Genomic DNA, 114,026 nt, shown 5'->3' on the forward strand with positions numbered 1-114,026 from the left:
GCGCGGTCCTGCAGGGCGTACAGCGCGGCGTTGCGGCGCGCACGGTCGACCAGCGTCGCGTCGATCTCCACCCCGCTGGCAGCGGCGCCCTTTCGCGCGGCGGCGATGGTGATGCGCCCGTCGCCCGACCCGAGGTCGATGACCGTATCGGCCGGACCGACCTGCGCCATATCCAGCATCGCGTCGACCACCGGTTCGGGGGTTGGGACGTAAGGCACGTCGTAATTCGGCTCGCGCGCGGCGATGCCTTGTCCGCGCAGGATATCGCCCATCCCGTCGCCGTACGCGCTGCACCCGGCGAGCAGGACGGCCGCGAGCAGCGCCGCGATCCTCACGCCGCGGCCACCCCGCGCAGCCATGCCGCCGTCTCGCCCGCATGCGTGACCGGGATCATGTGGCCGCCGCCGATCTTCGTCAGCGTGGCACCGGGAATCTGACCCGCAGTCACATCGCCTTGCGCCGCAGGATCGAGCAGCTGGTCGTCGCGGCCATAGAGGATCGCGACCGGCACGGCGATCGCGCCATAGCGCGGTACGATCGTCGACAGCGCACGGTTGGCGTCCTCCAGCTCGAACGCCCCGGCCTCGAAGCTCGATGGGCGCAGCGCGGTCAGCCCGCCGCCGCGCGTGCCGAAGTCCAGCGGCACCGGATCGGGGGCGAAGACCTGTTTCGATACCGCCGCGCCGGTCAGCGTCGTGAAGGGCACGCCGACCGTCCATGCGGCGAGGCCGCGGACCGGGGCGGGCGGCACCTTGCCGCGGAACACCGGCGGCATCCGGTCGACCTGCTGCGTCAGCGGCGCGATCAGCGCGAGCCCACGGATCTTGGCGGGCTGGTTGACCGCCATCGTCAGCGCCACCGCGCCGCCCATCGAATGACCGACCAGCAGCGGCCGGTGGAGCCCCAGCGCGTCGATCAGGTCGGCGACCATTCGTGCCTGCGTTTCGAGCGTTGGATGCTCGCCCTCGACGATGGAATGGCCCCAGCCGGGCCGGTCGACGAGGATCAGGCGATGATCGGTCAGTTCGGCGGTGAGCGCGTAGGAAAAGTTGCGCAGCTGGCCATAAATGCCGTGGAGCAATACGATTGCCGGACCGTCGCCGCCGGTATCGACATAGTGCAGCCGCCCGCCGGGCACGTCGACGAACGCGCCATCGGCCGGGACCAGCGCCTCCGCCGCACTCGCCGCCAGCGCGGTCCATAGTGCGAGGCCTCCGCCGATCAGCGCCGTCGTAGTCGCTACCTTCTTGAACCCGTCCTTCATGCGTCGTCCTCCCGCGTTGCCGGGGATACGCATGGGGCTGGCGGAGTGTCCACAAGGATACGCTTCAGGCGTCCTCCAGCGCCGCCTCGCGCTCGGCGGCCTGGCGTGCCCACATCTCGGCATAGGTGCCGCCTGCGCGCAGCAGGTCGGCGTGCGATCCGCTTTCGGCGACGCGGCCACCCTCCAGCACGACGATGCGGTCGGCATGGACCACGGTCGACAGGCGGTGGGCGATGACGATGGTGGTCCGCCCGCGCTCGATCGCTTCCAGCGTGCTCAGGATATCGGCCTCGGTCCGGCTGTCGAGCGCGCTCGTCGCCTCGTCGAGGATCAGCACCGGCGGGTTCTTGAGCAGGGTGCGCGCGATCGCCACGCGCTGCTTCTCCCCGCCCGACAGCTTCAGCCCACGTTCGCCGACGCGGGTGTCGAACCCTTGCGGCAGGCTGGCGATGAATGGCGCGATCGACGCCCCCTGCGCGGCGCGCGCGATATCGTCGGTCGTGGCGCCGGCCCGGCCATAGGCGATGTTGTAGCCGATGGTGTCGTTGAACAGCACCGTATCCTGCGGCACGATCCCGATCGCCGACCGCAGCGAGGCCTGCGTCACCTGCGCGATATCCTGTCCGTCGATGGTGATCCGTCCCGCGGTCGGATCGTAGAAGCGGAACAGCAGCCGTGCGAGTGTCGACTTGCCCGCGCCCGACGGTCCGACCACCGCCAGCGTCGTACCCGGCGGAATGTCGAGGTCGATGCCGCCCAGGATCGTCCGCCCGTCGCCATAGCCGAAGCCTACGCCCTCGAACCGGACATGGCCCCGCCCGACCGCGAGCGTGGTGGCGCCGGGAACGTCGACGACGTCGGCCGGCGTATCGATCAGGTCGAACATCGCAGCCATGTCGACCACCCCCTGCCGCACGGTGCGATACACCATGCCGAGCAGGTCGAGCGGGCGGAACAGCTGCGTCAGCAGCGTCGACACCAGCACGACGTCGCCGGGGGTGAAGCGCCCGCTGCTCCACCCGAACACGATCAGCGCCATGCCGCCGCCCAGCATCAGCGCGGTGATCAGCGCCTGCCCGATATTGAGCAGCGCCAGCGAGTTTTCCGACTTCACCGCCGCATCGGCGTAGCTGGCGACGGCGCGGTCGTAGCGCGCGGCCTCGCGCTCCTCGGCACCGAAATATTTGACCGTCTCGAAATTCAGCAGCGAATCCACCGCATGCGCGACCGCACCGGTATCGAGGTCGTTCATCCGTTCGCGCAAGGACGAGCGCCAGTCGGTGACCCAGCGGGTGAAGCCGATGTAGAAGACCACCATCGCCACCGTACCGCCGACCAGCCATGCACCGAAGCGCGTGCCGAAGATCGACAGCACCAGCCCCAGTTCGAGGATCGTCGGTGCGATGTTGAACAACAGGAAATACAGCATCGTGTCGATGCTCTTGGTGCCGCGCTCGACCACCTTCGTCACCGCGCCGGTGCGCCGTTCGAGGTGGAAGCGCAACGACAGCGCGTGGAGGTGGCGGAACACCGACGCGGCCAGCCGCCGCGTAGCATCCTGTCCGACGCGTTCGAACACGACGTTGCGCAGATTGTCGAACAACGTGCCGGCAAAGCGCGCCACGGCATAACCCGCGACCAGCGCGACGACCAGCCACAGCGCGTCGCGCGATCCCGATGCCATCGTGTCGATCGCGCCCTGCAGCGCGAACGGCGCGCCGTACACCTGCACCAGCTTCGACGCGACGACGAGCAGCAGCGCGGCGACGATTCGCACCTTCAGCCCCATGGCACCGACGGGCCACAGATAGGGGAGGAAACGGCGGAGCGTTGCCAGCATCGGTCGGGTCGGACCGGAGGCGGAATGGGTTTCTGGCGGCATTGCAAGCGCCATTTGGGGAAGCGGGCGCGCGGCTGCAACGTTTCGTCGGAACATCCGGCGTCGCGGCGGATTGAAACCTTGGCAAGGAGACGGCGAATGGCACCTCTGGTCTATGTCATGGCGATCCTCGGATGCGGCGACGATGGCGCCGCCTGCACGCGCGAACGCGTCGCCCCCGCCAGCTATCAATCGGTCGCCGAATGTCAGGCGGCGATGCCCGCGATGCTCGCCAGCAACACCGACCTGTCTTATCCGGTGATCAGCGCCGCTTGCGAACGCGGCGGGCAGTTCGTCGTCGACAATGCGAAGCGGGGCAAGCCGCGGCAGGGGTGAGCGGGGCATGGTGGGTACGTACGCATCACTGCGGTCCGCCGCGGTCGTGCGGCGTATTGAGGCAACGCCGTCCTAGCTGACTGGGCTGTCGGTGTTCGGTTCGCTGGTCGCGGGCAATTGCTTTATCCACTGCGGTCACTCCCGCGAAGGCGGGAGTCCATATACCCCAGCGTCACGCATTTAGCTGAAACGGTAGCGTCTATGGATTCCCGCCTTCGCGGGAATGACGGATACGCGTGCGCATCGCTGAATGTCGGCTCAGGCCCTGTGTCGCTCGATTTCCAACGGCCATCACGGCTTGACGACCTAACGACATCCAATTACTTACATCATTGTAAGTAGTGGAGTCGAATATGGCGACGGAGGGGATCGACACGGTACAACCGCTTCGGCGCGACTGGGGCGCGGCTTGGGCGGCGCTCAAGCGGTTGCTGGCCGATGGCAACGACACGGTGCAAGTGTTCCGCATCATGCGTGCGCTGAACGCGGATACCAGCCACCGCAACTATGCCCGGCTGCTGGGCGAGCCCGGCGGCGGGCGCATCGCGTACGAGCATGTCGAACTGGCCGAGCGCTTTTCCGATCGCGCCTGGGTCGACGCGCTGCCCGACGGCAGCGTCGGTGCGCAGTATCGCGCGTTCCTCGATCGCACCGGTTTTTCGGCGCAGGGGCTGGCCGACATCAGCGCCGCCGACAATGAAGGCTGGCGCGACGCGGTGCATCCGGTCGCATGGTTCGGGCGGCGCGAGCGCGACGTCCACGACATCTGGCACGTCCTGACCGGCTATACCGCCGAGGAGCATCTGGGCGAGGCGTGCCTCGTCGCCTTTTCCTATGCGCAGACCGGCGGGCTCGGCTGGGCGGCGATCGGTCTGGGCGCGGCGGTGAAGTCGCTGCGCATTACCGGCGAACGCGCGTTCGCGCGAGCCGTGTGGGAAGGCTATCGCAACGGCCGTCGCGCCCGCTGGCTGCATGCCGAGGATTACGAAGCGCTGCTCGCCGAACCGCTCGACGCGGCACGGCGACGGCTGAACATTGCCGAGCCGGTGGCGTATCACGCGGCGCAGGCGCGGTTACGTGAACAGGGGTTGGCGGGGATTTAGCGCGCTGACGCTGGCGACGGCGCCAGCGATTGTGCCGCTCTACCAAAACGTTACCCCGGCGAAGGCTGGGGTATCCCGGTTATAGCGCGGTTCAGAAGCCGCGAGAGACCCCAGCCTGCGCTGGGGTGACGTTCGTGGCGGATGTGAAGTGCTGGCGCGGAAGGCACCGGGCCATCCCGTCCCCCGGATCAAGCCCGGGGTGAGAGGAATGCTACTTCGCCAGTGCGGCGCTCGCCTGCGCTTCGCCGCGATCACGCACCGCCTTCGCCTGCGCATCGGCCTGTTGCTCGACCAGCTTCGCTTCCTGCCGGATGGCGTCGGCGCGGACCTTCAGGCGTTCGGCGTCGTAGCCGCCGGCCTGTCCGGCCTGGTTGACCAGCCCCTCGGCCTCGACCTTCATCTGCGCGGTCTGGTTCTCCGCTGCAGCCTCGATCGCATCCGCTTCCGCATCCGCCTGATCGCGCAGCTGGTCGGCGCGCTGCTGTTCGGGGGTCTGCGACCCGCAGGCAGTGAGCGCGAAGGCAGCGGCGGCCATCAGGACAAAACGGGGCATGGGCGATTCCTGTCGTAATTCGCCTGTTCCAATCCTCAAAGCCCCGGAAAGTTTCGTTCGTATAACGTTGTGGCTGGTCCACAAGGGTTTCGCGCCCTGCGCCGCACCGCTAACGGTCGATGCCAGATGCTCACCCGCCTGACCCTGACCGATTTTCGCAACCATGCGGGCGGTACCATCGAACCGGGCGCGGGATTCGTCGTGCTGAGCGGGCCGAACGGGGCGGGCAAGACCAATGTGCTGGAGGCGGTGTCGCTGCTCGCGCCGGGACGCGGGCTGCGTCGCGCGCCGCTGTCGGACATGGCGCGTGAGGGCGGGGCGGGCGGTTTCGGCGTCGCCGCTGACCTGATCGGCGACGTGCGGCTGGGCACGGGGACGCAGGCGACCGCGCCCGAGCGGCGGATCGTGCGGGTCAACGGCGCGGGCGCGGCGGCGACGGCGCTGGCCGAATGGCTGTCGGTACTGTGGCTGACCCCGGCGATGGACCGGCTGTTCGTCGAGCCGGCGGGCGAACGGCGGCGGTTCCTCGACCGGATGACGCTGGCGCTGCTGCCCGGCCATGCGACACAGGCGACGCGCTACGACGCGGCGATGCGCGAGCGCAACCGGTTGCTGGCGGAGGATGCCGCGCCCGATCCCGACTGGCTGTCGGCGCTGGAGGCGCGGATGGTCGAGCATGGGGTCGCACTGGGCGCGGCGCGGGCGGAGTGCGTGGCAATGCTCGACGATCGGATCGCGGCGTTGCCCGCGACCGATTTCCCGCGTGCCGCGCTGGTGCTGGAGGGGTGGCATGGCGATGGCGCGTTGTTCGCGCGCGAACTGGCGTCGGGCCGCGCGCGCGATGCGGCGGCGGGGCGGGCGCTGAGCGGACCGCACCGTGCCGACCTGATCGTCACCGATCGCGACCGCGGCATGGCCGCCGCACGCTGTTCGACCGGCGAGCAGAAGGCGCTGCTGCTCGGGCTGGTGCTGGCCCATGCCGAGCTGGTCGCCGACCGGGCGGGGCGCCCCCCGGTATTGTTGCTCGACGAGGTTGCCGCGCATCTCGACCCCGGTCGCCGGGCCGCGTTGTTCGCGCGGGCGGCGGGGGCGGGGCAGGTGTGGCTGACCGGTACCGAGGCGGGGTTGTTCAGCGACATTCCGGGCGACACCACCCGGTTCGAGGTGACGGGCGGGCGGATCGACCGGGTTTAGGGGGGCTAGGGTCGTCATTCCCGCGAAGGCGGGAATCCATACACGCTGAGGGTTCGGTCAGTGCCGTGACGTTGGCGTGTATGGACTCCCGCCTGCGCGGGAGTGACGGATGGAAAGGGGATGTCGGCCCCTCAATAAAACCGCAACTCGCCCGGCACCCGTTCCGGCGCTTCGCCGCGCAGCTTGGCGAGCGTCGCCTCGATCACCCGGCCGAGCGCCGCGGTGTGGAACGGCTTGGCGACGCAGCCAAGGATCAGCGGATGGTCGGCATCGTCAGGGCAGTTGCCGCTGAGGAACAGGCACGGGATGCCGCGCTCGGCCAGCGCCACAGCGGTGCGGCGGCCGCAATCGCCATTGGCCAGCCGGACGTCGCACAGCGCGAGGTCGGGATGCTCGGCGAAGGCCAGCGTCAGCGCCTCCGCCTCGGTATCGGCGATGCCGGTGACGACATGGCCGTGCAGCGCCAGCGCATCCTCGACCAGCATCGCGACCAGCGCCTCGTCCTCGACCAGCAGGATGCGCAGCGCTTCACCCATCGGTGCGGCCGGGGATGGCGATCGTCAGCCGCTCGGCGCCGTCGCGGGCGACTTCGGCGCGCAATTGCCGCGCGAGGCCGCGCACCAGCCGTCCGTCGTCGAGCGCCGCGCGCGGCTGGCCCATCGTCGGGCCGGACAGCGTCAGGCGCAGCGCGTCGCCGCTCGTATCGATCACGACCTGCGCCAGCGCGTCGGGATCGGGCGCGATGAAGGCATGGGTGAGCAGGGCCACGGCGACCGCCTGTTCGACCGGGAGCGACGGGTTGCCGGTGCCGAGGATCGTGACGGGTTCGTCGTCGCTGCGCACGGCGATCGATCCGATCAGCGCGACGATGTCGACCTGGCTGGGGCTGTCGGTCGCGTAGAGCGGACGATGCGCGGCGGCCAGCACCTCCAGCCGCGCCGCAGCGTCGGCCAGTGCGCTCCGCGCGGTCGTATCGACCATGTCGGCGGCACCCAGCCGGACGACTGCCACCGCGGTCTGCAACGCGTTGCGCACCCGGTGGTTGAGTTCGGCGAGCAGCCGTTCGCTCACGGCGATGCCCTCGCGCAGCTCCGCCTCGATCATCAGCCGGTATTTGGCGAGCGCGACATAATGGCAGACGGTACGGATGAACGCGACTTCGTCGTTGTCGAACCGATCGGTCCAGCGCCGCCCGAAACTCAGCGTGCCGAGCAGCGTCGACCCGTGCATCAACGGCGTGCAGACATAGGCGTCGACGCCCAGCGAACGGACGAAGTGCGCCATCGGGTCGTCGGACCGCTGTACGCCGTAGGCGGCGATCGGTCGGCGATCGCGCGCGACACAGCCACAGACTGCCTCCCCGATCGCGAGGCGTTCGAACGACGTCGCCTCTGCCGCCGTCAGCCCGCCATGGGTTTCCAGCAGCAGGTCGTCGCCGTCGAGCCGATAGTTGAAGAACACGTCGAGCCGCAGTTCGTCGGCGATCAATGTGAAAAGGTCGTCGACCATCCCGGCCGAATCGTCGGCCGCGAGCAGCCGGTCGGCCGCCTCACCCAACAGGCGCAGATGGCGTCGCGGCAAACCGTCGACGGCCGGGTCGGTCGATGCGGGATCGATCATCGCGCGGTCTTAACGGCGGGATTCACTAGTTACCATAGCCAATTGGTACCGGTCGCAGGCCGCAACCTTGACCATTCCGCCCTTCTCGCCTATTTGCCGCAACGCAGCGACGCTTTTCAGGCAGCGTGATCGGACCCGCACGGGTCTCGGCTCCGCGTCGCAGCTCCAACCGGCTTCCCTAGTCACGCGGGTCGCAATTTTTTGCCCCGCTGCCCGTGCGCCCATGTGCGTTTCGGGTGCCGGACCCTATTTCAGGAACTGTCATGACCTTCCAGTCGCTCGGCCTGTCGAAGTCGATCCTCGACGCGCTCGCCGCCAAGAATTACGAAACCCCCACCCCGATCCAGCGCGACGCGATCCCGCTGGTCCTCGAAGGGCGCGACCTGCTGGGCATCGCCCAGACCGGTACCGGCAAGACCGCCGCGTTCGTGCTGCCCTCGATCGACCTGCTGGTGAAGGCGAACGTCCGTCGCCGCCCGATGCGCTGCCGGATGCTGGTGCTGGCGCCGACGCGTGAACTGGTCAGCCAGATCGCCGACAACGCGCGCGCCTATGCCAAGCACAGCAAGCTGACCGTCGCCACCGTGTTCGGCGGCGTGCCGGTGCCGCGCAACATCCGCGACGTGGCGGCGGGCGTCGACATTCTCGTCGCGACGCCGGGCCGTCTGCTCGACCTGATCGACCAGAAGTGCCTGGGCCTCGGCGAACTCGAAATCCTCGTCCTCGACGAAGCCGACCAGATGCTCGACCTCGGCTTCATCCACGCGCTGCGCCGCATCGTGTCGATGGTGCCGAAGTCGCGCCAGACGCTGTTCTTCTCGGCGACGATGCCCAAGGACATTCGCGAGCTGGCCGACAAGTATCTGACCGATCCGGCCACCGTGCAGGTGACGCCGGTGTCGTCGACCGCCGAACGCGTCGAGCAGTACGTCACCTTCGTCCAGCAGGCGGAGAAGCAGACGCTGCTGACGATGTTCTTCCGCAATACCAAGATCGACCGGGCGCTGGTATTCACCCGCACCAAGCATGGTGCCGACCGCGTCGTGAAGCTGCTGGCCGCCAACGGCATCGCGTCGAACGCGATCCATGGCAACAAGTCGCAGCCGCAGCGCGAAAAGGCGCTGGCCGCGTTTCGCGACGGCAGCGTGCCGATCATGGTCGCGACCGACATCGCCGCGCGCGGCATCGACGTGTCGGGGGTCAGCCATGTCGTGAACTTCGAACTGCCCAACGTGTCGGAGCAATATGTCCACCGCATCGGTCGCACCGCGCGCGCGGGTGCGTCGGGCGTGGCGTTCAGCTTCTGCGCCGATGACGAGCGGCCGTTCCTGAAGGGGATCGAGCGGCTGACCAAGCAGAAGGTCGAAGTCGTGCCGCTGCCCGCCGACTTCCTCGAACAGGGTGCCAAGATCAAGGCGAGCCGGGCGCCCTATGCTCCCGATCGTCCCGAACGTTTGCCCAGCGAGCGTGGCCCGGCGCGGCCGCGGGCGACCCATGCCCATGGCGCGAAGCCGGCGCATGGTCGCGGCGGTGGTGGTCCGGTCGGCAACCCGGCGCGTGGCGGTCAGCCGCAGCGTGGCGAAGGCCAGGGCGGCGGTCGTCCGCCGCGTGAGGCCGGTGCCGGTGGTGGCGGTCGTCCGGGTGGCGGTGGCCGTCCGGGTAGTAGCGGCGGCAATGGCGGCAGCGGTCGTGGCCGCGGCGGCCGTGGTCGCGGCGGTGGCGGTGGCGCTCCCCGCGCTTCGGTATAATTCCCAATCCTCCCCACCGGGTGGGGAGGGGGACCGCCGCGAAGCGGTGGTGAGGGGTAAGCCACCGGCGTCGCGCTTGCGGCCTTGCCCCTCCACCAGCCTGCGGCTGGTCCCCCTCCCCATGAGATGGGGAGGATTTGACGGACGCGACGTGAAGCCTCGGTAGGTAACTGCCGGGACTTTTCGTTTAGAGCTCCCGCAATGCCCGCGCCGGGCGTGCCGACAGGATCGGCAACGCCCCGAGCAACCCGATCCCGACCGTCACACCGACCCCGACTGCCAGCGTCGCGGCGATCGCGCCGTAATCGGGCAGCCAGTCGAACGCGAACAGCTCGACCACCACATACCAGCCGCCCGCGATCCCGATCGCCGCCGCCAGTGCGGCGAGGATCACGGCAAGCAGCAGATACTCCAGCGCCTGCGCCGCCAGTATCTGCCCGCGCGTCGCACCCAGCGTTTTCAGAATCACCGAATCATAGGTCCGCGTCTCGCGCGCGGCGGCGATCGCGCCGACCAGCACGGCGATGCCGGCGAGGATCGCGATGCCGGCTGCCGCGGCGATTGCGGTCGCCATCTGCGACACGATGGTGCGCACCTGCCCGATCACCTCGCGCACCTCGACCACCGAGGTCGAGGGGAAGCCGGCCGACAACGCCCGGACGACCGCGCGTTCGCGCCCCGGCGGCATGGTGATCGTGGCCGCCAGATTATGCGGCACGTCGGACAGCGCGTTGGGGCTGAACACCATCACGAAATTGAACCCCATCGTGTCCCATTCGATCTTGCGCAGCGAGGCGATGCGCGCGGTGCGTTCCTGTCCGGCGACGCTGATCGTCAGAGGATCGCCGAGCTTCAGGTTCAGCGCCTCCGCCATGCGCTCGTCGACCGACACCAGCGGCGGGCCGGTATAGTTTGCTGGCCACCAGCGGCCCGATACCAGTTCGCTGCCCGGTGGCAGGTCGGCGGCGAAGGTCAGGCCGCGCTCGCCGCGCAGCGCCCATGCGCCCTCCGGGATCGTCTTGAGATCGGCGACGCGGGTGGTGCCGTAGGCGGTGATCGTGCCGCGCATCAGCGGCACGGTCTGGACCTCGGCACCGGGCTGGATGTTGGCGATGGTGTCGCGGAACGGCGATTCGCGATTTGGGGGGACGTCGAGGGCGAAAAGGGCGGGTGCGCGGGCGGGCACGGTCTTTTGGATGTTGGCGTCGAGGCTGGTGCGGATCGCGGCCAGCAGCACGAACAGGGTGAGCCCCAGGCCCAGCGCCACCACCAACGCTCCGGTCCGCGCGCCGGGGCGGTGGAGGGCGGCCACGGCGAGGCGCCACAGGGGTTTGCGTGACCGGGGCAGGCGGGCCGCGCTCCAGCGGATCAACCAGCCAAGTGCCGACAACAGCAGGAGAAGTCCGCCGGCGGCGGCGAGGAACGCCGCGCCGAACCAGGGGCGTTCGCTGGTCGCCAGTACCAGGGCGACGATCGCGGCAAAGGCCGCGCCCATCCATGCCGCCGCCTTGCCCCACGGCGCACGGCGGCCGTCATGGACGCCGCGCAGCAGCCCGGCGGCGGGCACCGCGCCCGCCGCCAACAACGGCGGCGCGGCAAAGGCGAGCGCGATCAGCAGGCCGTATACGGCAGCCTGCACCAGCGGCAGCGCGTGGATCGCGAAGCGGGGCGCGACCGGCAGGACATCGCCCGCCAGCGCCACGATCAGTGGCACGGCGGCGATGCCGATGGCGAGGCCGATCAGGATGCCGATCGCCGAAACGGCCACGATCTGAAGCAGATAGACGCGTGCGATCAGCCCGGAGGTGGCGCCCAGCACCTTCAGTGTCGCGATGCTCGACCGCCGCGTGGCAAGGTAGGAGGACACGCCGTTGCCGACCCCGATCCCGGCGATGACCAGCGCGGTCAGTCCGACCAGCACAAGGAACTCGCCCATCCGCGTCAGGAACCGCTCGGCCCCTGGCGAGGCGCGGTCGCGGGTGCGGCTGTCCCACCCCTGCGCCGGATAGCGGTCGGTGAACGCCTTGATCGCCGTCGCCGGGTCATAGCCGCTGGCGATGCGGTATTTCGCCTCGTACAGGCTGCCCGGCGCGATCAGCGCGGTGCGCTGCAACCCCTCCAGCGACACCAGCGCCACCGCGCCCAGCGTGAAGCCTTCGCTCAGCCGGTCGGGTTCGTCGGCGATGATCCCGGCGACGGTGAAGCGCGCGGTGCCGAAGCGGACCGGGCCGCCGACGCGCAGTTTCAGGCGTTCGACCAGCGCCGGCCCGACATAGGTTTCGGTCGGCGACAGCGGCCGGGCGGTGCCGGTTTGCAGGGTCAGCGTGCCATAAAGGGGGTAGGCGGTATCGACCGCCTTCAGCTCGATCGGTGCGGTGTCGCCGCCGAAGTTGGCGGCCATCGACTGCATCCGCACCGTTTCGGACGTTTTGCCCAGCCGCGCCATCGACCGGCGCTCGGCGGCATCGGCCGTCCGGTGCGACACCGACAGTTCGATATCGCCGCCGAGCAAACTTTGGCCGCGCGCCGCCAGTTCCTGCGTGATCGACCGGGTAAGGCTGCCGATCGCCGCCAGCGCGCCGACGCCGAGGATCAGGCAGACCAGCAGCAGCCGCAGCCCACGGAAGCGGGCGTCGAGTTCGCGGCGGGCGAAGGTCCATGCGAGGCGCCATTCGGTCATCGGATGGCTCCGCGACTATGTTGCCGCGCATCCTCCACCGTACCCCCGCCTGCGCGGGGGGTACGGTGGGGATGTCGCGTCGCTTTCGGCTTTTGTCGCGACTTCGCCTTCGCCGAGGCAAGCGAGACGGACACTCGCAGCGTCATCGCGCGCTGTCCCGCGCGATGCGGCCATCGGCCAGTTCGACCACCCGGTCGCAGCGTTCGGCGAGTGCCGGGTCGTGGGTGATGACCAGCAGCGTCGCTTGCGTGGCGGCGCGGCGTTCGAACAGCAGGTCCATGATCGCATGGCCGGTCGCGCGGTCGAGATTGCCGGTCGGTTCGTCGGCGAACACCAGCGCCGGCCGCCCGGCGAGCGCGCGGGCGATGGCAACGCGCTGCTGCTCGCCGCCCGACAATTGCGTCGGATAATGGTGGAGGCGGTGGGCAAGGCCGACCGAGGCCAGTTCCGCCTCGGCCCGCGCGAAGGCATCGGTGACGCCGGCCAGCTCCATCGGCACCGCGACATTTTCCAGCGCGGTCATGGTCGGCAGCAGGTGGAACGCCTGCAGCACGATGCCGATCCGCCCGCGCCGGGCGCGCGCCAGATCGTCCTCGCCCATCGCCCCGAAATCGGCGCCGGCGACGTGGACCTGCCCGCCGCTGGCGCGTTCCAATCCGGAGAGTACCGCCATCAGCGACGACTTGCCCGACCCCGATGCGCCGAGCAGCGCGACGCTGGACCCGGCCGGGACCGTCAGGTCGATGCCGTGGAGGATGTGCGTGGCGGCATCGCCATCGCCCAGCGTCAGGGTGACACCGCGCGCGTCGATGACCATATCGTTCGGAACCGAGTGCATGGGAGGTTTATCGCCAGTGACGAAGCAGGGACCCTCATATGCGGGCGCGTTCGCCATTCTCCAAGGCGCGCTGCTGCTGGGCGCGTGCAATCAGCCCGATTTATCCGAAGGCAGTGACGCGACCCCGGTGAACGTCGCCGCCGATGCGACGCCGTCGCCGGTCGCGCGCGCTGCACCGGTGACGGGGCCGGAGCGGCTGGTGCTGGCGTTCGGCGACAGCCTATATGCGGGGTACGGGCTTGCCCGCGGCGACAGCCTGCCCGACGACCTGCAGGATGCGCTGCGCGCCGACGGGATCAACGCGCGGGTGGTGAATGGCGGGATTTCGGGCGACACCAGCGCGGCGGGGCGGCAGCGGCTGGCCTTCACGCTCGACCGGCTGGATCGCAAGCCCGACCTCGTGCTGCTGGGGCTGGGCGGCAACGACCTGCTGCGCCAGATTCCGCCGGCCGAGACGCGGGCGAATTTCGTGGCGATGCTCGACGAATTGCAGCGGCGCGACATTCCGGTGGTGCTGACCGGCATGATGGTGCCGCCGAACCTCGGCCCCGATTATGCCGCGGCGTTCAACCGGATCTGGCCGGACATGGCCAAGCGCTACGACGCGACGCTCGATCCGTTCATTCTGGCGGGCGTGATCGGCAACCGGCAGCTGATGCTGCCCGATGGCATCCATCCCAATGCGCAGGGCGTGGACCGGATCGTCGCGCGGCTGGGGCCGGTGGTGGCGGGGCGGTTGCGGACGCTGGCACCGACGGGGTGAGCGAATAGCTTGCCGCATCGTCGTTCCCGCGCAGGCGGGAACCCATAGACGCTGACGTTCGAAGTACAGCCGCAACCTTGGCGCGTATGGATTCCCGCCTGCGCGGGAATGACGTACTGGTCAGCACACTTCCGCTGTCGCCTTTGGCGGGCCGCCGCGCGGGACGCGTGCCGGATGCCGGTGGAAGACGTCGCCGGGGAGACGGTGACGTTTGCCATAGACCTGCCCCAACACGGCGTAGGAGCGCAGGGTCGTAGCGGCGCAGGTCGCCATGGTGCAGCAGCCGCCGACCGTCGACGACGGTGATCTGGTTGGTGTCGAACCAGAGCTGCGTCCCCTCCGCCCAATATTCGCCGACGGTCGTGGCGGCATATTCGCCGTGCCACAGGTCGCGCGCCATTGCCGCGGCATAGGCGTTCGCGATCGATGCGTAGAGCGTCGGGTCGCGCTGCCGGATCGCATCGAGGATCGCGTGCGAAAATTCGTGGACGAAGATATTCTCGCCATAATAGCGCGTGCCGGGGATGCCGAGCAGGTTCTCGGTCGCGGCGCTGGTCAACTGCCCACCCATGCCGCGGGCGCGGGCGTTCCAATAGTCGCGGTCGCTTAAAGCCCCGATCCGCTCGGCATAATGTTTGCGTTCGCACCGGGTCAGGCGCGGATCGTCGGGCGCGGGCTTTTTCCAGTCGCGCTGTTCGGGCAGGTCGAGCGTGGCTTCGTCGGGCGCCATCACCGCCACGCGAAACCCCGACGCCGCCATCCAGCGGTGCAGGTCGGGTCGTTCGGCCAGCATCGCGACGGCGATGTCGCGGGCGGAGCGGAGCGCTTCGTCGGGGACCTTTGCCGAGGCGACGATCGGAATGCCGCCGGCATCGAGGTGGCGGGTGTAGAAGGGGTCGAGCCGTAGCGCGGGCGGCGGCGGGCCGATCGTTTGCGCCGCCAGCCAGGCCGCCAGCCCGAGGCGGATCACCCGAACGGCCGGTCGATCGACGGCTGCGGCTGGGTAAACCACTGCGCGCCGGTATCGGTGACGTGGAAATGATCCTCCAGCCGGATGCCGAAGCGGTCGGGGACGACGATCATCGGTTCGTTCGAAAAACACATGCCCGGTGCCAAGGGGGTGGTGTCGCCGCGTACCAGATAGGCGGGTTCGTGGATCGACAGGCCGATGCCGTGGCCGGTGCGGTGCGGCAGGCCGGGGAGGCGATAGTCGGGGCCGAGCCCTTCGCGCACCAGCACCGCGCGGGCGGCGGCATCGACCGCTTGCGCCGGTACGCCGGGGGCGGCGGCGGCGAAGGCGGCGGCCTGTGCGGCGTGTTCGATGTCCCAGATCGCGCGGACCTCGTCGGCTAAGCGTCCGAAGGCGTAGGTGCGGGTGATGTCGCTGTGATAGCCCTGTACGCGACAGCCGGTGTCGATCAGCACCAGTTCCCCTTCCGCCAGCGCACGGTCGCCGGGCAGGCCGTGGGGAAAGGCGGTGGCGCGGCCGAACTGGACGATGCAGAAGAACGAACTCCCGCCGCCGATGGCGCGGTGCGCGTCGTCGATGAAGCGGACGACTTCGCTGGCGAGGATGCCCGGCCGTAAGGTTCGCGCGGCGGCGGCCTGTACGCTGAGCGTCATGTCCTTCGCCTGTTGCAGCAGCGCCAGCTCGGCGGGCGATTTGACCATGCGGCACCCGTCGATCGCCGGGGCGCCGTCGGTCAGCGTCAGGCCGTGGCGGGCGAGCTTCTGTCCCCACGCGAACGGCAGCAGCGGATCGACCGCGAGTTTGGCACCGGGGGGCAGCGCGTCGCGGACCAGTGCGGTCGGGTCCGCATCCTCTTCCCAAAGCAGCAGGTCGGCGGCGATGGTCAGGTCGGCCTCCAGCGTGCCGCGCTCGAACGCCGGACAGACGATGCGCGGGGTGCCGGTGACGGGCAGCAGCAACGCGACCATCCGCTCGCTCGGCCCCCACGGAATGCCGGTGAAATAATCGAGCGACGCGCCGGTATGGACCAGCAGCGCGTCGGCGCCGGTGGCCTCGGTCCGCGCGCGGGCACGCTCGATCCGGGCGTGACGCTCGGCGGCGGTGATCGGCGGGGCGGGGGTGGCCCAAGGTGCGAGCGCCGCGAGTTCGGTCGCCGCGGTCGATCCGCCGATGGTCATGGTTGCTGGTCCTTGTGCGGGGTGCGGAGGGGGGTGACTTTACCCTGGCCTGTTTGGGTTGAGTAGGCATTGTGCTTGTTGGAATGAAGGACCGCTAGGGGTGCTTCGATACGGGCCTTCGACAAGCTCAGTCCCTACTCAGCATGAACGGTTGGAGAAGTTTCACACGGGTTAGCCACGCCAGCCCCGACCCACTCCGTTTGGTTCGAGCAGCTTCGAGCTTGTCGAGAAGCGTCCGTCGAGAACGGGTTGTTTGGGGAAGGCGGGTTCTCGACAGGCTCGAACCGAACGGGGGAGAGGGCGGGTCTTCCCGCCGACGCTACCTCCCGCGGAACCCCGTTCTCGACAGGCTCGAACTGAACGGGGGAGGGGGTGGGTCTTTCCGCCGCCGCTGCCTCCGCAGAAGCCCGTTCTCGACAGGCTCGAACTGAACGGGAGGGTGGGCTTTCCGCCGGCGTTGCCCCTGCGGAGCCCCGTTCTCGACGAGCTCGAACCAAACGGAATTTTCGGTTTAGTGGCGTGCGCCGCACCTCCCCACCCAACGCAAGAATGTTGCGCAATCGTCGCGACAGGTTCAGCGTGGGCGGCAAAGGGTAACAGGGGAGTGACGATGTTCGGACCACGCAAGACGCTGGGCAGCGCGGCGGCGCCGGGGGACCGGCTGGCCAAGACGCTGGGCTGGCCGCACCTGATCGCGCTGGGCGTGGGGGCGATCGTCGGGACCGGCATCTATACGCTCACCGGCGTCGGGGCGGAGCGCGCCGGGCCGGCGGTGATCCTGGCGTTCGCGATCGCCGGGGCGATCTGCGCGTGCGCGGCGCTCGCCTATGCCGAGCTGGCGACGATGATCCCGGCGGCGGGCAGCGCCTATACGTTCAGCTATACCGCGGTCGGGGAGACGATCGCATGGATCGTCGGGTGGAGCCTGATCCTCGAATATTCGCTGGCGTGTTCGACGGTCGCGGTCGGGTGGTCGGGCTATCTGGTCGGATGGATACAGGCGGTCGGCGTCACGCTGCCGCCCGAACTGCTGGTCGGGCCGCATGGCGGCGGGATCGTCAACCTGCCCGCGGTGCTGGTCGCGCTGGCGGTGATGGGGATGCTGCTGGTCGGCACGCGCGAGAGTGCGACGCTGAACATCGTGCTGGTCGTCATCAAGCTGGTCGCGCTGACGGTATTCGTCGCCTTTGCACTGCCTGCGTTCGACGGCGGCAACCTGCAACCGTTCATGCCGTACGGCTTCGGCAGTACCGAGGTCGACGGGGCCAAGCGCGGGGTGATGGCGGCGGCGGCGATCGTGTTCTTCGCGTTCTACGGCTTCGATACCGTCGCGACCTCGGCTGAGGAGGCGCGCAATCCGGGGCGCGACCTGACGATCGGGATCGTCGGGTCGATGGTGGTGTGTACCGTGATCTACATGGCGGTCGCGGTCGCGGCGGTGGGAGCGGTGCCGTTCCGTGCATTGGCCGACAGCCCCGAGCCACTGGCGCTGGTGCTGCGTTCGCTGGGACAGCCGGGGGCGGCGTATCTGATCGCGCTGGCGGCGGTGATCGCGTTGCCGTCGGTGATCCTGGTGATGATGTACGGGCAGAGCCGCGTGTTCTTCGTGATGGCGCGCGACGGGTTGCTGCCGCGCTGGCTGGCGGCGGTCAGTCCGCGATCGGGTGCGCCGACGCGGATCACGCTGCTGACCGGCATCGCCATCGCGGTGATCGCCGGGCTGGTGCGGCTCGACCGGATCGCCGAACTGGCCAATGCCGGCACGCTGATCGCGTTCATCTCGGTCGGGGCGAGCCTGATGATCCTGCGCCGCCGTGCGCCCGACGCGCCGCGCCGATTCCGCTGTCCGGCACCGTTCGTCGTGGGATCGTTCACCATCCTCGGCTGCCTGTACCTGTTTTCCAGCCTGCCGATGACGACGTTCTTCTGGTGCGCGGTGTGGAACGCCGCCGGGCTGAGCTTCTACTTCCTCTACAGCCGGCGCCACAGCCTGTTGCGCCGGCCGGTGGGGTGACGGATTACCCCGCCGGCGTCATCGAATAGGGCGCCGCGCCGGGGCCGGTCGCCCATGCCTTGTTCGGGGTCGGGCCCATGACGAAGCGCAAGGTGCCGCCGGCCATGATCTCGTCCTGCGACAGCCATGTACGATCGAGCTTGCGGCCGTTGAGCGTCGCCGACTGGATATAGACGTTGGCGGCACTGTTGCCCGGCGCCTCGACCACGAAGCGCTTGCCGTTTTCCAGCGCCAGTTCGGAGCGGCGGAACAGCGGGGAGCCGATGACATACTGGTTCGCGCCCGGCGTCACCGGATAGAAGCCCAGCGCACTGAACACATACCATGCCGAGGTCTGGCCATTGTCCTCGTCGCCCGGATAGCCGTCGGGTTGCGCGGCATAGAGGCGGCGCATGACGTTGCGGACATGCCACTGCGTCTTCCACGGCGCGCCGGCATAGTCGTAGAGATAGATCATGTGCTGGATCGGCTGGTTGCCATGGGCGTAATTGCCCATGTTCACGATCTGCATCTCGCGGATTTCGTGGATGACCTGCCCGTAATAGCTCTCATCGAACTTGGGCGGGCTGTCGAACACCTGATCGATCTTCGCGACGAAGGCGCGGTCGCCGCCCATCAGGTCGATCAGGCCGCGCACGTCCTGAAACACCGACCAGCTGTAATGCATCGAATTGCCTTCGGTGAAGGCATCGCCCCATTTGAGCGGGTTGAACGGCGTCTGGAAGCTGCCGTCCTGGTTGCGGCCGCGCATCCAGCCGACGTTGGGGTCGAACAGCTTGCGATAGTTCTGCGCGCGGGCGCGGAACATCGCAGCGTCGTCCTTCTTGCCCAGCGCTTCTGCCAACCGCGCGATGGTGAAGTCGGCATAGGCATATTCGAGGGTGCGGGCGGCGTTTTCCTTGATGCCGACGTCATAGGGGACGTAGCCGAGGCGGTTGTAATATTCGACGCCCTCGCGCCCGACCGCGCCGATCGTCTTGCCGTCGGCCGAGGTGGGGCGGCCGACGCTGGTGGTCGCGTTCTTCAGAATCGCTGCGTACAGGGTTTCGATATCGTAGCCGCGAATGCCCTTCAGATACGCGTCCGCGATGTTGACCGCCGAGTTCGACCCGATCATCACGTCGCGGTGGCCGGGGCTGGCCCATTCGGGCAGCCAGCCGGATTCGCGATAGGTGTTGGCAAGGCCCGCCATGATCTCGCCGTCGAGCTTGCGCTCCATCAGCGTGAACAGCGGGAAGACCGCGCGGAACGTGTCCCAGAAGCCGTTGTCGGTGAACATCGGTCCAGGCAGCACCTGCCCGTTATACGGGCTGTAGTGCACCATTTTCCCGGCGCGGTCATATTCGTGGAAGCGGCGCGGGAACAACTGCGTGCGGTAGAGCGCCGAATAGAAGGTGCGGACATTGTCGATATCGGGGTCGTCGACCTTGTAGCGGCCCAGCAGCGCGCTCCACGCCGCGCGCGCCTTTTCCTTCGTCGCGTCGAAGCCGTCGCGGCCGAGTTCGCGGTCGAGGTTCAGCTGCGCCTGTTCGGCGCTGATGAACGAGGACGCGACGCGGACGCCGACCTGCTCGCCCTTGCGCGTCCGGAACCCGATCAGCGCGCCGACGCGCTTGCCCTCGGCCCTGGTCACCCCCGGCTGGCGTTTGAAGCCGTCGCCGAAGGTGTCGGCGACGGTGAAGTCGCGGTCGAATTCGAGGACGAAGTAGTTTCTGAAATTCGCCGGCACGCCGCCGCTGTTGTTCTTGGCCCAGCCGATGATGCGGCGCTGTTTGGGCAGGATGGTAACTGCCGAACCCTTGTCGAACGCGTCGAGCAGGATCCAGCTCTGGTCGCTTTCGGGAAAGGTGAAGCGGAACTGCGCGGCGCGTTCGGTTGGCGCGATCTCGACGGTGGTGTCGTAATCGGCGAGGTACGCGCTGTAATAATAGGGCCGCGCCGTCTCCGCCTTGTGCGAATACCACGATGCGCGGTCGGCCTCGGCCAGTTTCGGCGCGCCGGTCATCGCCATCAGCGAAAACGCGCCGTAATCGTTCATCCACGGGCTCGGCTGGTGGGTCTGCTTGAACCCCCACAATTTCGTGTCGCGGTAGCGGTACGCCCAGCCGTCGCCCGCCTTGTTGGTGGTCGGCGTCCAGAAGTTCATGCCCCAGGGCAGCGCGATCGCCGGATAGGTGTTGCCGTAGGACAGCTCGTAGGTCGAATCGGTCCCCATCAACGGGTTGACCAGATCGGCCGGGTCGGCACGCCGCTCCTGCGCGATCGCGGGGGCGAGGGTGCCGAGGATCAGCGCGAGTGCGGTGGCGGCGGCGGTCAGGCGGGGCGGGGCCATGGGCACGGTCCTCTTTCTCAACGGGTCGGCAGATGGTGGCGGGCGCGATCCCAGAAGGCGGGGTCGAAGGTGGCGGCGGCACCGATGATCGCGGCGTCCTCGGTATCGGCATGGACCGCAAGCGCGGTGGCAGGCAGCATCGCGGCAAGTGCCGGGCCGAACAGGTCGAACGCGCCGCAGATGCGCCCGCCGAGCATGACGGTACCCGCGCCGAACCGGTGGACCCACGGCGACAGGATCGTGCCGAGGCTGGTGCCATAGTCGGCGAAGATCGCGGCGGCATGGGCGTCGCCGGTCCGTGCGGCATCGGCGCCGGTGACGACGGTCGCGTCGCTGCCGAACCGTTCGCGGAGGCGCGCGGTCAGCCAGCGGGCGGAGACATGGTCGTCGGCGATGCCGTCGCCGAACGGCAGGTGCCACAGCGATCCGTGCGGCGGCACGTCGCCGCCGTCGATCGCCGGAATGCCATGGCGCAGGAATGTAGAGCCCAATCCGGTGCCGAGTGTGACGCCGACCACGTTGTCGTCGGCCGGGGCCGCGCCGATCGCCACGCAGCCGACCGCAAAGGCGGTGGCGTCGTTCAGGAAGCGGACGGGGCGCGGAAAACGCTGTGCGATGGCGAGGGCAGCGCCGATATCGACGCCGTTCAGCGCGGTGAACTTCGCATTGCCGGCGAAATGGCCGATCCCGGCGGCATAGTCGAAGGGTCCTGGCATCGCGATGCCGATGCCGGTGACGCGCGCCGGCCCGACCCGGTCGATCACCGCATCGATCGCCCCGGCCCATGCCGCGATCAGCGTGGCGCGGTCGTCGTCGGGCGCACAGGGGTCGTGGCGATAGCTGTCGGGCAGCAGCGCACCACGGTCGGTATCGGCAACGGCCGCCGCCGCGACGTGATGTCCCCCAATATCGACCCCGACGATCATCCACCCTCCCACAGGCTGCGTGGCGGGTTCGCCATCGCTTCGTCGGTCGTGTAATCCATTACATCGGGTTGCGCCAAGGGTAATTCGCGTGGGGTTGTTTGTCGCAAGCGCGGAGCCCGCGGTGGGAGCGGAAGTCGATCTGTTCCCATCGACCCCTGACGTCACCCCAGCGAAGGCTGGGTTTCAGGCGGCTCCTGCTGCGCGCTACAACCGGGAGACCCAGCCTTCGCTGGGGTGACGTTTTGGTACGGATGGATCGCGGCGATCGTCGCGTATTCCCGCGCAGGCGGGAAGAGGGTACGGCTGATCTCAGACCGCCGGGCCACTGCTCTGCCGGACGATCAGTTCGTGGGGCAGGACATGGACGGTATCGTCGGCGCCCTTGCCCTCGATCCGGTCGATCAGGATTTCGCACGCCTTGGCCCCCATCGCTTCGGCCGGCTGGGCGATGGTGGTCAGCGACGGGGTGGAATGGGCAGCGAAGCTGATGTCGTCGAACCCGGTGATGGCAAGGTCGTGCGGCACGCGCAGTCCCTTTGCCGTTGCCGCCTGGATCGCGCCGATCGCCATTTCATCGTTCATGCTGAACAACGCGGTCGGACGATGCGGCACTGCCAGCAGTTCGGACGCGGCGGCGTGCCCCGATCCCATCGTCCAGTCGCCGAACCGCACCAGAGCGGGGTCGAACACGACGCCCGCGGCGTCGAGCGCGGTGCGATAGCCCTTCATCCGGTCGACTGCGTGCGGGTTGGCCGCCGGGCCGCTGATGGCGGCGATGCGGCGATGGCCCGCGGCGATCAGATGGTCGACCATTTCGCGCGCCGCGCCGGCATTGTCGATGCGGACCGAGGGTGCCTGCGTCAGTTCGCAGCCACAGGCATGGACGATCGGATAGGTCGCCGCGCGCTGCCGCGCGTTGAAGCCGTAATCGGGGCTCAGCTGGATCACGCCGTCGGCCAGCCGGGTTTCGACCAGCTGTTCGTAATGCGCCTCGCGGTCGCGGGAGTCGCGCGTGTCGCCCAGGAACACCGAATAGCCGCGCCGCCACGCGATCGATTCGATGCCGGCGGTCACGTTGGCGAAGAACGGGTTGGCGATGCCGGGCACCAGCACCAGCACCGAAAACGACCGGTCGGAGCGCAGGTTGCGCGCCAGCAGATTGGGGCGGTAATCGACCGCCGCCACCGCCGCCATCACCCGCGCGCGGGTCGCCTCGGTCACCTTTTCGGGGGTGCGCAGCGCGCGCGACACGGTGGCGGTCGACAGACCGGCCGCGTTCGCGACGTCGATGATACTGCTCATGCCCTGTCTTCCCCCGCCTGATCGTTCTGCCGACCGGTGGCCCCAAGTCAAGCGGACCGCCGCGACCGGCGCTTAGGCCGGATGGCATATGTAATCCATTACATTATTCGCTTGCGAGCCCCGACGATGCTGCCTAGTCTTTGGACCAAGCAAGCGGTCCCGGCGCGGACCCGATGATGGGGAGGGCGGCGTGGCGCCGATCGACGGGCTGATCGTGCTCGCATATCTGGTGGCGACGCTGGCGATCGCGCTGAAGGTGCGGGCGCGCGCCGCCGAGAGCATCGACAGCTATTATCTCGGCAACAAGAAGATGCCGTGGTACCTGCTGTGCCTGTCCGATGCGTCGGGAATGTTCGACATTTCGGGCACGATGTGGCTGTCGACGTTGCTGTTCCTGTACGGGATGAAGAGCATCTGGCTGCCATGGCTGTGGCCGGTGTTCAACCAGGTGTTCCTGATGGCGTATCTCGCCATCTGGCTGCGGCGGTCGAACGTGCGGTCGGGGGCGGAATGGATCCTGTTCCGCTTCGGCGACAATCGCGGCAGCCGGCTGTCGCATCTGTCGGTCGTGCTGTTCTCGGTCATCTGTGTCGTCGGGTTCCTCGTCTATGCGTTCGTCGGCATCGGCAAGTTCATGGAATTGTTCCTGCCGTGGGAGGCGATCGGCCCTGCGCTGGGACTTTCGCTGACACCGGCGCAGGTGCCGGTCGCCTATGCGGTGTTCTTCACCACGCTGGTCACGGTCTATGTCGTACTGGGCGGGCTGCCGGGCATCGTGTGGACCGATGTGCTGCAATTCGGGATCATGACGCTGGCAGCGTTCTTCGTCGCCGGCATGGCGATGACGATGGTCACGCCGCAGCAGATCGCGGCGGCGACGCCGGTGGGGTGGATGAGTCCGGGCTTCGGCTGGCATCTGGGGCTGGACTGGAGTGCGATCCGGCCCGAGGCGGCGGCGAAGATCGCCGGCGACGGTTACGAACTGTTCACCGCGCTGATGATGATGATGCTGTTTTCGGGCACATTGAAGAGCGCGGCGGGTCCCGCGCCGAGCTACGACATGCAGCGCGTGCTGGCGACGCGCTCCCCACGCGACGCGGCGAAGGTGACCGGGTTCGTGTCGGTGGTGCTGATGCCGATCCGCTACCTGATGATCGCCGGGTTCACCGTGCTGGCGCTGGTGTTCGTCGACCGGCTGGACCTCGCATCGGGTGGCAAGGTCGATTTCGAGAATCTGCTGCCCGCCGCGATCCAGGCGTTCATGCCCGCAGGCGTGCGCGGGGTCATCATCACCGGGCTGCTGGCCGCGTTCATGGCGACCTTCGCCTCCAGCCTGAACGCTGCGCCGCTCTACATCGTCAACGACGTCTATCGCCGCTACGTGAACCCCGATGCGTCGCAGCGGCTGCTGGTGCGGTTGAGCTATGCGGTATCGGTTGCGGTGGTGCTGCTGGCGATGGGCATCGGGCTGTTCGTCGCGTCGATCAACGATGCGCTGCAATGGATCGTGTCGGGGCTGTGGGGCGGGTACACCGTGTCGAACGTCATCAAATGGTATTGGTGGCGCTTCAACGGCGAGGGCTATTTCGCCGGCATGGTAGCGGGCATCGCCTGTTCGCTGAGCTTTCCGTTCATCTTCGGGCCGTTGATGCCGGGCGCGGGGGCGATCCTGCCGCTGTACCTGTTCCCGCTCATTATTGCGGTGTCGGGTGCGGTCGCGATCGGGGCCAGCCTGATGACGAAGCCGACCGATCCGGTGGTGCTGCTGGGTTTCTACCGACAGGTGCGGCCGTGGGGGTTTTGGGGTCCGGTGCAGGCATCGATGCAGGCGGAGAACCCGGCGGCGCAGCCCAACCGCGAACTGCCGCGCAATGCGTTCAACATCGTGGTCGGCACGCTGATGCAGACCGCGCTGGTGGCGACGCCGGTGTTTCTGGTGGTCAAGAATTTTACCGCGATGGCCGCGTGTCTGGCCGTCGTGCTGGTGTGTGGAGGGATATTGTGGCGGACCTGGTATCGGCGGCTGGCCGACTGGCCCGAGGATCTGGGCGACGGCCCCGCGGAGCAGCGGCCGTGAAGTGGTTCGCCGGGGCGATGCTGCTGGCGCTGGCGATGCCGCCCATTGCGCCTGCCGTGGCGCAGGAGGCGGACGATCCGGTGCAATGGGTCGATCCGATGATCGGCACCGATGGCGACGGCCATGTCTTTCCGGGCGCGACGCTGCCGTTCGGGATGGTGCAGTTGAGCCCGTCGAACACCCGCGATGGGTGGAAATGGACGTCGGGCTATCATTACAGCGACACCGTCATCGACGGGTTCGCGCATACCCATATCAGCGGGGCGGGGCTGGGCGCGCTGGGCGATATCCTGCTGATGCCGACGCGGGTGGCGGGGACGGCGATGGGCGCGCTCGACCGGCCCGGTTCCGGCTATCGCTCGCGCTTCTCGCATGATCGGGAAAAGGCGGAGGCAGGCTATTACCGCGTCCACCTCGACGACGCCGATGTCGATGTCGAACTGACCACGACGCTGCGCACCGGCTTCCACCGCTATCGCTTCAACGGCGCTGGCGAGCGCTATGTCGTGATCGATCCGATCCATGCGGTCGGCGACGACCATGCGCTCGAAAGCGCGATCGAAATCGTGTCGGACCGCGAAATTCGCGGATGGCGGCGGACGATCGGATCGTCGGCAGGCGCCCGCACCGTGTATTTCGTGGCGCGCTTCTCGCAGCCATTCGTCGCGGCGCAGTTGACCGAGGCCGATCTACCGGTCGCCGGACGACAGGGAACGGGCGCAGCGCGGCGTACTTATGTGCGATTTGCAAATAACGTTGGGCAGGTCGAGGTTGCTGTGGCGATCTCGCATGCGTCGGCGGCCGGCGCGCTCGCCAATTTCCGGGCCGAGGCGGAAGGGCAGGGCTTCGATACGGTGCGGCGCGCGGCGCAGGCGACGTGGGCGAAGCGGCTGTCGGTTATCCGCATCGATGAGCGCGATGTGACGAAGAAGCGTGTCTTCTACACCGCCAGCTATCACGCCGCGATCGCGCCCAATCTGGTGTCCGACGTCACCGGCGACTATCGGGTCGAGGGCAAGGTGCTGCGCTCCAAGATCCCGCAGTTCAGCAACTTTTCGAACTGGGATACGTACCGCGCCGTCCATCCGCTGCTGACGATCGTCGATCCGGACAAGGCGGGCGGGATCGTGGCGAGCATGGTGTCGCGCCACCGCGATGCCGGGCTGATCCTGCCCAGCTGGGAAGCGGTCGGGCATGATAACCGGGTGATGATCGGCTATCCGATCGTGTCGATCGTGGCGGATGCGGTGATCAAGGGGCTGCCGGGCGTCGATCCGGCCAGCGCCTATGCCGCGATCCGGGCGAGCGCGTTCGACCGGACCAAGCATAGCAACGTCTATGACCTGAACGGCATGGACGGCTATCTGCGCTACGGCTTCGTGCCCGCCGACGTCGCCAGTTCGGTGTCGAAGACGACCGAGCAGAATTATCAGGACTGGACGATCGGGCAGGTGGCGGCGAAGCTCGGCCGCGCCGACGACGCCGCGCTGTTCGCGCAGCGCGCGACCGGGTGGCGGCAGTTGTACGATCCGGCCAGTGGCTGGCTGTTGCCGCGCCTGGCCGACGGGCGACAGGCGCCGATGCGCCGCGACGACTGGGGCGACCTGAACCGCCATTATGTCTCGGGCAATATCTGGGCCTATTCCGCCTACACTCCGCACGACATGGCCGCGGCGATCCGGCTGCACGGCGGGCGCGCCGCCTATGGCGACTGGCTCGACCGGATTTTTACCGACACGACGCCGATCGGCGGCGAACAGCATGTCGACCTGTCGGGGTTCGTCGGGCGCTATGGTCATGGCGACGAGCCGGGGCACCAGATGCCGTATCTGTTCAACCTCGCGGGACAGCCGGGGCGGACGCAATATTACGTCAACCGCGTGCTGCGCGAAATGTATTCGGACCGGCCCGGCGGGTTGGTCAACAATGACGACCTGGGCCAGATGTCGGCTTGGTATGTGTTCAGCACGCTGGGCTTCTATCCGGTCGCGCCGGGTGACCTGACCTATCAGATCGGCGCGCCCTATCACCGGCGGGCGACGGTGACGTTGCCCGGCGGGCGGGCGTTCGTGGTCGAGGCGGACGGGCTGTCGCCGCGCAACATCTATGTCCAGTCGGCGACGCTGGACGGGCGGCCGCTGACGCGGAGCTATCTGACGCATGCGCAGCTGCTGAGCGGCGGTACGTTGCGCTTCGTGATGGGGGCGAAACCGTCGGGATGGGGCGCGGGGGTGGCGGACAGCAGCCTCGGCGCGTTCGACGACACGGCGCCAGTGGCAGTGACGCAGCGCGCGCCATGGGCACCCTATGATCCGGTCGACGATCCGCGTTTCGCGGTGACGCGCGAGGTGACGTTTCGGGCGGCGGGCGGTGCGATCCGCTATACGCGGGGTGCGGGCGTGCCGACCGCGCGGTCGACGCGCTATGCCGCGCCGGTGCGGATCGATCGCGACACCGTGCTGCGCGCGGCGGCGTTCGATCCGGCGCTGGGGCAGAGCACGACGCTGGAGCGGCACTATGTCCGCAGCCTGTTGAAGGGCGCGCCGGCGGGTTTCCCGCGAATCGCGATCGCCGAGGACGGCATCGGCTATGGTGCGAAGGACGGGGCGATGCTGATCGACGGGATCGTCGGCGGGCAGGCTTACGGCGACAAACGCTGGACCGGGCGGGTCGGCGATATCACCGCGACGATCGACCTCGGCACTTCCAGGCCGGCGCGGACGCTGACCATCGGCTATCTCGACGATGCGATGAACGGCATCATGCCGCCGCGCCGGATCGAGGTGCTGGCGGGCGACGATCCGGCGCGGCTGGTGCCGGTCGGCCAGCGCGACATCGGGCCATGGGGCGGGGTGACGCAGCGGGTGACGCGGATCGCCATATCGCTGCCGGGGCGTGCGTACCGCTATTACCGGGTGCGCGGGATCGCGTGGGGCGACCTGCCCGCTTCGCTCAAGCCGCCCGGCCGGCCTTCGTGGCTGTTCCTCGACGAGATCAACCTGCAATGATGCCTGCCACGACCCGCCGCGAACTGGGTAGCGGCTGGACCTTTCGCCAAGCCGGGCAGGACGCGTGGCTGCCGGCGGTGGTGCCGGGGTCGAACTTCACCGATTTGTGGCGTGCGGGGGTGATCGAGGACCCGTATCACCGCGATGCCGAGCCGCGGCTGCAATGGATCGAGCGGGTCGACTGGGACTATCGCTGCACGTTCGAGGTGACGGCGGACGAACTGGCGGGCGACAGCGTGGCGCTGGTGTTCGACGGGCTCGACACGCTGTGCGACGTGCGGCTGAACGGCGCGGACCTGTTGTCGAGCGACAACATGTTCCGCGCGCACCGGGTCGAGGTGAAGGATCGGCTGCGGGAGGGGGCGAACGAACTGGCGCTGCATTTCCGTTCGCCGGTGGTACATGGCGAGAGCCGCCAGGCGGCGGACGGGTTCCACTATCCGGCGGAGAACGACAAGACCGACGCGCGCGCCAGCGTGTATGTGCGGAAAGCGCCCTATCATTTCGGCTGGGATTGGGGGCCGAAATACGTGCCCTCGGGCGTATGGCGGCCGGTGAGGCTCGACGTCGTGCGGCGCGGGCGGATCGTCGAGGTGCAGCATCATGTCGAGGCGCTCGACGATGCGCGGGCGGTGGTGCGCTTCGATGTGACGGTCGAGGGGGCCGGCGACATCGAGATCGCGTGCGACGTGGCGGGCGTTGCGCCGGTCAGGGGCGCGACGGCGCGGGTAGTGATCGACGACCCGCGGCGCTGGTGGCCGAACGGGCTGGGCGAGGCGTTCCTCTATGGCTTCACCGTAACGCTTAGCGATGCGGCGGGCGTGATCGACCGGGCGACGACGCGGGTCGGCCTGCGCACCCTTCGCGTGCGCAACGAGGCCGACGCGATCGGCGAGTGTTTCGAGATCGAGGTGAACGGGCGGCGGACCTTCATGAAGGGCGCGAACTATATTCCGTCGGACAGTTTCCTCGAGCGGGTGACGCCCGAACGCTACCGCCAGCTGTTCCGCGATGCGCTCGATGCGAACATGAACATGCTGCGGGTGTGGGGCGGGGGGACGTATGAGAGCGACCTGTTCCACGACCTGGCAGACGAACATGGCATCCTGATCTGGCAGGATTTCATGTTCAGCTGCACGCTCTACCCGTCCGATCCGGCGTTTCTGGAAACGGTGGCGGAGGAGGCGCGGCAGCAGATCCGGCGGTTGCGGCGGCATCCCTCGCTGGCGCTGTGGTGCGGCAATAACGAGGTGTCGCTGGGCATTGCGCACTGGAACTGGCCGACGACGTTCGGCTATCCGAACGAACTGTTCGAGCGGCTGGTCGCGGCCAATCGCGATCTGTTCGAAGGGCTGCTGCCGGCGCTGGTCGCCGACCATGATCCCGAGCGCTTTTATATGCCGTCGTCGCCGATCGGGTTCTGGAACGACCCCGCCGACGATGCGCGCGGCGACAATCATTATTGGGGGGTATGGCACGGCGAGGAGCCCTTGAGCGCCTATGCCGAACGCGTGCCGCGCTTCATGAGCGAATACGGGTTCCAGTCCTATCCCGATATCGCCTCGGTCGAGCGGTTCACCGATTCCGAAGACCGGGCGGTGGGATCGGCGGTGCTGGCGCTGCACCAGAAGCATCCGCGCGGCGATGCGATCATCGGCCGGTTCCTGCGCGAGCATTATGGCGAACCGCGCGACTTCGCCGCCTTCTGCACGCTCAGCCAGCTGACCCAGGCCGACGGCTTGCGCATCGCGTTCGAGGCGCATCGCCGGGCGATGCCGCGGTGCATGGGTTCGCTCTATTGGCAGTTCAACGACTGTTTCCCGGCGATCTCGTGGTCGAGCATCGACTATTACGGGCGGTGGAAGGCGCTGCACTATCAGGCGGCACGGTCGTTCGCGCCGGTGATCCTGTCGGTGGAAGCGGTGGCGGACGGCCATGCGATCCATATCGTGTCCGACCGCATCGAAGCGGTCGAGGCGACGCTGGTGCTGGAGCTGATCGATTTCGATGGCGGCGTGCTGTGGCGATGCGAGGAGCCGGTGACGGTTGCCGGCAACAGTGCGGCGGTCGTTGCGCAGGTGCCGGTGGTCGAGGGCGCGGAGGTGCTGGTGGGGCGGATCGTCGGCGCGGCGGGCGACATTGCGCGCGACGTGCGGATGCTGGGCGAGGTCCGCGACCTGCCCGATCCGGGACTGCGCGCATGGGTCGAGGACGGTGCGGTCGTCGTCACGGCGCAGCGGTTCGCGCGGGCGGTTCGGATCGTCGTCGATGCGGCGCATGGCAATCTGGCCGACAATCATTTCGACCTGCTGCCGGGCGAGACGCGACGCGTGGCCTTGCGCGACGGGTGGTTGCCGGACGGGGCGGCGGTGACGGTCGCCAGTCTGACCGACTGGATCGTGCGGACATGAAGGCCGCGATCGCCGCCACGGCGTTGCTGGCGAGCGCACCGGCGGCGGCGCAGGGCGCGCCGCTGGCGCTGACGATCGACGAACTGATGCGCTGGACCCCGGAGGGCGCGACCGCCGATCCGGGCAATGTCGCGCGCGTGCCGGTGGCGCGGCGGTTCCAGACCAAAGCGCTCGATCGGAAGGCGGCGATCGATCCGCAGGTGCGCGTGCTCTATGCGCCTGACGGGATGAACGATCTGGGCGGACAGCGCACGGCGACGGCGCGGTTCAACGGCTATACCTTCACCCATTGGCCGCAGATCGACGTGTTCGCGTGGTTCGCAGGGACTGCGACACGCGGCGTACAGCTGCCGTCGCGCGGCTGGGTGGAGGCGGCGCATCGCAACGGGGTGCCGGTGATCGGCACGGTGTTCTTCGCGCCGGTGGCATGGGGCGGATCGCCCAAGACGGTCGCATCGTTCCTGCGGCGCGATGCGCAGGGACGGTTCCCGGCAGCGGCGCAGCTGGTGCGGATCGCGCGCTATTACGGGTTCGACGGCTGGTTCGTGAATGCCGAGACCGGCGGCGCGGACGGCGCGGCGATGATCGACTTCATGGCCGAACTGCGTGAGGTCGCGCCGTCCGACATGACGATCCACTGGTATGATGCGTTGCTGCCCGATGGGCGCGTCGTGTGGCAGAATGCGCTGACCCCCGCCAATGCCCGGTTCCTGCAGGACGGGAAGCGACGGACGGCGGACGCGATGTTCCTCAATTACGACTGGACGCGGGCGGGGCTGATCGAGGGCGCTACGTTGGCGCAGCGGCTGGGGCGCAGCCGCTACGACCTGTTCATCGGCGCCGATCTGTGGCCGGCACGCGATGCGCAGCCGGCGTTTCGCAATAGCGGCTGGCTTGACGCCTTGCGCGAGCGGCCGGGCGGGAAAGCGCTGGGATCGGTCGCGCTGTTCGCGCCGCATTTCGGGTATAACTTCCCCGGCGACGCGCGCACGCCACGGTTCAGCGATTTCGATCGTGACGACCGTGACGTGACGCGCTTCTACGATGCCGAGCGGCGGTTGTTCGCGGGCGATACGCGCGACCCTGGCCGTTCGGCGCGAAGCGGCTGGCCGGGGGTCGCGTCGCTGGCACCCACCAACGGGATGGTGCCGGTGCTGCCGTTCCGGACCAGCTTCAACACCGGGCATGGCCGGGTCGATGCGCAGGACGGCAAGGTCGTCGGCGGGCCGTGGCACGACATGGCGCGGCAGGACGTGCAGCCGACATGGCAGTTCGCGACGTCGGGCAAGCGGCAGGTGGCGGTCGATTACGATTTCGCCGCGCCGTTCAGCGGCGGGTCCTCGCTCCGCCTCGCGCCCGCAGGATCGGGTGGGAGCGCGACGGTGCCGCTCTATGCGTTGCGACTGGACGGGCCGGTAACGGTGACGGCGGTCAGTCGCGGTGGGGCGGGCTATATGCTACGCGTCCGCAAGGCGGCACGGGTGCTAACAGCGTCGACCGGCTGGCAGACGACGCGATGGTGCGTGCGCCCGGTGGCAGGGGAAACGCGGGTGTCGGTCGTCGTGCGTGGTGCGGCACGTCAACCGCTCAATCTCGGCCGGATTTCGATCGAGGCCGGTTGCAGCGATTAGAAAGACGCTTGACATATTCGCGATGGCCGATGCATGTAATCGATTACATCATGCGATGGCTCGAATCGGCGCAAGACCGACCGGGACAAGGGACAGCGCGACCGTGACCGTCGCGACAGGGAAGGGGAGGACCGGATGAAAGCGTTTAGATTTGGCGGGACCGTTCGCGCAGGGCTGATGGCCGGCGTCGCGACCGTGGGCATGTTCGGACTGGCGGGCGGCGCGCAGGCGCAGGCGACCGTCGGCGCCAATCCGGTCGGGACCGATGCCCCGGCGACCACGGCAGAGGCGACGCAGGGTGAAGGCGAGGGTGAGATCGTCGTCAGCGGCTATCGTTCGTCGATCGACCGCAACCTGCGCGACAAGCGCAACGCGGCGGCGGTGGTCGAGGTCATCACGGCCGAGGACATCAGCAAGTTCCCCGACCGCAACGTCGCCGACGCGCTGCAGCGCGTGCCGGGCGTGGTCATCACCCGCGACGGCGGCGAAGGGCGCACGGTCAGCGTCCGCGGCCTGCAACCCGACCTGACGCTGACGCTGCTCAACGGCAACTACATCGCGACGTCGGAGACGAACAGCGAGGCGACCCGTTCGTTCAACTTCCTGCTGATGCCGTCCAATCTGCTGGGCAAGGCCGAGCTGTTCAAGTCGTCGGAAGCGCGCATCGACGAAGGCGGCATCGGCGGCACGGTGATCCTGCACACCCGCCGTCCGCTCGACCTGCCGGCATGGTCGGGCTTCGTCACCGCCGAAGGCACCTATGCCGACACGACCAAGGGCGTCGACCCGCAGCTGTCGGGCCAGCTGTCATGGAAGAACAAGGACGAGACGTTCGGCGTGCTGGCGAGCGCGACGTGGCAGAAGCGCCAGACGCGTTCGATGAGCGCCACGACCGAAGACTGGCTGTGGTACGACCAGAACGGCGCGCGCAGCGGCGTCGACGTCAATGGCAATCCCTTCACCCCCGCGCCCAGCGAATGGTGGGGCCAGTCGGGGTTCAACGACCAGAATGGCCGGCTCTATTCGGGCTTCTTCATGCCGACCGCGGTCAATTTCGGCATTCGCGACGAGAATCGCGAACGGTTGGGCATCCAGGCGACGGCGCAGTGGCGGCCGACCGACGGACTGACGCTGACCGCGAATTATTTCCGGTTCAACCTGACCGGCGACTACGTCAACAATTCGCTGAAGGTGCCAGAGTGGAACATCGCCCGCTTCAACGGCGACGGCAACTGGGCAGGCGGGCGGTTGCTCGACCGGCTGAACTTCGATCCGAGCGGCACGATCGTGACCGGCGCGCAGTTCAGCCTGATCGAGGGCAAGCGCTATTTCTGTAGCGAGGCGCAGGCTGCGGCCGGCGGTCAGCGCCCCGGCGGCTGGGGTCCCGATGACTGCACCGTGCCGACGCCGCAGCTGACCGGCGGCTACAGCCGTGAGGAAGCGCTGTCGCAGACCGCGGACTTCGAGGCGGAATACAAGACCGACAATTTCGTCGGCATCGTGAAGCTCGGTCGTACCTGGTCGGAAGGTGGCCCGTCGATCAATTTCCGCATGTCGGCCAAGCCGCGCGTGGCGATCAACGGCCAGTATCAGCCGGGCAACCGTTCGACCGCATGGGACCTGACCGGTACGCCGTCGATGACCTTCTCACCCGACCTGCAGGACCGCATCCTCGGCGGTTTCGCCGAGATCGACGTCGGGTCGACCGATTCGTCGTGGATCGATACCCGCATCTCGCAATATTACGGCCAGGCCGACGGCACGTGGATGGTGTCGAACGGCGCGTTCGACACGTTGCAGTTCGGCGTGAAGTATCGCGACGGATCGGTGCATCGCAACACCGGCAACACCATCTGGAACTGCCCCGGCACGACCACCCGCTATCAGCAGTGCGACACGACCGCGAGCACCGCGCGGCCCGAATTCTTCCTGTCGGACTCGATCACCAACATCCCGGGCGGCTTCAGCGCCAACGTGTTCCCCGGCATCAACTTCACCAACTATCTCGGCTATCTCGACAGCCGCTACGGCGGGTCGGTGCGGTTCGAGGAGCCCGACTTCATCTACGAGGTGGGTGAGAAGATCTGGTCGGGATATGTCCAGGCGAATTTCAAGACCGATCGCCTGCGCGGCAATTGGGGCGTGCGGGTCGTCCGTACCCAGCAGCGCGCGGAATCGACCGATGCGGTCGAACGCTTCCTCGATTATTTCGCCGATGGTCCCGACGGCCGACCGCTCGCCTGTACCCCGGGGGCGGCGAACCAGATTTGCGAAAGCGGGTTCGTGCGGGCCGAAGTGCGCGAGAAGACGTTCGAGATGAATACGCTCGACAAGACCTATACCGACGTCCTGCCCAGCCTGAACGTCGCGTTCGACGTCACCCCCAGCCTCGTGGCGCGCGGCGCGGTGGCCAAGGTGATCGCACGGCCGGCGTTCACCAACCTCGCCTTCCCCGGCGCGCTGAACTTCGTGTCGGAGGAATATAGCAGCGACCGCGTGGCGGGCGGCGGTACCAGCCAGCCCGGCTGGACCGGCAGCGGTTCGAACAAGGACCTCGAAGCGTTCCAGGCGTGGCAGTACGACCTCGGCCTCGAATGGTATTATCACCGCGGGTCGGTGATCGGCATCGGCCTGTTCCGCAAGGACGTGAAGAACTTCGTCGTGCCGGTGTCGCAGGATCAGGCGGTGACGATCGGTGGCGAGACGGTCAACGTCCGCAACTTCTCGACGCAGGCCAATGGGCAGAACGGGGTGTCGCAGGGCATCGAATTCTATGCCCAGCATACGTTCGACTTTGGCGTCGGCTATCAGGCCAACCTGACGTTCAACGACACCAACACTGCCGCCGTCGTGCTGGCGGGCCGTGAGATCGCCGAATCGCCGCTGGTCGGCAGTGCCGAGAACCAGGCGAACTTCACGCTGTTCTACGAAAACGACCGGTTCCTGGCGCGGGCGTCGTACAACCGGCGCGGCGAGGTGGTGAACGGGACGCACAACCAGTTGACCATCTATACCGAGCCGTACGAGCAGGTGGACGTGAACGTCGCGTTCAATATCACGCCGCAGCTGGTGCTGACGGCATCGGTGCTGAACCTGACCAAGTCCGAGCTGCGCCAGCATCTGGGCAACGATACCAAGGCCCGGTTCTGGACCAACGGCTATTCGGGCCGGATCGCGTTCGCCGGGGCGACGTTCAAGTTCTGAAGACGCGCGCCCCCGTGCCGATCGGCGCGGGGCCGCCATTCTGCCGTACCCCCGCGCAGGCGGGGGTCCAGGGCGACATACGCCAGCTGTTGTTGTGTTTGGCTCTGGACCCCCGCCTGCGCGGGGGTACGACGAGGAGTCGGTGGTCTGGATGTTCGCACCGGTCCCGGCTTGTTGCGGCGGACATGGTGCGGCAGCGGCAGGCGGTACGACATGGCAACCGGAGCGAGGATATGACCGAGGCCGACAACCGCATCCGCACCATCGTCGTGCTGGGCGGCGGCAGTGCCGGGTGGATGGCGGCGGCGGCGCTGGCCACCTATCTCGGGCGTGGCGTGTCGGTGCGGTTGGTCGAATCCGAAGAGGTCGGCATCGTCGGGGTGGGCGAATCCAGCGTCCCCCATATGAAGACGTTCAACAGCGAGACGCTGGGCATCGACGAGCGCGCGTTCGTCACGCGGACCAACAGCACCTTCAAGCTCGGCATCCGCTTCACCGACTGGGGGCGGATCGGCGAGCGTTATCTCCACGGCTTCGGGACGATCGGGCGGGGTCTGGGGCCGTTGCCGTTCCACCAGCTGTGGCTCAAACGCTTCCTCGCCGGACAGGCCGCGCCGCTGGGCGACTATTCGTTGCAGACGGTCGCGGCGCCGGCGGGCAAGTTCCAGTGGAGCGGCCCCGCCGACACGCCGCTCGGCGACATCGCCTATGCCTATCACCTCGACGCCGTCCTTTACGCCCGGTTCCTGCGCGAACTGGCCGAGCGGCGCGGGGTCGAGCGGATCGAGGGAAAGGTCGTCGATGTCGAACAGGACGGCGAGAACGGCCATGTCCAGTCCATCGTGCTGGAGGACGGGCGGAGCGTCGAGGGTGAGTTCTTCATCGACTGTTCGGGGTTTCACGGGGTCCTGATCGAACAGACGCTGAAGACCGGCTACCTCGACTGGCGGCACTGGCTGCCATGCGACCGGGCGTTTGCGGTACCCTCCGCCTCGGTCGGGCCGCCGATGCCGTACACCGAAGCGGCGGCGCGGCCGGCGGGGTGGCAGTGGCGCATCCCGCTGCAGCACCGCGTCGGCAACGGGTATGTGTATTCGAGCGCGCATCTGAGCGACGAAGCGGCGCTGGCGACGTTGCTGGGGACGCTTGAGGGACAGGCGCTCGACGTGCCGCGCCAGTTGCGCTTTACCGCGGGGCGGCGGGCGAAGGCGTGGAACGGCAACGTCGTCGCGCTGGGGCTGGCCGCCGGGTTCCTCGAACCGCTGGAATCGACCAGCATCTATCTGGCGCAGGCGGGTATCCGGCGGCTGCTGGGGCTGTTTCCGCAGCGCGATTTCGATCCGGCGCTGCCCGAGCGGTTCAATCGCGAGACGGCGTTCGAATATGAGCGCACGCGTGACTTTCTCGTGCTGCATTACCACGCCACCGCCCGCGACGACACGCCGTTCTGGAACGATTGCCGGACGATGGACGTGCCCGATCCGCTGAAGGAAGCCATCGCGCTGTTCCGCGCCGATGGCCGCTATTTCCGCAACGGCGAGGATTTCTTCGCGCTGCCCAGCTGGGTGCAGGTGATGATCGGTCAGGGGATCGTGCCGCGCGATTATCATCCGATCGTCGATGCCATGCCCGAAGCGCATCTCGACCAGTATCTCGATCGCATCCGCGGCGAGATCGCCGCCGCCGTCGCCACGATGCCGCCGCATCACGCCTTCATCGACCGCCATTGCAAGGCGATGGTCGCCTGACCTACCCGAGCCTGACCAGAACGGAGACTGTCCCGATGCTTACCGACCGACGCAATCTGATGACGCAGGGCGCGCTGCTGGGTGCGGGCCTCGCCACCGGGGTGCTGGCGCCGATCGCTTCCGCGCAGACTGGCGCCAAGACTTATGTCAGCAAGCGTCCGGCGCCCGCCGATCGCCGCTTCGTCAGCAAGGCGGTGGAACAGGAGATCGTGCGGGTCAGCCGGATGATCGCCGACCCCGAACTGGCATGGCTGTTCGCCAACGCTTATCCCAACACGCTCGATACCACGGTCAAGATGGGGCGGGTCGACGGCAAGCCCGACAGCTTCGTCATCACCGGCGACATTCCCTGCCTGTGGCTGCGCGATTCCGCCGCACAGGTGAAGTCGTATCTGCATCTGGCGAAGCAGGATCCGAAGCTGCGCGAACTGTTCCGGGGCCTCATCGCGCGCCACGCACGCAGCGTGCTGATCGATCCCTACGCCAACGCCTTCATGGAAGACCCGGCGGCCAAGACCAACCTCGAATGGTCGCAGGTCGACGAGACCGAGATGAAGCCCGGCGTCGCCGAGCGGAAGTGGGAGATCGATTCGCTATGCTATTCGATGCGACTGTCGCACGGATACTGGACCGCGACGCGCGATACGACGCCGTTCGATGCGCTATGGGCGGATGCGATGCGCGCGATCGTGCGCACCTTCCGCGAACAACAGCGTAAAGATGGGCCGGGGCCGTACAAGTTCCAGCGTGCCAGCCGCCAGCCGACCGAGACGCTGCTGGCCGGTTACGGCGCGCCGACGCGCAAGGTCGGCATGATCCATTCGGGCTTCCGCCCGTCGGACGATGCCTGTCAGTACCCGCTGTTCGTGCCGGCCAATATGTTCGCGGTCACGACGCTGCGCGAAATGGCGCAGGTCGCCAACGAAGCGCGCAAGGATACGGCGCTCGCCAACGACGCGACGGCGCTGGCCAGCGAGGTCGCGGCGGCGATCGCGCAATACGGGACCATGAAGCTGCCCGACGGGCGCGACGTGTGGGCTTATGAGGTCGACGGGTTCGGCAATGCGATCTTCATGGACGACGCCAACGTGCCCTCGCTCTCCAGCATGGCGTGGCTGGGTTGCGTCCCCGCCAGCGATGCGCGGTGGCAGCGGACGGCGGCGGCGGCGTGGAGCGACGCGAACCCGTGGTTCTTCAAGGGGTCGGCTGGCGAGGGCATCGGCGGGCCGCATCAGGGCATGGACTATATCTGGCCGATGTCGCTGATCGTACGCGGGCTGACCGCGACCGACGATGCGACGATCCTCAAATGCCTTGCCACGCTCAAGCGCACCCATGCCGGCACCGGCTTCATGCACGAGGCGTTCGAAAAGGACGACGCGACCAAATTCACCCGCAGCTGGTTCGCCTGGGCCAATGGGCTGTTCGGCGAGTTCGTGCTGCATCTGGCGGCAACGAAGCCGCAGTTGTTGAAGGCGCCGCTGGACGGGATTCGGGTGTGAGGTAGTAACGCTCTTTGTCACGCCCGCACAGGCGGGAGTCCATACACGCCGTTGTTGCGGGTCATGCCCATACGTCAGCGGCTATGGGCTCCCGCCTGCGCGGGAGTGACGAAGAGAAAGAGCGTCTCACGCGACGCACTGCCCGCGAACATTTCAGCGATTTGGGGAAAGTGGTGCCCGGAGACGGATTCGAACCGCCGACACTGCGATTTTCAGTCGCATGCTCTACCAACTGAGCTATCCGGGCACGCCCGGTTGTCCGGGAGAGCGGGCCTGTTAGCCTTGGGCGTCAGGCCTGTCCAGCCCGGTTTCGACATTTTCGTCGGACGATGCGCGGGGGCCGGGGATCCGATAGCCTTCGCCCATCCAGTTCAGCATGTCGCGGTCGCGACAGCCGCGGCTGCAAAAGGGGCGGTGCGCCGGATCGGTGGGGGCCGAACATAGCGGGCAGTTGTTACGGGAAGCGGGCCTGGACATGTCCGGCGGATATGGCGAGCGTCGCTTCCGCCCGCAAGATGAGCGGCGCACCGAGCGTGCGTTCGACCGCAGCGGTCCAGTCGGGACGGGCGGCGATGGCCGCGACGACCGCCGGATGCGCCGAGAGCGTGCGTTCGCCGCTGCCGCCGGTCCGCTCCGCCTGCCGCAGCAGGGCGCGCGCGTGTGCGGGCACCTGCGCGAACAGTTCGGGCAGCGACAGGCGGGTGCGGCGGCGCACGATCTGCAGGAAGCCGAAGCCGTTGACCGCGGTACGTTCGAACGGTTGCGGCAGGATGGCGTCGACCGCTTCGGCGGCGGCGATGCGCACGGCCTTGTCGCCCACGGTCGGCAGGTCGATGCCGATCGACCCGGCGAGGTCGAGCCGGGCGATCGCCCGTGCCCCGGCGCGGGCACCGGCGATGGCGAGGTCGGCGGGCGCCAGGTCGCCGTCGATATCGATCAGCGTCATGGCGGGCGTCAGCGCGATCGACAGCGCGCCGCCGGGAAAGGCGACCTGTCCGGTGGCCGCTTCCTCGATCAGCAACGGCCAGCCGGCCGCGCCCAGCAGGTCGCGATCGAACGGACCGACGATGCGCGCTTGCGCCAGGTCGGCAAGCGACGGGCCGTCGCCCGGCACCGCGTCGGGCGCGGCGGGGCGGGCGCGGGCGCGCTTGGGCTTGCCGGGCTCGGGCGTGGGCGGACGGGTGAGTTCGACCAGCAGCGTGGCGCCTTCGGTCACGGCGCGCGGCAGGGGGTGGAGCAGCGCCTCGCCTCCGTCCCATGCGACGATGCCTTCGTTCCGGACGGGCAAGCGGCGGACGAGGCGGGCGGTCAGGATGGCGCCGGCGCGCAGGGTGTCGTCGGGTTCGATGCGGGCTTCGACGATATCGCCATCGACGATCCGCGCGGCGCGGACCTCACCGATGCCGCGCTCGACGATCCAGTCAGCCAAGCGGGACGCCGGCGGTTTCGAGCAATGCGCGGGTGTCGAACAGCGGCAGGCCGATCACGCCCGAATGGCTGCCCGACAGGAAGCGGACGAACGCCTCGGCCCGGCCCTGGATCGCATAGCCGCCGGCCTTGCCCAGCCCTTCGCCGCAAGCAATGTACGCGTCGATCTCGCGCGGTTCGAGGCGTTTGAACGCGACGATCGTGTCGGCAATGCGGATGCGTGCCGCGCCGTCGGGCATCAGGACGCACACCGCCGACAGGCAGTGATGACGACGGCCCGAGAGCAGGCCGAGCAGCTCGCGCTGGATATCCTCTGTGGTGGCGGGGGGCAGGATGCGGCGGCCGAGCGCGATCGTCGTGTCGCCGGCCAGCACCACCGCGCCGTCCTGCGGCCCGATCGCGCGGGCCTTCGCCTCGGCAAGGCGCAGCGCGTAGGGGCGCGGCAGTTCGCCCTTCACCGGGTTTTCGTCGATATCGGGCGCCTCGACGCGATCGGGCACCGCACCGATCCGCGCCAGCAGGTCGCGGCGGCGGGGCGAGGTCGAGGCGAGAATCAGGCGCATGGCCGCCGTTCCGGTCATGCGGCCACCGCTTACTTGAAGCGGTAGGTGATGCGACCCTTGGTCAGGTCATAGGGGGTCAGTTCGACGAGGACTTCGTCGCCGACCAGCACGCGGATGCGGTTCTTGCGCATCTTGCCGGCAGTATGCCCCAGGATCTCGTGATCGTTCTCGAGCCGGACGCGGAACATCGCGTTGGGCAGCAGTTCGACCACCTGGCCGCGCATTTCGAGAAGTTCTTCCTTCGCCAAACAGATACCTCGTGAAATTATGGCGCACCGGCAACCGGGCGGGTTCCCATAGGCGCTAAACGAAAAAAAGGAAAGCGCGAACGACCGGACCCGTGACGCACACGGCCGGTCGCTGCTGTGAGGCATGAAATAGGGCGTGGGGGCGGGGAGGGCAAGGGTGGCTCTACCTTCGTCATTCCCGCACAGGCGGGAATGACGGATGGCCGTTACGCCGGATTATGCTCCTTCAGGAACGCGGTCATTTCGCTCAGGAATTGCAGCCGGTCCTCGCTGCGCGAAAAGAAATGATCGCCCAGCGGCTGTTCGACATAGCGGTGCGGTTTGCCCGCGCGCTTCAGTTCGGCGGCCAGCGTGCGCGACTGGGCGACGGGGACACGCTTGTCGACCTTGCCGTGCATCAGCAGGATCGGGGTCGAGAAGTCGGTGGCGTGGAAGCGCGGCGAGACCGACTGGAAATCGGGTGCCTGACCCCGCAGCCAGTCGCCGATCGTGCGGCCGTTCAGGAACTGGCTGTCGTAGCCGCGCAGCGCGGCGAGGTCCGACACGCCGGCATAGCTGATCGCACAGCGATACAGCTTGCCGTCGCGCTGTGCCGCGCGCATCGCCGCGTAACCGCCGTACGACGCGCCGACCATGCAGACGCGCTTGGGATCGGCGATGCCTTCCTTCGCCAGATGGGTGACGGCGTCGTTCAGGTCGTCCTGCATCTTCAGGCCCCATTGCCCCGCGCCCTTCTTGGCAAAGGCGACGCCATAGCCCGACGATCCGCGGTAGTTGGGCTGGACGACGACATAGCCGATCTCGGCCAGATATTGCGTCCACCAGTCCCAGCCCTCGCTGTCGCGGGCCGAGGGGCCGCCATGCGGCAGGACGATCAGCGGCAGGTTCTTCTGGCCCGCACGGTGGCGCGGCATGGTCAGCACCGCCTCGATCGGGGTACCGTCGCGTGCGGCGTAGCGGATGGTGCTGACGTTGGAGAGGCGGCGGCTTTGCAGCGTGCCGCTGTTCCACGCGATGCGGTTCATCTTCGCATTGCCGGTGTCCCAGAAATACAGCCCGCCCGGCTGCGACGCCGTGCCGACCTCGATCAGGAAGCGGCTGCGGTCGCGGTTCCACGACACGATGCGCGCGCGGCGGTCGCCGATCGATCCGTCGATCGCCTGCTGCAGTTCCTTCAGCCGCTCGTCGAACCACACCGAGCGACCGAACTGGCCAGTGACGCTGGCGCCAATGACGTCGTTCTCGTCGGCATTGTCGATGATGCCGTCGACGTCGTAGCCCTCCAGCGCGTACAGCTTCTTGCCGAGCTTCAGGTCGGGCAGCGACACGTCGTAGAGCGCGGTGAAGCCGTCCTCGTCGTCGAACGCGACCGCGCTGCCATCGGGGCGGAAGGTCAGCGGGATGGTCATCCCGTCCTCATCCTTGCGCGCCCGCCTGGCGATGGTGCGGAAGCTTTCGCGGTTGTTGGCGCGGTACAGCAACGCCGAGGTGCGCGAGCTGTCGTTATACTGATAGGCGGCGCGGACCTGTCCCTCGCCATCGGCATACCAGTTATAGACGTTGGGCCGTCCTTCGGCGACGCGGCGCGACTTGCCGGTCGATACGTCGATTTCGAACACCGAGGGGTAGAATTCGGCCTCGCTGCTCATGCCGGTCTGGCGCGACAACAGGATGCGCGGGCTGCCGTCGTGCGCGACCCACAGCACGTCGTCGGCGCGCACGCCCGATCCGGTCCAGTCGAGCCGGCGCGTCGTCTTCATGTCGGTGCTGACCGCCAGCACGCGGGTGACGTAGATTTCGTGGCCGAAATAGTCCTGCTGCGCGCCGAGGCCGATCAGCAGCCAGTCGTCATTGACCCAGCGCCACCAGTTGATGTCGGTGTTTTCGGGCGCTCCCAGCGTATGGCGTTGCTTGGCGTCGATCAGCGAGGTCAGCAGCAGCACCTGCCGGCCGCCCACCGCACCCTTGGCCAGCACGCGGGTGCCGTCGGGCGACAGCTTGGGCGATTCGAGCAGCGGCAGTTCGGCGAAGGCGGTGATCGGCACGACCGCGGCGGGATCGGTACTGGCCGGGGCGGGCGGACTTTGCGCAGGGAGCGCGCCGGCCAGAGCAATCCCGATCCAAGGCAGCAACCGCATCAATTATTCCCCCTTGCCGGTCGGGGTCGGGACTGCACACGGCACCCCCCGGTGCCGCAGGTCGTTCCACTGTAGAAGGGCCCCCGCCGTTCGCCGCCAATGCTAGCGCGCGGTCGCCGGGGTTGCCAACCGGGAATTGTTAGCCCGCGCCACCCCCGGCGAGTGCGGTGAGCAGCAGCAGCGCGACGATGTTGGTGATCTTGATCATCGGGTTGACCGCGGGGCCGGCGGTGTCCTTGTACGGGTCGCCCACGGTATCGCCGGTGACCGCCGCCTTGTGCGCCTCGCTCCCCTTGCCGCCGTAATTGCCGTCCTCGATATACTTCTTGGCATTGTCCCATGCGCCGCCGCCGCTGGTCATCGAGATCGCGACGAACAGGCCGGAGACGATGACGCCGAGCAGCATCGCGCCCAATGCCGCGAACCCCTGCGACTGCCCGGCGACCCACGTCACGATGTAATAGACCGCGACAGGCGAGAGGACGGGGAGCAGCGAGGGGATAATCATCTCGCGGATCGCGGCGCGGGTGACGATGTCGACGGTGCGGCCATATTGCGGGCGGCTGGTGCCGGCCATGATGCCGGGGTCGGCGGCGAATTGCGCGCGGACATCCTCCACCACCGATCCTGCCGCGCGGCCGACCGCGGTCATGCCGAACGCGCCGAACAGATAGGGCAGCAGCGCGCCGAGCAGCAGCCCGACGATCACGTACGGGTTGGACAGCGAGAAATCGACGGTCAGATCGGGGAAAAACAGCTTCAGGTCGGTAGTATAGGCGCCGAACAGCACCAACGCGGCGAGCGCGGCGGAGCCGATCGCATAGCCCTTGGTCACCGCCTTGGTCGTGTTGCCGACGGCGTCCAGTGCGTCGGTGCGGTGGCGGACCTCGTCGGGCAGGTTCGCCATTTCGGCGATACCGCCGGCATTGTCGGTGACCGGGCCGTATGCGTCGAGCGCGACGACCATGCCGGCCAGCGCCAGCAACGCGGTGGCGGCGAAGGCGACGCCGATGATGCCGGCGAGCTGGTACGACGCGACCACCGCGACGACGATCACCAGCGTCGGCAGCGCGGTCGATTCGAGGCTGATGGCCAGCCCCTGGATGACGTTGGTGCCGTGGCCGGTGACGCTGGCCTTCGCGATCGACTTGACCGGGCGATAGGCGGTGCCGGTGTAGTATTCGGTAATCCACACCAAGGCGGCGGTAACGGCAAGGCCGATCATCATGCACCAGAACAGGTCCATGCCGGTGAAGCTCTGTCCGGCGACCGGGGCCTGTGCGCCCATTGCGCCTTCGACGGTCAGCGTGTCGCCGCCTGGATCGAGGAAGCCCGCGCCGCCGATGACGGCGTTCAGATCGCCCAGCGCCCAGCTGGCGGCGAAATAGATGGCCGGGACGGCAAGCAGCGCGGTGGTCCAGAAGCCCTTGTACAGCGCGCCCATGATCGACTGGCCCTTGCCGAGCCGGACCATGTAGGTGCCGAGGATCGAGGTGACGATGCACACCCCGCCGACGATCAGCGGCAGCGCCATCAGCCGCAGCAGCTCGGCGGGCGGAGCCTGTACCAACAGCGCGATCGACACCATGGTCAGGCCGATGGTGACGACATAGGTTTCGAAGAGGTCGGCGGCCATGCCGGCGCAGTCGCCCACGTTATCGCCGACATTATCGGCGATGACGGCGGGGTTGCGGGGGTCGTCCTCGGGGATGCCGGCCTCGACCTTGCCCACCAGATCGGCGCCGACATCGGCCGCCTTGGTGAAGATGCCGCCGCCCAGCCGCGCGAAGATCGAGATGAGCGAGGCGCCGAACGCGAGGGCGGTCAGCGCCTCGACGACTTCGCGGTCGCCCGGACCATGGCCGTCGATCGCGACGAGGTACCAGAAGATGCCGGCGATCGCGAACAGGCCCAATCCAGCAACGAGCATGCCGGTGATCGCGCCCGAGCGGAACGCCATGGTGAGCCCGCCTTGCAGCGACCCGCGTGCGGCTTCGGCGGTGCGGACGTTGGCGCGGACCGAAATCTCCATGCCGACATAGCCCGCCACGCCCGACAGCACCGCGCCGATGACGAAGCCGACGGTCGACAGTGCGCCGAGCGTGGGAAAGAGGATGATGGCGACGATGACGCCGACGATGGCAATGGTGCGATATTGCCGGCCGAGATACGCTTTGGCCCCTTCCTGGATGGCGGCGGCGATATCCTGCATCCGCGCATCGCCCGCAGGCGCGTGCAGCACCTGCATACTGGTGAAGATGCCGTAGAGTATGGCCAGCGCGGCACATGCCATGGCCAGGTAGACGATCGTCATCCGCAAACCCCTCCTGAACGGGGCCGCCCGGCTGTCTCGTCGGGTCGATGCCCTTCAAAGGGGGCAGCTTATGCGGATGGGCGGGGGGCGCAAGGGGGAATGCGGCGGGCGGCGTTCGATCCTCCCCATGTTCATGGGGAGGATTTAGTGCTGGTAGCCTAAGCGGTCGGGCAGGGGGATTGGGTGGCCGTTCTGAAGCAGGTGCAGTCCTTCGCCTTCCACGAACCCCCCGATGCGGGTGGCCGCGACCGGCGGCTCGCCATCGCAGGCGAACAGCAATTCGTAATCGTCGCCGGCCGTGGCGGCGGTCATTGCGTCGTGGCCGAACGCCTGCAGCGCATCCGACAGCGGCACGCTCGCTAGGTCGATCGTCACCGCCAGCCCGCTGGCCGCTGCCATGCGGCGGGCGTCGATCAGCAGTCCGTCGGACACGTCCATCATCGCATGGACATGGGGGGCGAGCGCCTGCCCCTCCGCCAGCCGGGGTGTCGGGCGGCGGTAGCGGTTCAGCAGCGTCGCTGGCCCGTCCGCACCTTGCGCGATGGCGAGGCCCGCGCCGGCATCGCCGATCGTGCCGGTGACCCAAAGGCCGTCGCCTGCCCGTGCGCCATCGCGGCGGGGGGCATGGGGGCTGCGGCCGATGGCGGTCAGCGACAGGAGGCGGGGGGCGCCCGCGGGCAGCTTTACCGTATCGCCGCCGAGCAGGGCGCAGGCGAAGGTTCGGAGAACGTCGTCGAGGCCGGACAGGAACGCGCTGTCCCATGCGTCGTCGTCGATCGGATAGCCGAGCATGACCCCGACCGGCACCGCGCCCTTGGCGGCGAGGTCGGACAGGTTGGTCGCCACCAGCTTCCACGCGACATCGGTGGGGGGATCGTGGGACAGGAAATGCACACCTTCGACCAGCAGGTCCTTGGTCAGCACGAGGTCGCCGAGATGCGCGGCGTCGTCGGTCAGGCGGTGGGCACCGGGGTGGAGCGGTAGCGTGCGCAACGCGGCGAGGACGTCGGCTTCGGTCATACGGGCGCGATCCACGCGCCATGGGCATGGGCGGTGGCGAGCATCTGAGCCTCGCCATGGCCGGGCCAGCTCTGGACGATCAACTCCTGGCGTTGCAGGACGCGGTCGGGCTCCATGCGGACCCAGGCGAGCGGGCGGTCGGCGGTGGCGCGGGCCGCCGCTTGCGTCATCATCGTGGTGATCGCGGCGCGGCGGGTGTCGCCGAGATATTGCCAGACGACCGAGTGCATCAGGACGCGGATGACACCCGCCGCTTGCGGTTCGGACAGCGCCGCGCGGAGCCAGTCGACCGCGTCGCCCTGCACCAGATCGACCGGCCGCTCGCGCAGCATCGCGGTGGCGGCGGCGAGCCGGTCTTGCCGCTTGGGCTGGTCGGCCCAGATATAGCCGGCGAGCCGCGCCGCGACCGCCGGAGCGGTCGCGTCGAGCGGCTGGATATCGACGCCGCGCACGCGTTCGATCCGGATCGGAGCGGAAGGCGGTGGGGCTCCGCGCCAGTCGGGGCGGATTGTTACCGGGGCGTCCTGCGGGCCGACGACCACACCGCCCAAATCGAAGCGATAGCGGTCGATCAGCAGGTTGAGGCCGGCGCTCGACCCGATCTCCAGCAGCTCGACCCGCGGGCCGTGACGCTTGGCGACTTCCAGCAGTCCGGTCATCAGGACGGCGGAGCGCATCGGCTCGTTGGTCTGTGGCGGACCGTCGAGCCAGGGCAGGAGCGCGGCGTCGCGGTCGAGCAGGACCCGGCGCAGGATCGCTTGCGGTTCGCCTTCGCCGCCGAATAGCGCGGTCAGCTCGGGATCGATGCCGGTGCGGGCCAGCGCATGCAGGCCGCCGACGAGGCGCAGCGGCAGTGCGTCGGGGATCGGCTCACCCGGCCAGTCGAGCACCGTCCGCCCGGTGCGGCCGTCGCGGGTGAGCGCGGTGGCAAGTGCGTCGCAGACCGCTGCGGTGGTCGGGGCGTCCATCGCCGCGCAGAACGCGGCCTGCTGGCGAAAGGCTTCGCGATTCGTAGCTTCGTCGGCCATGGGGCGCGTGTTGCGCCCGCCCCGCACCCCAAGTAAAGCGCGAACGCCCATGACCGACCCCATCATCATCGCCGTGCCCAAGGGGCGCATCCTCGACGAAGCCATGCCGCTGCTCGCCCGCGCCGGCATCTTGCCCGAGGCGGCGTTCCGCGATCCCGACAGCCGGGCGTTGCGCTTCCGCACCGACCGCGCCGATATCGACCTGATCCGCGTGCGCGCGTTCGACGTCGCGACCTTCGTGGCGCATGGCGCGGCGCAGCTGGGCATCGTCGGGTCGGACGTGCTGGCCGAGTTCGACTATTCGGAGCTGTACGCGCCGGTCGACCTGAAGATCGGGCATTGCCGCATCTCGGTCGCCGAACCCGCGCACATGGCCGAGGGCGACGATCCGCGCGGGTGGAGCCATGTGCGCATCGCCACCAAATATCCGCACACGACCCAGCGCCACTTCGCCGCGCGGGGCGTTCAGGCGGAGTGCGTCAAGCTGAACGGGGCGATGGAACTGGCACCGGTGCTGGGCCTCGCGCCGCGCATCGTCGATCTGGTGTCGTCGGGTCGGACGCTGAAGGAGAATGGTTTAGTGGAAGTCGAAACCATTGCCGAGGTGACGTCGCGGCTGGTCGTCAATCGCGCGGCGTTCAAGACCCGCGAACAGGTCGTGCCGCTGGTCGATGCGTTCCGCCGGGCGGTGGCGGCGTGATCCGGCTGGACGCGGGCGCAGCGGGCTTCGCCGCCGACTTCGCAGCACTGGTCGATGCCCGGCGTGAGGCGGACAGCGATGTGGCGCGCGACGTGACCGCGATCCTGCGCGCGGTGCGCGACGAGGGCGACGCGGCGGTGCGGGCGTTCACCGAGAAGTTCGACGGACATGATCCGGATGCGATCGGCTGGCGGATCGAGCTGGCGACGTGCCGGGCGGCGCTGGACGGACTGGACCCCGAATTGCGGCAGGCGCTCGAGCTCGCGCATGACCGGATCGTCGCCTATCACGCGAAGCAGCGGCCCGAGGATCGCGACGAGGTCGACGCCGACGGCGTCCGGTTGGGCGCGCGGTGGAGCGCGGTCGCGGCGGCGGGGGTCTATGTGCCCGGTGGGCGCGCGGCCTATCCCTCGTCGGTGTTGATGAACGTGGTGCCGGCCAAGGTCGCCGGGGTCGAGCGGATCGTGATGGTCACGCCGACGCCGAAGGGCGAGGTCAATCCGCTGGTGCTGGCGGCGGCGGCTTTGGCGGGGGTCGACGAGGTGTGGCGGATCGGCGGGGCGCAGGCGGTAGCGGCGCTGGCGTACGGGACCGACCGGATCAGGGCAGTCGATGTCGTGACCGGGCCGGGCAATGCCTGGGTCGCGGAGGCCAAGCGGCAGCTATACGGCGTGGTCGGGATCGACATGGTCGCCGGACCGTCCGAGATCGTGGTCGTCGCCGATGGGCAGAACGACCCGGAATGGATCGCCGCCGACCTGCTGAGCCAGGCCGAGCATGATCCGACCAGCCAGTCGATCCTGTTCACCGACGATGCGGGCTTTGCCGATCGGGTCGCGGACGCCGTCGACCGCCAGATCGCCGAGTTGTCGACCGGACAGGTGGCGCGGGCGAGCTGGGATGCGAACGGAGCGATCGTGATCGTCCCCACGCTGGCCGATGCGATGCCGCTCGTCGACCGGCTGGCGCCCGAGCATCTGGAGCTGGCGGTGGGCGATCCCGAGCCTTTGTTCAAAGCGGTGCGTCATGCGGGATCGGTATTCCTCGGGCGATACACCCCGGAGGCGGTGGGCGATTATGTCGCGGGGCCGAACCATGTGCTGCCGACCGGGCGGCGGGCGCGCTTCGCGTCGGGGCTGTCGGTGCTCGACTATATGAAGCGGACCAGCTTCCTGGGGCTGGACGCGGCGGCGCTGGCGAAGATCGGGCCGGCGGCGGTGACGCTCGCGGGGGCCGAAGGGCTGCCGGCGCATGCGCGGTCGGTGGCGATCCGGTTGTAGGACTCCGGTATGCGGGTCTGGTTCTAGCGGGTCTGGACCCCCGCCTGCGCGGGGGTAGGCGGGGCCAAAGTTCACTAAGTTCACACTCGCGCGCATTTCAGCGTCACGCCGCGTTGCGGCAGGGGAGAGCGTCGTGCGGCTTGGGGGGGCGCTCCATTACCGGGAGATCCCAGCCTTCGCTGGGATGACGGTTGGGGCACGGAGGGGGTCTGACGGTTCAAAGAGCGCCGTCACCCTGTCACGCCACACGCGTGTAGGAAAGCGGCCCCTCGACTTCCGCCACCGGGTGGCGCTATGGGGCGGCGCTTATGACCAGCAAGAATTCCCGCCCGCGCGGCGCCCGTCAGGCCCGCGCCGCCGCCCGGTTGGCCGCTGTCCAGGCGCTGTACCAGCATGAGATGGAAGCGACGCCGATCCCGGCGCTGCTCCACGAATTCCACCAGCACCGCCTTGGCGCGACGATCGAAGAGGTCGAATATGCCGAGGCCGACGTCCATTTCTTCGACGATGTCGTGAAGGGCGTCGATGCGCGCCGCGAGGAGATCGACGCGCTGATCGCGGGCAAGCTGTCGAGCGGGTGGACCATCGACCGGCTGGACAAGCCGATGCGGCAGATTCTGCGCGCCGGGACGTATGAGTTGCTGGCGCGGGCGGATGTGCCGGTCGCTGCGGTGATCAGCGAGTATCTCGACGTGGCCGATGCGTTTTACGACCGGCGTGAGAAGGGGTTTGTGAACGGGTTGCTGGATGCGGTGGCCAAGGTGGTTCGGGGGTAATTCTTCCGTTTTCTCTTTTCTCTACCATTCCATCCGCTTGCTTCGAGCTTGTCGAGAACCGTAGTCGAGAAGGGGGTGCCCCAAACGACCGCGTTCTCGACGGACGCTTCTCGACAAGCTCGAAGCTGCTCGAACTAAACGGAGTGGGGAGGTAAGGTCCTGTCAGGGCAGCCACCCCCGGATCGCGGCGTTCACTGCCTCCGGCGCCTCCCACGGCACGAAATGCCCGGCGTCCACCTCCGCCACCGTCAGGTCGGGCACCAGTGCGCCGAGCCCGGCCAGCTGCACCGGCAGCAACGCCTGATCCTGCATGCCCCACACCACCAGCGTCGGCTGCGTCACCGGCGGGAACGGAGCGTCGAGCCATGCGGGACGTTCGGGCGTTTCGCCCGGCGCAGGAACGAGGATCGGTGAGGCGCGGTACCAGTTGAGCATCGCGGTCATCGCGCCGGGATGGGCCCATTCGGCGAGATACGCCGCCTTGTCCTCGCCTGCGATGGTGCGGGTGACGAAGCGGGCGAAGCCGGTGGCGAAGAAGCGCTCCAGCCCGGCACCCACCAGCCCTTGGTCGAGCGACGTGTCGCGGAAGCGGGTCATGTACTGGCTGGCAGCGCGCTGTTCGGGATCGTCGAACAGCGAACGCTGGAAGACCAGCGGATGCGGGGCGTTGCAGATGATCAGGCGTTCGATGCGGTCGGGATGGTGGAGCGCCGCCATCCACGCGATCGCGCCGCCCCAGTCATGGCCGACCAGCGTGAAGCGGTCGATCCCGAGCGCATCGGCGAGCGCAATCAGGTCGGCGACGATCTTTGCCGGGGCGTAATCCTCGACCGCGGGCGGCTTGTCCGAGGCGGCATAGCCGCGCTGGTCGGGGGCGACGACGAAATGGTCGCGGGAAAACTCCGCCAGCTGGTGGCGCCACGTCCGGTGCGATTCGGGAAAGCCGTGGAGGAAGATCATCGCCGGTGCCGACGGATCGCCCGCGACCGCCACGTCGAGCGCGACGCCGGTCGACAGCGCGATGCGGCGCAACGGCATCATGGGTAGCTGACCGTCTTGGGCACTTCGGGGATCGGGATGAATTCCTCGGCATCGTCGGGCACTTTGGGGAAGTTGCCCGCTTTCCAGTCGGCTTTCGCCTGATCGATGCGGTCGCGGCGCGACGAGACGAAGTTCCACCACACATGACGCGGGGTCGTGAACGCCTCTCCCCCGCACAGCATCACCCGTGCGCCGCCCGACGAGCGCAGCGTGGCGGCGATGCCGGGGCGCAGGACGTAGAGCGTCATCGGTTCGAGCGCCACACCGTCCAGCGCGGCATCGCCGTGCGTCAGGTAGAGCGCGCGTTCGTCGGCGCCCGCGTCGATCGGGATCGCGCCGCCGCCCTCCAGCACGATATCGGCATAGATCGTTGCGGCATATTGGGTGGTCGGGGCGGAGACACCCCACAGGTCGCCCATCACCACGCGGGCGCTGGCGCCGCCGCCGCTGACGATCGGCAGTCGGGCGGCTTCGACATGTTCGAACGCCGGGTCGATCTCTTCCTTGTCCTCGGGCACCGCCAGCCAGGTCTGGATACCCGAGAGCAGCGGGCCGCCGGCGCGTTCGTCGGCGGGGGAGCGTTCGGAATGGACGATGCCGTGGCCGGCGGTCATCAGGTTGACCGCGCCGGGTTCGATGCGGGCATGGGTGCCCAGCGAATCGCGATGGTCGATCGCACCGCCGAACAGATAGGTGACGGTGGCAAGGTTGATGTGCGGATGCGGGCGCACGTCGATCCCCTGTCCGGGGTCGAGTTCGGCCGGGCCCATCTGGTCGAAGAAGATGAACGGGCCGACCATCGTGCGCGTCCGGGTCGGCAGCGTCCGGTGGACCTTGAACCCGCCCAGATCATGGGTGACCGGCCGGATCGTCTGCAAAAAGAAGCGGTCGTTCTCCATCAGTCGGCGTCCAGTTCGGGATAGTGGCGGAAGATGCCGTTGTCGTTGAAGGGCAAGCGGCGGTCGCTGGCAAGATAGTCGGCGATGCCGGGCAGCGCCGCCACTGCGTCGCGGATCGCGATCAGTCGGGGCAGATCGGCCGACAGCCGCGCCATCCGCCGGGGAAAGGCATGGCGCAGCCCCTCGATCAGTTGGAACAGCGAGGTATCGACATAGGTCCAGCGATGGTCGATCGCCCACGGGGCGCTGCTGCCGTCGAGCAGGCTTTCGAAATAGGTCAGGAATTTGGGCAGGCGTTCGTCGAGGAATGGCGCGGCGGCGCGGGCGGCCTCGGCACGCTGTTCGTCATAATAGGCGCCCATATCGACCGGATGGTGGACGGCGTGCACTTCGGCAACGAGGTCGGCGATGGTCAACTGCCACTGGTTCGCCCAGATGCGGTCGCGGATGTTCGACAGCGCAAGGCCGTGGCGCTCGCCCAGATACTGCAGGATATTGGCGACCTGGGCGATGCGCAGCCCGTCGAGTTCGAGGAAGGGCGGGGCGAAGGGCGCGCGGGGCGATGCCGCCAGCCGACGCTGCATCGCCTCCACCCCCTCTTCGCGCGCGCGGTCGCGATAGGCGATACCTGCGCCTTCGAGCGCGAGGCGGACGAACTCGCCGCGCCCCTGGATCGTCGGCCAGTACCACAGGTCATAGATCAATCGCCGTCTCCAGGAGCGCGGGCGCGGATCGCCAGCGCGTGAATGCGCGTCGCCAGCAGGTCGGCCAGCGCGTGGTTGACCAGCCGCTGGCGCCCGACGCGCGACTGGCCGGTGAACGCGTCGGCGACGATGTCGACCGAGAAATGGGTCTCGCCGGTGCCGTCGTCGCCCATATGGCCGGCATGGTGGTGGCTGTCGTTGGTGACGGTGAGGGCCTCTGGCGACAGCGCTTCGCGCAGGCGGGTGGCGATCAGGTCGGCGAGGGGCAGGTCGGCGAGGGGGGCGGTGGCGGTGTCGGTCATGCGCCCTATATAACGCGTTTTGCCAAAGGGAGTCGCGTGGCGCGCGAGAAGATCAACAAAGACCGTCCGAATGCCCGCTTCCACGGTCGCGTGGAGGCCAACGGGCGGCCGTGCGAGGTACCGGGATGCGCGGAGGCGGGCGAATTTCGCGCGCCGCCGCTGGAGGGCGCGCCGCAGGGTGGCGAACGGCCGAACGCCTATCGCTGGTTCTGCCTCGACCATATCCGGGCGTTCAATGCGGGGTATAACTATTTCGCGGGGATGACCGCCGAGGAGATCAGCGACGCGCAGCGACCCTATGCCGGGTGGGAGCGCGAGACGCGCGCCTTTGCGCGGGCCGGGACCGATCCGGGGCCGGCCTGGGCCGACTTCGCCGATCCGCTGGACGCGATCGGCGCGAAGTTCCGGACCGTGCGCGAGGCGCGGGCCGAGCGGGAGGACGGACGGCCGCTGAGCCCCGCCGACCGGTCGGCGCTGAAGGTCATGGGGCTGGCGGTGGATGTCGACCGGACGGGGTTGCGGAAACGCTATTCGGAGCTGGTGCGGCTATATCATCCCGACCGGAATGGCGGGGATCGCAGCCATGAGGCGGCGTTGCAGAAGGTGATCGCGGCGTATCAGCAGTTGAAGGGGGCGGTGGCGTTTGCTTGAGGGGGTGTTCCTCTTCCCTTTCCTCATCTACCTCCCCGTTTGCTTCGAGCGCAGGTTCGAGCTTGTCGAGAACCGAAGTCGAGAAGGGGTTGCCCCAAGCGACGAAGTTCTCGACGGACGCTTCTCGACTTCGCTCGAAGCTGCTCGAACCAAACGGGGTGCGGCAGGCGGCGTTACGCCAACCCGACCGCCACCGCCTCCAGCTGTTGCGCGACCATCGCCCAGCCGCCTTCGAACCCCATCTCCGCATGTGCCTGCGCGGTTTCGGCGTCCCAGTGGCGGGCGGCGGCGCGGTAGAGGGTGGCGCCGCCATCGTCCTCGAAGGTGAAGACGCCGACGAACGCCAGCCGCTGCGGCTGCGGGTGCCAGCCGGGGCGCAGCATGTTGGTGAAGACGATGCGCTGGTGCGGCACCACGTCGAGGATCACGCCCTCGCCGGTCATTGCCTCGCCGCCGGGACCGCGCATCGTCGTCGCGAAGCGGCCGCCGGGATGGAGGTCGAGGCCGAGCAGCTCGGTCGTCCACGGACGCGGCGCCCACCATTTGGCCAGATGTTCGGTCCATGCCCGCTAGACGAGGTCGACGGGGGCGGCGATGCGTCGTTCGATCGCCAGTTCGTGTTCATCGGTCATGCGCGCGGTCCTACCAGTCCGAAGCGGGTGCCCATAGGGTCGCTGGCGACGACCGAGAAGCTGCCGCCGGGGATTTCGTCGGGACCCTGCAACACCTGCCCGCCGCCGGCGGTGATGCGATCGGTCGCGGCGTCGATATCGGTGACGTGGACATAATATTGCCAGCCGGGCTGTCCGCCGGGCACCATGCCCATCGCTGCACCGATGCAGGTGTCGCCGCTGTGCAGGAACTTATACTCGCCAAGCGGCCCCATCGGCATGCCCCCTTCCTGTCGCCAGCCGAAGCGGTCGGCGTAAAAGGCGATCGCCGCGGCCTGATCGGGGGCGGTCAGTTCGTTCCAGACGACATGGCCGGGCGTCGCGTTCTCCGATCCGCAGAACGACGTGCTGGCGGCATCGCGCTCGCCGCGCATCAGGTAGAGCGGGGCATGGTGCGGGTCGGTGAGCATCGCCATGCGGCCGACGCCGGGCATGGTGGTCGGCGGCATATGCTGCGTGCCCCCGGCGCCCACGAAATCGGCCGCGGCGGCGTCGACATCGTCGACCGCGACATAGCCGAGCCAGGTCGGTGCCGGCATCGCGTCGGGCATCGCCATCAGCCCGGCGACCGGCTGTCCATCGGGGGCAACGAACAGGCGATAGTCGATGCCGGGCGTGCCCGAATCCTGCAGTGTCCAGCCGATCACGTCGGCGTAGAAAGTCGCCGCCGCATCGATGTCACGGGTCAGCAGTTCGTACCAGATGAAGTCGCCGTGCCGATTCATTTGCCTGCTCCCATCGATTGGTCGAAGATCGGGGTGAAACCGCCGTACAACATGCGCTGGCCATCGAACGGCATCTCGCGTCCGGCCATGCGCGGATCGGCCATGATCGCGCCCCAGCCGGCGTCGCGCGCGGCGCGCGACGGCCATTCGATCCACGAATAGGCGACGACCTCTCCCGGCTCCAGCGCGACGGCGCGGGGGAAGTCGGTGTGCGTGCCGGTGGGCACGTCGTCGCCCCAGCATTCGACCACGCGCACCGCGCCATGTTCGACGAACAGCCGCGCGGACTGCGCTGCGAAGTCGGTATAGGCGGCGCGGGCGTCGGTCGCGACCGGGGTCAGGCAGCCATCGACATAGCCGGTCGTGCCGGACCCGCGTTCGTCGACGATGACGGCGAACCCGCCATAGATCATGCGCTTGCCATCGAACGGCATGTCGAGTTCGGCCATGCGCGGATCGGCCATCATCGCCGCGCCCGCCGCATCGCGGGTCGCCCGGTCGGGATATTCGATCCAGCTGAACAGCACGTCCTCCCCTTCGGCCAGCGCGACCGTGCGGGGGAAGTCCGTGATCTTGCCCGGCGAGACGTCGTCGGCCCAGCATTCGACCAGCCGGGTGGCGCCGAGATCGGCGAAGATCGCCGCCGCCGCCGCGACATGCGCTTCATACGCCGCGCGACCGTCGCGCGGGACGGGGGTCACGAAACCGTCGATATAGGTCATGCCTGCTCTCCCTTCGCAGCCCATTCGGCATAGCCGGCGGGCGGTTCGCCGGTGAACCCGGCCATTTGAGCCGCCAGCGCGCGCCGAAAGGCGGGCCGGGCGGTACCGCGTTCGACATAGGCGGTCAGCGTCGGATGCGCGGCCAGCAGATCGCTGCCCTCCATGATCCGCAGCACCGCGACCATCATCAGGTCGCCGATGCTGAAATCACCGTCGAACCACGGCCGGTCGCCCAGCCGCGCCGCGACCTCCCCCAGCCGTTCGGCGATGCGCGCCTCGATGGCGGGCAGGCGCGGTTTCGACCACGGCTCGTCGCGTTCGAACAGGGTGGCGACGGCATGGTCCATGATCGGCGGTTCGACGGTGTTGAGCGCGGCGAACAGCCATTCGGTCGCCCGCGCCCTGCTGGCCGGATCGGTCGGCAACAGCACGCCATGACGCTGCGCGACATGCAACACGATCGCACCCGATTCGAACAATGTCAGGTCGCCGTCCTGATAGGTCGGCACCTGTCCGAACGGTTGCAGCGCGCGGTGGGCGGGCGCCTTTTGCGCGCCCTGCGACAGATAGTGGACGTCATAGGGCTGACCAGCTTCTTCCAGGATCCAGCGGACGCGCAGGTCGCGGACCTGCCCCTTCGCAAAGTCGGGGACCCAGTCGAATGCGGTGATGACGGGACGGGTCACGGGTGCTGCTCGGCATGCGCCGCCACGTCCATGGTGAACGGGCCCCACCCATGGCCGTCGAGATCGGCGAATGCGCGGCTGTACATATAGCCCTCGTCCTGCGGATCGTGGAGTTCGCGTCCGCCCGCGGCGATCGCCGCGTCGGTAATCGCGTCGACCGCGGCGCGATCGTCGAACGACAGCGCCAGCAGCACGCCACTTTCGGTATGTGCGTCGATGATCCGCTTGGGCGTGAAGGTGGCGTAGAAATCCCGGTCGAGCAGCATGATGTGGATAGTATCGGACCAGACCATCCCCGATCCGCGATCGTTCGAGAATTGCTCGTTCTTCGTAAAGCCGATCGCTTCGTAGAAGGCGGTCGCCGCGGCGACGTCGGTAACGGCTAGGTTCACGAAAATCATCTTCGGCATGACACCCTCTCCCCAAGGTCGTGACGAATCGCTGTTTGTGTTGGGTGCGCCCATCGGTTACAAAAAGCAACGATGGGGTTAGAAAAAGTAACCAAGGAAGCGAAGCGGCGGTACGACGATGCCTGTGGCGCGGCGCTGGGCATGGAATATGTCGGCGAACGCTGGGCGTTACTGCTGATGCGCGAATTGCTGCTGGGGCCGCGCCGCTTCGGCGAAATCCGCGCCGGACTGCCGGGGATCAGCGCGAACGTGCTGACGCAGCGGCTGGGCGGGCTGGAGTCGGCGGGGATCGTCGAGCGGCGGCGGCTGCCGTCGCCCGCCAATGCGCAGGTCTATGCGCTGACGCCGTGGGGGCAGGAGGCGGAGCCGGTGGTGCTGGCGCTGGCCAAATGGGCGCTCAGGTCGCCGACGCACGACCCGTCGCTGCCGTTTTCGGCGGTGTCGCTGATGCTGTCGCTCAAGATGCTGCTGGTGGTCGAGCGGGCGGGGGATTGGCGGGCAACCGTCGCGTTCCGCTTCGGCGATGATGCGTATGTCGCGGTGCTGGCGGACGGAACGCTGGCGGTTCGGCGCGGGGAGGCCGGGGACGCCGATGCGACGCTGTCGGGCAGTCCCAGTGCGTTCCTGCCGGTCGTCTATGGGGCCATGCCGCTGGCGATGGCCGATGCGATCACGGTTACGGGGAACCGGGCCATCGCCGAACGGTTCACGACGCTGTTCCGATTGCCGCCGAAGGTTGAGTAGGCGGCCCGCTTCGTCCTAAAGGACGCCGCGACGCATCTTGGCGCCCCCGCGAAAGGCCCGCATGACCACCGATACTATGCCCCAGCCGTCCGAGACCACGATCCTGAACGCCCCCGACCGGATGGTGAAGGTGCGTGACCTGTTCGGCATCGACAGCGATATGGAAGTCCCGGCTTTCTCGGTCGCCGACGAACGCGTGCCCGATGCCGATCCGGCCTATGTGTTCGATCCCGACACCACGCTGGCGATCCTTGCGGGCTTTGCGCACAACCGGCGGGTGATGGTGCAGGGCTATCACGGGACCGGCAAGTCGACGCATATCGAACAGGTCGCGGCGCGGCTGAACTGGCCGTGCATCCGCATCAACCTCGACGCGCATATCAGCCGTATCGACCTGATCGGGCGCGACGCGATCGTGCTGAAGGACGGGCAGCAGGTCACCGAGTTCCGCGAGGGGCTGTTGCCATGGGCGCTGCAGACGCCGACCGCGTTGGTGTTCGACGAATATGACGCGGGCCGCCCCGACGTGATGTTCGTGATCCAGCGCGTGCTGGAAACCGAGGGCAAGCTGACGCTGCTCGACCAGAACCGCGTGATCCGCCCGAACCCCTATTTCCGGCTGTTCGCGACCGCCAACACGGTGGGTCTGGGCGATACGTCGGGCCTGTATCATGGCACGCAGCAGATCAATCAGGGGCAGATGGACCGGTGGAACATCGTCGTCACGCTGAACTACCTGCCTGCCGCGACCGAGGCGCGGATCGTGCTCGCCAAGTCGGGCGAATATGACAAGGTCGGCGGCAAGGAAGCGGTCGAGAAGATGGTGCGCGTGGCGGACATGACGCGGCGGGGGTTCGTCAATGGCGACATCTCTACTGTGATGAGCCCGCGGACGGTCATCACCTGGGCGCAGAACGCGCTGATCTTCGGCGATGTCGGCTTTGCGTTCCGGCTGTCGTTCCTGAACAAGTGTGATGAGGCGGAGCGGGCGCTGGTGGCGGAATATTACCAGCGGGTGTTCGGGAAGGATTTGCCCGAGAGCGTGGTGGCGAAGGCGTAACGCGGGCACACCACCGTACCCCCGCCTGTGGGGGGGCGGTGGTGTGGAGACCGGTGTCGCACCATCGATCGGTCCGCTCCGTCCGCCGTGAGTCTCATTGACTCCCCTGTCAGCAACGCCCATCATTCCGCCATGGCACACCAGCATCCGCTTGCCGTCGCGCCCGGCGACATCGATCATATGGGGCACGTCAACAATGCCGTGTACCTGTCATGGGTGCAGGACGCCGTCGTCGCCTATTGGGAGCGGGTCGCGCCGGCCGATGCGGTCGCCAAGCACCTGTGGGTCGCGCTGAAGCACGAGATCACCTATCGCCGGCCCGCCTTCCTCGACGACACGATCGTCGCGACGGTGGTGGCCGAGCGGGTTGAGGGGGTGCGCGCGTACTTTTCCACGCTGATCCAGCGCGGCGAGGAGGTGTTGGCCGAGGTGCAGAGCACGTGGTGCTCGCTCGATTCGATCACCAAACGCCCGGCGCGGGTGGCGCGCGACGTGGTGCATCGCTTCCTGCCCGAATAACGATTTCGGTTTTTGCAATTGCGATAATAACCTGTGCAGTTGCGATGCTGCACTGCACAAGCGCATATCTCCGGCAACGAAACGACGCATGAGCGTCGACCCCAACCAGCCGGAGAACAGACCATGCGCAGCTTTGCCGCCGCCGCCGCCTTTCGCGTTGCCCTAGTCGCTGCGGGCATGCTGATCCCGACGCTCGCGTCGGCCAACGAGCTGGAGCGTGACGGGTACAAGTTCGCCTATACCCGCAGCGTGACCGACACCGGCGACACCGTGCTGGCCGGCACCGTCACGACCAGCGGCGAACCGTTCCGCCTGGTCGTGCGCGACCGCACCGTGTCGGGTGATGTCGGCGGCCGCCCGGTCCGCTTCCGTATCGCCAAGCCGTTGAACGGTTCGGCGCAGGTTGCTGCTCGCTAAGCGCTTTCGGCTCCCTGCCGGCTTTGACGCCCGTTCCCGAAAGGGGGCGGGCGTTTTTGTGTTTGGAGTAGCCAGCGGCGTGGTGTGTGGAGCTGGCCGGGGATGGGTTCACGCGAAGGCGCGAAGGCGCGGAGGGTGACGTTCGGGGCTTGCGTCCCCCGCGTCAGCGGCTTCATGCCCGGTTGCAACGGAAGAGGTTGTCTCCCGATCGCGAGACGCTTGCCCGGTTCTCCCTCCGCGTCTTCGCGCCTCCGCGTGAATCCACCTTCTACTTCGATGCCATCCCGGCATAATCGATCCGCCACAGCCGGAGCGGCGAACCCTTGGGCAAGGCGACCGGGCTAAGCCACGCCGGCACCTTGTTATGCGCCAGCAGGTCGTAGAAGCCGCCGGGCGAACGGGCGCGGTAGTTGGTCGTCTCCGCCATGTTGGGGCAGGTCAGCAGATAGGTCGCGTGGTGCCGCCGGGCGATGGTGCGGAAATTCTCCGGGTCGCCCATGAACGCGTGGTGCACGTCGAGGATCGCGTCGCCGTTGCGGTGGTACGGGCCGGTGATCCCGTCATGATGCGTCGCGACGATCAGGCGGGGTCCGAGGTCGACATGGGTGAACATGACGGCGGCGGGAATGCGGTTCAGCGCCTGTAGCGCGGGCAGACTGGCGCAGCGCGATCCGGCCCGCAGTACCGTCTTCGTCCGGTTGTCGGGCGGATCGATGCGCAGCTTCTGCACGACGAAGCCGACCGCCATGCTGGAGAGGACCAGCACCGCCGCGACGGTGCCGAGGATGCGGACCGCCCGGCTCTTGCGGCTGAGCAGCCATGGCAGCACGACCCAGGCGAGCGCAACGGCGCCCGGCACCGCGAGCAACTGTGCGGCGGGGCCGGAGCGGATCTGCCAGAACAGCATCGCGACGGCGAAAGCGGTGAACAGCGTGATCGCCGCCCATGGCACGATCGTCGGCCCGCGCCGTGCGCGCCACGTCGCGAAGAAGGTGCCGAGCAACCCGATGATCGGACCGGTGATGATCGGCAGGATCGTGCGCCACGGCATCGCATAGAGCGGCTTGGCCTCGCGCACATTGTTCAGCCAGATGCGCGACAGTTCCTCCGACACGCCTTCGGGACGCTGGAGGCATTGCGGGAACAGCAGGGCGAAGGCGCCGGCAAGTGCCCCGCCGGCGATCAGCGCGAGGATCAGGCGCACGATGCGGTTGGCCGGCGCGATCCACGCCAGCAGCACCAGCAGCGCGCCACCCGCGACCACCGCCGACAGCCATACCGGGGTCAGCGCGTCGCAGCGCATCGCGTAATTGACGGTCGAGGCGAAGGCGACGAACCCGATCGCGCTCGCGCCGGCCAGCGTCGCGCCATAGACCATCAGCCGCCGCGCTTCCGAACGGTCCCACACCCAGCGCAGCGCGACGATCGCGCCGGCCATCGCGCAATAGGGCAGCAGTTCGAGACCGATGGTCAGCGAAAACGCCGACGACAGCCCGACGACCATCCCGCCACGCGCCTGTCTGCGATCGGCGAGCCCGGCAACGGTCCAGGCGAGGCAGGCGAGCTGCCACCCGTGATGGTCGATGCGTTCAGGCATGAACATCAGCAGTGTCGACGAACAGCCGAACAGGAACAGGATGGCGAGCGGCCACGCGACCGGCGCGACCAGTCGCCGCACCGTCACCGCCAGCGCCGCCATCGCCACCCCCATCGGCAGCAGCGGAGCAATGCCGACGGCCAGCTTTTCCGCCCAGACCGGCCCGGCAAAGGGCTTGAGCAACAGGATCAACCCGGCGATCGGCAGGTCGACCAGCCGCGACCAGTGGATATCGAGCCCGCCCGGCGGGTTCAGCCGGTATTGGCGCAGGTCGTACCAGCCCTGACCGCCCATCCATGCGCGGACCTGCATCAGCCGCATATTGTCGTCGGTGTCCGACAGCGCCAGCCAGTGTACCGCGTTCCACCGGTCCCACAGGAACCATGCAGCGATCGCGACCCAGGCGAGGATCAGCCAGCGCTGCCAATGGCTGTCGAGCGGATGCGGGCGGACAGGTATGTCGGTCAAAATCGCTTCCCCCGCGCCCTTGCGCATTCTACGGCAGGCCGTTCTGCCATGGTGGCAGTGGAGGCGCTGTATCGGATGGCGCGCAAAGGACAAGGGTGGCACGCGGGTGATCGCGCGGATCGAACGGTTGATGAACGACGGCGTGCTGGGGCAGTTGATCCGCTTCGGTATCGTCGGTGGACTGTCGACGGTGATCTATTCGGCGGTCTATCTGCCGCTGGTCTATCATGTCCTGCCGACCGGCTATGCGTTCGTGGCGGTCGTGCCCGCCTTCGTCGTCTCGGCGGCGTTCGGCTGGGTCGCGCATGGTCGCTGGAGCTTCCAGGGGCACGGCACGCGGACCGAAGGCGCCGAACAGCCGGTCAGGTTCCTGTTGGTGCAGGGGTTCGGCATGGTGCTGAACGGACTCTTCACCTTCGGCATGGTCGATATCGCCGGACTGGCCGATTGGGCACCGTTGGTCCCCGCCGTGCTGGTCACCCCCTTCGCCACCTTCGCGCTCAATCGTTCATGGGTATTCGGATAAGATGGACCGCATCGTTTACGACCGCATGGCGGCGCACGACTCCACACATTGGTGGTATCGCGCGCGGCGCGAAATCCTTGCCGACTATGTCGATCGCTATGCGGGGCTGAAGCCGGGCGCGCGCATCCTCGAGATCGGGTGCGGCACCGGGCACAATCTGCCGATGCTGGGCGCGTTCGGCGACGTCGATGCGATCGAGATCGATCCGGCGGCACGTGCAATCGCCAGCGAGCGGCTGGGCAAGCCGGTCGGCACCGCGCCGCTGCCGACGCTGGCCGGGGTGACCGGGCAATATGACCTGATCGCGGTGCTGGACGTGGTCGAGCATATCGAGGACGACGTCGCGACGTTCCGCGGCATGGCCGACCGGCTGGTGCCGGGCGGCAGGATCCTCGTCACCGTGCCCGCGCACCAGTGGATGTGGAGCGCGCACGACGTGGTGAACCATCACCACCGCCGCTATTCGAAGGCGACGCTGGCCAAGGCGATCGCCGATGCGGGCCTCAAGCATAACGGCCTGCGCTATTTCAACTCGCTGCTGTTTCCGGCGGCCGTCGCGGCCCGGGTCGCTGGTAAATTGCGTGGCAAGGACGACAGCGACGATTCGCCGCCGCCCAAGCCGCTCAACACCGCGTTCGAAGCGATCTTCCGGCTGGAACGCTTCCTGATCGGTCGCGTGCCGATGCCGCCGGGGCTGTCGATCGTGACGCTGGTCAGCAGATAGCCGCTACGGCCAAACCTCGGTCAGCCATGCCTCTGCCCGTGCCCGATCGGTAAACACCCGCACGCGTTGTGAGTCGAACACCCGTTCGGCCTGCAGCTTGTTCAGATGCGATCCGACGATGATCGCGCACGGACCGATGTCCATCTGGATGCCGCGGATCATGATCCGTTCGAAATAGGTGGCGACCTGCGTCGACTGGACCGGGAAGCCGGTCGAATCGCTCAGCATCGCGAACCGTCGGTAGCGCAATCGTGCCGCGGTGGTACGTGCCAGCAGTTCGGCGGCGAACTGGACGACCGTCGTCATGGTCCAGAAGCCGCAGAGCGTCAGGTGGAACAGGCGGTGATCCGGATCGAAGCGAATGTCGTACATGGTGTACGATCATCATGGACGATGCTGGGTTACCGATGCGCTAACCCCGCTTGAACCACCGCCATTTCGGCCCCGCCGATTGCAGCACGCCGCGGCGGAACAGGCGGGCGCCGACGCTGATCGTGATCGCGACCCATAGCAGCTGCCATGCCAGCGCGGCGATGTGCGGCCAGATATCGGCGCTGGTCGCGGCGTGGCCGGCCATGGCGAAGGGCGAGCTGAACGGGAACAGCTCGGCCGCGGTCGCGACCCAGCTGCCCGGACGACCGACGGCTGCCAGCGCGAAGCCGAACATCGCCATCTGGAAGATGGTGATCGGCAGCGACAGCATCTGGATTTCGCGCGGGGTCGTCGCCTGCGCGCCGACGGTCAGGAACACCGACCCCAGCAGCATGTACGCCAGCGTGAAATACAGGATGTAGAGCAGCGCGAAGGCGGGGAAGCCGAGTGCCGGGGCGATGCCCGACATGGCAGTGGCGAAATCGGGCGGCAGCAGCGCGGTGATGTTGATCCCGACCGCGACCCAGAAGGCGAGGAACAGGACCGCGACGCCGAACATGCCGATCAGCTTGCCGAGGAACACCGATTCGAGCGGCACGGCGGCGGCCAGCACCTCGATCACCTTGTTCGAGCGTTCCTCCGCCATCGTGCCGACCGCCTGTCCCGCCAGCATCAGCGTGACGACGAACAGCGAGACGACGGCAAAGGTCGCCGCCGCGCTCTTGCCGCCCAGCGACGTGCTGTCGCGCTCGACGCGGGTAAAGGTCGGTTGCGACAGCGGCGCGGCGCCAAGGCCTGCGCGCCGGTCGCGCACCGCCTGTTCGGCCAGCGCCGCCATATAGCGGGCGGTGGTCGACACCGGATTGGCATGGATCAGCTGCGGCCGGTCGAGCGGGCCGTACAGCACTGCGGGTACGTCGATATCGGGATCGGACAGCAACGCGCGCGCCTGTGCCGCCGGGTCGCCGGCCGGGGCGATGGTGACGAGCGGGGGCAGACCGCGTTCGCGCGAGATCGCCGGACGGATCAGCGTGTCGGCGGCGCGCAGCCGCGCGGCGTCCTCTACCGACACGATGGCGTAGAGCTTTTCCTTGCCCTCGGTCCCCTGGCCCACGGTCATCGCGCCCAGGCTGCCCATCGCGCCGAACCCGGCGAACAGCAGCGGGGCGAGCAGGAACAGCAGGAACATCGGCGTCATCACCGTCGCGATGAAATCGCGCCGGGCGATGGTCAGCGTCTGGCGGATCAGTTTGCGGGTGCTGCTCATGCCGCCTGCTCCCGCGCGGCTTCACCGACGATGCGCACGAACGCATCGTGCAGGCCGGGGCGTTCGATCGACAGTCCCGAAATGCCGTAGCCCGCGTCGATCAGTCGCACCAATATCCCCTCTATCCCCTCGGGCGGCAGCGTGAAGCGCCATCCGCCGCGATCCTCCTGCGCACCGGCGGGTAGCAGGCCTGCGATGCCGGGGGCAGGGTGATGCGGCACGTAATGCGCCTTCATCGGCAACAGCGCGCGGGCATCGTCCACCGTCCCTTCGAACCGGCGCTTGCCGTGCGCGATGACGCACAGCCGGTCGCACAGCCGTTCGGCATGGGCCATGACATGGGTCGAAAACAGGATGGTGGCGCCGCGATCGCGCTCGCCGCGGATCAGCGCCTCCAGCCGTTCCTGGTTGACGGGATCGAGCCCGGAAAAGGGCTCGTCGAGGACGAGGAAGTCGGGCTGATGGACGACGCTGCCCAGCAGCTGGACGAACTGCGCCATGCCCTTCGACAATTTGCGGATCTTGCTGTCGACCGCGTGGCCGAGGCCTGCCTGTTCGAGCATCGTCGCCGCCCGCTTGCGACCGGTCGACCAGTCGAGCCCGCGCAGCGCGCCCATGAATGCGATCGCCTCGCGCGCCTTCATGCCGGGATAGAGGCCGCGTTCCTCGGGCAGATAGCCGACGCGGTCGGATGCGTCGCGCGGCAGCGCGTGGCCGAGCAGGGTGCGGGTGCCTTCGTCGGGTTCGATGATGCCGAGCAGCATGCGCAGCGTCGTCGTCTTGCCCGCGCCATTGGGGCCGAGCACGCCGTACACCGCGCCGGTCGGCACGGCGAGGTCGATGCCGTCGACGACGCGGCGGTCGCCGAACCGCTTGACCAGCCCGGTCGCCCGCAATGCCAGATGATCGTCCTGCACCCTCATCCCCCCAAACGATGCTCTTTAGCTACCGCATCGAAAAGCGTAGCGGGGGGATGTGATCCAAGACAAGGGCTCCTCCGGCGATATTGTCGACCGTATTCGTGCCAAGGCGGCCGAATGCGGGTTCGTCGCCTGCGGCATTGCCCGCGCCGACGCCGCGCCGCGCACCGCCGAGCGGTTGCGCCAGTGGCTGGACGAGGGGCGGCACGGGTCGATGATCTGGATGGAGGAGCGCAGCGCACAGCGCGGATCGCCCGCCGGATTGTGGAGCGAGGTGAAGAGCGTCATCGCGCTGGGCATGAGCTATGCCCCCGCCGGCGATCCGCTGGCGCTGGCGGAGGTGGGCGATCGTGGGCGCATTTCGGTCTATGCGCAGGGCGGCGATTATCACGATGTGGTCAAAAAGGCGCTGAAGGCGCTTGGCCGCTGGCTGGCGCAGGAGGCGGGTTGCGACCTGAAGGTTTTCGTCGATACCGCGCCGGTGATGGAAAAGCCGCTCAGTGAAGCGGCGGGGCTGGGGTGGCAGGGCAAGCATACCAACCTGGTCAGCCGGGATCATGGCAGCTGGCTGTTCCTCGGCGCGATCTACACCACGCTCGACCTGCCGCCCGACCGGCCGGGGCGCGATAGCTGCGGGTCGTGCGATGCGTGCCAGCGGGCGTGCCCCACGCAAGCGTTTCCCGAACCCTATCGGCTGGATGCGCGGCGCTGCGTCTCGTACCTGACGATCGAACATGCCGGGCCGATCCCGGTCGAGCTGCGTGCGGGAATCGGCAACCGCATCTATGGCTGTGACGATTGCCTCGCGGTGTGTCCGTGGAACAAGTTCGCGCAAGTCGCGGCGGCGAACCGCGCGTTCGCGGCCCGGGCGGAGTTCGCCGCGCCACGCCTGGCCGACCTGATCGCGCTGGACGACGCGAGCTTTCGCGAGGTGTTTCGCGGGTCGCCGATCAAGCGGATCGGGCGCAACCGCATGGTGCGCAACGCGCTGATCGCGGCGGGGAATAGTGGCGACGTGGCGCTGGTCGCGCCGGTGCGGGCGGCGTGCGGCGATGCCGATGCGGTGGTGGCGGAGGCGGCGGTTTGGGCGTTGGGGCAGCTCGATCGATCGGCGCAGGACGGTTGACTTGAACGTCGCCCCAGCGAAGGCTGGGGCCTCAAGCGGCTCTTGTTACGTGCTACCATCCGGAGATCCCAGCCTTCGCTGGGATGACGTCGGGTTCAGCCGACGATCACGACAGCCCGCTCTCGCGCCGCACCGCCGCCAGTTCGGCATTGCGCCGCCCCTGCACATGCGCCCAGTCGCGGAATTTCCAGTCGCCGCCCCACACCAGCCCCTGCGCCTTCGCCGCCTTGCCCAGCGCGCGGAAGAAGACATGCGCGTCGGGTTCGCGCCAGTACCAGCGTTCGTCGACCAGATCGGCGGCCCATGCCGCGGGCAGGCCGTCAGGCGTCTGCGCATTGTGAAAGCTGAAGGTGACCTTGCTGGTCCCGGCGCGGAACAGCCGTTCCTGCACCGCGACCGAGCGCCAGCCATAGACGATGACCGGGCGAAACCCGTCGTCGCGCAGCCGGTCGATCAGCGTCACGACCTGTCGCCGGAATTGCGGGTGCAGGCTGGCGAGCTTGCGCGCCTCCGGCCAGTCGCTGCTGTCGGCCCAGCGGGCGGGCGCGGCGCGCAGCCGGGCGAGGGTGGCGCCGCCGGGATCGATCCGGCCGTCGGGTTCGATCCCGAACCGCTCCTGCACGCTACGGATCGCGGCGATCAGGCGCGGGCCGACAATGCCGTCGATCCCACCGGGCTCGATCCCGATCCGCAGCACCAGCCATTGCACGGTACGCACATCCGCGGCCCGGTTGTCGCCATCCTGTCCCACGCTCGCCTCGATCATCGTCCGCTCCGTTGCTGATGGCGGGGGAACGCTGGCGGGCGAAATCCTACATTACAAGGGGCTCAGCGCGGTCGGCTGCGCGCTGCCGCCACCTGTTCGCGCAGGATCAGCGCCTGTTGCGTCAGTGCCGCGCCGTTGGTCGCGATCGGTCCGCCCTGGCGATATTGCCGTGCCTGCCGGTCGAGGATCGCGCTCTGCGCGCGGAGCGTTCGCGCCTCGGCCCGGGTCAGGTCGCCGCTGCGCCGCCCGTCGCGGATTGCGCGGTCGATGTCGTGCAGATCGTGCTCGATCGTCGCGGGCGGGGCGGGTGTTTCGCGGATCGCGGAACGGCCACCGTCCCATATCTGCGCGTCGGCGGGGGCGGCGAGGGTCAGCAACAGCAAGGGCAGCGTGGCACGCATCGGCGGGTCTCCTCGGGCAGCTTGGGCCGAAACTCTGATCGTCGTCCCCGCGCAGGCGGGGACCCATAAACGCGACGATAGCAACGCTATCATGAACGTCGGCGGCAATGGATTCCCGCCTGCGCGGGAATGACGATCGTGGTGGCTGTTGTTCGAAGAAGGGTTCGCGCGCGCCATCCGGCTTTTCCTGTCGCGCGGCATGGGGTAACGCCACGCCCCATGATCCGTCCCGCGCTGTCCGTCGTCGTCCCCTGTTACAACGAGGCCGCCTGCCTCGACGTGCTGCACGCCCGTATCTCGGCGGTGGCGAAGGCGGTGGTCGGCGACGATCACGAGATCGTGCTGGTGAACGACGGATCGCGCGACCAGAGCTGGGCGGTGATGGAGCGCCTGGCCGCCGCCGACCCGCGGCTGGTGGCGATCAACCTGTCGCGCAACCATGGGCACCAGCTGGCGCTGACCGCGGGCCTCGACCTGTGCGCGGGCGAGCGCATCCTGATCATCGACGCCGATCTGCAGGACCCGCCCGAACTGCTGGCCGACATGATTGCGACGATGGAGGCGGAAAGCGCCGACGTCGTCTATGCGGTGCGGCGCAAGCGCGAGGGCGAGACGTTCTTCAAGAAGCTGACCGCCGCCGCCTTCTACCGCGTGCTCGACCGGGTGACCGACACGCCGATCCCGCTCGACACCGGCGATTTCCGGCTGATGAGCCGCCGGGCGCTCGATGCGCTGCTGAGCCTGCCCGAACAGGCGCGCTTCATCCGCGGTATGGTGGCGTGGGTCGGGTTCCGGCAGGTGCCGTTCCCCTATGACCGCGACGAGCGACTGGCGGGCGAGAGCAAGTATCCGCTGGGTAAGATGATCCGTTTTGCGCTCGACGCGGTGACGGGGTTCTCGACCGCGCCGCTCAGGCTGGCCAGCCATATGGGGCTGGTGCTTACGGGTCTGTCGCTGCTGCTGTTTGCCTATATCGCGATCGGCTGGATTTCGGGCAGCGCGGTGCAGGGGTGGACGTCGACGATGCTGGTCGTCGTGTTCCTCGGCGCGGTGCAGATGTTCGTGCTGGGGATGATCGGAGAGTATCTCGGGCGGCTGTACGTCGAATCGAAGCGGCGGCCCTTGTATCTCGTCGCGGATGTCGCTGGGCCGGTGAAGGGGCGGGCCAGTCTGGGGTATCGGGCGGGCGATCGCGGGGATGTTACCGTGTCGCCGGTGTTGCCCGAGCAGCAGTAGAAAGCTGGTTTCACGCGAAGGCGCTAAGACGCGAAGAAGATAGCGCAGAGACGCGGAGACGCAGAGGTGTTGCGGGCGTGGGCAGGTCTTGCCGCGTCAGCTGCCTTATTGTTCGCGGCAACGAAGGATATGGTCTGCCGATCGCGAGCGGTGGCCCCGGACGCATCCTCTCTGCGCCTCCGCGTCTCTGCGCCTCCGCGTCTCTGCGCGAACCAATTCCTTCTTCTCTTCGCGTCTTAGCGCCTTCGCGTGAAAACGACTTACCGAGCGCCAACCTCGCTAAGCAACCAAGACCGGATCGCGCTCGCAAGGTTCGGCGGATCGTCCCCCTCGATCCGAACCGCGTCGATCGCTGCGACCAGCGCCGACAGCGGCAGCGACCGCCGCACCGCTGCATCCTCCAGTGCCGCCCAGAAGCCCGGCTCGAGGCTGATCGACGTCGCATGCCCCGCAATCGTGATCGACCGCTTCACCGGCCCGCGAAAGCCGCCGGGCGGGGCGGCCGGCTTCATTCGCTGTCGAACAGCGACGCCAGCTGCTCGATCATCGTACCCGCTAGCTGCTCGGCGTCCATGATCGTCACCGCGCGACCGTACCAGCGGGTCACGTCGTGGCCGATACCGATCGCGACCAGTTCGACCGGCGACTTGCCCTCGATCCACGCGATCACCTGTCGCAGGTGCCGTTCCAGATAGCTGCCCGAATTGACCGACAGCGTCGAATCGTCGACCGGCGCGCCGTCGGAGATGACCATCAGCACCTTGCGATCCTCAGGGCGCGCGATCAGCCGGCCGTGCGCCCATAGCAGCGCTTCGCCGTCGATATTCTCCTTCAGCAACCCCTCGCGCATCATCAGCCCGAGCGACTTCTTTGCACGGCGCCACGGCTCGTCGGCCTGTTTGTAGACGATGTGGCGGATGTCGTTGAGCCGGCCGGGCTGGGGCGGGCGACCGGCAGCGAGCCAGGATTCGCGGCTCTGCCCGCCCTTCCACGCGCGGGTCGTGAAGCCGAGGATCTCGACCTTCACCCCGACCCGCTCCAGCGTACGGGCAAGGATGTCGGCGCTGATCGCGGCGATGCCGATCGGGCGGCCGCGCATCGATCCCGAATTGTCGATCAGCAACGTGACGACGGTATCGCGAAACTCGGTATCGCGCTCGATCTTGTAGCTGAGCGACTGCGCCGGATTGATGACGACCCGCGCCAGCCGCGCGGCGTCGAGCATCCCCTCTTCCTGATCGAAATCCCAGGACCGCGACTGTTGCGCCATCAGCCGCCGCTGCAACCGGTTGGCGAGCTTGGTTACCACCCCCTGCAACTGGACCAGTTGCTGGTCGAGATAGGCGCGCAGCCGTTCGAGTTCGTCGGCATCGCATAGCTCGGTCGCGGCGATCACCTCGTCGAACTTGGTGGTGAAGGCGCGATATTCGAACTGCGCGTTCAGATCGGCGAAAGGGCGATTGGGGCGGACCGGCATCATGCCGCCCTCGTCCTCACCATCGGCCATGTCGTCGCCTTCGGCGTCGTTGTCTTCGGACAGGTCGTCGCTCTGCCCGTCAGACTGGTCGTCGCTGCGATCCTCGCCGCGGGCTTCGACCTGCCCCTCGCCGCCCTGCTGTTCGCCTTCGTCCTCGCCGTCGTCCTGCGGGGTCTGTTCGTCCTCGCCTTGCGACTCGTCGCCGCCGTCATCGGCCTGTTCGGGTTCGACCTCGCCTTCGACCAGTTCGAGGTCCTGCAGGATGCGGGCGATACCGCGACCGAACGCCGCCTGATCGTCGACCAGCGCGGCCAGCGTGTCGAGCTGCGCGCCCGCACGCTCCTCGATCCAGTCGGACACCAGCGCCATCGCCGGCGCCGCGGCTGCCGGCGGCAATCGTCCGGTCAGCCGTTCGCGCACCATCAGCTGGACGGCGGTCGACAGCGGCACCTCGGCGCGGGTGCGTGCCCGCGTGATCGGGTCGGAGCGCATGCGCAGCGCCAGCGCATGGTCGAGATTGTCGGCGATCCCGTCATACCCGGCCGATCCGACCGCATCGACCCGCGCCTGTTCGACCGCATCGAACACCGCGCGCGCCACCGCTTCGCCGGGCGCGGTGCGAGCATGCAGCGCGCCGTCATGATGCCGCATCCGCAGCGCGAAGCCGTCGGCGAGGCCGCGCGCTTCGGCCACCTGATCGGCGGGCAGCGCGCGGGCGGGCATCGGCACCTTGATATGCTTGCCCGATGCGACGGGGGCGTCGGCGGTGAACGCCAGCTCCACCTCCGGCTCCTCGGCGATCGCGCGCGAGGTGCCGCGCAAGACGTCACGAAACCGGTCGAGCGGGGATTCCTGTGCCATGCCGCATGCTTTGGGGATTGGTGGCGGGGGAGGCAAGGGGGCGGTGCAAGCACGCACCGATCCGAAACGGATACGATCGTGGGGAACTGATTCCAAACCCGACCGGGCCTTCGTTGAACCGCCGTCCGCCGACGTCTCTAACGCGCTTGGGGATCGAAAGGGGGGCGTCATGAGCGGGCTGCTGGAATCGGCCATGTCCATTTTGCGGCTGTCGTCGGCGCGATTGGGGCAGGTTTCCGAAAATGTCGGCAACGTGTCGACGCCGGGATACAAGCGCAGCGTCGCGTATCGCACGCTGCAGGCGGCGCTGGATGCCGAGGCGACGGCCGGTTCCTATCAAGACGCGACGCAGGGCAAGTTGCAGGCGACCGGCGCATCGCTGGACGTCGCGATCGAGGGCGCGGGCGCGTTCGAGCTGCGCGACGGCGAGCAACTGGTGCAATCGCGGGTCGGGCAGTTCCACCGGGTGGACGACGGGCGACTGGCCGATGGGCGCGGGCGGATCGTGCAGGATGCCGGCGGCGGCGACGTCGTGCTGGCGCGCGACGATGTGACGATCCTGCCCGACGGCACGATATTGGACGGACAGCGGCCGGTGGCGCGCATCGCGGTGCGGGCGACCGACGGCAGCGAACCGTCGCTGCGACAGGCAATGGTCGAAGCGTCCAACGTGACGCTGGGCGACGAGATGCTGTCGATGATGACCGCGATGCGCGAGGCGGAGGGCGGCGCACGGCTGGTCCAGGTCTATGACGAACTGATGGGCCGGGCACTGACCGTGCTGGGGCAGGCCGGGCGATGAGCGACGCGTTCAGCATCGCCGCGCTGGCGATGCGCACCCAGCAACAGGCGTTGGAAGCGCTGGCGAACAACATCGCCAATGTGAACACGTCGGGGTTCAAGCGGGCGCGGGTGCGGTTTTCCGACCTGGCGACGCAGGGGGCGACCGAGAGCGCGTCGGCGACCGCCGCCGTGCCGTCGGATGCGGGTGTCCGCTTCGATACGCAGCTGGTGATCGATCAGCAGGGCGAATTGCAGCGGACCGGACGGCCGATGGATATCGCGATCGAAGGCGCCGGATTCATCGAACTGATAGGGCCGGGTGGGCAGACGTTGTTGTGGCGCGGCGGCGGGTTGAAGGTCGATGCCGACGGACTGTTGGCCACCGACGGCGGCCTGCCGCTCCGTGCCGCGATGACCATTCCCGCCGATGCGAGCGCGCTGGAGATTGCGCGCGACGGCACGGTGCGCGCGACATTGCCCGACGGGACCGAGCCGGTCGAACTGGGCCGGATCGAACTGGTCCGCTGCGACGATGCGGCGGCGTTGGTGCGGCTGGACGGCGGGGTCTATCGCATGGCCGACGACCTGCGTACCGTCGCCGCCGATCCGGGGGAGGACGGCGTCGGGCTGTTCGTGCAGGGCGCGGTCGAGCGGTCGAACGTCCAACTGACCGACGAGATGGTGCAGCTGATGCTGGTCCAGCGCGCCTATGCCGCCAATGCGCAGATCGTGCAGGCCGCCGACCAGTTGATGGGTATCGCCAACGGGTTGCGGCGATGAGCGTCGTGTTCGGCCTGTTGCTGGGTGCGTCCGGCACACCCTGTGTCGCGCCTATGCACGCGCTGGCCATCGGGGATGCGATCCACGCGGACGATCTGCATGCCGCCGCGTGCGAGGCGAGGCGACCGCCCGCACTCCGCTACGACCGGCGATCAGGGTTGGTTCATGCTGCCGAGCCGATCGCGGCGGGAACGTCTCTCGGCACGCTCTGGATCGATCCGCGGCCGGCGGTGGCGCCGGGCGATGCGTTATTCCTGCGCTCGCACATCGGGCCGGCGGTGATCGAACGGCGGGTGACGGTGCTGCAGGGTGGCCGGTCGGGCCGACCGCTGTTCGTGCGTGATGGCGACGGGCGGGTGTTCGTCGCCACGCTGGCGCTGACGCAGGACCTGTTTCGCGACGGCAACTGGTCGGCGCTCGCCGCCGATCGTCGCGCCAGTGCGCGCGGCGACGTGCTGACCATCGTCGTCCATCAGGTTGCCGAATCGTCGAACGTGACCCAGCGCGCGCGGCGGCGGGCGACCGATACCGGCGGCGGCATCCGGGTCGGCGGTGTGGACGAGGATGCGCGGATCAGCTTCGGCGGGGGCTTTTCGGGCCGCGGCGAGGTGCGGCGGTCGGAAAGGTTGCTGACCCAGCTGAGCGTCACCATCGACGACATCCTGCCCAATGGCGACCTGCTGGTGCTGGGGCGGCAGCAGGTGCGGGTGAACGGCGAACGCACCGACATTGCGGTGCGCGGGCGGGTGCGCCCGGCGGACATTTCCAGCGACAACAGCGTGTTGTCCAGCCGGATCGCCGGTGCCGAGATCGATTATGACGGCAAGGGTTTTGTCACGCGGGGTAGCGGTCCCGGCTTGATTGACCGGTTGTTCGGCCTGTTGGGGCTCGGATGATGCGGAGCATTCTTCTCTGCTTGGCGCTTTCCTGTGCGTCGCCGATGGCGGCCGAGGCGCAGCAGGTGCCGATCAAGGGGCTGGGGCGCTTCGGCGGATGGCGCGACAATGCGCTGGTGGGCTACGGCCTCGTCACCGGGCTGGCCGGATCGGGCGATACGCGGCGCAGCGGCGTAACGCGGCAGGCGTTGCGCAACGTGCTGACGCGGCTCGGTACCAACGTCGCCGACGACCAGATCAGCAGCCGTAACGTCGCGGTGGTAATGGTTACGGCGGTGCTGCCGCCCTCGGCCAATGTCGGGGATCATATCGACGTGACCGTATCGTCGATCGGCGATGCGCGCAGCCTGGCCGGGGGCACGCTGATCATGACGCCGCTGCTGGGGCCGGACCAGCAGCCCTATGCGCTGGCACAGGGGGCGTTGTTGGCGGGTGGTCACCGGTTCGACAGCGACCTGAACCGCGAACAGCGCAACTATCCAACCAGCGCGGTGCTGCCCGGCGGGGCGACGATCGAGCGGGCGGTCGAATCGAACGTCGCCAGCACACAGGGCGAAGTGTCGTTCCTGCTCGCCAGCCCGAGCTTTTCGACCGCCGAGCGCGTCGCCGCACGCATCTCGGCGCAGATCGGCCAGGGCGCGGCGCGCGCGGTCAATGCCGACGAGGTCCGCATCCGCTATGGCGGCGGCCCGGCGGAGGTCGTGGGGTTCATCGCCGGAATCGAAAATCTGCGCGTCGAGCCCGACGGCAACGCCCGGATCGTCATCAACGAACGCACCGGCACGGTGGTCGCGGGCAGCGACGTGATGATTTCCAGCGTCGCGATCGCGCAGGGCGATATCAAGGTGTCGGTCGTCGCCGAGAATATTGCGTCGCAGCCGGGCTTCCTGAACGGGTTCGCTGGCGATGCACGCAGCCTGATCGTGACCAACACCGCGCTCAGCGTCCGCGAAGGGGCGAGCGACGCGGCCTTCCGCTTTCCCAATACCTCGGTCGCCGACCTCGTGCAGGCGCTGCACCAGGCACGCGTCGATACCCGCCGCATCATCAGCATCCTGCAGGCGATCCGCGCGGCGGGCGCGCTGCATGCCGACATCCTCGTTCAATAGGGCCGATCATGGACGCCATCACCGCATTGACCCTGGCCAGGGCGCTGGACGGGCTGCACCAGCGGCAGGTCGCCACCGCCTACAACATCGCCAATGGCGGCACGCCGTCGTTCCGGCCGCTGACGGTGCGGTTCGAGGAACGGCTGCGCGCGGCGGCACAGGCCGGGGCGGCGGCGCTGGCCGGGGTGAGAGCGGAAACGACGCAGGGCGCGGCGATCGGCGAACAGCGCCTCGACCTCGAACTCGCGACCGCGAGCGAGACGGCGCTGCGCTATTCGGCGCTGGTCGAGGTCGCCGGACGATGCATGGCGATCGACCGCGCGGTCGTCAGCGGAGGGCGCTGAGCATGGACGCGGCCCAGATCAGCCGGACCGGGCTGGACGTCGAATGGCAGCGATTGCAGACGATCGCGCTCAACCTCGCCAACATGAACAGCAGTGGGGCGCCGGGTACGCCCGGCTATCGCGCGATGCGGCTGGTGTCGGGGCCGGTGCAGCCGTTCGCGGCGATGCTCGACCGGCCCGCGGGCGTCGCGGTGCGCGGCATGGCCGCGTCGGTGGAGACGCGGCGGGTGCATGAACCCGGCCATCCGCATGCCGATGCCGATGGCTTCGTCAGCTATCCCGCGGTCGATCATGCCGGGGAGATGACGCTGCTGATCCGCACGGCGCGGACCTATGAAGCCAATCTGACCGCCCTATCGGTCGCGCACCAGATGTATGCGCGTGCGCTCGAACTGGGCAAATCGGCATGAGCGGGATCGAGGCGATCGCGGCGTTGGGCGCGGCGTTGCCGCCGATCGCGCCGCCGGTGCAGGCCGTTCCCGGCGGCGGGTTCGGTGCGCTGCTGCTGCAAGGGCTGCAACAGGTCGATGCGAAGCTGGCGCATGCCGATACGCTCGCCCGGCGCTTCGCGGTCGACGATTCGATCCCGGTGCATCAGGTGACGATGGCGCTGGAGGAAGCGCGGCTTGCCGTCGAACTGGCGATGCAGGTGCGGACCCGGCTGCTCGACGGGTATCGCGAACTGATGTCGATGCAGCTCTGACATGCGGCGGGTGATCCTGATCCTGGTTCCAATCCTGCTGACGCTGGGCGTCGGTTACTGGTGGTGGTCGCGGCCCGATTATGTCGTGTTCGCGCAAGGGCTGCGCCCGGCGGATGCGGCGGCGGTGGTCGCCGAACTTGACAAGCGCGGCACGCCCTATCGGTTGGACGGGGGCGGCGGCACGATCCTGGTCCCCACCGACCGGGCCGACGACACGCGCGTGGCGTTGGCGGGGAGCGACGTTGCCGCTCGGGGACTGGTCGGGTTCGAACTGTTCAATGAATCGGACATGGGGCTGACCAATTTTGCCCAGAAGATCAATTACCAGCGCGCGTTGCAGGGGGAACTGACCCGAACGCTGCTGGCGATGGACGGGGTCGAAAACGCGCGGGTGCACCTGGCGCTGCCCGAAAAGTCGCTGTTCCGCGGCGAGCGGGCGGAGGCGAGTGCGGCGGTCGCGATCGAGATGAAGCGCGGCGTGGCGCTCGATCCGGCGCGGGTCGAGGGGATCCAGCGACTGGTCGCCGCCGCGGCGATCGACCTGCCCGAAGCGCGTGTCGTCGTGCTGGACGGGGCGGGGCGGCAGATCAGCAGTAACGGTGCCGTCGGCGACAATCCGGCGCCCGACGAACGGGAAGCGATCCGCACCCTGTTCGCGGCGCGGGCGGATGCAGCCATCGCCCCGGTGCTGCCGGGCGCGCGCGTCACGGTGCGGATCGCGGAAGACGGGCCGGTGGCATGGGACGGCGGCGAGCGCAGCTTTCCGCTGGAGGTGCAGGTCGTGACGCAGCAGGTGCCGGGCGCGGAGGAGCAACGGCGCGTTGCCGCCGCGCTGGCAATCGATCCGGCAAAAGGCGACCAGTTGCGCTTCGTTACGGGGCAGGCCGCACCGGTCGCGCTACCTGCACCGGCGTTCGCGCCGGCTGCATCCGATCCTGTGACGGATATCGAGCGGGTCGCGGCACCGGCGCTGTGGCCGTGGGTCGTGGCGTTGCTCGCGCTGGCGGGAGTTGCGCTGATCGCGGTCGTGCGGCGGCGGCGGCGGCCGACGCTGGACGATGGCGCGCAGGATGCGTTCGCGCTGCGGCTGCGGCACGCGATGGACGGGGGCGACCCGCATGGCTGACGATACGATGGGGCAGCTGGTCGCCGAGTTCCGCGCGCTGGGCGATGCCGATCGTCGGGCGATCCTTGCCCGGCTGTCGTTCGACGAGCGGCGGAGGTTCGAGGCGGCGCTGCGGCCGGTGGTTGGCGACAGCTATTCCGCCGACATCGCAGGCTTGGCGGCGGGGGGCGACGGGCTCACCGGACTGGCCCGGACGGCGCTGGCCGCGGCGATGGCCGAGGTGCCGATGGTCGCAGCGACGTCGCATCGCCCGACGCTGCTCGACCGGTTGTGGCGGCGATGAGCGCGCTGCTCCGATCGGCGACGGGGATCGCGGCGTTGCCGGTGGTCCATCCGGTGGCGCCCGCGCCGGTCGTCGATCCGCGCGATGTGCTGATCGAGACGCTGCGGGCCGAGATCGCCAGCCTCGCCGCCGCCGCCGAGACCCGCGTCGCGCGCGCGTCCGAGGACGCCGCCCGCAAGGCATGCGAGGCGATGCAGCGCGACGATGCCGCACGGACCGCACTGCTGGAACGGGCATTGGCGGGCGCGAAAGCGGCGTTCGATACGCGGCTGGAAGCGCTCGACCGGTTGGCGCCGGCATTGGCGCGGGTGGTGCTCGACCGGCTGTTCGCAGCGGATCAGGATCGTGCGGCGCTCGTCGAGGCGATGCTGGCGCGGCGGCTGGGCGAGTTTCGGCGGGAGGCGGTCGTTGCGATCGCCGTCAGCGCAGTGGATGGCTTGACCGATCTGGACGTCGCCCTCCGGCATGACCCCGACCTCGCCAGCGGACAATGCCGCATCGAGTTGCGATCGGAGCAATTGTCGCTTGACCTTGCCGACGAATGGGCAGCGCTCGCCGTCACGCTCGACGCGATGGCGGCGGGGGTATGAGCCATTCGTTTCTCACGCGACTGGCCGCGGTGCCGCTCGCCCGTCCGCACGGCCGGTTGCGCCGGGTGGGGCAGGGACGGTGCGTCGCCGAAGGGCCGGACTGCACGCCGGGCGACCTGTGCGCGATCGAGACCGAGGGGGGCGGGCGCGTGCCCGCCGAGGTGGTCGCGGTCGACGGTAGTGAGGTCGTGCTGATGCCGCTGTCGGGCGATAGCGGCCTGCGACCCGGCGCGCGGGCGTGGCGATCGGAGCAGGGCGGACGCACCGCGGTCGGCGACGGCTTTGCCGGGCGGGCGATCGATGCGCTGGGTCAACCGATCGATGGCGGACCGGCGATCCTGGCGAAGGAGGTGCGGTCGATCCATGGCACCGTCCTGTCGCCGCTCGACCGCGCCGCGCCGCCGCGCGTGGTCGAAACCGGCATCCGCGCGATCGACGGGCTGCTGACGTTGGGCGTCGGGCAACGCATCGGCGTGTTCGCCGCCGCCGGGGTCGGCAAGACCAGCCTGATCGAACAGATCGTCACCCAGACCCGCGCCGATCGCTGCGTGCTGTGCCTGGTCGGCGAGCGGGGCCGCGAGGTCGAAGCGATCTGGCGCACGCTGTCGCAGCGGCGCGATGCGACGCGCTTCACGCTGGTAGCCGCCACGTCGGACCAGAGCGCGGCGCTGCGCGCGCGGGCGAGCGGGGTCGCGCTGGCGCTGGCCGAACATTGGCGCGACCAAGGCGAGCAGGTGCTGCTGACGATTGATTCGGTCACGCGGCTGGCAATGGCGCTGCGCGAGGTCGGGCTGGCGGCGGGCCAGCCGCCGACGGTGCGCGCGTATACGCCCAATGTCTTTTCCGCGCTGCCCCGGACGGTCGAGCGGTGCGGCGCGGCGGCGGGCGGCGGGGCGATCACCGCGGTGATGACGGTGCTCGCCGAAAGCGACGAGATCGACGACCCGGTGGCGGAGGTGATGAAGTCGATGCTCGACGGCCATATCCTGTTGTCGCGCACGCTGGCCGAGCGCGGGCAGTTCCCGGCGATCGACCTGTCACGCAGCATCAGCCGACAGGCGGCGCGGTTGATGGACGGTCCCCATGCCGCCGCCGCGCGGCGTGCCGTCGCGATGCTTGGCGTCTATGACGAAGCGCGCATCCTGATCGAAAGCGGCATGTATCAGGCGGGCGCCAGTGCCGAGATCGATGCGGCGATCAAGATGCGGCCGGCGCTGCTGGGCTTCCTGCAACAGCGGCAGGACGAACGGATCGGCTTGCGCGACAGCGTGGCCGGATTGGTCCGGGCGACCGCCCATGGCTGACCGACGGTTGCAGGCCATGCGGCGGGTGGCGGCGATCCGCTCGGCCGAGCGCGCGGGGGCGGCGACGGCGCTGTACGGCGCGGTGCAGCAGTCGGCGAGCGCCGATGCGGCGTTGACGGCGGCGACGGGGCTGGCGGAGGCGGCATTCGTAGCGTGGAGCGCGCAGACGCGCGACATGCGGTTCGATCCCGATGCGGAACGTCGCCACGCCGTGCTGCTGATCGATGCCGATCGCGGACAGATCAATGCCAAAGAACTGAGCGTCGGTGCGGATGCGGCACTGACGCAGGCGCGGCAGGGACTGTGTCGCGCCGATGCGGCGGTCGAACAGAGCGGGCGGATCGTCGCGAAGCTGCACCGTGCCGATCGGCGCCGGCGCGAGGAACGGCGGCTGGCCGAGCATGCCGATACCGTCACGCAGCACTGGAGCCGGGTATGATCGACGCTTCGTTGCCGCAGCTGCCGCTCGTCGTGCCGCCGACTGTTGGCGTCGAGGTGCGTACGCCGGTCGGACCGGGCTTCGCGACGTTGCTGGCGCAGGGGATGCCGGTGGCGGCTGAAACGCCGGACGCACTAGACCCGGAGGTCGCGGTGCCGTTTCCGCTGCCAGCGACGGTGCCGTTTCCCGATCCCATAGAGCCCAAACCGCTAGGTGCCGAGGTCGTCGACCATGCCGACCGGTTCGATGCGCGCGGGGTGCTGGATGCGACCGCTGTCGAGCCGAGAGGCGATCGAGGAATGGCTGCGATGCGTCCGGCGCTGGCGGGCATCGGCGAGGTTGCGGCTAAGGGCGATCTACCGCGAGCGACCGAAACCGCCTTGCCGACGCAGGCACACGGGTTGCTCCGATCGACCGTTGCGGAGTCTCCGGTGCCGTCGGTGTCGAACGGTCACGCGGTTATCGACCAGCCGCCACCCGCCACCATACCGATAGCGACGATGCCACCGGCGCGGCGGGTCACGGAGCGTGAAGTCGCCCTGCCCACCGTCGTCCGTCCACGCGCGCGCACCCATGCTGCCCAGGCCGCACCGCAGGTCGCGGTCGCCGCGCTGGCGGACGGGTTGGCGGTTGCCGCATCGGTCGGTGCGCTGCCCGATGCCGAGCGGCACCGGATGCGCGATGCGATCGCCGCGCTGTTGCTGCGCCACGGCTATCATCCGCGTGCCGTCACCCTGCTCGCGGCGCCCGCGCCGTCCCGATCCGTGGAGTTCCGATGATGTTGCAAACCCAACCGGTCACCCCGGCGACGGCGCCTGACACCCGCACGGCGGCGTCGGGCAGCGAGGCGAACAGCGCATTTGGCCTCGGCTTCGATTCCTTGCTCAAGATCATCCTGACCCAGCTGACCTATCAGGACCCATTGAAGCCGATGGACAATTTCCAGTTCGTCTCGCAGCTCGCCCAATTCTCGCAGGTCCAGCAGGGGCAGGCGATGAGCGACCGGTTGCAGGCGATCCTGGCATCGACCGTCACGGTGCAGGCGACCGGGTTGCTGGGCAAGCGGGTCGACGTGCCGGCGGGGGCCGCGACGCTGACCGGCACGGTGGTCGGCGTGTCCTTCGCAGGTGGCACGCCGACCGCCACCATCGAAACCGACAAGGGGCAGACGATCGGCGGCGTCGCCATCGGCACCATCACACAGATCAGGGAGAAATAACGCGATGTTCGGTGCCATCTATATCGGCTTGAGCGGCCTCAGCGCGCATGCGGCGGGGCTGAAACAGGTCAGCAACAACGTGACCAACCTGAACACCGCCGGGTTCAAGGGCACGACGGTGTCGTTTCGCGACTATTTCGGATCGTCGTACAGCGGCGGGCTGGCCCATGCCGATCATGGCCGTCCGGCGGGACATGGCGTCGGGGTGGGCGAGGGGATGCTCGACCTGAAGCAGGGCGAGTTGCGCCAGAGCGATCGCGGGCTCGACCTCGCGGTCGACGGCACCGGGTTCCTCGTGCTGCTCGACGGCGACAAGACGGTGTTCGCGCGGACCGGCAGCTTCGAAGTGGCGCAGGACGGGCATATCGTGCTGGCGGGGACGACGCTCAGGCTCGCTACGCTGGATGCCGCGGGGCGTCCGGTGGCACTGTCGATCGATGCCGCCCGGACCAGCGCGCCCAAGCCGACCACCAGCGTTATCTTCGCCGACAATCTGTCGACCACCGCGACCAAGCCGGTCAGCGTGGCCGATATCGGCGTCTATGACGTCAGCGGCATGCGGCATGTGTGGACCGCGACGTTCGAGAAGGACGGCACCAATGCGTGGAAGGTGACGGTCGGCGACGACAAGGGGCGCACGATCGGAACCGGTGCGCTGAAGTTCACCGCCGGCGGCACGGTCGATCCGACGACAACGAAGCTGGAATTCACCGATAACGGCGCCACCGTCGCGTTCGATTTTTCGAAGGGGGTGACGGCGTTTTCGTCGGGCGACGTGTCGACGCTGCGCGCGGCATCGGTCGACGGACAGGGGGCGGGGACGCTGACCACGGTGGCGGTGAACGCCGATGGCAAGGTGGAGCTGGCCTATTCGAACGAGCAGAAGACGGTGCTGGGCGCGGTAGCGCTGGGCGATGTCCGCGATCCGCAGTCGCTGGTGCAGCGTAGCGGCGGGCTGTTCGACCATGCCGGCGGGCAGGGCGTGGCCTTTTCCGACAGCGCCGATCCGCGCGTCGGGAAGGTGGTGGCGCAGCGGCTGGAGGCGTCGAACGTCGACCTGTCGCGCGAGTTCGGCGACCTGATCCTGATCCAGCGCGGGTTCCAGGCGTCGTCGCAGATCGTCAGCGTGTCGAACGACATGATCCAGCAGCTGTTCGGCATGCGGGGGCAGGGATGAGCGACATGGTGTGCCGATGGTTGCCGCCGGGGACGGTGTCGCCTGCGCTCGACTGCGATGTGGCGCAGGTGCTGGCCGACTGGGCACAGGCGTGGTTCGGGTTCGCGGTCGAGCCGCGGGCGGGGGACGATGCCGGCGGGTTGTATGCTTTGGGCGAGGACGTGGCGATCGGGCTGGGCGGCGAGGCGTTGGGCGGTGTCGCGCTCGGTCTGCGTAGCGGCGTGGCGCGGACCGACGCCGACCAGCGGTTGCTCGACCGGGTCGGTAACGCGGTGCGCGACGATCTGCACCGGCGGGTGGGAGCGGCGCTGGCGCTGTCCGGTGCGTTCGCGGCAGTCGATCGCTTGTCGTGGCAACCGGCCTATCGTCAGCGGTTCGCCGATATCGCTGGGCGGTTGTCGGTGACGATGGTTTTGGGCGAGCGTTGCTTTGTGGCGGCCAGTCTGGCGCGGTTGCCAGCACCCCCGGCGGGCACGCCGCTGACGCGGTTGGGACAGGCGGTGGCGGCGCGGCCGGTGCGGGTGTCGGTACGGCTGGGGCGCTGTACGCTGCAACTGGCCGAGATGCGCGGGATGGAGGTCGGCAACGTCCTGCTGTTCGACGCGGCAATCGATGCCGCGCTGCCGGTGGTGATCGACGATGCCGCAACCGGCATCGCCGCCGCGCGCGTCGTGCGCGAGCCCGAGCGATGGACGCTCCAGATCGATACCAGCCGGTTGGGGAAGGCGGCATGAGCGATAGTGTGATAGACCCGCGGCTGATCGACACAGTGGCGGTCGAGGTCGAGGCGATCGTCGGCCATGCCCGCATGACGGTGGGCGAGCTGACCCGGTTGACGCCCGGCGCCACGCTGCCGCTCGACGCCGCGCTCAACCGGCCGGTCGCGCTGCGGCTGAACGATCGCGAGATCGCGAGGGGCGAGTTGGTGGCGGTCGACGGTAAATTCGGCGTGCGGCTGACCGAGATCGCGCCATGGGCGGACTGATCGCGGTCGCCGCCGCGGCACCGGCGCGGCTGGGCGGCAGCACGGGGGTCGAGGTCCCGTGGCTGCGGATCGGCGCGGCGCTGGTGCTGTGCGCGATGGTCGCTTTGCTGATGGCGCTGTGGTTGCGGCGGCGCGGCGGCTGGCGGCTGTCGGTCGTCGGCCGGGAGGCGCGGATCGAGGTGGTGGAGAGCCGCCGGCTGAACCAATATACCGAGCTGTCGCTCGTCCGGGTGCAGGGCCGCGAATATGCGATCCTGAGCGGGGCGCAGGCGAACCGCGTCCTGTCGAGCGTGCCGGAGGCGGGGGCATGACGCCGCTGACCGACGCGATCGGCAGCGCCGGCATGGGTACCGACGCGATCCGTACCATGCTGGTCCTGACGATGCTGGCGGTCGTGCCCGCAGTACTGGTCAGCATGACCAGTTTCGTGCGCATCGTCGTCGTGCTGTCGATGGTGCGCCACGCGTTCGGCATGCCGGAGACGCCGCCCAATATCGTGCTGGTGTCGCTGGCGCTGTTCCTGACCGGCTTTACCATGACGCCGACGCTCGACCGACTGAACGAACAGGCGGTGACGCCACTGCTCGCCGGGCGCATGTCCGTCGAGCGGGCGATGGAGCGCGGGCAGGCGCCGCTGAAGGACTTCATGCTGGCGCAGACCCGCGACTCGGATATCGAGGCGATCTATACCATCGCCAAGACGCCGGTCCCGGCGCGCGCCGAGCAGGTCGAACTGCTGAAGCTGGCGCCCGCGTTCATGCTGAACGAACTGCGCGTCGCCTTCACCATCGGCTTCGTCGTAATGCTGCCGTTCCTGCTGATCGACCTGATCGTCGCCAGCATCTTGCTGGCGCTGGGCATGATGATGGTGCCGCCCGCGACGATATCGCTGCCGATCAAGATCCTGATGTTCGTCCTGATCGATGGCTGGAGCCTGATCCTGCAGGGCGTGCTCGGCAGTTTCCGGTGATGCGGCGGATCGGGCGGGGACTGGCGCTGGTGACGATCGCGCCGCGCGCGGAGGCGTCGCTGTGGCGGCGCTGGCGCTACGAGGCGGAGGCCGGATGCCGCGAACAGATTTTCGTGCGCTACCGGTCGCTGGCCAAGGCGATCGCCGCGCGCCAGCTGTCGCGGCGACCGGCGCATGGCGCGGAACTGGGCGATATGCAGCAATTCGCCTATGAAGGGCTGCTGCTGGCGATGGAGCGGTTCGATCCGCTGCGCGGCATCCCGTTTCCCGCCTTTGCCCGACGGCGGATCGTCGGCAGCATCTCCAACGGCGCGGCGCGGCTGGGCGAGCTTGACGCGCAGCACCATGCCTGGCGGCGGGTCGCGGACGAACGGGTGCGCTCACTCGCTCCGCGCGCGCCGGACGCCGCGCCAGTCGACCGGCTGGCCGATGTTGCCGCGGGCCTCGCCATCGGGGTGATGCTGGCCGATACCGGGATGGTCGAGGATGCCAATCGCGGCGATCACCGGCCCAATGCGTATGAGAGTCTGGCATGGCGCGAACTGCATGCATTGCTGGGCAGCGCCATCGAGCGCCTGCCCGAACGGGAGCGTTCGGTGATCCGCGAACATTATGAACATGGCGTCCGTTTCGCGCAGATCGCCGTGATACTGGGCATCAGCCGCGGGCGGGTGTCGCAACTGCACGCCAGCGCGATCGGGCGACTGCGCGGTGCGATAGGAACGATTCGATGACGGGAACAGCCATGGTGGACGGCGCGACGCTGGCCGAAACGCTGCGCATCGTCGGTGCGGACAGCGCGGCGGGGCTGGCACGGATCGACGATCTGCTGACGACATATCCCGACGATGCCCGGCTGCATTTCCTCCGCGCGTCGCTACTGGTCGGCAGCCGCCCGATCGAGGCGCATGCCGCGTTCAGTCGCGCGGTGGCGATCGCTCCCGACTTCGCGATCGCGCGGTTCCAGCTGGGGTTTTTCGAGCTGACATCGGGGGAGGGCGCGCGGGCGATCGCGACATGGGCGCCGCTGCTCGACTTGCCGGAGGGGCATTATCTGCACCGGTTCGTCACCGGGTTGACGCATTTGATCCACGATCGGTTCGCCGACGCGGTCGCGACACTACGCGACGGGATCGCGGCGAATACTGAAACGCCACCGCTGAACGGCGACATGCAACTGCTGATCGCGGAGTGCGAGGCGCAGATGGGGGAACCGGTAGCGGTGGGCGAGACGTCGGCCACCTCGTTCCTGCTCGATCCGCTGGGCGGCGGGCGGATGCTGCACTGACGCGATGCCGCGTATCGCGCCGCGTGATCCGGTCCTGCTGCTGCTGCGCGAGCGGTTGCAGCGTGGTGCGTCGGCGGTGCGTGCCGATGCAGCCGCCGTGCCGGGACCGCTGTCGCCCGTCCAGCGCACACGGGCGATGGCGGCGCTGGCGGCGCTCGATCCCGATGCGCGGCGGCGGATGCTGGTGCGGGCGGTGCTGGCGGAGCGGCTGGGGGAGGCGGTCGCCAACGATGCGGCGTTCCAGCAGGTAAGCGAGCGGGTGCTGGCGTTGCTCGATGCGACGGAAGAGGGGCGGGTGCTGGTGGCGGATGCGCTAAAGGATGTTTGGGGCGGTTGATATCACCGTACCCCGGCGTAGGCCGGGGTACGACAGCGTGGTTTTGCCGGGGTTTCGCTTTCTAACGCTGGCACGCGGCGCGGACCATTGCGTCGGCCAGCGTGCGGCCGGCGTCGTCGATCGGGGCGTGCAGCGCGGTGTCGAGGATCGCCTGCGCCCGCGCCGCATCGCCCACCGCCGTCGCGCCGAGCATATGCCCCAGCGCGGCGGCGAAACAGTCGCGGTCGAGCCGGGTCGCCACCGTCAGCCGTTGCCGCGCTGCCGCCGCATCGCCCGCCAGCAGGTCGAGCACGCCCAGCGCACCATGCGCCTCCGCAAAACTGTCGTCGAGCGCCAGCGCGGTATCGAACCGTGTGCGGGCGGTGGCGTGGTCGCCGCGCAGGAAATGGGTCCAGCCGGCGGCGATCCACGAGCCGGGATGAGTCGCGAACCGTTCGGCACCGCGATCGATCTCCGTTGCCGCCGCGGTCAGGTCGCCGCCGGCGGCGATGCGGGCAAGGCCGCTGCCGACCAACGCGCGCGGCGCGTCGGGATTGCAGTGCAGCGCATCGGCGAAGCAGCGCGCGGCGGTCGCCGGGTCGGCATCGTCGAGCGCCAGCGTACCGAGCGTCACCAGCGCATCGGGATGGTCGCCCGCGGCCTGCGCACAAGCGCGTGCCAGCGGCAGGTCGTCCATGTCGGTCGCTAGGATCGCTACCGCCGCGTTCAGCCCGCGATGATCGGGAAAGTGCGCCAGCGAGTCCTGCCCCTGCGCCATCGCCTCGTCCATCGCGCCGATATCGTGGAGCATCTGCACCCGCAGCTGCGCCGCCTGTGGCAACGCCGCGACCGTATCGGCGTCGAGCAGGTCGACCGCTTCCTGCGCCCGCCCGGCCATCGCCAGCGCCCATGCGCGGTTGAAGCGCACCGGCGGCGGCGCGATGCCGTCGTCGATCAGCCCGGCGAAACGCCGTTCCGCCGCCGCCCAGTCCTGCCGCTGCAGCGCCGCCAGCCCGGCGAGATGGAGCTGGGTCGGCGATAGCGGCTGCACTGCTGCCAACCGGTCGAGCAGTTCGTCGACCGCGTCCCAGCGCGCTTCGGCTTGCGCGGCATCGGCGGTATCGGACAGGAGGTGCGGATTGGCCGGGTCGTGCGACAGCAGTGCGGTCAGCCGGTCGAAACGGCCTGCGGGAACGGGGGTCATGGATCAACTTTCCAGACGAACGACGTCGAAGGACTTGAGCGTGATGCGCATGGGTATCTCCTGTACCGACAATATCGCCAGTCGGGGAACCGCGCGTCGCGTCAGCGTGCGGAACGCACGGCGGGTTTCGGCGGCGCACAGCAACACCGGGCTGCGCCCCTGCTGGAACATCTGATCGGCGAGCGGCGCGAGTTTGCGCACGATCTGTTCGGCGAGGCGCGGATCGATCGGCGTCGCGCCGCCGCCGCCCTGTGCGGCGATCGCGCCAGTCACCTGGTTTTCGATGCGGGGGTCGAGGCTGAGGACGGCGAGATCGGGATGGCGCCCGCGCAGCTGGTTGCAGATCGCGTGCGCCATGCGCTGGCGGATAAGTTCGGTCAGCTCCTGCGGATCCTTCTGCACCCGACCGAGATCGGTCAAATGCTCGACGATCGTGTCGATCGGCGCGACCGACACTCCTTCGGACAACAGGTTCTGCAGCACGCGCTGGACGTCGGGGACCGCTAGGATGTTGGGGACCAGTTCTTCGACCAGCCCCGGTTGCCGCGCACGGACGCCGTTCAACAGGTCGATCGTGGCGGCGCGGGTCATCAGCGTGCCGATCTCGCCGCGCACGATCTCGCCCAGATGGGTGACGAGCATGGTGACGGGGTCGATCACCGAACAGCCGCCGGTGCGCGCTGCCTCTTCCTGCTCCGGGGCGATCCACCATGCCGGCAGGCCGAAGGCGGGATCGGTGGTGGCGATGCCCTGGATCGCCGGGCTCGCCCCTTGTGCAGCGATGGCGAGCAGCTGGTCGGGCAGGACGGTGGCGGCGCCATAGCGTGCGCCGAACAGGCGGATGACATAGTCGTCGGTGCCGATCGCCGGATCGGGAAGCAGCTTGACCGCGGGGAATGCGACGCCGAACTCACCCTCATGCGCGCGGCGCAGTCCGGCGATGCGGTCGAGGATCACCGCTTCGTCCGCACGCCACCGGTCGGCCAGTGCCTGCCCCAGGGCGATGTCGATCATCGCGCCGGTCGCGCGGGCGGCGCTGTCCTCCTCCGCCTGCGCCGCCTCGTCCGGGTCGGTCGCGGGGGCCAGCCGCCGCGCCCGCCACCACGCCCCGGCCGCGGCCAGTGCGATCAGCAGGATCGGCCATTTGGGCATGCCGGGCATCAGCAACAGCGCCAGCAGGACGGCGGCGACGATCAGCGGGATGCGCGGTTCGGACGTCAGCTGGCGGAAAATCTCCAGCGACAATTGCCGGTCGGCGGCCGACCGGGTGACGATGATCCCGGTCGCGATCGAGATGATCAGCGCGGGCAGCTGCGTCGCGATGCCGTCGCCGATCGTCAGCAGCGTGAAATGGTGCAGCGCCTCGCTCCACCCCAGCCCCATCTGCGTCACGCCGACGACCCAGCCGGCAACGATGTTGATCAGCAGGATGATAATGCCGGCGATCGCGTCGCCCTTCACGAACTTCGATGCGCCATCCATCGCGCCGTAGAAATTGGCTTCCTTCTCCAGCCCCTCGCGGCGGCGGATCGCTTCCTTCTGGTCGATCAGGCCCATGTTCAGGTCGGCATCGATGCTCATCTGCTGGCCCGGCATCGAATCGAGCGTAAAGCGCGCGGCGACCTCCGACACGCGCTGCGCGCCCGCCGTCACCACGACATATTGCACGACGACGAGGATCGCGAAGACGACCAGACCGACCACGAAATTGCCCTGCACCGCGAACGCGCCGATCGATCCGATGACGTCGCCGGCATCGCCGCCGGTCAGGATCAGCCGCGTCGCCGCGACGTTGAGCGACAGGCGATACAAGGTCGCGACCAGCAGCAGCGAGGGGAAGGTCGAAAACTCCACCGGCTTGCCGACGTAAAAGGTCAGCAGCATGATCGACAGCGCGAACCCGAAATTCAGGATGATGGCGAGGTCGAGCAGCACCGTCGGGATCGGTGCGAACAGGATCGTCAGGATCGCGATCGTCGCGCCGACCAGCGCCAGATCCTTGTTGTCGGCGAGGGTGTCGCGCCAGGTGGCGGTCGTCACGGTCATGGCTGCTTCCTGCGGGCGAGGTCGATATAGAGCTGGGCGACCGCGCCATAGTGATCGCTCGGGATTTCACTGCCGGCGGTGGCGCCGTGGAACAGCGCGCGGGCAAGCGGGGGATTGCGGACGATCGGGATGTCGAGCGCGACCGCCCGTTCGCGCAGCGCGAGGGCGAAGCGGTTGCGCCCTTTTGCCGACACGCTGGGCGCATCCATCGCATCGGCATCGTAGCGCAGTGCGACCGCGAAATGTTCGGGGTTCACCACCAGCAGGTCCGAACCGGGCAGCCGGTCGATCCCCTCCGACTGGCGGACGAAGTCGGTGTGGAGCTTCTTGCGCTTCTGCTTGATGCGCGGATCGCCTTCGCGGTCGCGCGCCTCGCGTGTCACTTCGCGGCGGCTCATCCGCATCTGCTTGGCGAAATCCTTGCGGACCAGCAGCTGGTCGAGCAGCGCGAACCCGACCGCCAGCGCGATATAGATCAGCAGCAGCCGCAACCCGCTCGCCAGCAACAGCGCGGGCAGGCGGGGGGCATCGCCCGTCGCCAGCGCCAGCTGATCGATCGCGCGGGTAACGACCAGCAGCGTCACGATACCGTAGGCGGCGAGCTTGACGACGCTCTTCGCCGCTTCCTTGATCAGCCTTGCCGACAGTAGCCGCTTCAACCCCTTGGCCGGGTTCAGCCGCGAGAAGTCGGGTTTGAGCGGATGACTGGAGAAGAGCAGGCCGCGCAGTTGAACCAGTTCGAGCAGCAGCACCAGTGCCATCGCCGTGCCGCCGAACAGCGCGAGCGGTTCGAACCATTGCCACCAACCGCCGGGCGCGGTGATCGCGGTGGGTTCGTCGCCCGCTGCGGCGGCGATCCCGCCGACGATGGTGGTGCGGGTCCACAGCGCCAAACGGGCGGCGATCCCCTCCGCACCGGTGGCGGCAAAGGCGGCGAGGGTGACCATCGCGGCGAGGAACGCCGGTTCGACGCTGCGCGCCACCATGCCGCGCTCTCGCGCGCGCCTGAGCTTGAACGGGGTCGCGTCCTCGCTGCGATTCTGGTCCTGTTGCTCGGCCATCAGCCGATATCCGCCATGGTGTCGAACGTGCGGCGCAGGATGTGCAGTATCAACGCGCCCGACAGCGACAGCGCGAGCGGGAGGACGGCGACCGTCGCGATCGCCTTCACCTGAAACCCCAGCACCAGCACGTTCATCTGCGGCAGGGTGCGCGACAGCAGCGCGACGGCGAGATCGAGTAGGAACAGGACGAGCAGGACCAGCCCCGCCAGCCCGACCGCCATTAATGCAACGCCCGACAGATAGTCGAGCATGGCGACCGGCGATCTGCCGCCGCCTGCGCCCAGCGGAACCTGCGCGACCGAGGCCGCCCATATCGCCAGCAAATCCTGCGGCCCGTCGGTGGCGAAGAAGATCGCCCCGGCGAGATAGACGAACAACGTGCCGACCAACGGCATCTGGCTGCGCGTCGCCGGATCGACCAGCGTCGCGATGCCGAACCCGGCCTGCACGTCGATCGCCCGCCCGGCCCAGAGCAGCATCGCGAAGGCGAGCTGCGGCGCAAGCGCCAGCGTCAGGCCGAGGAACAGTTCGCGTGCGGCGACCAAGGGCAGGCCCTGCGCCCAGAAGCCGCTGTCCGACGTCGCTGCCGGGTTGGCGGCGACCTGCCATGCGGCGAGGCCGATGCCGAGGATCACCCGCAGGATCGCCGGCACGCGGAACAGGGTGAAGGGTTGCGCGAAGGCGAGCAGGGGGACGATGCGCAGGCTGAGCAGCAGGCTGGCGACCACCATGTCGATGAAGCCGTTCACAGGACCAGCGACGGGATCGCGATCAGCATCGACCGCGCGAAATCGGTGATGCGCGCGATCATCCACGATCCGGTCAGCAGCAGCAGTGCGGTCGCGACCAGCAGCTTGGGGATGTAGGAAAGCGTCGCTTCCTGTAGCTGCGTTGCCACCTGCAGCACGCTGATCGCCAGTCCCACGACCAGCATCGCCGCCAGCAGCGGTCCCGCGACGGTGATGCAGGTCCACAGCATGTCGTTCATCAACCCGATCGCGCGATCTGAATCCACGGCCCCCGCCCTTCGTCCACGCAACGGCTCGTAGCGCGCAGACGGGCGGGGTGGGCGGCAATCGCCTCCGTTGTGCTACGCAATCGCGGTCGGCTGCGTCCGTTTCGGCGACGGAATTTCTGGCCCCCACCCTAAACATTCCGCCGATCCCGCGGATCAATCCCCTGGCCGCGACGGGTGGCCGACAGGGGGATTGGGGCATGGTTGCGATCTTCGCGAGCGCCGGCACAGGGCTGGAGCGCAGTTCGGGGAACATCGTCGGCGCGGGCGGTACGATCGGTTCGGCGGCGTTCGGACGCGGCGGCAGCCAGGTGCAGGTGAACGCCGCCAACGGCAATCTGGTGATCGCCCGGCAGGACGAATATCTGAGCACGGTCGGCGACGATGTCGCGGTCCTGCGGGTCTATAACAGCAAGGGCGACCTGTCCGACACCAATGGCGACAACTGGCGGATGGGCGAGCATCGCCAACTGCGCAACCTCTCGGGTACGGTCAACGCGTCCGGCAGCACCATCAACCGGATCGCTGCGGACGGAGCGATCGTCAACTATCGCTGGAACGGTTCGGCCTATGCCACGACCGACGGCGCCGGCGCGTACGACCGGATCACCTGGGACGGGACCAACTGGCGCTGGCAGGACGGCGACAGCGGTACGGTCGAAACCTATGGCGCCGACCTGCGCCTCGCCAAATCGACCGATCGGTCGGGACACGTCACCCAGTTCGCCTATACCGATGGCAGGCTATCGCGGATCACCGGTCACGACGGCGGCTATCTCGATTATAGCTGGTCGGGCAACCTGATCACCGGCATCACCAGCGTCAGCCAAGGCACGACCACGGTCCGGACGCGCTATGGCTATGATGCGCAGGGGCGGCTTTCGACGGTAACCGTCGATCGTACCGCCTATGATAACAGCGTCGCCGACGGCAACGTCTATACCACGACCTACGGCTATCATGGCGACAGCCGGCTGATCGCGTCGATCAGCGAAACCGACGGTTCTTCAATCACGTTCGAATATGACGGCGCCAATCGCGTACTGAGCATGTCGCAACTGGTCGGCGGCAGCGTCAGTCGCACGACCACGCTCGCCTATAGCGGCGGGAGTACCGTCGTCACCGATCCGCTGGGGCAGGTGACGACGCTGTCCCATGATTCGGCCGGTCGATTGACCGGCATCACGGCGCCGCCCGCGGTGTCGGGCGGCACGGCGCAGCGGGTGCAGTTCGGCTATAACGCCACTGGCGACCTGGTGAGCGTCACCGATGCCGCCGGTGTCAGCGCGACCTATGGCCATGATGCGAACGGCAACATCGTCCGCCAGACCGACCGGATGGGCGACGAGATCACCCGGACCTTCAACGCCGCCAATCAGGTGCTGACCGAAACGCAGACCGGATCGGACCGCACATCGGACGCGGCGGCACACACCACACGCCATGTGTACGATACGCTCAACCGTCTGCGCTATGTCGTCAGCGCCGAAGGCCGCGTGCGCGAGACGCGGTACGACAGCGCGGGGCTGGTCGGGTTCAACATCGACTATACCGCCAGCTGCTATGACGTCGGCGGCCTGTCCGCCACGACCGCGCTGTCGGAAAGCCAGTTGGACAACTGGCGCGGCACGGCCGATCGTAGCCAGTCGTCGATGACGCAGTTCGTGTACGATGCGCGCGGCAACCTGACGCAGAAGATCAGCTTCGGTGCGACCAACGCCGACGGATCGGTCAATCGCGACTCCGGCTACACCCACGAATATTTCGTCTACGACGCGGCGGGGCAGCTGCTCAGCCGCGGTCCGGCAGGGCGCACGAAAAATAGCTTCAGCTATGACGGCCTCGGCCGGGTGATCCAGACGACCGACGTCAACGGCGGCACGACGCGGATCACCTTCAACGACGCCGCGACCCAGACGACCGTCACCCTCGCCAACGGCTTCGTCCAGACATCGACCTACACCAAGTCGGGCGAACTGCTCAGCCTGACCGAATCCGGATCGAATGTGACCGGCGGCACGGCGTCGAACCAATATGATCGCCTGGGCCGGCTGAGGATCGCCACCGACGCGACCGGGCGCAAGGCCTATACCGTGTATGACGGCGCCGGACGCCGCGTGGCGGACGTCGTCGGCAATGGCGAGATGACCGAATATCGCTACGACCCGAACGACCGGATCGTTGCGATGGTGCGCTATGCGACGAACGTCACAATGTCCGCGGCGCTGCAGGACCCCAATGCAACGGTGTCGGTGGCGTCGCTCCGCCCGGCGGCGGCCAATGGCGACCTGTGGGACTGGACGGTCTACGATCGCGAAGGCCGGGTCGTGCAGACGATCGATGGCGACGGATCGACCAGCCTCAACGCCTATGACGATTCCGGGCGGTTGGTGGCGACGACCGCCTATGTCACCAAGCTCACGACCGACCAGATCGCCGGTTTTCGCAGCACCGCCCCAACGACGCTCGTCCTGCCGGCGACGAACGCCGCGGACAGCGTGTCGCGCGTCTTCTACGACGGGGACGGCAACGTCATCGGCGGGTTGAACGGCGAAGGCTATCTGTCGCAGGTCGTCTATGACGCGGGCGGTCGGAAGGTGCAGGCGATCGCGTACGCCAACGTCACGGCGGCGAACCTGCGCGCCGGCGGCAGTTTCCAGGCGCTGATCGACAGCGCGGTCGCCGCGGGCACCGCCAACGACCGTTCGACCCGCTTCGTCTACGACCAGCAGGGGTATCTGCGCTACACGATCGATGCGATCGGGCGGGTGACCGAACTCGGCTATCACTATGACGGCTCGAAATGGACCGCGTTCGGCCCGGTCCGCCAGACCACGCGCTATGCCGCTCCGCTCGGTGCGCTATCGACCTACAGCTTCGAAGCGGTGCGGTCTGCCGTGGCCGGTCTGGCGAGCAATCCCGCCAACCGCACCGACTGGGCGGTGTACGATACCGGTGGGCGGTTGACCTATGCGATCGATGCCGCCGGCGCGGTCAGCAGCTATCGCTACGACAATCGGGGGCAGGTGATCGCGCGCATCGATTATGCGACGCTGCGCCCGACGACCACGCTGCCATCGCCCGAGGCCATGGCCGACTGGGCCAGCGGTGCGAAGGGAGCGGCCGACCGGACCACCCGCTATTATTACAATGCGCGCGGCGAGGTTCGCTACACGATCGATGCCGAAGGCTATGTGACCCGAAACGATTACGACGCCGAAGGACGCGTCGTGTTTACCGGGCGCTGGGACGGCAAGGTCGCCGCCGACGACAGCTGGACGACGACGTCGGTCGGCAACGCGATCACCGGCGATTATAGCGCGACCTCGCGATCCTACGACGCGCGCGGTCGCCTTAGCCTGTTGTCCGACAGCGTCGGAGGTTCGACACGCTATTCGTACCGCGCCAACGACCAGCTGGTCTGGGAAATCCGCAGCCAGGGGACGGGCGACGAGAGCAAGACCTTCTACGACTACGATCTGGCCGGTCGGCGGTCATCGGTGTCGGCGGCGTACGGCACGCCCGAACAGAGCACGATGGCCTATGCCTATGACGGGCTCGGCAACCTGACCCGAACGGTCGATGGGAACGGTGTCGCGATCGCATGGACCTATGATCGCGTCGGGCAGATGGTCACCGAGACGAAGGCCTATGGCATCACGACCCGCCACGAATATAACGCGTTCGGCGACCGCGTGCGGACGATCGATCCGCGGGGCAATTCGATCTATCGTTATTTCGACCGGCTGGGCCGCACGGTCGCGACACGCGATGCCGAGAACTACGTCACCGAAACCGGCTATACCCGTTTCGGCGAGATCGAATGGGTTAAGCGCGCCTATAACCGCGCGACCAACACCGCAGCCATCGCCACGTTGCCTGGCGGGTACGGCACGCACGCGCTCGATGCGACGACGCGCTTCGAATATGACCGCCTGGGCCGCGTGACCGGCACGATCGATGGCGAGGGCCATGCCGAACGCTATACGCTCGACGGGTTCGGCAACCGGATTACCGTCACCAACAAGCTGGGCGGCGTTACCGTCAACACCTATGACCGGCGCGGGCTGCTGACGTCGCAGACGCTGCCGATCACCTCGATCACGCAGGAGGGACAGGTCCGGGCGACCAGCGTCGTCAACCGGTTCGACTATGACGCGCGCGGCAATCGCGTCGTCACGATCGAGGCGGAGGGACTGGCCGAGGAACGCGTCACCCGCAACCTGTATGACAAGGCCGACCGGCTGATCGAGGTGCGCGGATCGGCGATCCCCTATCTCGACGCTGCGTTCCGGACCCAGTCGACCGATCTGGTCGCCACCTATCGCTACGACACGCGCGGCAACCTGATCGAAAGTCGCGATGCCAATGGCGCACGGACGCTGTTCTATTACGACGACCTCGACCGCAAGGTCGCGCAGATCGGTCCCACGGGCACGCTATCGACTTATACCTATAGCAAGACAGGCATGCAGACGGCGTCGCGGGTGTACGGCACGACGGTCGCGCTGCCGGCCGATCCGGGCGGGCCGCCGCCCGCCGTGCCGGGCGGCGACTTTCGCGAAACGAGCTTTGCCTATGACGCACTGGGCCGGTTGCGTAGCAGCAGCGTCGCGGCCGAGCGGACCGGGCGGTGGAACGGCAGCACCTTCGTCCTCACCGCCGATGCGATCACCACCGGCTATCAATATGATGTGACCGGCAACATCATCGCGGAAACCGATGCCGAGGGGGCCGTCACCTATCTTTTCTACGACCGCAATGCGCGCAAAACCGCGCAGGTCGACAAGGAAGGCTATGTCACCCGCTGGACCTATGATGCGGAGGGTAATGTCCGCAGTGAACGCCGCTATGCGACGCAGACCAGCGGCGCGACGGTCGGTGTGCTGCCCGCGGTCGCCGACAGCGGTGCGGATCGCATCACGGAGTTCGGTTACGACCGCAATGGCAACCGGACCTTAGAACGACGGCTGAACGTCGAATGGGTTTCGGTCAGTGGCGGTACGATTCAGTCCGCGACCGGCAACTCGATCGTTTCCTACACCTATAACGGCCTCGGCAAGATCACCAGCAAGACCGAGGCGACGGGCGACACGACGCGCTTCGTCTTCGACACGATGGGGCGGATGACCGAGGAGGTGCACGCCGCCTTCCTCGACCACAGCACGAACGAGGTCCGCTCGAAGCTGAGCTTCGCCTATGACGGCCTCGGCAATCTGACCCGCATGCAGCAGGGCGACCGCGACTATGCCGGGGGTTTCCGTACCACCCGGTATTTCTATGGCGCGAGCGGACGGCTGGACGCGAAGCACGATGCTGGTGGGGGACAAACCCGCTACGGCTATGACGCCGCCGGGAATCTTGTCCAGGAAATGCGGTTTCGCAAGGACAGCGGCGGCGACATCCTGACCGAGGCGATGTTGTATATCCGCGACCTGTCCGGGCGGATCACGTCGCAGGGCATGGGGCGCTGGAACGGTACCGGCTGGGACCGCGGCGATATCCAGCAGACGGCCTACAACGCCTATGGCGACATCAGCCAGCGCGGCATGAACGGCGGTTGGCAGGAACAATTCGCCTATGATCGCGTCGGCCGCCTGTTCCGCAGCAATGCCGGCGACGGCGTGTGGCGCTATTTCGTCTACGACAAGCTCGGCAACCAGACCGCCGCGATCGAGAGCGAAGGCACGTCGATCCACGGCGAGACGCTGGACGGCATCCTGCACTATGCGACGCAGGGTTTCAGCCGGTCGTTGGGCAAGCTGTACATCGACGGCATCAACACGACGCTGACCGCCTATGACCGGCGCGGACAGGCGACGCGGACGATCCAGACCAATCGCGAACTGAACGACGGTCAGTATGTCACCGATCCGACAGTCCGCATCGTCGATATCGAAACGGCGCGCGCCTACACCGCGTTCGGCGAGGTCGCGTGGGAACGCGACGCCCGCGGATATTATACGCACATGGCCTATAACACGATGGGCCGGATGCTGTGGCGGCAGCGTCCGCAGGTCGAGGTAACCGACGCGAATGGCCAGAGCCGGCTGGTCAACCCGACCGAATATATCCATTATGATCTGTCCGGCCGTGCGGTTGCCTCGCGCGATGCCCGCGGCGCGCTGACGACCCGGCAGTTGCTGGCCGGCACCGGCTATGGCGGGTCGGAAGCGCTGGTCACGCGCGAGACGACGGCCGACGGGGCGACGGTCAGTCGATTGTACGACCAGTTCCTCGACCTGCGCGCGTCGAGCAACGGCATCGCCCGCTGGACGTACATGAACTATGACGCGATGGGCCGATTGACCCAGGTCACGCGTCCCGGCGGGCAGTCCGACTATTACGCCTATGACATGCTCGGCCAGCGCCTGCGCCGCTGGGACAGCTTCTACGGGGCGACGAATGCCGAGCAGACCGACTATGACATGCAGGGTCGTGTCGTCCGGCAGGTTTCGGCAGGCGGCAGCGAAGGGATCGCCGACGTCACGACCACGACCTACGACTGGTCGTCGACCCTGGTGACCGAGGGGATGGGGACGTTCGGCGGGTGGGTGACGACCACGACCTACGCCAATGGCCGAACCAGTATCGGCCGTGCCGATATGTTTGGACGCACCGTCGAGACGACCGATCTCGGCCACCATGTCAGCAATTTCGATTTCGATTTGGCCGGGCGGATGACGGTCCGGTACCTGGGCGACCGATATTCCGGCGAACGGACCGATTATCACTACCTCAACACTGGTATGCTGGGGTCGATCTCCGAAGGGGAGAACAAGTTCGATACTGCCCCGAATAATCCAGGCGAGGACTGGAACTATGAATCGGTCGTGTATGGTTACGATGCATCCGGAAACAGAACGAGCGAATATCACAGCGTAGACAATGGGCGCTGGCAAAACGAATACGATGACAACGGCGACCCCAATTACGTCTACCAGCAACATGGCATGTCGTACCAGAATGCGACCGCACAATATGACGCTCTGGGACGTATGACCCGGTGGGAAGATCAGGGGGGATATACTGCGCTAGAATATCGATATGACGAGAACGGCAATATCCGTCGCTCGCTGTCGAGTTTTTATGCTTTGGATGGCAGTGGATTAAATGGAACGAAAACCGCCCAGGATTACTGGTACACCTATGACGCGATGAACCGTGTGACCATTGCGAAAGGGCAATTGGTCGGATCGCAGATCGAGCGGGGCTATGCCGGTGTCGGCTATCAATATGATCTGGCCGGCCAGCGGGTCTTGTCGTCGCGGACGATAAGCGCGACGGCGTGGATTCAAAGTCCGAACGAAGACGGATCGACGATCGTCTTCTACGACGCCGCCCAGCAGGAGGAGTATGGCTACGACGTCGACGGCCGCCTGACATCGGTTCGTATCGGGACGCAAGGCTATGCCGACAACGGCGATGGCACGGTCACGGTAACCGATCCGGCGAAGTTCGAGCTGAAGGCCATGTTCGGCTATGACGGCATCGGCCGCCAGACGAGCCAGGCCGACTATCTCTACGATGGCGACCAGAATGGTGCGGTGGCATGGCAGCGGGTCGCGACCTTCAACGCACGGGGGCAGGTGACCAACGAGACTAGTTGGCAGCGTCAGGGCAACGATACGATCCGTACGACCACGACCAACGCCTATGGTTCGGGGGAAAATTATGCGCTCGGATCGATCGTCCACGCCAACAGCGTGGTCTACAAGAATAACAATTCCGAATATTCGGCGGACACCAATAATTATTATGAATGGTTCTCCGGCGCTGCGATCAACATCGTACATTATAAGCAGAGTAAGCAGGATCTCAGGATAAGCAGCTACTTCTACCGCGCTAACGGCGAGCTGTCATTTGTTGAGATCGCAGACGGCCGGCCAAGGAACGTTTCCTATTTTTCCGATATGACCGGCCAGATCATCGAACGCAGCGAATATGCGCGTAATGGCGGCACCGGCAATCCCAGCGAGAAATGGTACCGCTTCAACGGCCGGACGCTGGGCTATGTCGGCAACAACGGCACGCTGGACACCAGCTATCAGGAATCGATCGGCAGTCGGACACGAACCCAAGGGACCGGTCCCTTTGCTGGCGGATCGAATTATGCGTCGCCCTATGCCGATTTCGACCAGTCGGTGGCGCCGATCACCAGCTATGCGCAAGGGTCTGGCGGTGGCAACTATACCGTACGCGCGGGCGATACGCTGTCGGGCATCGCTGCGCAGCTGTGGGGCGATGCGGGTCTGTGGTACAAGCTGGCCGAAGCCAATGGGCTGAACGGCGCATCGGCACTGATCGCGGGCCAGTCGCTGACCATCCCGACGGGCGTGCAGAAATCGACGCACAATGCGGCGACGTTCACCCCATACGACCCTGCCGAAGCGATGGGCGACACATCGCCCAGCGTCCAGCCGAAAGCGAAGAAGAACAAGTGCGGCGCGTTCGGCGCGATCCTGCTGACGGTGATCGCGGTGGCGGTAACGGCGTTGACCGCGGTCGCGTTGCCAGCGGCGGTTAGCCCGATCCTGACCGGCGCCATCTCGGCAACGGCGGGCAGCGTGGTGAGCCAGGCCGTCGGTGTCGCCACCGGCATCCAAAACAGGTTCGACTGGAAGGGCGTGGCGATGGCGGCGCTCAGCGGTGCGGTGGGCGGCGCGATCGGCGGCGTCAACCCGTTCGGCAGCGGCAAGGACTTCCTCACCGGCTTCGCCAACGGCGCGGTCCGCGGCGCGCTGGGCAGCTTCGTCACGCAGGGGCTGGCCGTCGCCACCCATTTGCAAAAGGAGATGAACTGGCTGGGCGTCGCCACCGCCGCGGTCGGCGGCGGGGTGGCCGGCGGTCTCGGCAATGTCCTGAAACTGGAATCGCTACGTGACGACCTGACCTCCGGCAACGTCGCGCGCACGGCGCTCACCAACACCGCCGCCGGCATCGCCAACGCCGCCACCCGCGCGCTGGCGACCGGCACAAGCTTCGGCGACAACATGCTGGCGGCGCTGCCGGATGTGATTGGGCAGACGGTGGGGGGCGCGGTTGCGGCGGGTGTTTCAAGGCGTGGCGGGGCAGCCGCTCCACCATCAAGCGGCACGGGCGTCGATTTCGACAGTTCCGCTAGCGAACAACTCGCGAACTACGAGGCGGCGGGTGTCGATCTGGCAGAGAATGCCGCCGAAGGGCTGCAACGGACGATCAATCGCGAACGGTATCGGATGGTGCTCGTTGCGGAAGAGCACGCCTGGAATGTCGCGGCTGCGGGCGGCACCAGCGGTGGAGCCGGTTCGCCAACCTACGATTATGAAATTACGGTGACAGGGCGGGATGTTCGACCCGCAGTGCGGACGGTAGAAGGCGAGTTCGCATCGTCGGCCATCGTTCAGCGAGAGAAAGCGGGATATCAAGCCAGCTTCGATAGCAAGCCCAGCTACTACAATGTCGCAGCCTATAAGGCTGCGATGGCGAGTTATGACAAATGGTATGCCTATTTGTCCGAGGTTGAAACGAGGATCGATGCCCGGATCGACCGCGAGATCGCTGGCATCGTTCTGGCGGGCCCCGTGGCGGGAGGTGTCGTGGCCGGTGCCGTCTTTGCCGCGCCTGCCGTCGAAGGCTTGGTATACGCCAATGCATTCCGGCTCAGCACGGCAGTCAGTCTGACCGGTGATTTTGTTGCCGGAACACAAATTGGTACATATGTTCCGGCAGGCGTTGGTGGTGTCACAGCCTCCATCGCAGCCGTAGAAGGCAAACTGCCCACAATTGCATTTCGTAAAGCCCAAACCCCCGGGATCGCGGCCAATATCGAAGCTGCATTTGCTGAAGGCCATTCTTCGATCCTAAATCGCCTGGTAGGGCGAGACGCCATCAGGGCGCAGCGGGCCGACGCGCTTGCCGGGCAAGCTAAACCACCGACGGGTTACTCGCTGGATGAATTTCCATTTGCTTCCAGCAAACAGGGTGGTGCCGGCGCTAGGGTCGTTCCGGTGCCAGTGGGCGAGCAGAATGTTCAGGGCGGAATGCTCTCCAGTTTTTATCAGAAGCATGGCATCACTCATGGTGATCCATACAGGGTGATTGTCATACCGTGAGCAATATCAGCATGAACATTGACGCGTCGGTCGATCGCATTTTTGACTACCTCCAGCAGCTTGGGTCTGTGATCCCGAGCAGGCGGCGTGTGGGTCTGAGCCCTGAGGTCATACAGGAGGTCATGGGGGGGCTAGGTCTAAAGCCATCAGTCGACCTAACAACTCTTTATGCTTACTGTGACGGAACTTCGACGTTGGAGGGTGAAAAGCTTGAAGAAATACAATTTATTCCTGGATTTTACTGGATGAGTTTAAATGAGGCATTGGCGACGTATCGAAGCGTTTCGAGAAGCGCTGAGTGGCAGGCCTCATGGCTACCTATTTTTGCGAATGGCGGCGGTGACTTTTACGCAGTTATTTGCGATCAATCTTCTTCGTATTTTGGGGAGGTTGTAGGTTTTGTACTAGGAGAGACGGATCAAGTCGTTGAATTCAGTAATGTTGCAAGTCTGTTTGGAACCGTTGAGCGTTCCTTCACCGAGGGGGCCTTTTTTGTTGCTAACGGCATGTTAAAGGCAGATTACCCTCGAATGCGCGCAATCGCTCGTGAAGTGCAGCCCGGCTTCGTAGAACATGAAGTATAAGCCGCAGAGAACGCAGTCGCTGGCACTAGGTCTAAACCCGCTCCGCCTTGTTCACCGCATCGGCCGCGCGCAACCCGGCCAGCAACTTCATCAGATGCGGTGCGTCGCGGACTTCCACGTCGATCGTGTTCGTGTGGAACGTCGTGTCGCGGTTGTCCATGCGTAGGCCGAGGATGTTCGCCTTGTGCCCGCCGATCACCGTCGCGACGGCGCCCAGCGCGCCGGGTTCGTTCTTGAGGGTCACCGCGATGCGCGCGGTGGCGCCTTCGGCATTGTCACCCCAGGTCAAATCGATCCAGTGATGCGGGTCGATGGCCTCGATCGTCGCACAGCCGATCTCGTGCACCTCGAACCGGCCGGCGCCGCGGCGTACGCCGATGATGCGGTCGCCCGGTACCGGGTGGCAGCAGGTGGCGAGGTCGTAGCCGACGCCGGCGGTCAGCCCCTTGATCTCGATCGGCGCGCGCTGCGCCGGGATCGGTTCGGCCTTCGGATCGGCGATGGCGCCCGGCATCACCGCCTCCATCACCGCTTCCTCGGTGAGCTTGCCGCGCGCCAGCCCCTCGAACAGCGTCGCCTCGTCGGCGATCTTCAATCGCTTCAGCCCTTCGGCCAGCGCGTCGGTGCCCGGCGGCACGGGCAGGCGGGCGATCAGTTCCTGATAGAGCTTGGTACCCAGCGCCACCGTCTCGTCGCGTTCGCGCAGGCGGATATAGCGGCGGATGGCGGCGCGGGCCTTGCCGGTGATGGCGAAGTTCAACCAATTAGCCTGCGGGCGCTGCGCCTTCGATCGCAGGATTTGCACCTGATCGCCGTTCTTGAGTTCGGTACGCAGCGGCACGACGCCGCCATTCACCTTGGCGCCGACCGCCTGATCGCCCAGATCGGTATGCACCGCATAGGCGAAGTCGATCGGGGTAGCGCCCTTGGGCAACTGGTGCAGTTCGCCCTTCGGCGTGAAGGCGAAGATGCGGTCAGCATACATCGCCATGCGGGTATGTTCGAGCAGTTCCTCGGGGCTCTCGGCATTGTCGAGAATTTCGACGAGGTCGCGAATCCAGCGGACCTGCGTGTCGGGACGCACGGCATCCTGCTTGTAGGCCCAATGTGCCGCGAGGCCGAACTCGGCCTGCGCATGCATCTCGCGGGTGCGGATCTGCACCTCGATCCGCATGTTTTCGGCATGGATGACGGCGGTGTGCAGCGAGCGATAGCCGTTGCGCTTGGGCGTCGAGATATAGTCCTTGAACCGTCCCGGCACCATCGGCCAGCGGCGGTGGATGATGCCGAGCGCGCGGTAGCATTCCTCCTCGCTGTCGACGATCGCGCGGAACGCGATGATGTCCGACAGCTGTTCGAGGCTGACATGCCGTTCCGACATTTTGCGCCAGATCGAATAGGGATGCTTGCGCCGGCCCGATACTTCCGCGGCGATGCCGTGGCGGTCGAGCATCGCCTTCAGGTCGCCGCCGATCTTTGCGACGCGGTCGCCGCCGCCTTCCTCCAGTTGGGCGAGGCGCAGCGTGATCGATTCATATGCCTCGGGTTCGATCTCGCGAAATGCCAGCGTCTGCATTTCGTTCATGAACTCGTACATGCCGATCCGCTCGGCCAGCGGGGCATAGATGTCCATCGTTTCGCGCGCGATCCGCTTGCGCTTGTCGGGCTTCGATATGTGATGGAGCGTGCGCATGTTGTGCAGCCGGTCGGCAAGCTTGACCAGCAGCACGCGAATGTCGTCGGACATCGCCAGCAGGAATTTGCGCAGATTTTCCGCGGCGCGCTCGTTCTCGGTCTGCGCCTCGATCTTCGACAGCTTGGTCACGCCCTCGACCAGCCGCGCGACGTTTTCGCCGAACTTGGCCTGGATTTCCTCGTGGGTGGCGACGGTGTCCTCGACCGTGTCGTGCAGGATCGCGGTGGCGATCGTCTCGTCGTCGAGGTGCAGGTCGGTCAGGATGCCGGCCACCTCGATCGGATGGCTGAAATAGGGGTCGCCCGATGCGCGCTTCTGGCTGCCATGCGCATGCATCGAAAAGACATAGGCGCGATTCAGCAGCGCCTCGTTCGCATCGGGGTCATAGGCTTTGACCCGCTCCACCAATTCATACTGCCGCAGCATGGAATCTAGATGGGGCGGGCCGGTGCCGCATTGCAACCGTTTTCGTGGAGTGAGCACCCGTTTGGAAATGCGCAGAAACGCATTTCGCGGCACCAGCCCGCTCCCCCGCCCGGCCACCCACACGGTATTCTGATGGGTGGCCGGGCGGGGGAGCGGGCTGGTGCCGCCTCGAAACTCGCTCTTTCGCGAGTTTTCAAACAGCCTCAGGCGCCCTTGGCGCGGACATTGCACTTGGCAAGCTGTTCGGGGGCGAACGCTTCGCCGTTCGCGGTGAAGGCGGTGAGCGTGCCCAGCTCCTTCGCGGCCAGCTGGCACATGGTCAGGTGGCTGCCATCGGCGCGCTGGGTGATGCAGCGGTCGCCGGCGCACTTCCACATCGTGTTGCGGGTCATGATGCTGGCGGCAGCAGGTGCGGTCGCCGGTGTGGCGGTAAAGCCGCGCGACTGTGCTGCGGCGCCGAAGGAAACCGTCATGGCGGCGGCGGCGAACAAAGCGAGCATCTTCATGGCAAACGACTCCAGCGACGTGATTAGGACAGGCGTGCGCTAATATACATTAGTGTAAGTTGCAAATGGCAATGTTTGCTGCGTCGCACTATTTCCCTTGTGCGCGGGGTTGCGCTACACCGGTGCGAATGACGACGACGCTTCGAGAGCCGCTGCGCGATTTGGCCAATCGCTGCAGCCTGCCGGCCGCGCTGGAGGCGATGGGCGAGCGCTGGTCGTTCCTGATCCTGCGTGGATCGTTCAATGGCCTGAGCCATTTCGAGGAGTTCCAGTCGGAACTGGGCATCGCGCGCAACATCCTTGCCAACCGCCTGTCGCGGCTGGTCGGGCACGGCATCCTCGAACGCCGCGCGGTCGAGGCGGACCGGCGCAAGATCGAATATCGGCTGACCGAGAAGGGCTATGCGCTGCTGCCGACGATGGTGGCGCTGCGCCAATGGGGGGAGCGATGGGAAACCGGCGTGCCCGCCAACCCGATCCTGGTCGATACGCGCGACCGGCGCCCGGTGCAGCCGGTCGCGGTGCTGAGCCATGACGGGCGGGCGCTGGGCAAGGGCGATCTGGTGTGGTCGCTGCAGGAAGACGTCGCGCGCGATTGAGGCGACGGGTTCGTCACCGCGGCGCAAGGCCGGGGTGACGAACAGTGCGCTTTTACATTCCCTGCAGCATCTCGATATGATGCTGGACCACCGGCGCGGTTGCGGCGGCAACGGTCTTGAGCGGTGCGGCGGTGCCGCCCTGCGCAAAGCCGCTGTGCAGCGCCAGCGCCTGTTGATGCGCGGTCTGCTGCTGCATCACATAGGTACGATCGCGTTCGGCACCGGTCTTGGCGCGCAGCTCGGCGACCATCTTCGCCTGTGCCGGTTCCAGCTTGGGGGCGGGGACGCGCACGCGGGCGGCGGTGGCCGCCTTCTTCACGTCGGCGGTGCTCTTGGCGTGATCGCGCAGCATCATCGTCGCGAATTCGCGGACCTTCGGGTTCTGGGTCGACTGCAGCACCAGCTGGCTGGAGGTGCGCTCGTACAGGTCGCTGGCGCCGGCCTTCGCCACATAGGTCGCAGGATCGGTCGTCTGCGCCGCCAGCGGGGCAGCGGCAAGGGTAGCAAAAGCAGCGGCGAGTATCGTCATACGGGCCATCAAGACCTCCTGTCGGTTCGGGAAGCATTTCCCGCCGCCCAACGCGCGCCCGTGCGAAACGAACCAGGAAAATCCGACGTACTAACCTGTATTATAACGAATTTTACTCAGGTGGCTGGTAGCGCCTCTGCTTCCGGTTCGGCCGCGGTGTCCGGGCGATGGCCCCAGCGGACCAGTGACCATGCGCGTTCGTGGAAATAGAAGAGCAGGATCTTGGTGATGACCTCGGTTCCGGCGATCGCCCCGGCGAGCTTCGCCGATCCCGAAAAGAACAGGCCCAGCACGAAGGTGTCGATCGACCCGACGGTGCGCCACGACACCGCCTTCACGAAGCTGCGTGGATGGCTTTCGAGACCCTTGAACACGAACATCGCGTCGACTCCGCCCCTGCGGAATGCCGGGCGGTGCGGGCGTGGGGCATGGCGCGGTTCCAGCGTAGCGAGATTAACTGCGGAGCAATCAAGCCGCGCTTGTCACAGCAGCCGGATCAGCATCAGCAGCAGCCCCAGCATCGACGCGACCCATACGAGGCTGCGCAGATACGGCACGCCGAACAGGTAGAGCGGGTGGTAGACGATGCGTGCGGCGAACCACAGCATCGCACCGGTCGCCCCCAGCCCGCCGGTACGGCCGCTGACCGCCAAGGCCAGTGCGAGCGCGATGAACGCCGGATAGGTTTCCTTGAAATTGTCGAGCGCCCGCTGCGCGCGTCCGGCCAGCGCGCCCTGCGGATGCTGGTCGCCGTCGCGGGGGCCGGCGTTCCAGCCGACGCCGAGTTCGCGGGTCGCCAGTTGCCCCTGCAGCATCACGGCAATGACCAGCAGTACCACCGACCAGCCGAGCAGGGTGAGTTCGATCGGCAGGGTGGTCATGGGTGGGCTCCGTAAGGGGTACGGACGATAAGTGTCGGGCGCGCCGCCCGGTTCCGGCGTTTTTCTTCGTCATTCCCGCCTGCGCGGGAATGATCAGGATTGGCGTCAGCCCGCGTTCCGCCCCGCCGGCGTATTCACCCCCATCGACTGCAAATACCTCTTCACGTTGCGCGCCGCCTGCCGCAGCCGCTGTTCGTTCTCGACCATCGCGATGCGAACATAGCCTTCGCCATTCTCGCCATAGCCGACGCCCGGGGCGACCGCGACCTTGGCTTCGGTCAGCAACTGCTTGGCAAACTCAAGGCTGCCCAAATGCGCGAGCGCCGGCGGCAGCGGCGCCCACGCGAACATCGACGCGCGCGGGCTGGGAATGTCCCAGCCGGCACGGCCGAAGCTCTCGACCAGCACGTCGCGGCGCTTGTGATACAGCTGGCGGTTCTTCTCGACGATATCCTGCGGGCCGTTCAGCGCCGCGCACGCCGCCGCCTGGATCGGGGTGAAGGCGCCGTAATCGAGATACGACTTCACCCGCGTCATCGCCGCGATCAGCTTCTTGTTGCCCACCCCGAAGCCCATCCGCCAGCCGGCCATCGAATAGGTCTTGGAGAGCGAGGTGAACTCGATGGCGACGTCCTTCGCGCCCTTCACCTGCAGGATCGAGGGCGTCGGGCAGCCGTCATAGTACAGCTCGGAATAGGCCAAATCGGAGATGATCCACAGGCCATGTTCCTTCGCGAACGCGACGACGCGTTCGTAGAAGGCGAGGTCGACGACCTCCGCGGTCGGGTTCGAGGGATAGCCCATCACCAGCACGCTGGGACGCGGCACGGTGAACGCCATCGCGCGTTCGAGGCTCTCGAAATAATGTTCGTCGGGCGTGGTCGGCACCGCGCGGATCGTCGCGCCGGCAATGATGAAGCCGAACATGTGGATCGGGTAGCTGGGATTGGGCGCGAGGATCACGTCGCCCGGCGCGGTAATCGCGGTCGCGAGGCTGGCCAGCCCTTCCTTCGACCCCATCGTCACGACGACCTCGCTGTCGGGATCGATCTCCACGCCGAAGCGGCGACCGTAATAATTCGCTTGTGCCTTGCGCAGGCCGGGAATGCCGCGCGACTGCGAATAGCCGTGCGCCGAGGGTTTACGCGCCACCTCGACCAGCTTTTCGATGACGTGGTCGGGCGGCGGCAGGTCGGGGTTGCCCATGCCGAGGTCGATAATGTCCTCGCCACCGGCACGCGCGGCGGCCCGCATCGCGTTGACTTCGGCGATGACATAGGGGGGCAGGCGCTTCATGCGGTAGAACTCGTCGGACATTCTCGTTCCTTTCGTCATCGCCCTTACGCTAGGAAGCAACTAACGGGTAGGCCTGCGCGCCTTCAGGAGAAGAAAATGACCGACGAGTCGAACGTGCCGCCGGCTCCCGCAATGTCGCTCGAGGATCTGCAGCATTGGACGCAGATGCTGGGCCGCGCGCAGCAGATGATGCTGGAACAGGGCATCGACCTGCTCGACCGTGCACCGGCGCTGCCCGATCCGACCGGCCTGCTGAAGGTGCAGACCGATTTCTGGACCGACACGATGAAGCTGTGGCAGCGTTTCCTCGACCCCGCGAACGCCGTGCCCGCCGACGAATCGCCCGAGCACGCGCGCGACAAAAGGTTCAAGGCCAAGCAATGGCATGACGACCCGCTGTTCGCCTTCATCCGCCAGAGCTATTTCCTCATCGCCGACCACATGCTGAAGGGCGTCGACGCGCTCGACAATGTCGAGCCGAAACAGAAGGAGCAGCTCCGCTTCGCCACGCGCGGGCTGATCGATGCGATGAGCCCGACCAACTTCGCGGCGACCAACCCGCTGGTGGTCGAAAAGATCATCGAGACGCGCGGCGAGAATTTGCTCAAGGGCTTGCAGAACATGCTGGCCGACATGGCCAAGGGCCAGATGACGCAGAGCGACACCGCCGCGTTCGAACTGGGCCGCAACGTCGCGACGACGCCGGGCAAGGTCATCAAGCGCACGCCGCTCTACGAACTGATCCAATATTCGCCGACGACCGAGACGGTCGGCAGCATTCCGCTGCTGATCTTCCCGCCATGGATCAACCGCTTCTACATCCTCGACCTGACGCCCGAAAAGAGCTTCATCCGCTGGGCGGTGGAGCAGGGGCTGACCGTCTTCGTCGTGTCGTGGAAATCGGCCGATGCGACGATGAAGGACGTGACGTGGGACGACTATGTCGTGCGGGGGCAGATCGACGCGATCGACACGGTGCGCGACGTGCTGGGCGTCGAATCTGTCCATGCCATTGGTTATTGCGTGGCGGGCACGACGCTGGCTGCGACGCTTGCGCTGCTGACGGCGCGGGGGGAAGCGGCGAAGGTTGCCACCGCCACCTTCTTCACCGCGCAGGTCGATTTCACCGATGCGGGTGAATTGTCGTTGTTCGTCGACGACGACCAACTCAACCTGATCCGGCAGGTGGGCAAGGACGGCTATCTCGACGGGCGCTACATGGCCGCGACGTTCAACCTGTTGCGCGGGCGTGACCTGATCTGGAACTATGTCACCAACAACTATCTGTTGGGGAACGACTATACGCCGTTCGACCTGCTCCACTGGAACGCCGACGTCACCAACCTGCCGTCGAACTGGCATCTGGGCTATCTGACCGATCTCTACCGCGACAACCGGCTGGTGCAGGCGGGATCGATGACCGTCGACGGCGTGCCGATCGACCTGTCGACCGTGCAAACCCCCGCCTATATCCAGGCGGGCCGCGAGGACCATATCGCCCCGCCCGAAAGCGTGTGGAAGGTCACCGACCATTTCACCGGCCCGTTGCGCTTCGTGCTGGCGGGATCGGGGCATATCGCCGGCGTGGTCAACCCGCCCTCGGCCGGGAAATACCAGTATTGGACCAACGACACGCCCGCCGACTCGCTGGCTGCGTTCATCGCCGGCGCGCGCGAGACCAAGGGCAGCTGGTGGCCCGACTGGCGCGGCTGGATCGAGTCGGTCGACGGTGCCACCGTCCCGGCGACCGGCGCGCGGGTGCCCGGCGAGGGCGGCATTGCTGCGCTTTGCGATGCACCCGGTGAATATGTGCGAACGCGCTAAGTACCTGTAAAAAAGCTGTATATATTTATGTTGCGCCGCACAAAATCCGTCTTGAAACGGTCACGGACATGCTCTATTTGGTGCGTCGCAGCAGCACTAGATGGAGGATGTCCAAGTGGCCACGAGAGGTCCGAAGACCGGCGCGCGTAAGCCCGCCAGTTCCCGTTCCACCCGCCCGATTGCGACCAATCCGGTTGAGGCTGCCGCAAAGCCGGTCCTGCCGACCGTCGCCGATCCGGTAGAGGCGGAAGTCCCGCCCGTACCGTTCGTCGCCGAGTCGAAGGCGCAGCCAAGCGAGCTGCCCTTCAAGGCCGAACTCCCCGCCGCCACGCCCGCCATCGTCGCGGAACCGGTGGCCAAGGTCGCACAGGCCGTTGTCGAAACCGCGGAAAACGCGGTCGAGGAAACCACCGCGGCGGTCGAAACCGTCACCGCGCAAGTTGAGGAAAAGACCATGGACGTGACGAACGAAGCGACCGCCACCACCCAGAACGCCGCCAACAAGGCGCAGGCAGTGATGGCCGACATGAACGAGAAGGCCAAGGCCGCCATGGAAAAGGGCGCCAAGGGCTTCGAGGAAATGAACGAGATGGCCAAGGGCAACGTCGAAGCGATGGTCGAAGCCAGCCGCATCGCTGCCAAGGGCCTCGAAACGCTGGGTCAGGAAATGGCCGAATATGGCCGCAAGTCGTTCGAGCATGCGACGGCGACCGCCAAGACCCTCGCGACCGTGAAGTCGCCGACCGAGTTCATGAAGCTCCAGTCGGACTTCGTGCGCCAGTCGTTCGACTCGTTCGTCGCCGAAGCGTCGAAGACCACCGAAATGATGATCAAGCTGGCCGGCGACGCCGCACAGCCGATCAGCAACCGCGTCGCGGTTGCCACCGACAAGGTGAAGACCGTCGCGTAAGCGATCGGTTCACCGGATCGAACAGGGGGCGGTCGCGTGAGCGGCCGCCCCTTTTCGTTGGGGCGGTGTTCGGGCGATCGGTGTGGGGGCCGCGACCGAGCGACGGTTCGGACCGGTCGATATTCATTACGGGATCGTCGCCGAGTCGCTCGCTTTCTTGTCCGGATGAGCGGTTAGCCCATTCGCCGGCACAGAACGTCAATCAGTGCGGCCAGACTCATTCAGCATCTGTCCCGTCGTCCCCCGCACGTACGTCACCCCAGCGAAGGCTGGGATCTCTCGCGACCAGGTCGGCGCGCCACTCCCGGGAGATCCCAGTCTCCGCTGGGATGACAGGCGTGGCCATGCCGCGATCGCGCGTGCTGCTTCGTCACCCCTGACTTGATCGAGACTTTGCGAACGTCCGGCACGCTTCGGGACTTCCGCTGGCTCTCCGCTAGGGCGGGGGCAAGGCGCCAACGACGGGGCGAGCCCTTTCCGCACCCGCGTACCCCGCGAAGGGGGGCAGGGCGGCATACGCCAGCCGTTGTTTCCCCTGGCTATGGACCCCGCCTGCGCGGGGGTGCGGTAAGACGCTGGCCGGTGTATTCTGGCCGAGGCCATGCCGTACTCCGGCAGCCTTCTTTACCATCGCGGCACAAGCAGACGCCCGGGAACGACGACGAATCTTCGATGCCGACTGTTCGCTGACCTCGCCAGCCCGCCCACCGATCCGGCCCGTCGCGAGGGCTCGCACGAGCCGCTGCACGGGAATGCAACGTCGCGTCCGCCGTTAACCCCGACGCCCCCTTGCCCTGCCGCCCCGCAATGCCATATTTTGCGGCGACATGTCTCGACAACCTTGCATCCAGATGGCCGGTGACGACCGCGACCATGACGACGACCACGCAACCGGCCTTGGCGTTGCCACGCAAACGCGCGTCAAGAAACCGACGCCGTACCGCGTCCTGATGCTCAACGACGATTACACGCCGATGGAATTCGTCGTCCTGTGCCTGCAACGCTTTTTCCGGATGAGCATGGAGGAGGCGACGCGGGTGATGCTGCACGTCCACCAGCGCGGTGTCGGCGTCTGCGGCGTCTTCACCTACGAGGTCGCCGAGACGAAGGTCAGTCAGGTGATGGACTTCGCCCGCCAGAACCAGCACCCGCTGCAATGCACGCTGGAAAAGGCGTAAGGGCGAGGTGCCATAAACATCCTCTCCCTTACATCGGGAGGGGACCAGTCGCAGGCTGGTGGAGGAGCAGGGTCCCACGCGCCGACGTCGGGCATGCCGATCGCCTTGCGACCGCTCCGTAAGATTGCACGCACTGCGGCAACGGGTAGAATTGGTGCATGCAGATCGCGATCCTTACCTTCGACGGGTTCAACGAACTTGATTCGTTCATCGCCGCCGGCATCCTAAACCGGATGCGGCCACAGGGCTGGAACGCCTATATCACCGCGCCGACCGAAGACGTGACGTCGATGAACGGCGTGACCGTGCGCCGTCAGCGACCGATCGCGTTCGCACGCGACGCCGACGCAGTACTGATCGGCAGTGGCATCCGCACGCGGGAGATCGCCGCCGATGCCGACTTGCTGGCACAACTGGACCTCGATCCCGCGCGTCAGTTGATCGGTGCGCAATGTTCGGGGACGTTGTTGCTGGCGAAGCTGGGGCTAATTGGCGACCTGCCTGCGTGCACCGACCTGACAACCAAGCCATGGGTGATCGAAGCCGGCGTCGACGTGATCGACGCGCCGTTCGTGGCCCATGGCAATGTCGCGACGGCGGGCGGTTGCCTCGCGTCGCAATATCTCGCGGCGTGGATGATCGCGCGCGGCGGATCGCTGGTCCATGCGGAGGCGGCGGTTCGCTATGTGGCCCCGGTGGGGGAGAAAGCGACCTATGTCGAACGCGCGATGGGCGTGATCGCACCGTTCGTCGTGGCGCAGGCGGCAGCGGCCTGATCGCGCCGCCGCCCTCTTGCGCGTCCAACCGCAACCACTAGAAGCTGCCCCATGGATCGTATCGTCATTCGCGGCGGCAATCGCCTGTCGGGCCGCATCGTCATTTCCGGCGCGAAGAACGCCGCGCTCACCCTGCTGCCCTGTGCGCTGCTCACCGAAGAGCCGCTGACGCTGCGCAACCTGCCGCGGCTGGCGGACGTCGACAGCTTCGGCCACCTGCTCAACCAGTTCGGCGTGTCGACCACGGTCGAGGGATCGCACCCGTCCGAGTTCGGCCGGGTCATGACCATGCGCGGCCAGCGGCTGACCTCGACCGTCGCCCCCTATGATATCGTCCGCAAGATGCGCGCGTCGATCCTCGTGCTGGGCCCGCTGGTGGCGCGCGCGGGCGAGGCGACGGTGTCGCTCCCCGGCGGCTGCGCGATCGGCAACCGCCCGATCGACCTGCATCTGAAGGCCTTGGAAGCGCTGGGCGCCGAGATCGAACTGGCGGCGGGCTATGTGAAGGCGACCGCACCCGGCGGCCGCCTGCCCGGCGGGCGCTATCGCTTCCCGGTGGTGTCGGTCGGCGCGACCGAGAACGCGGTGATGGCCGCAGTGCTGGCCAAGGGGACCAGCGTCCTCGAAAATGCCGCGCGCGAACCGGAAATCGTCGACCTGTGCCGCTGCCTCGTCGCGATGGGTGCAGTGATCGACGGCATCGGCAGCGACACGCTGACCATCGAGGGCCGCGACAAGCTGCACGGCGCGACCTATGCCGTCATGCCCGACCGGATCGAGGCGGGCAGCTATGCCTGCGCCGCCGCGATCACCGGCGGTGCGGTCGAGCTGGCGAACGTCGTACCCGGCGACATGCGCGCGACGATCGACGCGCTGGTCGAAGCCGGCGTCGCGGTGCGCGAGGAAGCGACCTCGCTGTTCGTCGAAGCGGGGGGCGACATCCGCCCGGTCAATTTGTCGACCGCGCCCTATCCGGGGTTCGCCACCGACATGCAGGCACAGTTCATGGCGCTGCTGACCCGTGCCGATGGCGCCAGCGTGCTGACCGAGACGATTTTCGAAAACCGCTACATGCACGTCCCCGAACTGGCGCGGATGGGGGCGGATATCACCGTCACCGGTCGCTCGGCAGTGGTGCGCGGCGTCGCTGGCCTTGTCGGAGCGCCGGTGATGGCGACCGACCTGCGCGCGTCGATGAGCCTGATCATCGCCGGCCTTGCCGCAGAAGGCGAGACGTCGGTCAGCCGCGTCTATCACCTCGACCGTGGCTATGAGCGGCTGGAGGAAAAGCTGCAGGCGGTCGGTGCAGATATCGAGCGCCTCGGCGACGGCTGATGTACCGCGCTTGAACTGGCGGTTATTGTCGGACTATATCGCTCTCGACGGACCGGATGCTGCGCGAACGGCACGGTCGCTTTGGGAGGGTGACGATGCACAAGGCGGTTTGGGCCGGCACGATGGTCGCGGCGATGGCGCTGACCGCGGGGCAGGCGGGCGCGGCAACGGCCAAGCGGGCGAGCTTCGGCAAGCTGCCCGACGATACCGTGATCGAGGCTGTGACTCTGACTGGCAGCAACGGCGTCAGCGCCCGGATCATGACGCTGGGCGCCACGCTCCAGGCGTTCAACGCGCCCGACCGGAACGGCAAGGTCGCCGACGTCACGCTCGGCTATGACGATGCCGCCAGCTACATCACCAAGCCCAATTACTGGGGCCAGACGATCGGCCGCTACGCCAACCGCATCGCCGGCGGCCAGTTCACGCTGGACGGCAAGGCGTATCAGCTGACCCGGAACGACAAGGCGAACTCGCTCCACGGCGGCACGGTCGGCTTCGACAAGCGGGTGTGGCGGATCGTGTCGGTCAAGGACGGCCCAACCGCGTCGGTGACCATGACGCTGAACAGCCCGGCGGGCGATCAGGGCTATCCCGGCGCGCTCGACGTCACCGTCACCTATGCGCTCGATGACAAGGGCGCGCTGACGATCGATTTCGATGCCAAGAGCGATGCCCCGACC

The 114,026-nt window shown here is 67.5% G+C and carries 104 protein-coding genes and 1 tRNA gene (2 of these 105 running past the window's edge); 56 read left to right on the forward strand and 49 right to left on the reverse strand.

Annotated elements, in window-relative coordinates; translation table 11 throughout:
• From MF610_RS12100 to MF610_RS12110, 3 genes are all read right to left on the reverse strand, one after another.
• Positions 1-359 carry the 5' end (the start) of a class I SAM-dependent methyltransferase gene (locus MF610_RS12100; protein WP_242196863.1) on the reverse strand. 448 nt of this gene lie to the left of the window's left edge, so 359 of the gene's 807 nt are visible here — the first part of the coding sequence; it begins with the start codon at positions 357-359; its stop codon lies off the left edge, out of view.
• Positions 332-1,264 (reverse strand): alpha/beta fold hydrolase, encoded by a 933-nt coding sequence (locus MF610_RS12105; protein ID WP_242196866.1) that lies wholly within the window; start codon positions 1,262-1,264, stop codon positions 332-334. The genes MF610_RS12100 and MF610_RS12105 overlap by 28 nt, the downstream gene beginning before the upstream one ends.
• A 64-nt stretch (positions 1,265-1,328) precedes the next feature.
• A complete protein-coding gene (locus MF610_RS12110) occupies positions 1,329-3,146 on the reverse strand; it encodes an ABCB family ABC transporter ATP-binding protein/permease (RefSeq protein WP_242196869.1) in 1,818 nt (605 codons plus the stop codon).
• Positions 3,147-3,242: 96 nt separating this feature from the next.
• Between MF610_RS12110 and MF610_RS12115 the strand changes: the two genes are divergently transcribed.
• Both MF610_RS12115 and MF610_RS12120 read left to right on the forward strand, forming a co-directional pair.
• Positions 3,243-3,479 (forward strand): hypothetical protein, encoded by a 237-nt coding sequence (locus MF610_RS12115; protein ID WP_242196872.1) that lies wholly within the window; start codon positions 3,243-3,245, stop codon positions 3,477-3,479.
• A gap of 353 nt (positions 3,480-3,832) precedes the next feature.
• Entirely contained in the window at positions 3,833-4,582 is a 750-nt protein-coding gene (locus MF610_RS12120; RefSeq protein ID WP_242196875.1) for a Coq4 family protein, read from the forward strand.
• A gap of 211 nt (positions 4,583-4,793) precedes the next feature.
• Here the strand turns inward: MF610_RS12120 and MF610_RS12125 are convergent, their stop codons facing one another.
• Positions 4,794-5,135: a hypothetical protein gene (locus MF610_RS12125; RefSeq protein ID WP_242196878.1), complete on the reverse strand. Its 342-nt coding sequence runs from the start codon at positions 5,133-5,135 to the stop codon at positions 4,794-4,796.
• A 126-nt stretch (positions 5,136-5,261) separates the two neighbouring features.
• On the opposite strand from MF610_RS12125, the gene recF reads away from it, so the two are divergent.
• Positions 5,262-6,329, forward strand: a complete 1,068-nt coding sequence (recF, locus tag MF610_RS12130; protein ID WP_242196881.1) for a DNA replication/repair protein RecF — start codon at positions 5,262-5,264, stop codon at positions 6,327-6,329.
• Between the two features lie 131 nt (positions 6,330-6,460).
• On the opposite strand, the gene MF610_RS12135 is transcribed toward recF, so the two are convergent.
• Entirely contained in the window at positions 6,461-6,865 is a 405-nt protein-coding gene (locus tag MF610_RS12135; RefSeq protein ID WP_242196884.1) for a response regulator, read from the reverse strand.
• Positions 6,858-7,949: a histidine kinase dimerization/phosphoacceptor domain -containing protein gene (locus MF610_RS12140; protein WP_242196887.1), complete on the reverse strand. Its 1,092-nt coding sequence runs from the start codon at positions 7,947-7,949 to the stop codon at positions 6,858-6,860. Before MF610_RS12140 ends, MF610_RS12135 begins: the two co-directional genes overlap by 8 nt.
• A 263-nt stretch (positions 7,950-8,212) precedes the next feature.
• Here MF610_RS12140 and MF610_RS12145 point away from each other — a divergent pair, with 263 nt between their 5' ends.
• The gene (locus MF610_RS12145) at positions 8,213-9,697 is read left to right on the forward strand and encodes a DEAD/DEAH box helicase (RefSeq protein WP_242196890.1); all 1,485 of its coding nucleotides are present in this window, start codon (positions 8,213-8,215) and stop codon (positions 9,695-9,697) included.
• A gap of 187 nt (positions 9,698-9,884) precedes the next feature.
• Here the strand turns inward: MF610_RS12145 and MF610_RS12150 are convergent, their stop codons facing one another.
• Together MF610_RS12150 and MF610_RS12155 are read right to left on the reverse strand one after the other, a co-directional pair.
• Positions 9,885-12,377 (reverse strand): ABC transporter permease, encoded by a 2,493-nt coding sequence (locus MF610_RS12150; protein ID WP_242196893.1) that lies wholly within the window; start codon positions 12,375-12,377, stop codon positions 9,885-9,887.
• 142 nt (positions 12,378-12,519) lie between these two features.
• Positions 12,520-13,215 carry an ABC transporter ATP-binding protein gene (locus MF610_RS12155; protein WP_242196896.1) on the reverse strand — a complete coding sequence of 232 codons (696 nt, stop codon included), beginning with the start codon at positions 13,213-13,215 and terminating at the stop codon, positions 12,520-12,522.
• 16 nt (positions 13,216-13,231) lie between these two features.
• Between MF610_RS12155 and MF610_RS12160 the strand changes: the two genes are divergently transcribed.
• Positions 13,232-13,978 (forward strand): arylesterase, encoded by a 747-nt coding sequence (locus MF610_RS12160; RefSeq protein WP_339328527.1) that lies wholly within the window; start codon positions 13,232-13,234, stop codon positions 13,976-13,978.
• 966 nt (positions 13,979-14,944) lie between these two features.
• On the opposite strand, the gene MF610_RS12165 is transcribed toward MF610_RS12160, so the two are convergent.
• Positions 14,945-16,126 (reverse strand): M24 family metallopeptidase, encoded by a 1,182-nt coding sequence (locus MF610_RS12165; RefSeq protein WP_242196898.1) that lies wholly within the window; start codon positions 16,124-16,126, stop codon positions 14,945-14,947.
• Positions 16,127-16,736: 610 nt separating this feature from the next.
• On the opposite strand from MF610_RS12165, the gene MF610_RS12170 reads away from it, so the two are divergent.
• Positions 16,737-18,140 (forward strand): amino acid permease, encoded by a 1,404-nt coding sequence (locus MF610_RS12170; RefSeq protein WP_242196900.1) that lies wholly within the window; start codon positions 16,737-16,739, stop codon positions 18,138-18,140.
• Positions 18,141-18,144: 4 nt separating this feature from the next.
• On the opposite strand, the gene MF610_RS12175 is transcribed toward MF610_RS12170, so the two are convergent.
• The 3 genes from MF610_RS12175 to MF610_RS12185 form a co-directional block, all read right to left on the reverse strand.
• Positions 18,145-20,472, reverse strand: a complete 2,328-nt coding sequence (locus MF610_RS12175) for a GH92 family glycosyl hydrolase (protein ID WP_242196902.1) — start codon at positions 20,470-20,472, stop codon at positions 18,145-18,147.
• A gap of 17 nt (positions 20,473-20,489) precedes the next feature.
• The gene (locus tag MF610_RS12180) at positions 20,490-21,398 is read right to left on the reverse strand and encodes an ROK family protein (protein ID WP_242196904.1); all 909 of its coding nucleotides are present in this window, start codon (positions 21,396-21,398) and stop codon (positions 20,490-20,492) included.
• Between the two features lie 309 nt (positions 21,399-21,707).
• On the reverse strand, positions 21,708-22,700 hold the full coding sequence (locus MF610_RS12185; protein WP_242196907.1) for a LacI family DNA-binding transcriptional regulator: 993 nt from the start codon (positions 22,698-22,700) through the stop codon (positions 21,708-21,710).
• A 190-nt stretch (positions 22,701-22,890) separates the two neighbouring features.
• Here MF610_RS12185 and MF610_RS12190 point away from each other — a divergent pair, with 190 nt between their 5' ends.
• From MF610_RS12190 to MF610_RS12220, 7 genes are all read left to right on the forward strand, one after another.
• Positions 22,891-24,777, forward strand: a complete 1,887-nt coding sequence (locus MF610_RS12190; RefSeq protein WP_242196910.1) for a sodium:solute symporter family protein — start codon at positions 22,891-22,893, stop codon at positions 24,775-24,777.
• Positions 24,774-27,785, forward strand: coding sequence for a GH92 family glycosyl hydrolase (locus tag MF610_RS12195; protein WP_242196913.1), 3,012 nt, complete (start codon positions 24,774-24,776; stop codon positions 27,783-27,785). The genes MF610_RS12190 and MF610_RS12195 overlap by 4 nt, the downstream gene beginning before the upstream one ends.
• A complete protein-coding gene (locus MF610_RS12200) occupies positions 27,782-30,196 on the forward strand; it encodes a beta-mannosidase (RefSeq protein ID WP_242196916.1) in 2,415 nt (804 codons plus the stop codon). The genes MF610_RS12195 and MF610_RS12200 overlap by 4 nt, the downstream gene beginning before the upstream one ends.
• Entirely contained in the window at positions 30,193-31,827 is a 1,635-nt protein-coding gene (locus MF610_RS12205) for an endo-beta-N-acetylglucosaminidase (RefSeq protein WP_242196918.1), read from the forward strand. Before MF610_RS12200 ends, MF610_RS12205 begins: the two co-directional genes overlap by 4 nt.
• A gap of 135 nt (positions 31,828-31,962) precedes the next feature.
• The gene (locus tag MF610_RS12210; RefSeq protein ID WP_242196921.1) at positions 31,963-35,031 is read left to right on the forward strand and encodes a TonB-dependent receptor; all 3,069 of its coding nucleotides are present in this window, start codon (positions 31,963-31,965) and stop codon (positions 35,029-35,031) included.
• Positions 35,032-35,264: 233 nt separating this feature from the next.
• Positions 35,265-36,779: a tryptophan halogenase family protein gene (locus MF610_RS12215; protein ID WP_242196924.1), complete on the forward strand. Its 1,515-nt coding sequence runs from the start codon at positions 35,265-35,267 to the stop codon at positions 36,777-36,779.
• A gap of 35 nt (positions 36,780-36,814) precedes the next feature.
• Positions 36,815-38,281, forward strand: coding sequence for a glycoside hydrolase family 125 protein (locus MF610_RS12220; protein WP_242196926.1), 1,467 nt, complete (start codon positions 36,815-36,817; stop codon positions 38,279-38,281).
• A gap of 171 nt (positions 38,282-38,452) precedes the next feature.
• Here the strand turns inward: MF610_RS12220 and MF610_RS12225 are convergent.
• From MF610_RS12225 to MF610_RS12265, 9 genes are all read right to left on the reverse strand, one after another.
• Positions 38,453-38,528, reverse strand: a tRNA-Phe gene (locus MF610_RS12225).
• A 29-nt stretch (positions 38,529-38,557) separates the two neighbouring features.
• Positions 38,558-38,758 carry a DNA gyrase inhibitor YacG gene (locus MF610_RS12230; RefSeq protein ID WP_242196929.1) on the reverse strand — a complete coding sequence of 67 codons (201 nt, stop codon included), beginning with the start codon at positions 38,756-38,758 and terminating at the stop codon, positions 38,558-38,560.
• A complete protein-coding gene (locus MF610_RS12235) occupies positions 38,736-39,710 on the reverse strand; it encodes a ribonuclease (RefSeq protein WP_242196932.1) in 975 nt (324 codons plus the stop codon). The genes MF610_RS12230 and MF610_RS12235 overlap by 23 nt, the downstream gene beginning before the upstream one ends.
• Positions 39,703-40,272, reverse strand: coding sequence for a Maf family protein (locus tag MF610_RS12240; protein ID WP_242196935.1), 570 nt, complete (start codon positions 40,270-40,272; stop codon positions 39,703-39,705). Before MF610_RS12240 ends, MF610_RS12235 begins: the two co-directional genes overlap by 8 nt.
• A 29-nt stretch (positions 40,273-40,301) precedes the next feature.
• On the reverse strand, positions 40,302-40,520 hold the full coding sequence (gene infA / locus MF610_RS12245; protein WP_003049127.1) for a translation initiation factor IF-1: 219 nt from the start codon (positions 40,518-40,520) through the stop codon (positions 40,302-40,304).
• Between the two features lie 206 nt (positions 40,521-40,726).
• The gene (locus tag MF610_RS12250) at positions 40,727-42,658 is read right to left on the reverse strand and encodes an alpha/beta hydrolase family protein (protein ID WP_242196938.1); all 1,932 of its coding nucleotides are present in this window, start codon (positions 42,656-42,658) and stop codon (positions 40,727-40,729) included.
• Positions 42,659-42,797: 139 nt separating this feature from the next.
• Positions 42,798-44,972 (reverse strand): sodium-translocating pyrophosphatase, encoded by a 2,175-nt coding sequence (locus MF610_RS12255; protein WP_242196941.1) that lies wholly within the window; start codon positions 44,970-44,972, stop codon positions 42,798-42,800.
• A 144-nt stretch (positions 44,973-45,116) separates the two neighbouring features.
• Entirely contained in the window at positions 45,117-45,992 is an 876-nt protein-coding gene (thiL, locus tag MF610_RS12260; RefSeq protein WP_242196944.1) for a thiamine-phosphate kinase, read from the reverse strand.
• The gene (locus MF610_RS12265) at positions 45,989-47,020 is read right to left on the reverse strand and encodes a DUF2332 domain-containing protein (protein ID WP_242196947.1); all 1,032 of its coding nucleotides are present in this window, start codon (positions 47,018-47,020) and stop codon (positions 45,989-45,991) included. Before MF610_RS12265 ends, thiL begins: the two co-directional genes overlap by 4 nt.
• 49 nt (positions 47,021-47,069) lie before the next feature.
• On the opposite strand from MF610_RS12265, the gene hisG reads away from it, so the two are divergent.
• The 3 genes from hisG to nusB all read left to right on the forward strand — a co-directional run bounded on the left by hisG (position 47,070) and on the right by nusB (position 49,776).
• On the forward strand, positions 47,070-47,720 hold the full coding sequence (gene hisG, locus MF610_RS12270; RefSeq protein ID WP_242196950.1) for an ATP phosphoribosyltransferase: 651 nt from the start codon (positions 47,070-47,072) through the stop codon (positions 47,718-47,720).
• Positions 47,717-49,000 carry a histidinol dehydrogenase gene (gene hisD / locus MF610_RS12275; RefSeq protein WP_242196953.1) on the forward strand — a complete coding sequence of 428 codons (1,284 nt, stop codon included), beginning with the start codon at positions 47,717-47,719 and terminating at the stop codon, positions 48,998-49,000. Before hisG ends, hisD begins: the two co-directional genes overlap by 4 nt.
• Positions 49,001-49,308: 308 nt before the next feature.
• A complete protein-coding gene (gene nusB / locus MF610_RS12280; protein ID WP_242196955.1) occupies positions 49,309-49,776 on the forward strand; it encodes a transcription antitermination factor NusB in 468 nt (155 codons plus the stop codon).
• A 162-nt stretch (positions 49,777-49,938) separates the two neighbouring features.
• Here the strand turns inward: nusB and MF610_RS12285 are convergent, their stop codons facing one another.
• Genes MF610_RS12285 through MF610_RS12300 form a run of 4 tightly spaced genes read right to left on the reverse strand, consistent with a single transcriptional unit; the run spans position 49,939 to position 52,722 of the window.
• Entirely contained in the window at positions 49,939-50,817 is an 879-nt protein-coding gene (locus MF610_RS12285; RefSeq protein ID WP_242196958.1) for an alpha/beta fold hydrolase, read from the reverse strand.
• Positions 50,814-51,716 carry a pirin family protein gene (locus tag MF610_RS12290; RefSeq protein WP_242196961.1) on the reverse strand — a complete coding sequence of 301 codons (903 nt, stop codon included), beginning with the start codon at positions 51,714-51,716 and terminating at the stop codon, positions 50,814-50,816. The genes MF610_RS12285 and MF610_RS12290 overlap by 4 nt, the downstream gene beginning before the upstream one ends.
• On the reverse strand, positions 51,716-52,420 hold the full coding sequence (locus MF610_RS12295; protein WP_242196964.1) for a glutathione S-transferase: 705 nt from the start codon (positions 52,418-52,420) through the stop codon (positions 51,716-51,718). The genes MF610_RS12290 and MF610_RS12295 overlap by 1 nt, the downstream gene beginning before the upstream one ends.
• Positions 52,417-52,722 (reverse strand): BolA family protein, encoded by a 306-nt coding sequence (locus tag MF610_RS12300; RefSeq protein WP_242196967.1) that lies wholly within the window; start codon positions 52,720-52,722, stop codon positions 52,417-52,419. The genes MF610_RS12295 and MF610_RS12300 overlap by 4 nt, the downstream gene beginning before the upstream one ends.
• A gap of 36 nt (positions 52,723-52,758) precedes the next feature.
• Here MF610_RS12300 and MF610_RS12305 point away from each other — a divergent pair, with 36 nt between their 5' ends.
• Positions 52,759-53,373, forward strand: coding sequence for a J domain-containing protein (locus MF610_RS12305; RefSeq protein ID WP_242196970.1), 615 nt, complete (start codon positions 52,759-52,761; stop codon positions 53,371-53,373).
• A gap of 173 nt (positions 53,374-53,546) precedes the next feature.
• Here MF610_RS12305 and MF610_RS12310 read toward each other — a convergent pair whose 3' ends face one another.
• From MF610_RS12310 to MF610_RS12335, 5 genes are all read right to left on the reverse strand, one after another.
• A complete protein-coding gene (locus MF610_RS12310) occupies positions 53,547-53,924 on the reverse strand; it encodes an SRPBCC domain-containing protein (RefSeq protein ID WP_277924105.1) in 378 nt (125 codons plus the stop codon).
• 77 nt (positions 53,925-54,001) lie between these two features.
• Entirely contained in the window at positions 54,002-54,769 is a 768-nt protein-coding gene (locus MF610_RS12315) for a VOC family protein (RefSeq protein WP_242196973.1), read from the reverse strand.
• Positions 54,766-55,491, reverse strand: a complete 726-nt coding sequence (locus MF610_RS19175; protein ID WP_339328528.1) for a DUF1428 domain-containing protein — start codon at positions 55,489-55,491, stop codon at positions 54,766-54,768. The genes MF610_RS12315 and MF610_RS19175 overlap by 4 nt, the downstream gene beginning before the upstream one ends.
• Complete coding sequence (locus MF610_RS12330) at positions 55,488-56,177, reverse strand: glutathione S-transferase family protein (RefSeq protein WP_242196976.1); 690 nt, start codon at positions 56,175-56,177, stop codon at positions 55,488-55,490. The genes MF610_RS19175 and MF610_RS12330 overlap by 4 nt, the downstream gene beginning before the upstream one ends.
• Entirely contained in the window at positions 56,174-56,587 is a 414-nt protein-coding gene (locus tag MF610_RS12335; protein WP_242196979.1) for a VOC family protein, read from the reverse strand. The genes MF610_RS12330 and MF610_RS12335 overlap by 4 nt, the downstream gene beginning before the upstream one ends.
• A gap of 72 nt (positions 56,588-56,659) precedes the next feature.
• Between MF610_RS12335 and MF610_RS12340 the strand changes: the two genes are divergently transcribed.
• The 4 genes from MF610_RS12340 (at position 56,660) to MF610_RS12355 (ending at position 59,327) form a co-directional block, all read left to right on the forward strand.
• Positions 56,660-57,331, forward strand: a complete 672-nt coding sequence (locus MF610_RS12340; RefSeq protein WP_242196982.1) for a winged helix-turn-helix transcriptional regulator — start codon at positions 56,660-56,662, stop codon at positions 57,329-57,331.
• 61 nt (positions 57,332-57,392) lie between these two features.
• Positions 57,393-58,391 carry a cobaltochelatase subunit CobS gene (gene cobS, locus MF610_RS12345; RefSeq protein ID WP_242196985.1) on the forward strand — a complete coding sequence of 333 codons (999 nt, stop codon included), beginning with the start codon at positions 57,393-57,395 and terminating at the stop codon, positions 58,389-58,391.
• A 132-nt stretch (positions 58,392-58,523) separates the two neighbouring features.
• On the forward strand, positions 58,524-58,910 hold the full coding sequence (locus tag MF610_RS12350; RefSeq protein WP_242196989.1) for an acyl-CoA thioesterase: 387 nt from the start codon (positions 58,524-58,526) through the stop codon (positions 58,908-58,910).
• 123 nt (positions 58,911-59,033) lie between these two features.
• Positions 59,034-59,327, forward strand: coding sequence for a hypothetical protein (locus MF610_RS12355; RefSeq protein ID WP_242196991.1), 294 nt, complete (start codon positions 59,034-59,036; stop codon positions 59,325-59,327).
• A 268-nt stretch (positions 59,328-59,595) separates the two neighbouring features.
• Here MF610_RS12355 and MF610_RS12360 read toward each other — a convergent pair whose 3' ends face one another.
• Entirely contained in the window at positions 59,596-61,392 is a 1,797-nt protein-coding gene (locus tag MF610_RS12360; protein WP_242196994.1) for an AcrB/AcrD/AcrF family protein, read from the reverse strand.
• Between the two features lie 106 nt (positions 61,393-61,498).
• On the opposite strand from MF610_RS12360, the gene MF610_RS12365 reads away from it, so the two are divergent.
• Positions 61,499-61,918, forward strand: coding sequence for a GtrA family protein (locus tag MF610_RS12365; RefSeq protein WP_242196997.1), 420 nt, complete (start codon positions 61,499-61,501; stop codon positions 61,916-61,918).
• Between the two features lies 1 nt (position 61,919).
• Positions 61,920-62,642 (forward strand): class I SAM-dependent methyltransferase, encoded by a 723-nt coding sequence (locus MF610_RS12370; RefSeq protein WP_242197000.1) that lies wholly within the window; start codon positions 61,920-61,922, stop codon positions 62,640-62,642.
• 3 nt (positions 62,643-62,645) lie between these two features.
• Here MF610_RS12370 and MF610_RS12375 read toward each other — a convergent pair whose 3' ends face one another.
• The 3 genes from MF610_RS12375 to MF610_RS12385 are packed head-to-tail and all read right to left on the reverse strand — an operon-like array spanning position 62,646 to position 65,204.
• Entirely contained in the window at positions 62,646-63,014 is a 369-nt protein-coding gene (locus MF610_RS12375) for a hypothetical protein (RefSeq protein WP_242197003.1), read from the reverse strand.
• 40 nt (positions 63,015-63,054) lie between these two features.
• Positions 63,055-64,281, reverse strand: coding sequence for an ABC transporter permease (locus MF610_RS12380; RefSeq protein WP_242197006.1), 1,227 nt, complete (start codon positions 64,279-64,281; stop codon positions 63,055-63,057).
• The gene (locus MF610_RS12385) at positions 64,278-65,204 is read right to left on the reverse strand and encodes an ABC transporter ATP-binding protein (protein WP_242197009.1); all 927 of its coding nucleotides are present in this window, start codon (positions 65,202-65,204) and stop codon (positions 64,278-64,280) included. Before MF610_RS12385 ends, MF610_RS12380 begins: the two co-directional genes overlap by 4 nt.
• A gap of 52 nt (positions 65,205-65,256) precedes the next feature.
• On the opposite strand from MF610_RS12385, the gene queG reads away from it, so the two are divergent.
• Positions 65,257-66,327: a tRNA epoxyqueuosine(34) reductase QueG gene (gene queG / locus MF610_RS12390; RefSeq protein ID WP_380870614.1), complete on the forward strand. Its 1,071-nt coding sequence runs from the start codon at positions 65,257-65,259 to the stop codon at positions 66,325-66,327.
• Positions 66,328-66,433: 106 nt separating this feature from the next.
• Here the strand turns inward: queG and MF610_RS12395 are convergent, their stop codons facing one another.
• Positions 66,434-67,093, reverse strand: a complete 660-nt coding sequence (locus MF610_RS12395; RefSeq protein WP_242197012.1) for a peptidoglycan-binding protein — start codon at positions 67,091-67,093, stop codon at positions 66,434-66,436.
• A gap of 62 nt (positions 67,094-67,155) precedes the next feature.
• Positions 67,156-67,494: a hypothetical protein gene (locus tag MF610_RS12400; protein WP_242197015.1), complete on the reverse strand. Its 339-nt coding sequence runs from the start codon at positions 67,492-67,494 to the stop codon at positions 67,156-67,158.
• 219 nt (positions 67,495-67,713) lie between these two features.
• Between MF610_RS12400 and MF610_RS12405 the strand changes: the two genes are divergently transcribed.
• Complete coding sequence (locus MF610_RS12405) at positions 67,714-68,730, forward strand: glycosyltransferase family 2 protein (protein ID WP_242197018.1); 1,017 nt, start codon at positions 67,714-67,716, stop codon at positions 68,728-68,730.
• 260 nt (positions 68,731-68,990) lie between these two features.
• Here the strand turns inward: MF610_RS12405 and MF610_RS12410 are convergent, their stop codons facing one another.
• Both MF610_RS12410 and cobT read right to left on the reverse strand, forming a co-directional pair.
• Positions 68,991-69,242, reverse strand: a complete 252-nt coding sequence (locus tag MF610_RS12410; RefSeq protein WP_242197021.1) for a ribbon-helix-helix domain-containing protein — start codon at positions 69,240-69,242, stop codon at positions 68,991-68,993.
• Positions 69,239-71,068, reverse strand: coding sequence for a cobaltochelatase subunit CobT (gene cobT, locus MF610_RS12415; protein ID WP_242197023.1), 1,830 nt, complete (start codon positions 71,066-71,068; stop codon positions 69,239-69,241). The genes MF610_RS12410 and cobT overlap by 4 nt, the downstream gene beginning before the upstream one ends.
• Before the next feature lie 169 nt (positions 71,069-71,237).
• On the opposite strand from cobT, the gene MF610_RS12420 reads away from it, so the two are divergent.
• The 22 genes from MF610_RS12420 to MF610_RS12525 are packed head-to-tail and all read left to right on the forward strand — an operon-like array spanning position 71,238 to position 85,401.
• Entirely contained in the window at positions 71,238-71,870 is a 633-nt protein-coding gene (locus MF610_RS12420; protein WP_242197024.1) for a flagellar basal body rod C-terminal domain-containing protein, read from the forward strand.
• Positions 71,867-72,631 carry a flagellar hook-basal body protein gene (locus MF610_RS12425; protein ID WP_242197026.1) on the forward strand — a complete coding sequence of 255 codons (765 nt, stop codon included), beginning with the start codon at positions 71,867-71,869 and terminating at the stop codon, positions 72,629-72,631. Before MF610_RS12420 ends, MF610_RS12425 begins: the two co-directional genes overlap by 4 nt.
• A complete protein-coding gene (locus MF610_RS12430; protein WP_242197028.1) occupies positions 72,628-73,527 on the forward strand; it encodes a flagellar basal body L-ring protein FlgH in 900 nt (299 codons plus the stop codon). Before MF610_RS12425 ends, MF610_RS12430 begins: the two co-directional genes overlap by 4 nt.
• Positions 73,528-73,547: 20 nt before the next feature.
• A complete protein-coding gene (gene flgI / locus MF610_RS12435) occupies positions 73,548-74,636 on the forward strand; it encodes a flagellar basal body P-ring protein FlgI (RefSeq protein ID WP_242197031.1) in 1,089 nt (362 codons plus the stop codon).
• Positions 74,637-74,644: 8 nt separating this feature from the next.
• Positions 74,645-74,980, forward strand: coding sequence for a hypothetical protein (locus MF610_RS12440; protein ID WP_242197033.1), 336 nt, complete (start codon positions 74,645-74,647; stop codon positions 74,978-74,980).
• A 2-nt stretch (positions 74,981-74,982) separates the two neighbouring features.
• Complete coding sequence (locus tag MF610_RS12445; RefSeq protein ID WP_242197036.1) at positions 74,983-75,390, forward strand: flagellar basal body rod protein FlgC; 408 nt, start codon at positions 74,983-74,985, stop codon at positions 75,388-75,390.
• Complete coding sequence (fliE, locus tag MF610_RS12450) at positions 75,387-75,683, forward strand: flagellar hook-basal body complex protein FliE (protein WP_242197039.1); 297 nt, start codon at positions 75,387-75,389, stop codon at positions 75,681-75,683. Before MF610_RS12445 ends, fliE begins: the two co-directional genes overlap by 4 nt.
• A gap of 1 nt (position 75,684) precedes the next feature.
• Positions 75,685-76,809, forward strand: coding sequence for a flagellar basal-body MS-ring/collar protein FliF (fliF, locus tag MF610_RS12455; protein WP_242197042.1), 1,125 nt, complete (start codon positions 75,685-75,687; stop codon positions 76,807-76,809).
• The gene (locus tag MF610_RS12460) at positions 76,802-77,092 is read left to right on the forward strand and encodes a hypothetical protein (RefSeq protein WP_242197045.1); all 291 of its coding nucleotides are present in this window, start codon (positions 76,802-76,804) and stop codon (positions 77,090-77,092) included. The genes fliF and MF610_RS12460 overlap by 8 nt, the downstream gene beginning before the upstream one ends.
• Positions 77,089-77,682, forward strand: a complete 594-nt coding sequence (locus MF610_RS12465; protein WP_242197048.1) for a hypothetical protein — start codon at positions 77,089-77,091, stop codon at positions 77,680-77,682. Before MF610_RS12460 ends, MF610_RS12465 begins: the two co-directional genes overlap by 4 nt.
• Positions 77,679-78,986, forward strand: a complete 1,308-nt coding sequence (locus MF610_RS12470; protein WP_242197051.1) for a FliI/YscN family ATPase — start codon at positions 77,679-77,681, stop codon at positions 78,984-78,986. Before MF610_RS12465 ends, MF610_RS12470 begins: the two co-directional genes overlap by 4 nt.
• Entirely contained in the window at positions 78,979-79,425 is a 447-nt protein-coding gene (locus MF610_RS12475; protein ID WP_242197054.1) for a hypothetical protein, read from the forward strand. The genes MF610_RS12470 and MF610_RS12475 overlap by 8 nt, the downstream gene beginning before the upstream one ends.
• Positions 79,422-80,204, forward strand: a complete 783-nt coding sequence (locus MF610_RS12480; RefSeq protein ID WP_242197057.1) for a hypothetical protein — start codon at positions 79,422-79,424, stop codon at positions 80,202-80,204. The genes MF610_RS12475 and MF610_RS12480 overlap by 4 nt, the downstream gene beginning before the upstream one ends.
• The gene (locus MF610_RS12485) at positions 80,201-80,644 is read left to right on the forward strand and encodes a flagellar hook assembly protein FlgD (protein ID WP_242197060.1); all 444 of its coding nucleotides are present in this window, start codon (positions 80,201-80,203) and stop codon (positions 80,642-80,644) included. Before MF610_RS12480 ends, MF610_RS12485 begins: the two co-directional genes overlap by 4 nt.
• Positions 80,645-80,648: 4 nt before the next feature.
• The gene (locus tag MF610_RS12490) at positions 80,649-81,821 is read left to right on the forward strand and encodes a flagellar hook-basal body complex protein (RefSeq protein ID WP_242197063.1); all 1,173 of its coding nucleotides are present in this window, start codon (positions 80,649-80,651) and stop codon (positions 81,819-81,821) included.
• A 5-nt stretch (positions 81,822-81,826) separates the two neighbouring features.
• On the forward strand, positions 81,827-82,555 hold the full coding sequence (locus MF610_RS12495) for a FliM/FliN family flagellar motor switch protein (protein WP_242197066.1): 729 nt from the start codon (positions 81,827-81,829) through the stop codon (positions 82,553-82,555).
• Complete coding sequence (locus tag MF610_RS12500) at positions 82,552-82,806, forward strand: FliM/FliN family flagellar motor switch protein (protein ID WP_242197069.1); 255 nt, start codon at positions 82,552-82,554, stop codon at positions 82,804-82,806. The genes MF610_RS12495 and MF610_RS12500 overlap by 4 nt, the downstream gene beginning before the upstream one ends.
• Complete coding sequence (locus tag MF610_RS12505) at positions 82,794-83,117, forward strand: hypothetical protein (protein ID WP_242197072.1); 324 nt, start codon at positions 82,794-82,796, stop codon at positions 83,115-83,117. Before MF610_RS12500 ends, MF610_RS12505 begins: the two co-directional genes overlap by 13 nt.
• Positions 83,114-83,776 (forward strand): flagellar type III secretion system pore protein FliP, encoded by a 663-nt coding sequence (gene fliP / locus MF610_RS12510; RefSeq protein WP_242197075.1) that lies wholly within the window; start codon positions 83,114-83,116, stop codon positions 83,774-83,776. Before MF610_RS12505 ends, fliP begins: the two co-directional genes overlap by 4 nt.
• Positions 83,776-84,510, forward strand: coding sequence for a sigma-70 family RNA polymerase sigma factor (locus MF610_RS12515; RefSeq protein WP_242197576.1), 735 nt, complete (start codon positions 83,776-83,778; stop codon positions 84,508-84,510). The genes fliP and MF610_RS12515 overlap by 1 nt, the downstream gene beginning before the upstream one ends.
• Positions 84,507-85,064: a tetratricopeptide repeat protein gene (locus MF610_RS12520; protein WP_242197077.1), complete on the forward strand. Its 558-nt coding sequence runs from the start codon at positions 84,507-84,509 to the stop codon at positions 85,062-85,064. Before MF610_RS12515 ends, MF610_RS12520 begins: the two co-directional genes overlap by 4 nt.
• Before the next feature lie 4 nt (positions 85,065-85,068).
• Positions 85,069-85,401: a hypothetical protein gene (locus MF610_RS12525; protein ID WP_242197080.1), complete on the forward strand. Its 333-nt coding sequence runs from the start codon at positions 85,069-85,071 to the stop codon at positions 85,399-85,401.
• Between the two features lie 61 nt (positions 85,402-85,462).
• Here the strand turns inward: MF610_RS12525 and MF610_RS12530 are convergent, their stop codons facing one another.
• From MF610_RS12530 to MF610_RS12550, 5 genes are read right to left on the reverse strand one after another with little or no spacing between them, the layout of a single operon-like run.
• Positions 85,463-86,584 (reverse strand): tetratricopeptide repeat protein, encoded by a 1,122-nt coding sequence (locus tag MF610_RS12530; protein ID WP_242197083.1) that lies wholly within the window; start codon positions 86,582-86,584, stop codon positions 85,463-85,465.
• Positions 86,585-86,587: 3 nt separating this feature from the next.
• Positions 86,588-88,630, reverse strand: coding sequence for a flagellar biosynthesis protein FlhA (locus MF610_RS12535; RefSeq protein ID WP_242197086.1), 2,043 nt, complete (start codon positions 88,628-88,630; stop codon positions 86,588-86,590).
• Positions 88,627-89,691: an EscU/YscU/HrcU family type III secretion system export apparatus switch protein gene (locus tag MF610_RS12540; protein ID WP_242197089.1), complete on the reverse strand. Its 1,065-nt coding sequence runs from the start codon at positions 89,689-89,691 to the stop codon at positions 88,627-88,629. Before MF610_RS12540 ends, MF610_RS12535 begins: the two co-directional genes overlap by 4 nt.
• Complete coding sequence (locus MF610_RS12545) at positions 89,691-90,443, reverse strand: flagellar biosynthetic protein FliR (protein WP_242197092.1); 753 nt, start codon at positions 90,441-90,443, stop codon at positions 89,691-89,693. The genes MF610_RS12540 and MF610_RS12545 overlap by 1 nt, the downstream gene beginning before the upstream one ends.
• Positions 90,440-90,709, reverse strand: a complete 270-nt coding sequence (locus MF610_RS12550; protein WP_242197094.1) for a flagellar biosynthetic protein FliQ — start codon at positions 90,707-90,709, stop codon at positions 90,440-90,442. The genes MF610_RS12545 and MF610_RS12550 overlap by 4 nt, the downstream gene beginning before the upstream one ends.
• A gap of 200 nt (positions 90,710-90,909) precedes the next feature.
• Here MF610_RS12550 and MF610_RS12555 point away from each other — a divergent pair, with 200 nt between their 5' ends.
• A complete protein-coding gene (locus MF610_RS12555; protein ID WP_242197097.1) occupies positions 90,910-100,803 on the forward strand; it encodes a NucA/NucB deoxyribonuclease domain-containing protein in 9,894 nt (3,297 codons plus the stop codon).
• Entirely contained in the window at positions 100,800-101,387 is a 588-nt protein-coding gene (locus MF610_RS12560) for an SMI1/KNR4 family protein (protein ID WP_242197100.1), read from the forward strand. The genes MF610_RS12555 and MF610_RS12560 overlap by 4 nt, the downstream gene beginning before the upstream one ends.
• Before the next feature lie 31 nt (positions 101,388-101,418).
• On the opposite strand, the gene MF610_RS12565 is transcribed toward MF610_RS12560, so the two are convergent.
• Positions 101,419-103,509, reverse strand: a complete 2,091-nt coding sequence (locus MF610_RS12565) for a RelA/SpoT family protein (RefSeq protein WP_242197104.1) — start codon at positions 103,507-103,509, stop codon at positions 101,419-101,421.
• Positions 103,510-103,712: 203 nt separating this feature from the next.
• Entirely contained in the window at positions 103,713-104,015 is a 303-nt protein-coding gene (locus MF610_RS12570) for a CC_3452 family protein (protein ID WP_242197107.1), read from the reverse strand.
• A 128-nt stretch (positions 104,016-104,143) separates the two neighbouring features.
• Here MF610_RS12570 and MF610_RS12575 point away from each other — a divergent pair, with 128 nt between their 5' ends.
• Complete coding sequence (locus MF610_RS12575) at positions 104,144-104,614, forward strand: winged helix-turn-helix transcriptional regulator (protein ID WP_242197110.1); 471 nt, start codon at positions 104,144-104,146, stop codon at positions 104,612-104,614.
• Between the two features lie 52 nt (positions 104,615-104,666).
• Here the strand turns inward: MF610_RS12575 and MF610_RS12580 are convergent, their stop codons facing one another.
• The 4 genes from MF610_RS12580 to MF610_RS12595 form a co-directional block, all read right to left on the reverse strand.
• On the reverse strand, positions 104,667-105,152 hold the full coding sequence (locus MF610_RS12580; RefSeq protein ID WP_242197113.1) for a DUF4142 domain-containing protein: 486 nt from the start codon (positions 105,150-105,152) through the stop codon (positions 104,667-104,669).
• Between the two features lie 107 nt (positions 105,153-105,259).
• Positions 105,260-105,523, reverse strand: coding sequence for a DUF2061 domain-containing protein (locus MF610_RS12585; protein ID WP_242197115.1), 264 nt, complete (start codon positions 105,521-105,523; stop codon positions 105,260-105,262).
• 102 nt (positions 105,524-105,625) lie between these two features.
• Positions 105,626-106,024 carry an MAPEG family protein gene (locus tag MF610_RS12590; protein WP_242197118.1) on the reverse strand — a complete coding sequence of 133 codons (399 nt, stop codon included), beginning with the start codon at positions 106,022-106,024 and terminating at the stop codon, positions 105,626-105,628.
• Between the two features lie 105 nt (positions 106,025-106,129).
• Positions 106,130-107,341: an LL-diaminopimelate aminotransferase gene (locus tag MF610_RS12595; RefSeq protein WP_242197122.1), complete on the reverse strand. Its 1,212-nt coding sequence runs from the start codon at positions 107,339-107,341 to the stop codon at positions 106,130-106,132.
• Positions 107,342-107,416: 75 nt separating this feature from the next.
• Here MF610_RS12595 and MF610_RS12600 point away from each other — a divergent pair, with 75 nt between their 5' ends.
• The 6 genes from MF610_RS12600 to MF610_RS12625 form a co-directional block, all read left to right on the forward strand.
• The gene (locus MF610_RS12600; protein ID WP_242197125.1) at positions 107,417-109,144 is read left to right on the forward strand and encodes a PHA/PHB synthase family protein; all 1,728 of its coding nucleotides are present in this window, start codon (positions 107,417-107,419) and stop codon (positions 109,142-109,144) included.
• Between the two features lie 115 nt (positions 109,145-109,259).
• Positions 109,260-110,054, forward strand: a complete 795-nt coding sequence (locus tag MF610_RS12605) for a phasin family protein (protein WP_242197128.1) — start codon at positions 109,260-109,262, stop codon at positions 110,052-110,054.
• An 827-nt stretch (positions 110,055-110,881) separates the two neighbouring features.
• Positions 110,882-111,232 (forward strand): ATP-dependent Clp protease adapter ClpS, encoded by a 351-nt coding sequence (clpS, locus tag MF610_RS12610; RefSeq protein WP_380870613.1) that lies wholly within the window; start codon positions 110,882-110,884, stop codon positions 111,230-111,232.
• A 158-nt stretch (positions 111,233-111,390) separates the two neighbouring features.
• Positions 111,391-112,008 carry a DJ-1/PfpI family protein gene (locus MF610_RS12615; RefSeq protein WP_242197133.1) on the forward strand — a complete coding sequence of 206 codons (618 nt, stop codon included), beginning with the start codon at positions 111,391-111,393 and terminating at the stop codon, positions 112,006-112,008.
• 51 nt (positions 112,009-112,059) lie between these two features.
• Positions 112,060-113,343: a UDP-N-acetylglucosamine 1-carboxyvinyltransferase gene (gene murA, locus MF610_RS12620; RefSeq protein WP_242197135.1), complete on the forward strand. Its 1,284-nt coding sequence runs from the start codon at positions 112,060-112,062 to the stop codon at positions 113,341-113,343.
• Positions 113,344-113,438: 95 nt separating this feature from the next.
• Positions 113,439-114,026, forward strand: partial view of an aldose epimerase family protein gene (locus MF610_RS12625; protein ID WP_242197138.1) — the 5' portion only. It continues 552 nt past the right edge of the window; the window shows 588 of its 1,140 coding nt (coding positions 1-588); its start codon is at positions 113,439-113,441; its stop codon lies off the right edge, out of view.

Source organism: Sphingomonas hankookensis (assembly GCF_022664465.1).
Classification (GTDB): Bacteria; Pseudomonadota; Alphaproteobacteria; order Sphingomonadales; family Sphingomonadaceae; genus Sphingomonas; species Sphingomonas hankookensis.

What these genes read in the sequence shown, in the direction of transcription:
- MF610_RS12210 (WP_242196921.1), top strand. Translation starts at nt 31,963, where the DNA reads ATGAAAGCGTTTAGATTTGGCGGGACCGTTCGCGCAGGGCTGATGGCC.
- MF610_RS12540 (WP_242197089.1), bottom strand. Translation starts at nt 89,691, where the DNA reads ATGGCCGAGCAACAGGACCAGAATCGCAGCGAGGACGCGACCCCGTTC.
- MF610_RS12315 (WP_242196973.1), bottom strand. Translation starts at nt 54,769, where the DNA reads ATGAATCGGCACGGCGACTTCATCTGGTACGAACTGCTGACCCGTGAC.
- hisG (WP_242196950.1), top strand. Translation starts at nt 47,070, where the DNA reads ATGACCGACCCCATCATCATCGCCGTGCCCAAGGGGCGCATCCTCGAC.
- MF610_RS12475 (WP_242197054.1), top strand. Translation starts at nt 78,979, where the DNA reads ATGGCTGACCGACGGTTGCAGGCCATGCGGCGGGTGGCGGCGATCCGC.
- MF610_RS12555 (WP_242197097.1), top strand. Translation starts at nt 90,910, where the DNA reads ATGGTTGCGATCTTCGCGAGCGCCGGCACAGGGCTGGAGCGCAGTTCG.
- nusB (WP_242196955.1), top strand. Translation starts at nt 49,309, where the DNA reads ATGACCAGCAAGAATTCCCGCCCGCGCGGCGCCCGTCAGGCCCGCGCC.
- MF610_RS12420 (WP_242197024.1), top strand. Translation starts at nt 71,238, where the DNA reads ATGAGCGGGCTGCTGGAATCGGCCATGTCCATTTTGCGGCTGTCGTCG.
- murA (WP_242197135.1), top strand. Translation starts at nt 112,060, where the DNA reads ATGGATCGTATCGTCATTCGCGGCGGCAATCGCCTGTCGGGCCGCATC.
- MF610_RS12595 (WP_242197122.1), bottom strand. Translation starts at nt 107,341, where the DNA reads ATGTCCGACGAGTTCTACCGCATGAAGCGCCTGCCCCCCTATGTCATC.
- MF610_RS12290 (WP_242196961.1), bottom strand. Translation starts at nt 51,716, where the DNA reads ATGGAGAACGACCGCTTCTTTTTGCAGACGATCCGGCCGGTCACCCAT.
- MF610_RS12485 (WP_242197060.1), top strand. Translation starts at nt 80,201, where the DNA reads ATGATGTTGCAAACCCAACCGGTCACCCCGGCGACGGCGCCTGACACC.
- MF610_RS12215 (WP_242196924.1), top strand. Translation starts at nt 35,265, where the DNA reads ATGACCGAGGCCGACAACCGCATCCGCACCATCGTCGTGCTGGGCGGC.
- MF610_RS12395 (WP_242197012.1), bottom strand. Translation starts at nt 67,093, where the DNA reads ATGATCGAGGCGAGCGTGGGACAGGATGGCGACAACCGGGCCGCGGAT.
- MF610_RS12265 (WP_242196947.1), bottom strand. Translation starts at nt 47,020, where the DNA reads ATGGCCGACGAAGCTACGAATCGCGAAGCCTTTCGCCAGCAGGCCGCG.
- MF610_RS12385 (WP_242197009.1), bottom strand. Translation starts at nt 65,204, where the DNA reads ATGAGGGTGCAGGACGATCATCTGGCATTGCGGGCGACCGGGCTGGTC.
- MF610_RS12590 (WP_242197118.1), bottom strand. Translation starts at nt 106,024, where the DNA reads ATGACCACCCTGCCGATCGAACTCACCCTGCTCGGCTGGTCGGTGGTA.
- MF610_RS12400 (WP_242197015.1), bottom strand. Translation starts at nt 67,494, where the DNA reads ATGCGTGCCACGCTGCCCTTGCTGTTGCTGACCCTCGCCGCCCCCGCC.
- MF610_RS12410 (WP_242197021.1), bottom strand. Translation starts at nt 69,242, where the DNA reads ATGAAGCCGGCCGCCCCGCCCGGCGGCTTTCGCGGGCCGGTGAAGCGG.
- MF610_RS12150 (WP_242196893.1), bottom strand. Translation starts at nt 12,377, where the DNA reads ATGACCGAATGGCGCCTCGCATGGACCTTCGCCCGCCGCGAACTCGAC.
- MF610_RS12515 (WP_242197576.1), top strand. Translation starts at nt 83,776, where the DNA reads ATGCGGCGGATCGGGCGGGGACTGGCGCTGGTGACGATCGCGCCGCGC.
- MF610_RS12375 (WP_242197003.1), bottom strand. Translation starts at nt 63,014, where the DNA reads ATGTACGACATTCGCTTCGATCCGGATCACCGCCTGTTCCACCTGACG.
- MF610_RS12255 (WP_242196941.1), bottom strand. Translation starts at nt 44,972, where the DNA reads ATGACGATCGTCTACCTGGCCATGGCATGTGCCGCGCTGGCCATACTC.
- MF610_RS12520 (WP_242197077.1), top strand. Translation starts at nt 84,507, where the DNA reads ATGACGGGAACAGCCATGGTGGACGGCGCGACGCTGGCCGAAACGCTG.
- fliP (WP_242197075.1), top strand. Translation starts at nt 83,114, where the DNA reads ATGACGCCGCTGACCGACGCGATCGGCAGCGCCGGCATGGGTACCGAC.
- MF610_RS12125 (WP_242196878.1), bottom strand. Translation starts at nt 5,135, where the DNA reads ATGCCCCGTTTTGTCCTGATGGCCGCCGCTGCCTTCGCGCTCACTGCC.
- MF610_RS12240 (WP_242196935.1), bottom strand. Translation starts at nt 40,272, where the DNA reads ATGCGCCTGATTCTCGCCTCGACCTCGCCCCGCCGCCGCGACCTGCTG.
- MF610_RS12155 (WP_242196896.1), bottom strand. Translation starts at nt 13,215, where the DNA reads ATGCACTCGGTTCCGAACGATATGGTCATCGACGCGCGCGGTGTCACC.
- MF610_RS12250 (WP_242196938.1), bottom strand. Translation starts at nt 42,658, where the DNA reads ATGCGGTTGCTGCCTTGGATCGGGATTGCTCTGGCCGGCGCGCTCCCT.
- MF610_RS12355 (WP_242196991.1), top strand. Translation starts at nt 59,034, where the DNA reads ATGCGCAGCTTTGCCGCCGCCGCCGCCTTTCGCGTTGCCCTAGTCGCT.
- MF610_RS12570 (WP_242197107.1), bottom strand. Translation starts at nt 104,015, where the DNA reads ATGAAGATGCTCGCTTTGTTCGCCGCCGCCGCCATGACGGTTTCCTTC.
- MF610_RS12170 (WP_242196900.1), top strand. Translation starts at nt 16,737, where the DNA reads ATGTTCGGACCACGCAAGACGCTGGGCAGCGCGGCGGCGCCGGGGGAC.
- MF610_RS12115 (WP_242196872.1), top strand. Translation starts at nt 3,243, where the DNA reads ATGGCACCTCTGGTCTATGTCATGGCGATCCTCGGATGCGGCGACGAT.
- MF610_RS12380 (WP_242197006.1), bottom strand. Translation starts at nt 64,281, where the DNA reads ATGAGCAGCACCCGCAAACTGATCCGCCAGACGCTGACCATCGCCCGG.
- MF610_RS12340 (WP_242196982.1), top strand. Translation starts at nt 56,660, where the DNA reads ATGGGGTTAGAAAAAGTAACCAAGGAAGCGAAGCGGCGGTACGACGAT.
- MF610_RS12370 (WP_242197000.1), top strand. Translation starts at nt 61,920, where the DNA reads ATGGACCGCATCGTTTACGACCGCATGGCGGCGCACGACTCCACACAT.
- cobT (WP_242197023.1), bottom strand. Translation starts at nt 71,068, where the DNA reads ATGGCACAGGAATCCCCGCTCGACCGGTTTCGTGACGTCTTGCGCGGC.
- MF610_RS12165 (WP_242196898.1), bottom strand. Translation starts at nt 16,126, where the DNA reads ATGACCATCGGCGGATCGACCGCGGCGACCGAACTCGCGGCGCTCGCA.
- MF610_RS12470 (WP_242197051.1), top strand. Translation starts at nt 77,679, where the DNA reads ATGAGCCATTCGTTTCTCACGCGACTGGCCGCGGTGCCGCTCGCCCGT.
- MF610_RS12110 (WP_242196869.1), bottom strand. Translation starts at nt 3,146, where the DNA reads ATGCCGCCAGAAACCCATTCCGCCTCCGGTCCGACCCGACCGATGCTG.
- MF610_RS12465 (WP_242197048.1), top strand. Translation starts at nt 77,089, where the DNA reads ATGAGCGCGCTGCTCCGATCGGCGACGGGGATCGCGGCGTTGCCGGTG.
- MF610_RS12535 (WP_242197086.1), bottom strand. Translation starts at nt 88,630, where the DNA reads ATGACCGTGACGACCGCCACCTGGCGCGACACCCTCGCCGACAACAAG.
- MF610_RS12600 (WP_242197125.1), top strand. Translation starts at nt 107,417, where the DNA reads ATGACCGACGAGTCGAACGTGCCGCCGGCTCCCGCAATGTCGCTCGAG.
- MF610_RS12460 (WP_242197045.1), top strand. Translation starts at nt 76,802, where the DNA reads ATGGCTGACGATACGATGGGGCAGCTGGTCGCCGAGTTCCGCGCGCTG.
- MF610_RS12565 (WP_242197104.1), bottom strand. Translation starts at nt 103,509, where the DNA reads ATGCTGCGGCAGTATGAATTGGTGGAGCGGGTCAAAGCCTATGACCCC.
- fliE (WP_242197039.1), top strand. Translation starts at nt 75,387, where the DNA reads ATGAGCGGGATCGAGGCGATCGCGGCGTTGGGCGCGGCGTTGCCGCCG.
- clpS (WP_380870613.1), top strand. Translation starts at nt 110,882, where the DNA reads ATGTCTCGACAACCTTGCATCCAGATGGCCGGTGACGACCGCGACCAT.
- MF610_RS12205 (WP_242196918.1), top strand. Translation starts at nt 30,193, where the DNA reads ATGAAGGCCGCGATCGCCGCCACGGCGTTGCTGGCGAGCGCACCGGCG.
- MF610_RS12140 (WP_242196887.1), bottom strand. Translation starts at nt 7,949, where the DNA reads ATGATCGATCCCGCATCGACCGACCCGGCCGTCGACGGTTTGCCGCGA.
- fliF (WP_242197042.1), top strand. Translation starts at nt 75,685, where the DNA reads ATGCGGCGGGTGATCCTGATCCTGGTTCCAATCCTGCTGACGCTGGGC.
- MF610_RS12300 (WP_242196967.1), bottom strand. Translation starts at nt 52,722, where the DNA reads ATGACCGACACCGCCACCGCCCCCCTCGCCGACCTGCCCCTCGCCGAC.
- thiL (WP_242196944.1), bottom strand. Translation starts at nt 45,992, where the DNA reads ATGACCGAAGCCGACGTCCTCGCCGCGTTGCGCACGCTACCGCTCCAC.
- MF610_RS12505 (WP_242197072.1), top strand. Translation starts at nt 82,794, where the DNA reads ATGGGCGGACTGATCGCGGTCGCCGCCGCGGCACCGGCGCGGCTGGGC.
- MF610_RS12500 (WP_242197069.1), top strand. Translation starts at nt 82,552, where the DNA reads ATGAGCGATAGTGTGATAGACCCGCGGCTGATCGACACAGTGGCGGTC.
- MF610_RS12185 (WP_242196907.1), bottom strand. Translation starts at nt 22,700, where the DNA reads ATGAGCAGTATCATCGACGTCGCGAACGCGGCCGGTCTGTCGACCGCC.
- MF610_RS12220 (WP_242196926.1), top strand. Translation starts at nt 36,815, where the DNA reads ATGCTTACCGACCGACGCAATCTGATGACGCAGGGCGCGCTGCTGGGT.
- MF610_RS12430 (WP_242197028.1), top strand. Translation starts at nt 72,628, where the DNA reads ATGAGCGTCGTGTTCGGCCTGTTGCTGGGTGCGTCCGGCACACCCTGT.
- MF610_RS12580 (WP_242197113.1), bottom strand. Translation starts at nt 105,152, where the DNA reads ATGGCCCGTATGACGATACTCGCCGCTGCTTTTGCTACCCTTGCCGCT.
- MF610_RS12230 (WP_242196929.1), bottom strand. Translation starts at nt 38,758, where the DNA reads ATGTCCAGGCCCGCTTCCCGTAACAACTGCCCGCTATGTTCGGCCCCC.
- MF610_RS12495 (WP_242197066.1), top strand. Translation starts at nt 81,827, where the DNA reads ATGGTGTGCCGATGGTTGCCGCCGGGGACGGTGTCGCCTGCGCTCGAC.
- recF (WP_242196881.1), top strand. Translation starts at nt 5,262, where the DNA reads ATGCTCACCCGCCTGACCCTGACCGATTTTCGCAACCATGCGGGCGGT.
- MF610_RS12350 (WP_242196989.1), top strand. Translation starts at nt 58,524, where the DNA reads ATGGCACACCAGCATCCGCTTGCCGTCGCGCCCGGCGACATCGATCAT.
- MF610_RS12180 (WP_242196904.1), bottom strand. Translation starts at nt 21,398, where the DNA reads ATGATCGTCGGGGTCGATATTGGGGGACATCACGTCGCGGCGGCGGCC.
- MF610_RS19175 (WP_339328528.1), bottom strand. Translation starts at nt 55,491, where the DNA reads ATGACCTATATCGACGGTTTCGTGACCCCCGTCCCGCGCGACGGTCGC.
- MF610_RS12120 (WP_242196875.1), top strand. Translation starts at nt 3,833, where the DNA reads ATGGCGACGGAGGGGATCGACACGGTACAACCGCTTCGGCGCGACTGG.
- MF610_RS12575 (WP_242197110.1), top strand. Translation starts at nt 104,144, where the DNA reads ATGACGACGACGCTTCGAGAGCCGCTGCGCGATTTGGCCAATCGCTGC.
- MF610_RS12285 (WP_242196958.1), bottom strand. Translation starts at nt 50,817, where the DNA reads ATGATGCCGTTGCGCCGCATCGCGCTGTCGACCGGCGTCGCGCTCGAC.
- MF610_RS12445 (WP_242197036.1), top strand. Translation starts at nt 74,983, where the DNA reads ATGGACGCGGCCCAGATCAGCCGGACCGGGCTGGACGTCGAATGGCAG.
- MF610_RS12585 (WP_242197115.1), bottom strand. Translation starts at nt 105,523, where the DNA reads ATGTTCGTGTTCAAGGGTCTCGAAAGCCATCCACGCAGCTTCGTGAAG.
- MF610_RS12405 (WP_242197018.1), top strand. Translation starts at nt 67,714, where the DNA reads ATGATCCGTCCCGCGCTGTCCGTCGTCGTCCCCTGTTACAACGAGGCC.
- MF610_RS12480 (WP_242197057.1), top strand. Translation starts at nt 79,422, where the DNA reads ATGATCGACGCTTCGTTGCCGCAGCTGCCGCTCGTCGTGCCGCCGACT.
- MF610_RS12440 (WP_242197033.1), top strand. Translation starts at nt 74,645, where the DNA reads ATGGACGCCATCACCGCATTGACCCTGGCCAGGGCGCTGGACGGGCTG.
- MF610_RS12175 (WP_242196902.1), bottom strand. Translation starts at nt 20,472, where the DNA reads ATGGCCCCGCCCCGCCTGACCGCCGCCGCCACCGCACTCGCGCTGATC.
- MF610_RS12335 (WP_242196979.1), bottom strand. Translation starts at nt 56,587, where the DNA reads ATGCCGAAGATGATTTTCGTGAACCTAGCCGTTACCGACGTCGCCGCG.
- MF610_RS12490 (WP_242197063.1), top strand. Translation starts at nt 80,649, where the DNA reads ATGTTCGGTGCCATCTATATCGGCTTGAGCGGCCTCAGCGCGCATGCG.
- cobS (WP_242196985.1), top strand. Translation starts at nt 57,393, where the DNA reads ATGACCACCGATACTATGCCCCAGCCGTCCGAGACCACGATCCTGAAC.
- MF610_RS12425 (WP_242197026.1), top strand. Translation starts at nt 71,867, where the DNA reads ATGAGCGACGCGTTCAGCATCGCCGCGCTGGCGATGCGCACCCAGCAA.
- MF610_RS12530 (WP_242197083.1), bottom strand. Translation starts at nt 86,584, where the DNA reads ATGACCCCCGTTCCCGCAGGCCGTTTCGACCGGCTGACCGCACTGCTG.
- MF610_RS12145 (WP_242196890.1), top strand. Translation starts at nt 8,213, where the DNA reads ATGACCTTCCAGTCGCTCGGCCTGTCGAAGTCGATCCTCGACGCGCTC.
- MF610_RS12135 (WP_242196884.1), bottom strand. Translation starts at nt 6,865, where the DNA reads ATGGGTGAAGCGCTGCGCATCCTGCTGGTCGAGGACGAGGCGCTGGTC.
- MF610_RS12615 (WP_242197133.1), top strand. Translation starts at nt 111,391, where the DNA reads ATGCAGATCGCGATCCTTACCTTCGACGGGTTCAACGAACTTGATTCG.
- MF610_RS12200 (WP_242196916.1), top strand. Translation starts at nt 27,782, where the DNA reads ATGATGCCTGCCACGACCCGCCGCGAACTGGGTAGCGGCTGGACCTTT.
- MF610_RS12525 (WP_242197080.1), top strand. Translation starts at nt 85,069, where the DNA reads ATGCCGCGTATCGCGCCGCGTGATCCGGTCCTGCTGCTGCTGCGCGAG.
- MF610_RS12105 (WP_242196866.1), bottom strand. Translation starts at nt 1,264, where the DNA reads ATGAAGGACGGGTTCAAGAAGGTAGCGACTACGACGGCGCTGATCGGC.